This window comes from Kitasatospora sp. NPDC056076 (assembly GCF_042266305.1).
Lineage (GTDB): Bacteria > Actinomycetota > Actinomycetes > Streptomycetales > Streptomycetaceae > Kitasatospora.
In genome coordinates, this window is sequence record NZ_JBHJWG010000007.1 from 115,344 (window position 1) to 200,529 (window position 85,186).

The window sequence follows — 85,186 nt, forward strand, 5'->3', positions numbered from 1 at the left end:
GACCCGGGAGGAGCTCCACGCCACCCGGATTGCTGTTGAGCGGCGTTCCCGGTGGGCCCGGGGAACGTGGTGCCCGGGGACCGGTACGGACGAGAACCACGCCGTCATTGCTCAGCGGGTGATCGAGGCAAGCGAGCATGCGATCCGGCACCGGCAGCAGGGCCTCAGCTGAGAGACACGCGCTAGTCGCCAGCGTGACCACCAGGACCCGAGCCGGCCACCGTCCCGGGGAGAAGTCTGCCCCGCGGCCGGCTGCGGGGGTCCTGGTGGTGGCGCTGGCCACTAGACGAGAGGAACGGTCAATGTCCTACCCCGACAACTACCAGGGCGGTTGCTCTAACAACTGCGGTCGAGAGGCAACCCATTGGGTCGGAATCGAGCGGTTTAGAGAACCCTGGTTCGCCCGTTTTCCGAAGTGCGGGCCATGTACGGAGAAGACGGTTTCCGATCCGGATATGCATGCTCGGTCGAAGCCGATTCGGAGGAAGTAGATCAATGCTTGAGGAAATGATTAGGCATGCGCTGGATGAGTATGAGGGGGAGGTGTCACAGTCAGCTCTCCGCCGGTACATCGGGCCAAATGTCAGAGCGGCTGACATTCAGGCTGTCGTGGACTCCATGCCGGACGTGGTCTCGTACCTCGGGGAGCCGGAAGGTGGAGGCAGGTGTCCGCTCATTCACCGGCGCTTGAACAAGGATGACGTGATCTCGTTCATCATTGCCAAGGGCTTTCGACACCGTGAGGACAGCTCGGTACCTCACTCAAATGAGGTGCGGTACTACCTTGTGGAAAAGCCGAAGGAAGACGCCCGCAAGGCTAAGGCGGAGGCGGAACGAAAGCGCTGGGATGAACTCTGGGCGGACGCTGAGGAGTCCAGGAAACGAGCGGAGCATCACGCCCGCCACATGAAGATGTGCCGTGAGTGGGGAAATGCAAATGGTTTCGTCGTAGGGGCGCGCGGGGCTATTCCCAAGGCTGTTCGCGAGGCATACAAGGAAGAGACAGGAGTAGAGCTGTGAGCATGATCAAGCGGTACATGGATGAGTCTGAGATTGTTCGGGAGACTGCCGAGTGGATCGCAGAAATGTCGGACGACGTTGAGCGAGGTGCGGCATTGACGGTCCTCTTCGAGGAGTGCGGCCGAATGGCCGAGGCATACGCGGATCCGTTCGGGGTGGCCAAGCTTTTGGTGAACGGGGCAGTGGAGTCCTATCACTCTGCACGTGGGTATAAGGCGGTCTTGTCGTACCTGGGGGTTGCGGCGTGAGCAGTCGACACCACCCGATGTTCGGTCGGGTAGTCAGTGATCCGGATACAAAGACGTCCGTGCCGGAGTCGTGGCAGGTATTCCTTCTGGGATTCCTGCCACTTTGCATTTCGGACCTGCGTGGAAGGCCTGAAAGTGAGGTGGAGGCGCTGCGACTGGTGGCGCTTGAACAGATCGCCTCGCACGGTGACGTCGCACTGTTCGGGGGCAAGGGTCGGGCCAAGGCCCGGGTGGGCATTGCCCAGGGACTCGCCGTCCTTGCTTTCGCCGAGGGCGGGGTTACGGCCCTTGGCATACATGCCTGCGTCGAACCGCATGAAGGGTGCCCTGAAATTTGAGCAGCGTGAGTCAGGACATTCGGCAGCATGACTACGTGATCGTTTATGGCTCGGACGGCCTGATAAGGGGCGCGGGCAAGGTGTCCGGTGGGCCTCAGGCCGGTCTGTTCTCAGTCTGGTTCAACGGCCAGCTTGTCTGGGCTCCAATTGAGCTTGTTGAACTTCATCCGATGAATGGCCTGTACAGGGAGATGGGAGTTGGCAAGTGATGACCGGATACTACGCTAGCGTCGAGATAGAGAACGCCCTCGGGAACGCTCGGGACCTAATAGAGGCGGAGCTGACCGACAACGAGAAAGACACGGATTTGATCGGCCTCTTCATGGCCGCATTCAAAGAGGCGCTAAAGGACCCTGACCTCACGCTTGAAGCAGTGGTGAAGGAAGAGCACGGAACGCGATACACGGCGGACGATGTTCGCCGATGGTGGGACGGTTGGTCATAACTGCGGTTGCTTTTGGTGAGGCCGGGCTTCTTCGGGAGTCCGGCCTTTGCCATGAACACCCGTACGCGAGGAGGAACGAGAGATGGCTACGAAGCGGGTCGTGCAGGTTTTCTGTAACGCTTGCTGGAACAAGTCGGGGACGGTGGTTGAGGCCGTGGAACGGCTCACGCTCGGGAGTCTGGAGTGGGACCTGTGTGGGGAACACCGGGACCGCTTCGGCGGAATGCTGAGCGAGGCTTTGGACATCACCGAGTCCATAGCGATCAGTGCTTAACGAGAAGGAGAGCGGGAAATGAGCGCATTCGAGAGTATGAAGTTCGGTCCGCTCGGGGATGCCGTTGAGGCCGCAATGCCTACGAGTGAGGCTGATCCGATCGGGGTGTGGGCAGGCTGTCTGTCGCTGTTTTCGTCGGCGATCAGCCGTGCGGTGCGTCTTGAGAGCGGACGGCCGGTGGTGGTGTGGACGGTTCTTGCTGGCCGATCCAGCGCGGGGGGCAAGGGCACCGCGCTGGCGACCACCATGCGGCTTCTCCAGCCCGCCATCGGGGGCTTCCTCTCAACCCGAACCCGGGAGGGCGTGTCGTCCGGCCCTTCCCTGGTCGACATGCTGAACAAGTTCGAGTTGGAGACGGCGGGCCAGCCGGACGGGATCGACGGTCGGGCACTGCTGCTGGAAGAGGAATGGGCGGAGGTGCTCAAGCTCCAACGGCGCTGCCCGAGGTTCTCCACGCTCTTCCGCAAGGCCTGGGACGGCAAGACCATTTCCAACCGGACGAAGAAGGAGGGGCTCCAGGCGGTTGCCCGCCCGTTGTTGGGGTTCCACGCCCACATCACCCCGGGGGAGTGGGCCGCCTACGTGTCGGCGAAGGAAGCCCTCGGCGGGTCGCTCAACCGCCTTCTGCCGGTCCTGGTGGAGCGGTCGAAGATGCTGGCCCACAACCAGAAGCCGGGGTCGGTGGATGTGCGGGTCCTGCGTGACGCGTACGAATGGGCGGTTCGCGAGACCCGGATCATGGAGTTCGAGCGGCCGGCTGGCGAGCGGTATGACGAGATCCGGGCGTTGGTTGAGGACCGCATGGCGGAACTCCCGGAGCTGCTGGCCAGCTACATGGAGCGGGCGGCCGAGCAGGTGTACCGGATTGCGGCTGTCCTGACAGCGACCACGAAGCGGACGAAGATCACCAGGAAGGCGGTCGATGCTGCGTGGGCCTTCGTCCAATACTCGATGCACAGCGTAGAGAAGCTGGTGAAGGAGGCCACAGACCAGGGCGGTCGGCAGCTGATGAAGTCGACGGAGGACCTGGTGCGAGAGGTCTTGGCCCGCTACGACGGGGAGGCCACCAGCACGATGATTCTCCGGACGCTCGGCACGAAGGTCACGGCCGCCTCCCTCAAGGAGACGACCGACGCTATGCCCGACGTTGAGGTGGTCAAGCGGCGCCTTCACGCCCGCGGTGCCCCGGCCACGGTCTACCGCCTCGTAGAGCCGGAACCGGTCGAGGTCGAGCAGCCTGATTCGGTTCTTACCCCGATCGTGGCTCAGGGGGTCAAACCGCCCGTACCGGTGCCGATCAAGGCGAAGAAGGTGGAGTCGAAGAAGGCCGGGAAGTCGAAGAAGGCGGTCGAGGCCAAGTTCTCCGTGGTCCCCGGGGGGCGGCCGGTCGGGGGCCCGGCGCCTACCAGGAAGGTCCCGCCGAAGCCCAAGACGGCGGCGACGAAGTCGGTCAACCCCTTCCTCTCCCTGCTGTGAACCACCAACTCCGCAGACGCCCTCAAGGGCATCTGCAATGCATTAAGTGCCGGGCCGGCTTCCTCGATCGGGAGTCGGCCCGGTGTGTTCAGCAGCCCTGCTATGAACAGCGGTTGCCCCACGGTCACCGGTTTGACCGCGAGCACATCCTCTACCCGATCTCGTACGACCGGGGCACCGGGTACGGTCCGGACCGGCTCTGCGACGACTCCGGGTGCATCTGCGTCCGGCACACCTGCGATTGCGACGTGTGCCGCGACGAGCTCAACATCCCAGGCCTCAAGCGCCTGTTGGACAGCCAAGAATTTGAAAGGGAAGCCACCATGGCCGCTCACCTGATCCCCGTCGAGATGCCCGCCCAGCTCCGTAAGTGGGCGGTGTACAAGCTGACGCCCGAGACGGACGGGCAGCACGAGCTTGTCACCCTGTGCAAGGCGGTGGACGAGGGACGGTCGAACTGCGCCAGCGTCATCGGGTTGACCAATGTTGCCCTGGGCGCCGCCGTGGAGATCGCCCGCGAGTGGCGGCACAGCAAGAACGGCAACGAGGTCCAGGCCGGGCGGACCCTGCTCAAGGGCTACGAGATGACTTACGTCCCCGAGGATCCGCGCGAACGCCGGCACGAGTTCAAGATGCCCGGTTCGATCTCCAACGGAGTCCCCGGTCAGCTCTGGCAGTTGAAGGACCGGCCGGAGGTCGTGGCCGATCTCAAGGGGTGCTCCTGGACCATGAGCGGTGCCAGTGGGCGGGTCACCCACGAGACACTGGGGTGGCTGTTGGAATGGGCCGAGGGCCACGTGCGGGCCGATTCCTCGGCCGGGCAGCGGGCGGGGAGGAAGTTCATCGCGACTTTCCGGCCTGCGTGGGAGGAGACCGGGCACCTCATCGCCGAGCACCTGGGCGAGGGGCAGCAGGAGCCGGAGAAGCCGGTGGTCGAACAGGCGACGGTCAAGGCGGAGAAGACGGGGCGGGACTGGCAGAAGGCCAAGTTGAGCCGCTACGTGCGATGGGACGCCGAGCCCTCCTGCTTCTGGTTCGGTGGGACGGCGAAGGCCGGGGCCGCGGACCCGGTTGGCACGCTGGTCTCGTTGAACTGGAGCGAGTCGGTCAAGGGACAGAACATCCTGCGCGACATCGACTCCGGGGAGATCGTGGCCACCGTGCACAGCATGTCGCAGGTCTGGGCCGCTCCTGTTGATCAGGAGGAGAGGGCGGTCCACCAGGACCAGGACCAGGACCAGGAGCCGGTGGTCGAGGTCGAGTCGACCCCCGAGCCGGCCGAGAAGGTCCCCGCGGCCGAGCTGGGGCCGGTCCCGGAGAACTGGGTGTTGATGGCCGAGGAAGCGCACACCGAGACGGCTCGGGCCTGGTGGCGCCGGAAGGTCGAGTCGTGGGGTCGGTGACGCCAAACCTGATGCCGCAGCGACAGCGCCCCCGGACCGGAGTCCGGGGGCGCTTCGCCTACCTGGTCGCTCGCTGGCGGGACGGGGTTTGGCGTGAAGAGCTACCTGCACTCGTACGGCTCGGTACGGTCGGTGAGGAATACCCCGGTGCAGGGGAAGACAGGGAGCAGCGGTGAATGAAGATGTCGGTACGGTGGTGATCCCGGCCAACCTGTCGGACGGTCGCAGGTTGGTCCGGATCCACGATCGCCTTGAGGCAGCTGGCGAAGCCCTGGTGCTCGTCGAAGAGGAGGGCGTCGTCCTGCGTGAGGATCTGTGCTGGTTCGAGGAGGGTCAGTGAGCGACCACGTTTGCCCGCGGTGCTGTGGTCCGCTTGGGGATTTCCCGGGCCTGTCCCGGGTTACCGAGGAGGACACTGCCATCTGTGCCTTGTGTTGCAGGGATGAGGTCGTTCGCCTGGTGAACGGTGTGCCCGTGACGCAGTGGCCGGTGAGCGGTGTCCTGGAGGCGGAGGATCTGGCCCTTCCCGAGGGGTACGAGCTGGTCACCCCGGAGGGCAGCGCGGAGTAGGGCGTCGAAGGCCCCCACCCGAGCGGGTGGGGGCCTCCCAGATGCCATCAGACCTCGCCGAAGTCACCACTGCGGATGGCGGTGACGAACGACTCCCACGCCGCCGTGGGGAAGACCAGGGCGGGGCCCTGCGGGTCCTTGGAGTCACGGACGGGAACAACATCTACGGCAACAAGGTTCCCTGCAACTTCGACGCAGTTCCCACCGTTGCTGCTGTACGAAGACTTGAACCACACGGCTTCGGTGGCGGTCACGGCAGTTCCTTTCTTAGCTGGCTGAGCCGGGCAACGGACTCCGCCTGCGAGAGTGCGAGGCCCTGTAGTTGATAGTAGGACGTGAGCAGGGGCAGTACGGCGTCGGAGTCCCGTTCAAGGTGTCCCTGTTGCGCCGACTCGGCATACGACATGAGCGCGCGATTCGGGAGTGTCAGGATGTTGATCGGCAGGTCGAACGCCCGATCTTCGCCTATGGCCAACGGGGCAATTTGTAGCAGCGTATGAGGCAGTGCTGCAAAGGCGTCCAGCGCGTCCAGCTGATCAGCCATGACGCGCGGCCCGCCAACCGGCCTTTGCAGGCAACTCTCATCTAGGACTACATGGATCAGGGGCGGGGGTACCCGGCGTAGGTTCGCCTGACGGCGGGCTAGGACGGCTACCCGGTCGTCGGCTCCTTCTTGCGTGATGCTCCCACGTCGTACCGCGCCAGCCGCGATCGCGCGTGCGTAGTCCTCAGTCTGGAGCAACCCCGGCACGATCCCGAGGTCAAACAGTCGAAGCTCCCGAGCCTTCGATTCCTTCTCTACGTACTGCCCGAAACCTTCGAGAAGCACAGTGGATCGGGCATCGATGGCCTTGTTCAGAAAGACTCGGTCCAACCCAAATGCTCTGTCAAGTTTCCGTGCAGTTTTGGGAGTTGGGGGGCGGTGACCGTTTTCAAGCGCCGAGATGTGGGTTGGGGAACAGCCAGCGGCATTTGCCAGATCTTCTTGTCGCCACCCTCGTGCCTCGCGTGAGCTGCGGAGATAGGCTCCGAACTCGGCGGCGGGAGAAGCATCGGGGTCAAGCTCTGCCTTGTTCATGGCCGCTTCCCATCCACTTTCAGCAAGTTGAGAACTAGACCAGGGTAGAGGACAGTTGGCGCCCCCGGGTAGTCGTAGCACTACGGATCGGAGCCCCCCATGTCCGAAGAGCAGAGTCCCCCGTTCATCCCCCAGCTCCACGAAGTGCTCCACGACCTGGGGCACATGGAAGACGGTCAGCCCCGCGAAGGCGTGTACGTGGGACCGGGCTTGTGCGGTAGCACGGTCGAACTGCGGCCGCTGGGTGACAGCGACAGCCTGTGGGAGACCCCGCGAGACAGGATCCAGCCGCTCGACCCCCGGGAGATCGCGCCCGGGACCGGTGGTAACCCGCATCGCCGACCGTTGGGCGGGTGGTCGGCGTGAGCCCCGCCGGAGTGCTGGCGCTGGCTGGCCTGGAACTGGGCACGGTGGTGGCCGGCGGGTTTGCCGCGGTGGAGAGTTCGACGTGGAACCGGTGGAAGACCGACGCTCGGCCTGAGTGCTGCGGGTTGGTCGAGTGGACCGGTGCCCGGCCGTACGGTCAGCGGGCCGCCGACGACTCGTGGTGGTCCTGCGGCGGCTGTGGCGACTACGGGTTCATGGAGGACGGCAGAAAGGTCCGCATCGGCCGGTTCAGCCCGTTCGTGCAGGCCTCCAAGATCGGGAGGCTGCGGTGATGATCGGCATCCAGACCGCCCTTCATCGGCCGGGCGAGGCGATGGCGGGTGAGATGCCCGCCCGCCACCAGTACCGGTGGGGCCGGTGCCTCCTCTGCAACGACGGGGAGCCGACTCCGGTTGCCCCCGGACTCTTCTACGCCTGGGGTGATGGGATGGCCAGCATCCCGGCCTGCCAGAGCCACCACGAGTCCCTGGTGCGGTTCTCCCGCCAGCAGGCCATGAGGGCCAGCCTGCACCAGGGTCAGGAGGACCGGTCGTGACGGGTGATCGAGCCGCGGACGACCTGGATGCCGAGTTCGCCCTGATGGTGGCCGCCAGTGGTGGGCCCGACGGGTTCGTACGGAGCGGCCGCCCGGAGTTGCGGGACAACTCGAACTGCCGCAGGCGGCGGCGGCTTCCGCCCAGGTGCTACGACCCCTGGGAAGGGGACGCGGGGACCGGCCTCCAGCGGTCGGACTGAAATGCTCCCGTCGCCGCAGAGGAACGGCGTCTTGCTGCGACGGCGGGGTTCAACGCCTACCCGTGACTCGGGTGCCACGGGTAGGTGCACGGCGGGTGAAAGGGCCCGCCACTTCGCTCCGAGGCCAAGGCGGAGGCCTTGTTGAGCGGCCTGCCGTCTCCTGCCAGCACCTCCCTCTGGCAGGAGACGGCCTGACTTCAACTTCGCTGACGGAAAGGCACGTTGATGAGCATCAGGACGACCCCGCCCGGGAGACGCTCGGGCCAGCAGATTTTCGTCCTCCGCAAGGACCCGGACGGCTCGGAGGACTTCCAGGTTCTCCTGGTCGATCCCGAGTACAGGGACGGTCTGACGCTGCCCGGCGGGCACGCCGAGGCGAACGAGCTGCCGCACTACGCCGCGCGCCGGCACCTGGAGACGGAAACCGGTCTCGTCCTGGAGCTGCGGGTGGTTCTCACGGTGGACTACGTAAATGCGGCGGAGGTTCCCGAGGGGCTCAACCTCGTTTGGGCCGGTGGTGTGATTCGGCCGGGCCAGATGGGGGCGGTGCTCGCCCACGAGCTGCCGAGGGGTATCCGGAGCCTGCGCTGGGCGGCCCGTTCCAGGCTCCACGCGTTGATGGAGCCCGACCAGAAGCGCCGCGTCGAGGACGCGTGGGACGCGTGGGAGAGCGGAGCCGGGCGACCGATGCTCCTGCGGGGTGTACCGATCCCGGTCAGTTGATCAAGACCACCGGCCCAGAAGTCCTGACCTCCTGGGCCGGAACCCCCGCCCCGGTTCGGCCGCGCGATCCGCGGAGCACCGGGGCGGGCAACTCGAATCACGAGACATCGAAGCAGGGGCATGAACGAGCAGTGTTGGTGCGGTTGCGGGTCTCCCAAGGGGCAGTGTTCCAGGTGGATCCACCCGACGTGATGAACCATTCAACTCGACTGATTTCATTCAGAGTTAGGAGAAGTCAGTGAAGATCAACTCCGCCGTACTGGTGGTGGCGGGCGCTGTCGCCGGTCACGCGGCACTCGGGTACCTCCAGCACCGTCAGCGCGTCACGCTCGACCTCGGGCTCGGACATCAGCGGTTGATCGCTGACGGGCTGGAAGCCCTGAGGGAGGACGCCCGCAACCTGGCCGGCCGGGAACTCAGCAAGGTCCGCGAGAAGTACGACGACTACCGCACAAACCGGGTGCTGGCCTTCATCAGCCTGAAGTTCCGGCTCGGGGCCATGAGTCGGAGCGAGGTGGCGGTGAACGTACGCGAGATGGCCGAGGACTCCGTCCAGCGGGCCTACTGGCAGCGGAACGAACGCTTCCGGAGGCAGGAGGCACTTGCTTCGGGAGACCGGCGCCTGAGGACCTTCGTGGCCGAGGTGGGGCGGACGTTCGCGATGGAGAGGGCCCGGCGGCTGGAGGACCTTGAGACCTGCCTGGCCGCGAACGTGAGCTCCCAGTTCTCGGAGGGCCTTCCCCGGCTCCGGAAGACGTTGCGGGAGCCCGAGGATTTCCGGCCTGGGGCGCCCGAGCGAATCGTCAATGTCCGATTGACATCCGCCGACGACTGCTACCAGCTCGACATCGAGGGCGTGGGCGTTCATCCCGTGGTGGCCAAGGAGGACGTTGCGGCGGACTGCGAAGAAGTGGTGGAAACCGCTGTCCGCAAGGCCCTCAAGACCCCCTATGCGCCCCTCAAGATCAACATCCTGTCCGTCACCGAGGGTGACTGACGGCAGGGTGGTGCTCGGGGCTGTAACGAGGCGCTGAATGCAGTTCGAGCGTCTCCGGCTACGAGCTGGCTGAGACTCCCTCACTTCCGAAGCTAAGCCGATAGCCTGCCGGCTTAGCTTCCCCAAGTCCCCTCCCAGGAGGTTACGTTGACCTGGGAGGTCGCAAGATCCGCTGCACCATCAACGGAAGGGATACACAGTGACCACGATGACTGAGGAGTCCACGACGGTGCCGTTCGGCGCCCGCGGAGCCCAGCAGCCGTACACGGTGACGATCAACCCGGCGGAGTTCCACTTCGACGCCGACCGGCAGATGAACGTGATGAACGCCGACGGCTCCCTGTGGGCCAGCACCCCGGTCGCGGCCTCCAGCACGGCCACGAACAACGACTCGACCACCGGGGCCGACGAGACGTCCGACCCGTACGCTTTCCCCGGCGACCAGGTGGCGTAGTCGATGCCCGCACAGCGCACTGTTCTGGTGGTAGCTGAAAACCTCGATCCGTCCGCCGATCTGGTAGTACACGCCCTCAGCGAGCGGCGTGTGCCGGTGATGCGGTTCGATCTTGCCGAGTTCCCCCAGCGCCTTGATCTGGCTGCCCACCATGACGGGCAGAAGTCCGGGTGGTACGGGGAACTGACCACCAGCACGCGGGCTGTGCGACTGGAAGAGGTCCGGGCCGTCTACTACCGGCGGCCCGGACTGCCGGAGATCAGTCGCACAGTGGATCCCGCCTACCGGGAGTGGGCGCAAGGTCAGGCGCTGGTTGGCATGGTGCAGGTCCTTAGCACCCTGCCCGTTGCATGGATGCACCATCCCGACGTCTACCGGGCCGCCGCACACAAGCCCGGTCAGCTTGCGGCCGCCACAGCTGCGGGACTCCGTGTTCCACGGACTCTGGTTACCAACAGCCTTTCGCGGGCGCGCGAGTGGGCGGCCACGATCAACGGCCCGCTTATTGTGAAACCGGTTACGGCTGGCGCGATCACGCTGGGGAATCGGAACATGATGCTCCCTACCCGCCGCATTGCGGTGACCGACCTCGATGAGTCGTTGGAACTCACGGCACACCTGTTGCAGGAGTGGGTTCACAAACGAAATGAGGTGCGGCTCACGGTGGTAGGCGAGGAGATGTTCCCCGTCGCCATCCACGCCGGAAGCCCGGCCGCAACGGTGGACTGGCGCGCCGACTACGACGCCTTGGAGTACGAGCCGACCGGCATCCCGGAGGAAACGGCCGCCGGTGTACGCCGGTTCATGGCCAGGTACGGGCTCAACTACGGTGCGTTCGATTTCGTTGTGACGCCCTCGGGTAACTGGGTGTTCCTGGAGTGTAACCCCGCCGGTCAGTGGCAATTCATCGCAGCAGCAACCCAATTGCCGATCGCTGAGGCACATGCCTCTCTTCTGCAAGGAGCAGTATGAACGCCGACGACCAGCAGCTCAGGCAGTCGCTCGCCCGTCTTCTGTCGGAGGCCGGCCACGGGAAGCAGTGGACCGACGCCGTGGCGCAGGTGCCCCGGCACACGTTCGTTCCCACCTACTTCTACCAGGACGGAGGGCAGTGGGCTGAGGTGACGTCGGCCTCACCCGGCTATCTGGAGGCGGTCTACGCCAACCGGGCCCTTACGACGCAGATCAAGGAGGACGAGCCCACGTCGTCCTCCAGTGAGCCGGGACTCATGCTCACGATGTTGGACGCCCTGGACGCGGAACCGGGGCACCGCGTGCTGGAAGTCGGCACTGGAACCGGCTACAACGCGGCGCTGCTGTCGCAGGTACTCGGTGACACCCAAGTCACGACCGTGGACGTCGACCCCGAGTTGACTACCGATGCTGAACGGAGGCTCAACCAGGCCGGCTTCCGCCCCTCCGTTCTGACGGGGGACGGGGCGCTCGGGGCACCCCAGCGTGCGCCATTCGATCGGATCATCGCCACGTGCGGCATGCAGTCCGTTCCGCCTGCCTGGGTCGAGCAGGCGGCCGATGGCGCGGTAATGATCATTCCGATCGGATGGGGGCTGGCCCGGGTCACGGTCGATGGCGGCAAGGCCACCGGTCGGTTCCTGGACAACGGCGCCTACTTCATGGCCCGCCGTACGGGCCGGGTCCGACCTCGGTTCGACGAGCTTGACGAGCAGTCCTCAACCACGACGGACCTTGATGGTCCCGAGGCGCTTGTTCGACTCGAATTCCCGCTCGGACTCGCCCTTCCCGGGAGCCGGACCTGCTCCTGGACCGGCTCCGACGGCAGCGTTTCAGCGGTCGGCATCTGGACGCCCGACGGGTCGACGGCTACTGCTGGCCGAGACGGATCCGTACGGCAGGTGGGGCCGCGCAGGCTCTGGGACGTTGTGGAGAAGCTGAACGAACAGTTCACGACGGCGCCGATCCGTGAGGACTTCGGCCTCACGGTCACGCCGGAACGTCAGTGGACCTGGTGGAAGAGCGAGGAAACGGGCTGGGACGTTCCCAACGACTACTTCGCCGAGTAGGCCTTGGCGGCGGGTCGTCGAAAACGAAAGTGCCCCTCCCCGAAATGGGGAGGGGCTTCTTTGCGTTAGGACACCTGCTCGGCCTCCAGCTTGGTCAGTGCAGCCTGGAGGTCGGCCGCCCGGTCGCGCGGCGCCGGCTCGTTCAGGGCCGCAAGGGTCTTGCCGTCCTCGTGCCGCTGGGCGATCTCACCCACGCCGAACAGTGCGGCCGCGGCCGCCACCAGGGCCTCCCAGGGGATGGCCGGGTACCAGGCGGTGAGGAGCGGGATCAGGGCTGCGACGGCGGCCACAACGCGGACAGCGTGAGTGCTGATGAGAGAAGTCATCTATTTCCCTTGGTAGTTGATTCATTCAGTGCGGCGTGATGTGCCGCTGGATTGGCGTTGATCATGCGTGGTTCACGTTCCCGCCGGCTGCGTGGGCTGAGGTGCGATGGCCGCCACCGGGTGTTCGCGGACACGGCCGATGGCGCGAAGTACAGTCAAATGACTGATGTCACGGGGTGTGGCCATGCAACAGGGTGGTATCGCCGTGCGCGCCTACCTTGGCTGACCGGCATCCCGCGGGCCGGTGCCCGATGGCCCTTGCCGCGGGCCCTGGAATGTAATGGCCGAGAAGATCGGCCGCTAGGAGCTCCCTTGAATCCCTTGGCAAAGCGATGGAAGATGTGGGTCATCGCTCTAATTACTTCATTCTCTACACTCGTTCTCGTGAACTCGCCGGCATACGCCAGTCAGCCGGGCGAGAGCAGCTCATGGCAGTTTGAGACTGCTGGGGGATCGCGCATTCAATCGGCCGATTCAATATCAGAGTCCCGCTCTCAGGCCAACGTTTTGGTTCAGGTTTGGCGGACTTTCAACAACGCCATCATGATTTCGGTCAATCATGGCCCGGCAACGGAAATGCCAGGAGCCACCACGTACGCCGAGCCCCAGGTCGTATTCAGTAGCCAGAATGGCCCGACATCCCTATTCTGGGTATTCCACACGGGCACTAACGGGTATGTCTTCTATACGCCGGTGTCAGCTACTCCAAACAGTCAGACCTACACCCCTCAGGGCCTGTGGAACCAGGTTCCCAACGGGGTGGCAACTCCCAATGAGCTCCGCGTCTCTGTAATTCCGCTCCCTCGCCAGAACCTATTCCTTTCGTTCCGTGGTGCCAGTAGTAATGAAATCTGGACAATCTTTTTCGATGGGTCGCGATGGGCCAACCCGACGATAGTCCCGGGCGCGAGAAGCCCTCGCACTGGAATGGTCGCAATCGGGGGAGAGATTGGCCTCGGTGGCGACTCGTTCCGAAATGTCATAATCCTCGCCTGGACCGGCACGGATCGTCGGGCAAACGTTATCCGACAGACCTACGGCCAGAGCACGTGGCGTAATCATGAAATTCTTGGTGATATGCTCGGAGACGATACGATCGTCGCGATGTCGGGCACCGGTCGTGGTCAGATCGGACTGTCGCACAACAATCGGGTTAGCCTGGCCACGATCAATGAGGACTCCGGTTGGGATGGGACCTGGAGCCAGGAGTCAACTGCACACGTCGCCTACCATTTCAACCTGTTCGCCTATGCCGCTGCCGTCTATTTGGTGACGGCATACGGCAACGGCTACGTGGACTGGAAGCAGTCCCGACAGTTCTGAGAGAGCTGCCTTGGCCGCAGGGCCGCGCACCCGACCAGGTGCGCGGCCCTGGGCCGTGCAAGGAGGGCAGGAGGCGGGTAGCGGCTGCCTGATGATGTTCGTCTTGCTGGCTCTCGGGAGCGTCGCGGGGACACTGGGTCCCATGCCACGTTCTAGCGGGTGAGGCGAGACCAGGTCTGCGGACCCGGGTAGCCATCCGCGGAACTGCCCCGCCAACCCTGGTTGCGCTGGAAGGCCTGGACCGCGCGGCGGTCCGCTTCCGTCCACCGGGGGCCGGGGCCAACCCGGTAGTACTGGCCGTAGCCACGACGGACCAGCTGCTTGCCCAGCAGGGTGACGTTCGGATTGCTGGCACCCGGCCGGAAGGCCTGTCGGCCCGGGAAGCCGGAGGAGCTGGAAGCCGTCTTGACCGCCGGGGAGGCGGGCGAGCCGATGTTCCGGCCCTTGCCGTTGATCAGGTAGTCCCAGGTCTGCGGGCCGGGAATGCCGTCCGCAGCAGCACCACCCCAGCCCTGAGCGAGCTGGAAGGCCTGCACCGCACGACGGTCGGCCTCACCCCAGCGGGGGCCGGGGCCCTCGGAGTAGAAGCGCGCGCCGCCGCGCTGGACCAGGAGCTGCCCAAGCTTGGTGACGTACCCGTTGTTGGCGCCCGGCCCGAACTGGCCGGCGCCGGGGAAGTCGCTTCCGGTCGAGGACGGGGGAGTGATCGGAGTGGGCTCCGGGTCGGGCTGCTGCTGGACCTCACCGGGGGTGGTCGGCACGGTGATGGTGTCGCCCGGGTGGATCCGGTCCGGGTGGTCCTTCACGCCGGGGTTGAGGGACAGCAGGGTGGCCAGGCTGATCCCGGCGGCCGCAGCGATCGCAGCCAGCGTCTGGCCCGCCCGCACGGTGACGGTGCGGGTCGAAGAGCCCGAGTTTCCGGCCGGGCCGGAGGCCGCCGCGTGGTAGGTGAAGCCGGGGCGGCCCCTGAGATCGGGGTCCGCGGTGACGATGCCCTCGGCGAACTGGGGCAGGCCGTACCCGTAGACGTAGGAGTCCCGGCGACGCCGAGTTCGCTTCATGACCTTGTTGCCGTTGGCGTCATTCACGAGCGAGGTGTTGCCCTCGATGGTGTCGATGGTGCCCTCGTCGTACCCGACGACGATCCCGGTGTGGGTGCCACCACCAGGACCGTAGAGAACCTGAGCGCCAATCGCGGGGTAGGTGCTCCACCGGTCACGGGACTGCCACCAGTCAACCGCGTTCGAACACGAAGCCGTGCGCGGGTAGAGGCTGGCGAGACCAGCTTTCATGGCGACCCAGGAAACCCAAGTAGCGCACCACGGTTGGTAGTTGGACCACTCAAGGCCCGGGACCTGGTTGGAGTACTTCTGGTGGCCTGACGGACGCTCCCCGGGTGCGCGTTCGGCCTGATAGCCGACCTCGGCGGATGCGACGCGGAGAACTTCGGAAACCTGACTCAGGGAACCCTCCTAGGGCATGAGAAAGGGGCCGACCTCTTGGCCAGCCCCTCGGGATGAATGAATTGATCAGATGCCGGAACGGATCCGGGAGGGGTCGAGCGTTGTGATCAGCTCGACCAGTCGGCGGTTTTCCGCCTCGATGCGGGTCAGGCGCTCCTTGATTTCGTTCATGTCCTCCTGGAGGCGGTCCGCCCGGGTTTTCTGGGCCTCGGCCTCACCTCGCCAGACCTCGGCGGTATTGATCTGCCAGGCGGCCCGGACCATCACGAATGCGGCTGTGACGGAGGCTGCTGTACCGGCATAGCCGAAAATGTCAGTAGGGGTCATTCTCCTCCTAGCCGGAGATCTTCTCTACGGTCAGATTCCAGGCGGAACGCTCGTTCGCGTTCCCGCCGTCGCTCTGGAATCCCTGCCACCAGGCGACGACGTAGGCGGCGAAGGTCCCACCAGCGGGCACCTGCATGGCGGCCGTGAAGCTGTTGCTTGAGGCGTCGCCGCCGGTCGGAGGGTAGAGGAAGCCGGACACATTGAAGTCGCGGGTGCCGACCCATGCCCGGCATTTGGCGGTGGAACCGCCGGTCGACCAGCCGCCCCAGCTCATCGTGAACTTGTATACGCCGGCCTCGGGGACCTGAAACGATCCGTTGTCGGACGTGGCCCAAGTTCCGACCCGCGCGAGTGGCTGGGAAGTATTCCAGTAGACCATGGTGGAGCTGTTCGCCCCGAGGGTGATGGAGTTCTGGAGGGCCAGGGAAAGAACAGGGTTTCCCTTGAGCTTGTTGATCGACGCGTCGTGGTCATTGGCCACGGTGTAAAGAGCGTTGTGTACGTCGTAGATCTGGCCGTTGAGATCGGCCGGACCGATCACCTGGCGGGAAGTCCAGGGCTTGAGAGAAGGGAGTGAGATCAGGTTACAGCTCCAGAATTGTGGTGTCCCCGAGAACGGAGCCAACAGGGTCACCGAGAATCCAGGTGGCCTTGCCGTCGGACCGCCCGGGGACGGAGATCAGGACGACGGCCGCGGACGGGACCGTGGTGTCCAGCTGGATGGCGCCAGGCGAACCGCCGGCTCCCGGGGTGTCCCCGGCCATCAGGCTGATCTGGTTCGTGCCGAACTGGCCGAGCTGCTGGGTCCGAGGCGTGACGCCGGACGGCCAGGCAAGGCCCGTCAGGGCGTTGGAGACCGTCACGGCGGCGTAGAGGTTGCGGTAGCTCGTCGAGGCCATCAGGGGCACGGAGTTGGTGTTGGCGTACTCCTTGATTCCGACAACCGGGGTCAGCCCGATGTTCGAAATATCGCCAAGTCGATAGACGAGATTCATGACGGCAGCGTGAGCACCGCCGACGTCCCAGACGACGGAGGAGCCTCGGGAAGGTTCCCACGGCCAGACGGCAGAGGCCATCAACAGGCCGCTGCTCAGGCGGTACTGGGTGGGGATAGCCCCGGCAGGGGTGAGTAAACGGGGTGCCGGTGCGGACCCGTCGGAGACGCAGAGCGAGACGATCCAGTCGTTCGCGCGGGTCGCTGGGAGCGGGAGCTCCACGAGGGCCTGGTCCTGGACGAGCTGCTGTGTGCTGGCGACGTAGGCCGGAAACTCCCGGGGCGTCGGGGCGCCGGTCATCCAGGCGGCACCGTCCCAGTACAGGGGAGGCCGCGGGGCCCACGCTGCACCGTTCCAGGCCTGCGGTGTCCGGTCGGCCCAGGCGCTGCCGGACCAGACCTTGAGCTGGTTAGCCATACTGCACCCACACGTCGCCCGGCCGTGGGCTGGCCGGGGCGTTCGGGCCGGAGAACAGGCGGGCGGAGCCGACGTTCGTCGCCGTGACCGAACCTGCGGATATCACCGAGCCGTCACCCTGCACTCGGAGGACGGAAGCCGCCGTTGAGGTGGTCGACCGGGAGTTTGTGACGTTGATGACGACCTGGCCGGCGCCGTATGCCGGGGCGCCGATGCAGAGTGCGGGGCGAGGGCCGTTGGTGTCGATCAACACGGTGCCGGAGTTCAGAACCCGGGTGTACTCCGTGCCGTCCGCCGTCTTCAACTTCCAGGCGGAACCGGTGTTGTCGGGGATGGTCGGCACCACCCACCGGGCCCAGTCGGCACCGGCCGGGACCGGGAGGTCGGCCCCGGAGCGGGGCAGGTAGTTGAGGAGCCTCTCGTCCGCGTAAGCCCGGTCCTGGTGAGGGTCCGCGGCTCCCTGGTGCTGGACCAGGCGCTCGCCGACGTTGGTCGCCAGAAGGCCGATTCGCCCGGCCCCGAAGTCCACCCACAGCCGCTCGGAACCGGTCGGAGGGCCGTAGAACGGGGGCACCATCCCCCGGTTGTCCGCCACGAGTTGAAGAACCGGCGCGCCGGAGGAGTCGGTCAGGTCAGTGAGCTGGCGGGCGCCGTCGCTCGGGCCATCCCACACGGTTCCGACGGCCCCGGGGATCCGGGCACCGGAGACGGACTCGGCGACATCGGAGCTGGTCCCGCCAAATAGGTTTCGTGCCAAAGGAGTTGCTCCTTACTCGGCGAATACATCGCTCTCATAGGTGCCGGACAGGTAGAGGGTGGAACGGGCCGGGATTCCGGGCAGCACGACGAGCGAATCTCCGGAGGGGCAGAACAGGTTCACCGCGCTGGTGGAATTTCCCTCCCAGCTGATCCCGCGGACCTGGCTCAGCCACGGGCGCCCGCCGTTCCCACCGGGGTTGTCGATGTAGCCCTCGAAGGTCTGGGCGGTCCGGCCGTTGGCCGGCTGAGGCAGGGAGGCCTGCATGTACCACCCCGTGGTGGTGATGTCGGGCCCGGGGTTCTTGATCTTCATGTTGAAGTGAACCGTGTTCGGTGCGATCCACCTCCAGCGGCATACCCGGTCGACCTCGGCCGGTTGGGTATTGGTGCCCCAGAGGCCGGGCGTCGAGGTCCGGACCCGGCCGAGGTGGCGAGTCACCACGTAGCCGTCCCGGCCAGCGAAGGCTTCGTACTGGGTGTCCCCGCCGTCGACGTCGAGGTCATAGACGAGGCTGCCCCGGGGCAGGAAGTCGGCAGTGCTGCGGGTGTTCCACGGGGTGGCCACGATCCGCGGCATGTCGAACTGGCCTCGGGAGTAGACCACGAGGGCACCGTTGGTGGCCGGTACGTCAACTTCCAGGAGGACCATCTCCCAGCGCTGGCCCGGTGCCCGCTGGGGCTGAGGAGCGATGGGGGAAATGGAGGGCTGGCCCTTGACGACGGCCAGATTGACCGAGCCCTTGGTGACATCAGCCCGGACCACGATCGTGTCCTTACGGGGCTTATCCGTGGGGTTGGGGTCGATATCCAGAGAAGCGGTCGCGGTGAGCTGGTAGTAGAAACCGCCGACCCACGCATTCCCGGGGTCGATGGTGACGGTTCGACCGTTGATGACCTTCCAGGCGAAAGGGAGGGCAGCGGCGTCGTAGGTGCTGCTGGTGAGCTGGTAATCGATCCTGTCTCCGCCCCACAGGTGGGCCATCTGCTGCCACTGGACCTGGGAGACCATCTCAGATCCGCCGGAGGCATTCGCCTGGGCGAAGGGATAGCTTATTTCCGCCAACTGATCACATCCTAGCTTCGAGTTTTTTCAGCTTCTCTCGAAGCTCATTCACGGTCTTGTAGAGATTCAGTGGGTCCCCGGTGCCCTGCTCGCCGATCTTCGGACGAATAGTGAGCTGCTTTCCGCCGTCCTCCACGGTGATGTTTACCTCGCGGACGATATCCACGTAGTCAACCCCGTCGACCGAAATCGTCACTAGGTCCCCGACGAAATAGTCCCGCCCGAACTGGACCTGTTCCGTATCGATCGGGTAGACCTGGAAGTTGCCGTTCTTCTCGCCCAGCTTGAGAGCGGCCGAGGCCGCGTCAAGAACAGCCTTCTTGGCGTTTGCGAACTCCTCGTCGGTGGTTTCCGGCCGGGCCTTCATAGGCAGGCCGGTAGCCGGGTCGGTCTTGAGCGGGAGGTCCCGCCGGTCTACCAACTGCTCGATCTGGAGGCCCCACTCCGCCTCTGCCTCGGTGTCGATCTGCTGGTACAGGTATCGTTCCTCGCCCTCGCCCTGGCAGGCCACGATGGCCCGAGTTACCCGGGGAGCGGTGAGTGTCCACACGACCTCGCGGAGATTTCCCAGCTCGGGACTCAGCCTGACTTCCCGGGACCGGTCACGGGGCTTGAAGATGTCCAGGACGATTCGCTTGACATCCGGATCGTAGACCATCCGGTAGCCGACCGAATTGGAGTCGGTCCATTTCTCCAGGACTGTGCCGAGCACATCGAATCGGAGAGAGTCATTGACCTGGTCTCCGAATTCTGCCGTAGCCGGGAGAACCAGGCCTGAAACCCGGCGGTCGGGGATAGCCGAGGCGCCGATGGCGTGCTCCAACTCCCACAGCATCGCACGGCCAGCGGGCCCGTAGGCGGGACGGTTCGACTTGGCCTTGTACTGCTGAGGGACAGCACTGCCAGGATCTGGGAAGGCGAGGCGAGAATAGGCAATCTTGTTGTCGCACTTTCCGCCCACGAAAATCGATCCCTCGCCCGTGTGCTGAACGGTGGTCCAGTACTTTTGGAAGAACTCGATCTGCCCGGTAAGAAGCGGGCGGGCAACCCCGTCCTGATAGATGGCGATACCGCCGCCCTTTTGCAGGAGGTTCGCCTGATCGGTTCCAGCCTTCACCAGGATTTGCCAAGAGCCTTGCTGGCAGAACCGGACGATGAAATCCAGCTTGATCCAGGTGTCGATCACGCCTATTCGGTTGAGGTTCCGGTCCCGGACCTCGATGCGGTATCCCATCAGTAGCTCTCGTATCGGGGGCGGAAGGTGAGGCGGAGGCTGGCAGCTGGGCCGCCCGCCGCCAGGTTTACGGAGGCCTTCGAGTTCCCGGCCGGGACCGGCCAGAGGGCGGGGGAGCCGTCCAGCCGGGGCCAGAGGTTGACGCCCTGGTCGTCCCGGATCGACTTCACTCCGGGACGGGTGTCGATGGTGAGCACCCGGCCTGCTGGTACAGCGTCAGGCGTCCCGGTGGCGCCAGCGGAGATCCCGAACGACCCGCCGTCCGGGCCGGTGAGCTGGAAGCCGCGAACGGGTCCCTTGAGTTGCCACACGGGCCAGGCCTCGACGTCACCGGGGTTCACGATGGGAACGCTGCTGTTACTCAGGACGCCCTGCGAGAGGGAGAGGGGGAACAGCCCCTTGCCGCTCGTGAGGAACGGCTTCCCGCCGCCGAACGACCACTCGGCCACCTGGAGATCGGGGCCGTACCACCACGGGTCGTAGGCCGTGAACTGGAGCCCGTACCGAGTCCAGCGGAACCCCGCGCTGTCCACGCCCTCATCGCCCTGCAAGCCGTCCTTGTAGAAGACTGTGAGGGTCCGGGTCTGGGCGTCGCCTTCGGTGATCCGGATCAGGCAAGGCCCGTTCTTCGGGTTGACGGCCCGGATCAAGCGGCGCTTGAGCTCCCGGAGCGAACGACGGTCAACTCCGTGGAGGTACACAGGAATCATGACCTGCCGGGCGGCGACCCGGGACCCGCGGTAGATCGATCCGTCCAAGTTGGGGGAGTCGTCTGCGTACAGCTCGACGGGTGGCATGTCGAGGCCGGTCGCCCCGGCCTGAATCAGGACGGCCGGCCACTCCCGGCTGGCAAATGCGGTCAGGGGGATCTCCTCCCCCTGACCGCCGGACCCTGTGAGCGTGACGTGGGTGTGGCCCCATTCCACCGGCTGTGGGGGCAGCGGCAGGGGTGCCGGCTGCTGGTCCCGGATTGTTGGGGTAGTCGCCGGAATCGGCAATAGGGCCTCCCTTGGGTATTACGCTGCCAACATCACCTCCGCGTATTGCATGGCCCGGAGAACGGCCTGAGTCGTGTCTTCGGCCTTGGCCTCGTGAATGTGAATCTCGTAATGCTTGCCCTGGAGCATTCGCCGGGTGTCTCCGGAATTGTGGACTCGCTCACCTCCTCGGAAATTGACCAACTCCGGACCCTGCTCGCCAACGAGTTTCAGGCCAGGACTCGCCGAAAGAGTCCCGGACCAGTAGCCCTTGTTCCCGGCGAGAGCCTGCGGCCACCCAGCGCCGTATCGGTGGATGGCGTAGTTCAGGCCCGCATAGATGCTTGCAAGGCCGTTCTGCATCCCGAGGTACTGGTACGGACCCGCATATGCGGCGAACGTCCCGGGTACGGTCTGCATGAGGCCTTGCGAGGCACCAATATTCGGATTCAGGGCATTCGAATCCCATAGATTGACGGCGGTCGGGTCACCGCCGGATTCCACCTTGATCCGGGACAAGACCAGATCCGTGTAATCCTGGGATAGGCCTAGCTCGCCAAGGACTCGCTGAACCACCGGCCGCCAACGGGTAACCTGGTCACCGGTCGGGTCGAGCTTTCCGCCCAGCATGTCCCGGAAATCCAAGTCGCTGATCGGGATGGTCGCCTCGACCTTGGATCCGGAGCTGAAATCAAAAAGTCCGTCCAGATTCGGCAGGGCCTCTTCGGCTGTGCTGAGGACGTCCTCCAGGACCGACGAGGCATAATCGCCAGGAGCATCATAGATGTCCTTGATGGCCTGAACCATGTCGGTGATCTGGTCGACTTCTGCCGAGGCCATGTCCCAGATCCCTGAGATTCCCTCCTTCACTGTCCCGACGGGGTCGGTGACCAGGTCTTTTGCTGTTCCTGCGATGGACTTGACGGACTCCCAGAGGCCGCCGCCGAGGTTGGATATCACCGCTTTCAGGGTGTCGGTCGAGAAGGTGTCGCTGAGGAAGCTCTTCCCCCGTTGGAGAATGTTCCCTTCGCCCTTCCACACGTCGTTCCAGAAATACTCACCAAGAACTGGCGAGATGGAACCGCCGAGGATTCCGGCGATCTGGCCGATACCTGTAGGCACCCGTCGAAGCAGGCTCCAGGAATCCGTGGTCACGAAGTTGAACATATTTCGGAACCGGTCTGCTACCCCGCTGCCGATCCACTTCGAGACATTGGATCCGACCCGCAGCATTCCGCCCTGAGTCTCACCGCCGACATCGTCCGACGCCTTGGCATAGGTCATGACCTGAGCGGCAGTGGAGGCAAAGGGAAACACATTGCTGAGCTGAATCGCCTCGCGGATCTGGTCGAAACCCAACCGGCCCGCGATACCGCCGCCAGCGTAGCGGGAGAGCTGGCCCTTTCGGGCAGCCGCATTCCACTGGTGGATCAGTGCCGGCCCGAGGGCCGCGGTGACCTCCGGCCGAAGGATCGCCTCGCCCGGAGAGAGCATCGCCGGAATGGAGTCCACCCCGGGCGCATAACCTGGGAGAACACCGCCGGTCGCATATTTCTTCTTCGGGGTCTCGGGCTTACTCGGACTGTTCCCCGAAGGCTTCCCACCCGGCGCCTTCTTCGCGATGTTGTCGATCGAGTTGTCGAGGCTGTTGGCGTGGCCGTGAGCCGCCATGAGGGCGGCACTCAGCTTCTCGATCTTCTCCGTGATGTCCTTGAGCGAGCGGTTGTTCAAAAGGCCGATTCGGCCCGCGAGGGAGCCCTCTCCGGTGCCCTGGCCGATCTTGAGGTAGGCGCTCTCAGCGGCCCCGTGGACCTGTTCGAACTCGATCTTCAAGCCGGACAGCGACCGCTGATTCAGGAGCCCGATCCGACCGGCCACCGACAGGGCGCCGGTGCCTTGGCCCACCTTCTCGTGGACCAGGTCGACGGAACCGTGCAGCTGGGTGAACTCGGCCCGGAGGCTGGACAGGGACCTCTGGTCGAGGAGGCCGATCCGACCGGCCACCGACAGGGCGCCGGTGCCCTGGCCGATCCGCTCGTAGACCGAGTTGACCCCGGCGTGGAGCTGGGTGAACTCCGCCCGGAGAGCACCGAGGCTCTTCGCATCGAGCTGGGTCACTTCGCGGGCAGCGGACTGGAGCTCGGCGGTCAGGAGGACGGCCTTCTGCCGGGAATCGCCCAACTCTCGCTGGAGGCCTCCGAGGGTGGCCCGGTTCAGGGCCTCGACGCCCTGAGTGCGTGCCTGGCCCAGCTCGGTGTGGGCCGACTGAGCGGCACCCTCGACGCTACGGGGGCTACCGGACAACTCGCTTATGAGAGAACGGAGTTGGGTGCTGTTGAGCTGTTGGAGGTCCCGTCGCAGCTCCGCTGTCCGGGCGTCCGCCTGGCGGATCTGCTGCTCAAGCTCCCGGATCTCGTTGCGGACTCGACGGTCGTCTCCACCGGTCCCGCCGGTCAGCTCGATGCGGCGCTGGCGGTAGCCGCTCAGGAAGCCGTCGCCCTCGCTCCGACTCTCCAGGCCAGCGCGGGTCTGCCGGGCAATCCGGGTAGCTCCCCGGACTCCGCGGCCTGCGGCCATCACAGGAGCGGCCACGACGCTGCCGACCGTGCCGACCAGCTTCCCGGCCTTGCCGACCAGCTTGAGCAGGATGCCGGCCCCGATCGCCAACGGGCCGAGCACGGCCCCGAGTTCGGCGGCCTTGATCACCAGGTCCCGGAGAGCGGGGTGCGACTCCAGGAACTCGGCCGCCTGCTTGATCCACTTCGTGAACCTGGACAGCGAGTCGATGAACTTCTCGACCATCAGCTTAAGGGTCGGAAAAACATCCTTACCGATAACCTGGGCATCATTGAGGAGCCCGCCCTCAAAGCGGGTGCCCTTTTCGTCCGTGACCTTATGGCCCATGATCTTCTGGCCGAGTCCGGTGTAGTTGTAACTACCGTCCTCGCCCTCGGAGTAGAAAAGCTGGCCCAGCTTGAACTGGGCCTGTTCCTTCATATTCTCGATACGACTGCCGACCGTGGCGCCACCCATGCGGGCCGCAGCGCCCTCGATTTGGAGCTTCGGGTCCTTCCAGTGAGCGAGAAGCTTTTCAATCAGCTGCTCGCCGGTGATTCCGCCCGTATGCTTGGCATCCGCCATGAAGGCGTAGAGCTGAGCCGAGGCTTCGTTCGTGGTGGGGATTTCCCGGTCGACGCCGTTCTCTTTGTCCATCTTCTTGAAGTTCGCGATCTCGTCCTTGGTGAGGGCGCGATCCTTGAACCCGAGAAGCTTGGCAATCTGCTGGCCGGGAATGCCCGTTGCTCGTTCCAGCTGCTTGAGGTTCCTGAGCGGCGTACGGCCCATGTCCTGGATGACCTCAAGGGCGTACATGCCGTCGCTGACCATCTTGGGGTCGAGAACACCGCCGTAGGCCGCTGAGTCGCCGATCATTTTGACCATGTCGACGGAACGCTGAGCAACTTCCCGGGAGCCCTCGGCGTGTTCGACGGGATCGGTGGAAGCGAACTTGTGGTTGTGGGCGGAGTTGGCGCGCGCATATCGCGTGCCGTACTTCAACATGTCGTTGACTGAGTACGGCGTCTCGATTCCGTACTCGCTCATCTGCGTCAGGAGGGAATTGATGTCCTTGAGTTCAATTCCCATTCCGCGGAGACCGGTCTGAGCCGAAATCATGGCGTCGGCGGACTTAACGCCGAACGTGGTGGCGGCGGCAGCCGCGAGGCCCAACGGAGCAACCAGGTTATTCGTGACGATATGGCCGGACTCTGAAAGGCCAGTTCCGAATTTCTCGATGCCCTCGAACGTCCTCTTGTAGCCCCTGCTGAGGCTCGTCATCAACGAGGTGTGCGAGGTCTCGATCTGGGACAGCGTGGTTCGGGTCGCGGCGAGCTGCTGACGGAGGCTGTCACGGACCGCGGCGACCTGGGCCAACTCCCCGCGAATAGCCTCCTGCTGGGCCTGCTGACGGACCCGTGCAGTCTCCCGGATGGCGGCCTGGGACTCGCGCTCCATCCGAAGGCGGGTGGCCTCGATCTGCTGATCGACTCGGGCCTCGTCCTCCAGGGCCCGCTGTCGCTCGGCCCGCTCCGTACGGGCGGTTCGAGCAGCCTCCTCGGCAACTCGGCGAAGGCTCGCAACCCGCTCCCGCTCAGTCGCCTGGGTGGCCCTGGAGCGGGCCGCGGCAGCCTCGGTTTCCTGCTGCACGGTGGCACGGAGGGCCCGCTGAGTGACGGTCGACGTCTCCTCGGCAAGGGCCTGCTTCCGGGCTTCCAGGTCCCGGATCTCCCTGAATCGGCGAGCTGCCTCGGTGCCGTACTGCCGGGTGAGATCCCGTTCGATGGCGGTCAGGACCTTGGCCGAGTCCTTGCCCTCCGCCTCAACAGCCTGCTTGGCCTTCCGGGCCGCCGTTGCAGCTGCCTTCGGGAGGCCTTCGAAGCCCTTGGTAACGGCTGTGCCGAAGACCTGACCGGCCTGGGTGCCGGCCTTCTCCATCTCCTTGACCAGCTCGGCCCGGAACTTCTGTGAGGCCTCGGAGCTGACCTTGGGGATGATGTCGATGTAGCCGCTGCCGACCTTGATCGGGCCGCGAGAGGATGGAGCCATGCAGCCCTCCTAGGTCAGAGTGAGTTCATTCGTGAGAAGAAGGCCGACAATTCCGCGCCGTCGGCGAACTCAACTGCTGGCACTTCGAGTTGAGGTGTGGCCGCACCTGGCCGGGGAATCGGATCGGGAATCGGGAGATCCGAATCTTCTGAATTAGCCTTGATGAAAAGGTAGTTGGAGAGTTCGAGGGCATCACTCACCCGTGCCAGCAGGTGTTCCGTACTGCCCCACTGGGTGGACTCGTCCAGCTCGGCCAGGAGGACGGACCTGCCTGGCTTCCGCAGCAGGGAGTTGATCAACACGCCGACCCGGCGAAGCGAGAGCCGCCCGCGCCACAGGTCGAGGAGGTCAACCCCGAAGTGCTCCAGGAGATCGGCCTCCAGGGCCTCGCTGTGCTCCCGGATGACGCGGACGGTCCCGACTAGTTTCCCGAGCCGGCCACCTCGTTGACGCGGCTGGCGAGGGCCTGGAAGTCCCGGATGGTCGGACGGCCGGCTCGGTAGGCGTTCCAGGCCTCATCGCCCACGATCAGGCGGACTGCTTCCATCTCGGTGTCGGCCTCCAGAAGGTCGAGGGGCATGTCCAGCGGCGGCGGGACAACGAAGGTGATCCCGGCATGCTCGAAGGTGGTCGGGCTCTCGGTGGCCTCCGCTTCGGCGGCGGTCGCGGGGGTGGTCTTGGCAGCAGGCATAGGGGCTCCAGCGTCTGGGAGAAGAAGAATGGGGCCGGAGACTACAAGCCCTCCCCGGCAGGGGAGTTGGTTCAGCCGGCCACGACGGTGCAGGCCTTCGAGACGCCGATCTGCTGCTTATCGGTCACCGAGTAGCAGTAGTCCACGCCAGCGTGCGAAACCTTGATCTCGGCAGTTGCCTGCCCCTTGGGAACGGTCACGTCGAAGGTGCCGTCAGTCGAAAGGGTGGTCTGGAGCTGGAAGGCCGCACCGGCGGTGTTCAGCAGCTTCACGGTAGCCGGGCTGGTAACCCCGGTAGCTGTCACGCGGGCAGTCCAGGCGTTGGCTGCGGAATCGTTCGAGGTGTAACCGGGAACCATGACCGCAGCCGCGAACGGGGCCGACGGAGTAACACCGCCGCTGGTGCCCTTGAGGTTGTCGTTGGTGAGCACGTAGCCGAGGCTTCCGGCCGTGTCGAGCGCCGAAATGGTCAGCTCGTACTTCTGGCTCTCCTTGCGCTGGAGAGTAATGGCCCCTCGGTCGTTGATCATCGCCCGAGGGATTACGCAGCGGTAAAAGGTGTTGCGCTGGGACCAATCGATTACCAGCGAGAGTTCCTGGAGATCAGGAGTACTGGAGAGGTCGAGGCGATAGACGCCGGTTTCCTTACCTGTTGAGTCCTTGAGCGCGATCCAGGAAGCTCCCCAAAAGAGCTCTGTGGTAAGCGCGTTGCTCTCAATCAGCGTCGCCTTGATCTGCACCGACGCAGACTTCACCGCGTAGAGAACGGGCGTCGCGGACTGCCAGGCGTTAACCGGGTCGGTCTCGATGCTCGGGGTGATCGTCACCCCGCCCTCGTCCACGTAGCCGAGCGACTTGTAGCCGGTCGGTGCGGTCCTGCCGTCGCCGACATCGGCGGGCAGCTCGGTGCCGCCCGGTCGGCCGGTCGGGGCCGGTGCAACATGGAGGCCACCGTTGGGGGCAAATCGAATTCGCTGGGCATCAGTCAAAAGGGCTGCCTCCGGGCATAAGAGAGCCCCGGGGCCGCATGGCCACGAGGCGTGAGGAGAATGATGAATTCCCCAGTGTCTTGGGGAAGATGGCGATAGGCTGCCCGCTGTGAAATCCGCGTATCTGAACCACCAGGGCAGGGCCTACGCGTCCTTGCGGTACGAGCCCGAAACGCCAAGCGTCGTGATCCTCGCCGAGATTCGGGTCGATCCCGACTTTCAGGGCCGGGGCTGGGGTAGCGAGCTCCTAAGTGAGATCGCCGCGGCGGCCGACCGGGAGGGCGTGGCGCTGATGCTGTCCGTTGAACCGGGGCCTTTCGGCCTGGACCGCCAGCAGCTGGTGGCCTGGTACTCCCGGTACGGCTGGGATCCCGTGACCTCTGCTGAGACAGGGAAGGTCGAACCCGACGTGCTGTGCCGGCTCCCTCAGGTCTCGACGTAGAAGAGCGAGGCCTCGCCGCCGTACATGTGCTCGCGGCTGGTGGAGTCGGGGTAGTACCGGGGGCTGGAGATCTCGGCGACGTCGAGCACCAGGGTCCCAGCGACTTCCCGGCCGGGCAGGTGCTCAAGGAGGTGCTGGCGGACGACGAGGGCCAGGCGGGAGGCCTCGGCCCTGCTGTCGGCGTAGACGTCGTACTCGATATCGGCACGGTCCATCCGGTCCCGGACCATGCGGTGGCCGCCGGACTGGGCCAGGTAGATCGTGGTGTCCCCGGCCTGCCGACCGACCATGTCGCCGGTGACGCCGCCCTTGGGCAGGTCAGGGAGCGAACTCAGGTAGGACCAGGTGACGTTGACGGGGTCGATCATTCAATCCTCGCCTTCTCCAGGGCCTCCTTTAGGTAGAAGCGGCCGGGGTGCCGGCGCCCCTTGCGGTCCCGGTAGCCCAGCTCCTGGAGCATCGCGTGTCGAACCTCGTGATCGAACTCCACCACCACCTGGCCGTACCAGGTGTCGTACAGGGTGATCATCGCCTCGATGTTCCGCTTGATGCTGTTCCAGTTGGACCGGTACGTGGCCTTCGGGGCGCCCTTGATGGCCAGCTCCGCGATTCGGGCCACGTGGTACTCCACGAGGGCCTGGGCCTGCGGGGCGGAGAGAACCTCTCGCTCCCACCCGGAGATCATCCGCAGGGTGAACCTGGTCATCGCCTCACCCTCACGGCCTTGATCGTGATGTGGGCCAGGCGGCTGCCGGTCCACCGGGCGGGTTCATCCTCGACCTGGTACCGGATTCCGCGGACCGTGATGCGGTCGGCGGAGTCGACATCGGCATGGGCAGGCAGGTAGATCAACAGCCGGTCCACCGTGGTCTCCCGCTCGGGAGAACGGACCGTATACGGCTTGCCGGGTTGAACGCTGGCCGTGCCCGTCCAGACGCGGCTGGGGCGGTCCCAGTCGCGCCGGGTGGTGTAGGCGTCCGCCACAAGGGCGGCGCGCCAGATCTCTACGGGCTCGGAGTAGTGGGGCAGGGCGGCACCTCCCGGGTAAGGGGGATCGAGGAGAGCGCCCGCCGGTAGCGACGAAGGCCGGTCTTGGCCGCCTCGGAGAGGCCGGCGACGGACGCCCCGGCCTGAAACTGGACTTCCAGCTCGCCGGTTCGTTCCGAGATCACCCCGGGCGTCACCGACAGCCAGCGGATGACCTCGTGGCAGGCCACCGCACGGAACGTCGCTGGAGGAGCCTGCCGGTCCCAACTTCCGGTGCAGTACTCGGTGATGAATGCCGAGACGTCGTCCAGGAGTGCGTTGACCCGGGCCTGTTCGTCGGTCAGGACGGGCCGCCCGAGACGGGCGGCCACGTCGGCAGGTGTTGCGAAGGCCAATGCGACCTCCTTCGTAGCGGACAGGTAACGAGACGGTTAGAGGATGGTGGACTGGGCACGATGCGCAAAACCTGACCGTTGGTCAGGTAAAGTCCCCGCCTCTGGCTAAGGCGCCTGATCTGGAGTGAACACACTTGGCACGTGGGCCGCCGCAGTAGGCACGGCCACGCTTGAGAGACAGCGGGCCAAAGACAGCCGGAGCAAGTAAGGCCGGCTGGTATCTAGTTAAAGGATGTGGTTCATATGACTTACGACTAAGGAGAACTGAAATGGCAGCAGCAAAGCCCCGACGACCCTGGGTTGCCGCAACCCTCTTGTTGACGTCCGTCGTCGTCGGATTCGTCGCGGGAAACACCGTTTATGCCCTCGGCGCCACCGCACTCGTTGCGTTCGGCACCGGCGGAGCTGCGGTGGTTGGGGTAGGCGGGCTACTGCTCGGCCTGGCAAACCTCGCTGGACTCACAAGCTGAGTCGTGGGCCCCGGAGCAAGCTCCGGGGCCACTTGGTCACTTCCAGCTCGAAGAGCCGGCGAACCGACTCATTACTTGGGAGCCGGAGGCGGGGTGATGGTCGAGTTGTGGACCTTGATCTCCGCCTCGACGCCCTGAGCGACCAGGAGCTGTTCCGGGCGGCACACCTTCGCGTCGTACAGAATGCGGCTCTTGATCGCCCCGGTGAACTTCTTCTCGGGGCGGTAGGCCTCCATCTCCGCGAACGGGACGACGACGGAAACGGCGCTGGTGGAGCCCATGAAGAGATCGACGGGCTTGAACTTCTCGTTGCCCTTACGGATTACCGGGGAGTTCGGTCGGATGTGGGAGCCGAGGGCGTTGGCGACGATCACGGGCAGGCCGAGGATGGTGCCGATCTGGCCCGAGGCCACGACGGAACCGGAACCGCCGTGCTGGGAGGCGTCGATGAACTTGGGGTCGCGCAGGAGCATGGAGCGCATCCGCGGGCTGATGAAGAGCCAACGGTCCTGGGGGGCGGAGCGGGTGTCGAGGGTCTCCAGCATGCTGACGACGTAGTCGTAGACGCTGAGCCACTCCTTGGCGTCCCGGCCGGTGTCGGGGGCCTGGACGGCGGAGATCGGGCCGAGTTCGAGGTTCGGCAGGTTGGCGACCGCGGCATTGCGGTCCTCCGCTCCGTTGAGGTCCTTGCCCTGGAGGCCGGCAAGCAGGGTGAGGGCGACCAGTTCATCGATGGCGAGGGCCGAGGCGCGGGCGCGCTGGGCCACCAGGTTGGACATCAGGTCGATGCCGGCCTTGGTCTGGAGCTGATGGAGGCCGTCCAGTTCGAGGTGGAAACTGGAACCCTTGGCCACGACCATCTTCATGTACTCAAGGGCCGCGTGGTCGGCGGTGCCGATCTCGCCGTAGGCCTTCACGATGCCCTTGTCGGTGACGGTGCCGTCCACGAAGTGCGGGATCCGAACAACGTCTCCCTCGCGCCGGAACTCGCCCTCGTAGTTGCGGTTCGTGAAAGGCGAGGCGCTGAGCACCAGGTGCTCTTCGAGGTCGGCCAGAAGCTGAGCGGTCCAGACCTCGGGAATGAAATGACCGGTGGTGGTCTGGTACTTACCGGCACCCGGGTTGTTCCCAGGCTGGGAGTAGAAAGTCAAGCGGTTACCTTACGTCTCAGAGGGCGCCGCGCATGAGCGCGTCGAGCAGGCCCGCCTTGCGGGCTTCCTGGATTTCCTTGGGGGTCATGCGGGCGAGGTCGCCCCGGGACAGCTGGCCGGCGGTCGTGCCGCCCTGGCGGCCGAGGCCGAGGTTCTGGGCGTAAACCGGCTTGCCCTCACCGCGGCTCTGAACGAACTTGATGACCAGCTCGCGGTTGACCGTGCCGTCCTCGCCGATGAACTGCTCCAGCGGCGTGAACTGGAGGTCGCCGACCTCGATGCCCGACTTCGCGGCCTCGGAGGCGATAGCGGCCTCAACAAGCTGAGGGGCGATCTCGGCGAGCACGGCGGATCGGGTGGCGGCCCGAACCTTCTCGGTGGCCTTCTCGGCTTCGGTCATGCGCTCCTGGCGGAGGGTCTCCAGTTCGCCGGACGCATCGTTCCAACGCTTCTCATTGGTACGGGAAAGGGACTTCCACTTGTCGATCTCGGCTTGGAGCTGTTCAACGGTCGGCGGCGTCTGGCCGGTGGCTGGCGGCTGGTTCTCGGAATTCGGGGGAAAAGTGGTGTCAGTCATGGGCTACTCCATTCGTCAGAAACAGAAGAGACCCCATTGCGGGACCGGAACGTTCAAGGCGGTCAGGCCTTCGAGGGATTGAGCTTTCGGGAGCTGTTCCCTGAATTCCCCTGCGGGGGCTTCGAAGCCGCCTTCTTGGCGTCTAGAGCAGCCGTATCATGCTGGGGCTGGAGATCCGGGCGAGGGTACTTCTGGGCCAGTTCCATTTCGGCCTTGGCCTCGTCCTCGCGCATCCTTCGGAACCGGTCGATCTGCTGCGGCGTGTATCCGGCATCCGAAAGGAGCTGGTCCATCGGAACGCCGATCATCTTCAATTTCAGAAGGGCGTCCATGTGCTGGGCTTCCGTCCGGTTCTCCGGATCGCGCCAAATGACCTCGGCTCCCCAGGCTTCCGCTCGCTTGTCCCCGAGGATCTTGAAACAGAGGCGCATGACGCGCTCCCAGGATTCCCCGAAGTGCAGCATTCGCTCACGGGTCTTGGCGATGAGCCCTGCCTCGGCCGCGGTGATGCTCTCACCGCTCGGGACCGTTCCACCGTTGAGGAAGTAGTGGAAGGGAATTCGGCTGGTGCTGGCCATATGCTGGACCAGCATCTCCGCGAGTTTCACGTAGTTACCGAGATCGGCGGCGTCGAATTGGCCGAACTTGGCCTGCGGGTCCTCGGCCTGGAGAAGCTTGTCCACGGCGATCTTGAAAGGCTCCACAGGGTTACCCGCGGCATCTTCCACGATCTCAAGGCCCGTGACATACTTTTGCGGCCAGGCCGCAAACTCGGAGGCAAGCAGGGCATCCGAAACGACCTTATTCGTGGCGTCCTGGAGAGGAATGACCGAGGCCAGGTCCGAAAATGGGTCACCGGTAAGCCGGGACCGGTTGTTGAGCGGCACCACGGGAACTTCGCCAAGCGGGTTCCGCTCCGAGGTAGCGTCGCCCTCGGCCCAACCGAAACGGCCGGCCTGCCAGGTGTAGACCTGGTCAGGGAGCCAGAGCGTTGCCCACTCACGGCCCCAGTCGTCCCGGTAGATTTTGGCAGCCGCGTCAATCTCCCGGCGGGATCCGGGCTTGTACTGGACGACCAGGTTCTCGGCCGACTCCATGGTGATGGCCGGGCGGCCGTCCTTGCCCGCCCAGACCACCGCGTAGGCGGCGCCCTGGACCATGGCATCGAGGTGGCCGGCATTGGACTCGGCATCCATGAAATTCCGCTGCCAGATGTCCCGGGCGTCCTTGTCGGCGTCCGGTTCATCGGTCATGCGGAATCCGTCGATGGCCAGCCGCTCATTGACCGAGTCGACGATCAGCCCACAGAAGTTGTCCCGCCACTTGTCGAAGACGTGGCCGAACTCGCTGATGTGCCGGGCCTGTGCGAATGCGAGCCGCTGATGGTTGCCGTCGTAGTAGTCCGAGTAAAGGCGGAACTTCGGACGGTCACGGACCAGCTTGCTCTGGAGATAGTCAATCCACTCGCGAGGAGTGGATGGAGAGAAGCCGATCCCAGGTATCGAGAGTTCCGTCAGATGGACCCCTTTCTATGCGGGGTCGTCAGAACCCGACTACGCGTTTGCGCTTAATCTGCAACCGGCCGTCGGCGATGGCGTCCGCTCGGGCTTCGAAGGCCAGCACGGCGCACACGGCAAGGTCAATCTTCCGTTTCGATCGCGGGGAGTCCTTGGTGATGAGAGTCCCTTGCGGGACCTCTCGGGTAGCGGCATTCAGAACGTGACGGGTCAGGTCTTCGTCCCCGTCGTGGCGGAGATCCCGGACCATGACGGCCGTACGGAATCGCTCGATGGCTTGAACCATCCTGGTGGGCTTGTTGGTCCAGAACTCGAAGACGTGGTCCTGGCCGCGCTCGTTGTGCTGGAGCGCCCATCGGCCGATGTTCTCCTGCCAGTACGGCGGATCGGCGTACATCCACTCAACCCGGTAGGTGGAGAAAGCTTTCTGCACGGCCGCTTCGACCGCGAGAACATCCACTTCCCAATCGGGCTGCTTGGGGTCGCGGGGGTTCTCCCACAGCCCCAGGACGAAGAGCTTGCCGTCCCGCAGCCGGCACCCGATCAGGCCGGTTGCGTCGCCGCGGATGGAGCCGTCGAATCCCAGGGCGATCTGGTCGCCCGGCCTGATCGGATCGTCGTCGTCCTGGCAGGCCGCCCACTCCGCCTTGCTCATCCAGCCGTCGGAGGATTCCGCGATGGCGTTGAAGAAGAACCGGAGGTAGGTACTGTCCGGGGTCGTACGGTCGAAGAGGATCGTTCGGGTCAGGCCGTCGATATCGGCCCACGTGGCGTCTCCGTAAGCCTGGGCCAGGGCAATTCGGACCTTGGCCTCATCCCGGAGTTCCTCGGGCTGGATATCGCCCTCGATGCAGTCGTACAGCCAGAACGCCTGGCGGACCATGTCGCTTTCGTGGATCCGCTGGGCAACCGAGTCCTCGTTCGGGTTGTAGGCGTTGGTCGTGGTGACCCACCGGGAGCCCGCGGAGGTGGTCTTCTCGATATTCCGCTTGAGGGTCTGGAAGAAGTCTGGGCCGCCGTTCGAGCCCACCCAGTGGTGGACCTCGTCCATCAGGGCGAAGGTCGGCCGATTTCCTTCATTCGTTCGGCCTGCGGTTGCCTTCGGCCGGATCGTCCCGGGCTTGCCCGACTTGAACTGGATGACGGCCTTGCCGATGTCCAGACCGAATTCCTTCTCGGCCGGGGACTCCGAGAGCATCCCACGGATCATCTCCATGGTCTGATCGGTCTGGTCCAGGGCCGTGGCACCGATCTGCACCGTCGGCAGTGGAACCCTCTTGGCTACCGGAAGGCCGAATGCGTCCCAGTGGGAGAATCGCGCCGGTCCGATGAACTCGACGATCGCCAGGGCCGCCAGGAGCGGGGTCTAACTTGCCCCAGCCCTTCGCACGCCGCAGCGTGCCGGCTGAGTAAACCCACCCCCCGTCCGGCTTGATCCGGTAGAGGTTGAGGACGAACCGCAGCTGCTCGGGAGTGAACTGCCAGGGCTCACCGGCGTGTTCGCCGTCCGGCTGGACGATGTACTTCTGACACCAGCGGATGACCTGGTACCCGAGCGTCTCGTTCGGGGCGGGTACCCCTGCGGGCAGGTTCCCTGTTTGCAGGAGCGATCACCTCATCTACGGTCCGTTCAGCAGCTGGTACAGCTCCTCGTCAAGGTCTGTGGTTGTGAGCTCGGCCGACGCCTGGTCGGCGTCCCCGCCCTGGTCCTCGTCGTTGATCGACATCCGCAGGCGGTTCCTGTCCTCGACCGTGGCACCCCACTTGGCCGTCCGCTGCCGGATCTCCCCGGCATGCCGGAGGTCCCCCTGATACAGGGCATCCACGAGCTTCGTGGTGATCTCCAACTCGGCCCAGTCGGTCTCAGCCCACTGGGAGGACTGCGGAGAGCTGGCCCAGATCCTCCAGAACCGCTTGGCGCCCGCGGTGGTGATCCCAAGGCCGCGAGGGAGTTCCCGGCCGGGCAGAGCACCGGCCTTGAGCTCCTGGGCGTGCGGGTGGGCGTTCCGCCTGACGGCGTTGCTCTTCGGCTGCGGCCCTCGGGTCATCGAGCCACCTCCGAACATGACGAAGCCCGCCACCAGGGCGGGCAGTTGATGTGTGTGCTGGACCGGATTCGAACCGGTGTCGCCTCCCTGCACGGGAGGGGTCCTAGCCGCTGGACGACCAGCACCGTTCCCTCCGTCCCCTGGCCGGGGGAGTTTCAGGAACCTACGGGCGCGACCCGTATGGCAAGGGCGAGAGGACTCGAACCTCCGACACGCGGCTTTGGAGACCGCTGCTCTACCAACTGAGCTACACCCCTATGTCCCGTGATTCGGCACGGGAACCTCGTCCGGATGGCAGGGCTCGAACCTACGACCTCTCCACCAATGGGAGTGCTCTCTATCCATCTGAGCTACATCCGGCTGGACCGCCTCAGCGGTCCCGGTAGGTCTTCATCCTGTGGCATGCCCGGCAGAGGGTCCACAGGTTTTCGATTCCCCAGGAACCACCCTTGGCCACCGGGACCAGGTGGTCTACCTCCAACTCCTCACGGGAACCACAACTCTGGCACCGCCAGCGGTCCCGGGTGAGCACCCGGACCCGACGGGAGGACCAGTCGCCCGGTCGCTGCTGGTTGCGGGCCGAGGTCCGAGACCAAGGCCGGCGAAGCTGGTGGCCGGCACACCGACCGTCCTGGGCTGTCCGGGAGGTACACCCGCTCACCAGGCAGATAGATGCGGCTCTGGGCATGGTCACCTCCCGGTGGTCTGTGGCCCCGGCCGGATGCTGGTCTGGCAGCCGGGGCCGATCCCTGGACTCCTCCTGGAGATTGAAATCTCAACAGGAAGGTCTAAAACAGGGCGCTTAGTTCGTTTTGTATCCTGGTACAAGCTAAGGAAGATTTTCAGAGATTTTAGTACTCTCTTGAGACCTCTTCTCTTGTTTGTTCTCTCACTAAAGACGTATGTGTCCCCGGAGGGCGGCCCAGGACACAATCCGTTGAAGTGAGACCCAGGTCACATTGAGCCGTCGAACAGGCTTTCGATGCTCGTTCCACTTGATTCGAGGTTGCCTCTGAGCTATGGTGAGCTGGACTTCGCGGGATATATCAACCTCGACTGGCAAGGGAAACCAAGAATGGCGAAACTGCCAGACAACTTGGAGCTTTCAAAGCTCTTCGCCCTCGGATATAGCAACAAGAAGATCGCTCAGATGTATGGTGCAACTGCGGCGGCTGTCGATTACAGGCTTCATCAAATTGGCTTGTGGAGAATGCCCACAATCAACCAAGTGAATACCCTGATCGGGCAGGTTTGGAAGGTGAAGGCAACTACGGGGGCGGGGTCGCATCACAATCAGGGGCCGATTCAGTATCTGAAATACTGGCTGAGAGTGCGGCTTGGGGATTCCCAGATGAGCGATCAGCAAATAGCAAAGGCGATGAGGTTCGAGCAGCGACTCAGGAAGGAGCTGGTGGTCGTGGCCTACGACCCTGAGACGGTAGCCGGCTTCTCGTATGTGTCGCGGTTGCCGAGTGACGAGCAGCTGGTAATTCGCTGGCCCGAAGACGTGCCATACCTGGATCCGGAAGAGATGAACTTGCTGCGTCTTTCCGAGAGCCAGTCCTAGGCAGCGATCTAACCTCATCCTGGCAGGTCCCACAAGTGTGGGACCTGTTCTGTTTCTGACGGTACGTCGGTTTAGGCGCTCCGAGGAGAGGTGCTAACGATTACATAACGTACAGGCTCGGTGACTATCCCCACACTTGATTCGAGGTTGGTGTCAGTGTGATGTGAGATAAGTTGTGGACGTCCCGCACAGGGCGTGTCACCCTGTGTGGTCGAACGAGGAGGGGCAGTGCTCGCTACGGCAGGCAAGGGTTCGGATACCAATTTTGAGCGCGTCACGCCAAACCGGCTCCGTGTAACGCGGTCGGATGGTCTCGTCGTGATTTACCATGCCGAGACTCCGATGGGCGAGGTGTGGGATATCTGCTACGCCGATAATCTCGGGGAGGAAGATATCGATGAACTGATCGGCCTGGAGGGGAAGTTGATCACTCGGTACGGTCGGCGGCTCGATGAACTTGCGGTCCAGCGGCTGGAAAATCCATGGCCACACCCAGACTTCCTAGGGAGTCAGATGCACACCTTTGTCCGAATCTGCCCGAAAGTTGCGCTAAGTGTCTGATATCCGAAACAAGCCCAGAAGTGTCAGTCAGGTCGAACAGTGGGAGAAGTGCGGGGAGTTGTGCCGCCTGCGCCGCGTGGAGAGGGTGACGCCGCTTCCGGCGGCCTGGTCGATGCACGGCACTGCGTTCCACGGTGCGGCCGAGGCCATCGAGGGCTCGAACCGTGCGATGGGGCTGGAGGAGGCAGTCCAGCTGTACAGCGACGAGTACGCGCGGTTGGTCAATGCCGCCCTGGAGCAGGAGCCCGATACTGATCGGTGGCTCTCGGCAAGCGGCACCGGAGGTCAGGACATCGAGCATCGGTACGTGCTTGGTCAGGAGCAGACGCGGCAGTACTGGGAGTGGAGCCAGGTGAACCAGCCGGCCGTCTGGTCTACGAGTACCGGCGAGCCCGGCCTTGAACTCGGCTTCTCTGTCGAGCTAGGCGGGGTGCAGGTCCGCGGGTTCATCGACCAGCTCCTGACGGAGGCTGACGGCACGGTCCGTGTGCGAGACCTCAAAACGGGCTCCACCAAATCGAGGTTCCAGCTGGAGACGTACGGGGTAGCCGTGCGGCTTGCACACGATGTCGAAGTGAAGACGGGCGACTGGTATCTCGCGAAGAAGGGAGGCTTGTCCCGCCCTGTAGATCTGAGCGGCGTAACGGCCGAGCAGGTTGGCAAGCGCTTCGCGGCCATGGATGACGGGGTCAAGGCCGGCAGGTTCGAGCCCAAGCCAGGATTCCTCTGCCGGTTCTGTGACGTGCAGCACAAGTGCTCATTTTCTCGACAATGAACTTGATTCGAGGATGGTTGATTGGCTAACGTGTGACTCTCGAAGGGGCTCGGATGAGCCCTATTTTTGGCGAAGAAGACTTGATTCGAGGAAGGGGGGATTGAATGTACTCTCTGGCACAGTCAGTGGCCATCAGAGGGGCAGCCGGGGAACCGATCCCCCACCCCTTCACGGGGCTCAGTCGCCTTGAAGTCGAGTTCAGGCGAGGAGAGTTCAGCCTCGTGGTTGCAGGCCCTGGCACCGGCAAGAGCCTGTTTGCTCTGAACCTGGCTCTCCATGGCAACATCCCGGTCCTCTATTTCTCCGCCGACTCCGGGGCGGCAACGCAGGTCAGCCGGGCAACGTCCATCATTACGGGCAGCGATGTGCGAGAGGTCAAACGACGACTCCTCGAAGGTGACTTCAACGAGTACGCCGGAGCCCTCGCGCAGCGTTGGTGGGTCCGTTTCGTCTACCACGCCCGGCCCTCGTTGGCGGACCTGGAAGTAACGCTGGCAGCGTACTTTGAAGTCTTTGGCTGCTATCCGCATTTGGTGGTAGTCGACAACATCACGAATATTGATGTGGGCAGCATCGGAGATGCGGAGAGTTTCACGTTCAGCCTGGAAGGGTTGTGTGAGTACTTGTCCGAAATGGCCCGGGAGACCCGGGCTCACGTCCTCGCTCTTCACCACGTCACCGGAGAGCACTCGGACGGCACCAAGCCGATTCCGCTCTCGGGAGTGAAGGGCAAGATTGGACGGGTTCCCTCGTTGATTCTCACCATTTTCAAGGAGATCGACGGGATGGACGGGCGAGTCCTGCACGTGTCGGATGTCAAGAACCGTGAGGGATTTGAGGACTCCTCCGGTCAGACCTACAGCAGCTATGAACTCGACCGCACGAGCCTGCGTCTCGTACCGGCCGACGCCACTTTCTGAGGGGGAAGAATGACCACCTGCGGGTACACCATCGATCGCGAGATCGTCGACGTCCTTCTGAATGCCGAACCGACCATCACCGCCGAGGCGATCCGGGAGGCCGGCGGGGGCCTGGTCGCCGTCGTGCTGACCGTCCAGGATCGCCGACGCCTGCGGCTGCGGCGCCTGGCACAGGACCTCCTTCGCCTGGGTAACTCGTTCCAGGTCGCGGCGATCTCGATCGGCGGCAAGGACGGTGAGCGGGACTGGGCGGTGGTGCCGCTGACCTACCTCCAGGGCCTGGCCCGGGACCTGACCGATCTCCAGCAGCAGCTTCGTCTTGAGGCTGTGCTGCGACGGCGTGGCTGAGCCACGCAAGGGCTACCGGCTGTGCACAGGTTGTGGAAAGAGTCGGGCGGAACGGTTTTTCGTCGGCGCCCGGGGTCGGATCTGCTCGACCTGCAAGAAGGGCCGGCGGAGGACTGCGGCCCGAAACTCGCGCCTGGTGGCCACCTACGGTCTGACCTCCGAGGAGTACAGCCTCCTCCTGGCCGCGCAGGGCGGCCGGTGCGCGATCTGCCAGGAGACCAGGCGCGGAAACCTGGCGGTCGACCACTGTCACCGGACCGAGGCAATCCGCGGTCTGTTGTGCGCCCGGTGCAACGGCCAGCTCCTGGCCCGAGGAGCGCGGGACCGGCCGGAAGTACTCCGCCGGGCCGCTGACTACCTGGAGAGTTTCCCGGCCTGGCAGGTGCTGGGGCCGCGCTACACCTACGACGGGAAGGACGAGGGGGAATGAAGCTGCCGATCGGCGCCGTGCTGGCGCACTTTTACGGGATCCAGGTCGAGGCCGATCGGGCTGGCTGGCAGAAGATCCTTTGCCCTTTGCACACGGAGTCACATCCCAGTGCCTCGGTAAGCGTCGAGAAAGCCAGATGGGGGTGCTTCGTTTGTGACATCTCGGAAGATGGGATCGACGTGATCCGAAGGGAGATGAGTATTGGGTTCGGGGAAGCGTGTGAATTCGCACGTGAGCGGTTCGGTGGAGGCGGCGAGGACGTACTTCCAGCAGTATCAGGAAAGTCCCGCCGAAGCGTATATGGCAGCCCGCGGGCTGGCCGAGGTGGCAACCAAGTTCGGTCTGGGATACGTCCGTTCGGCTCAAATTGGGCATGAGCGGTATCGGGGGATGCTGGCCATCCCGTACCGGCGGCCGGCAGGTGGAGAACACGGTGTGGCCACCATCCGATTTCGCTGTATACGCGACTCCTGCGTGAAGGACGAGAACGGCGAGTACTACGCCCCGCACAGAAAGGAGAAGCACGAGGGGCACGGCAAGTACCAGTCGCTTCCGGGGGACCCTCCGCGCCTCTACAACACGTCGGCCCTGATCGCTCCTAGTCCGTATATGGCCGTTTCCGAGGGCGAGTTCGACACCCAGGCCTCGGAGTTGGCGGGAGTCCCATGTGTTGCCGTCCAGGGAACAGGGGCCTGGGAGCCGCACTTCTCGCTCCCGCTGGTTGGGTACGAGCGCGTTTTCCACGTCGCCGACGGTGACGAGGCCGGAATCAAGGCGGCCGAAAAGCGGGCAGCCCAAATGCCCAATGGGGTCGTGATCCAGCTCGATGACGGTGAGGACATCAATTCATTCATCCACGCCAAGGGTGCGAACGCCTATCGGAAGAAGCTCGGCCTTTGACTCATGTCAATGATCCGGTCAACCATCCGAACCACTACACGTGGCTACCAATTGAGGTCATTGAGATCACGAAGCATCTCGGCTTCGTACTCGGCAACGTCGTCAAGTACGTCCTGCGAGCAGGACGAAAGGGTAGCAAGCTTGAAGACCTCCGGAAGGCTCGGTGGTACCTCGACTATGCAATTCGAGAGCTAGAAAAAGAGGAGGCCGCTTGCGGCGAATCGTAGTAATCTCTGATACCCAGATCCCATTCGAAGACAAGCGGGCCCTTCGGAACGTCATCCAGTTCGTGGGCGAGTACCAGCCGGACGAGGTTCTCCAGATCGGTGACCTCGTGGACTACCCGGCACCGTCCCGATGGAGTGCCGGAACCCGGGCCGAGTTCGAAGGCAACGTCATCCGGGACTCGGAGTACTGCAAGAGGGTTTTCCTGGGCCCGCTCCGGGATGTCTACGACGGTCCGGTCAGGATTCTCGAAGGAAACCATGACGAGAGGCCGCGGAAGTACTTGGCCAGCCGGGCGCCGGCTCTTGCGGCGGAAGATACCTTCTACCGCTTTGAGAGCCTGCTCGACTTCGCGTCCTACGGGATAGAGAAGGCTGAGCCGTACTACCCCGTGGCACCCGGTTGGGTGGCTGTCCACGGGCACGAGTCACCGGGGATGAGTCAGGTGCCCGGAGCGACCGCGAGGCTCAAAGCTGTGAAGGCCGGTACGAGTCTGATCATGGGTCACACCCACCGACTGGCCATTTCGCCTCACACCACCGGACACAACGGCCGGCTGAACACGATCTATGGATTCGAGGTCGGTCACCTGATGGATGTTCGGCAAGCCGGATACCTCAAGAGTGGCCCGGCCAACTGGCAGTCCGGATTCGGCCTTCTCTACGCCGGAAAGTACTCGGCCACCCCACACGCCATTCCCGTGGAGCGGGACGGCTCCTTTGTGGTCGAGGGCCAGCGATACGGGGAGATCAAGCGGTCCGGGGGGAAGTTCGCATCACGAAAGGGGGAGGCTGCCTAGTGGCAGAGATGAACTGGGAGAAGGTCATTGAGATCTCCCGCAAGGTGGCCGGCGAGCTGGCCCGAAAGTGGCCGATCGTGGAGGCTGATGACGTCCACCAGGAAATCATGCTTCACATGATGGAACAGCGGTCCCATCTGGAAAAGAAGGTCGGGGACTACGATTTCCTCCGCCAGGTGGCATGGCGGGCGGCCAAGTCCTACGCGTCCCGTGAGCAAATGCAGAAGGACTTGGCGGATGACCAGTACTTCTACACCCCGGATGAAGTCCGGTCCACGCTCAAGTCCTTTGTCTACACCGATGAGGAAATCGGCGAGATGATCGGCAAGAAGGACGATCTCAGCCGGTGCCGGATCACGGACAACATCACCTCGGCCCGAATTGATGCCGGGGCTGCTCTGCGGAAGCTCAAGCCGGAATACAGGGACGCCGTTACCCGGGCCTACATCTACGGTCTCCCGCCGACCTCGCCGGGTGAGGCGAAGACGGCTCAGCGCGCCGTCGATGCCCTGTCCACGGCCATGAACGCCCACATCCGCAGCAAGGCGAGGGCTGGCCGATGACCGAGACCCGCAAGCAGTACTCCCGGGTGTCCGACGCTGTCAGCTTCGCAGCCACCGTGATCTACGACGACAAGTCCGACAGCCAGACGTACCTGATGATCTCGGCCCCGTCCGGGGTCCTGGAGGTACTACTCGCCGACGAGGACGTTCGGGCCCTGGTCCGAATGCTGTCCGAGGCCGAATACGCCACGCCCGCCCCGTTCTAGGAGGCCATGTGACCTACCCCGACCCGTTTGACGAGCGGTCCCCGTGGGACGAACCGTCCCCGGCCGCAAACTCCATCATCCCCACCGCCCAGGAGGCGCCTGTGACCCAGACCCCGACCAACGCCCAGACCGCCGCTCCCGAGAACGTCACGCTCTCGTTCAAGGGCGGGGCCGGCTACGACGCCTCGCTCCTGGTGCTGCGAGCCGGCAGCCTCACCGAGATGGACACGCTGCTGCGAACCGAGTCCGCGGCGCTCAAGAGCCTGCTGGAGCAGGCCGCCAAGGTGCAGAGCTACAACACCGGGCTCAACTCCCCGGCGGGCGCTGGCTCCGCGGCCCGGGCGAAGTTCGAGAACGGCAAGGTGGTCAGCAAGGGGACGCCCTCCGGCCCGGGTGACGACGACTGCCCGCACGGCCGGAAGCTGGTCGACAAGGGCAACTGGAGCGCGATGTTCTGCCAGGCCCCGCAGAAGCCGGACCAGTGCGCCCCGCTCTGGAAGCAGCCCGACGGCTCGTTCAAGGCGAAGTAGAGGGATTCCCGATGACCTCGGGGGCCGGGTCTCTGCCCGGCCCCCTCTTCTGTCCCCTGGAGGAACCCTGTTGACCACCTGCTGGCCCACCGTCCCCTGGAGCGCCGATGGGCGCTGAGGAGTACGTGGTCGAGGGCCTGGAGGACGGCGGCGTCGCCCTGGTGCACGAGCCTTGTAACGGCTCCGCCGGGGAAGGCGGGTGCAGCTGCTGCACCGGCAACGCCGTGACCCTGGCCGACCTGATCAACGCGAGCGAACAGCACTCCTGCGAGGAGGAGCCAATTTAGGAGACACCCCATTCAGGTCATCACCTACCGAATCAAGCGAGAAACCGTTCAAATCCACGTCTGCGAAGACGTGATGGACCTCTGGGGGTTCATCGACTTCGTAGAGGCCAACCCGGTACTGGGGTACGACACCGAAACCACCGGCCTCAACTGGTGGGATGCGGACCGCGATTTCCGGTGCCGGCTTGCTCAGTTCGGCAACGCCACGGAGTCTTGGGTCCTCCCCGTCGAGGTCGACCCCGAGTTCGCCGAGGCAGCTGCCTGGGCTCTGCGAACTGCCCACCGGGTCATCGCGCACAACGCGAATTTCGATGCACACGTGGCCGAAGTCGCATTCGGGGTGACCCTGGAGGAGCTGGCCCCGCGGCTTCTCTGTACCAAGATTTCCGCCCACTTGGTCGACCCCCGGGCCGTCAAGGAGCAGGGGCCCGGCCTCAGGCTGGAAGAGCTGACCAAGTACTACATCTCTGCGGACTTGGCCTTCGAGGTCAAGGGCTCGATGACTCAAATAGCCAAGCGCTACCGTGTCAAGAAGGAAGAGATATGGTCTCAGGTCTGGACATTCGATAACGAATATCTGCTCTATGCGGGGATGGATCCCGTCCTCGCCTACCGGCTGTTCCACATTCTGTACCCGCTGATCCCGCTCAAGTCCAAGCGAAAGGGGCTGTTCAGTTGGGAACACCGCCTCGCCCACGTCATGGCGCTGGTGGAACGAACCGGTTACCTGGTCGATGAAGGGTATGCCGAGGCTCGGGTAGCTGAGCTGCTGGCCGAAGAAGAGAAGTGGAAGGAGATAGCCAGGAGCTTCGGGGTAGAAAACGTCAACTCGAACCAGCAGCTAATCGACGCCTTCACCGGACTCGGCATCCGGCTGACGAAGCGAACGGCCAAGGGGAATCTGGCCATGGATGCGGAAGTCCTGGACGGGATCGCCCATCCGCTGGCCGAAGCCGTCAAGAAGGCGTCGAGGGCCGGAAAGTGGAGGGTCACATGGTTCGAGAACGCGCTCCGCGGGCGGGATTCTGAGGGCAGGGTTCATGCATCCATAAACTCTGTCGGAGCCAGGACAGCACGTATGACAACCTCCGGCAGTATCGCGGCGCAGACCTACCCGGCCGGAGACGGCTATGTGCGGGGAATGTACCTTGCGGAAGCAGGTCATGTAACGGTGTGCAGCGACTTCGCGAATATGGAGCTTCGGTTTCTTGCTGCGGAATCCGGCGACCCCGTGATGATCGATGCATTCCGACATGACAAGGACTTGCACCAGATCACCGCAGATGCCGCCGGGGTAAGTCGCAAGATCGGCAAAATGGCCAACTTCCTTACCGTATTCGGGGGAGGACCCAAGGCGCTGGCTCAGCAGGCCGGCGTTTCGGCGGAGGTTGCGAAGCGGACTCTCGACGCCTTCAATACGACCTACACCCACGTGGGGAAGCTTGCCGAAAAGCTCATGGGAGAGGCCCGGCGGTACGGGCACATCTATACCGTCACCGGCCGACGGCTTCCCGTCGACCGAGGGCGGATTTACGCAGCCCAGAACTACTTCGTGCAGTCCGGGAGTCGGGACATCACCGTCCGGGCAATCCTGGAACTCCACAAGGCCGGATTCACGTCCTGGATTCGGCTCGTGATCCACGACGAGATAGTTTTCTCATTCCCAAAGGAACGGGCAGAGGAACTGGCAAAGCAGGCTGCCGAAATCATGTCGTTCACGGTCCGCGGCGTCGTGGTGCCCGCCGAAGGCGAGATCGGAGAAAGGAGCTGGGGAAGCGTGCTCGACAAGGAAGGGAGCAAGCACTGATCGAAGACGATATCCAGGACTGCGAATGGTGCGAGAACCACGAGTCGTACGGCCTTTTTGACCTGAACGACGGCGGGGAAGCCGGCCTGTGCTGGCTGTGCGCTGAAAACAACGAAGCGGGGGACTGCGAGTGAACGAGAACAACGAGGGAAGCGAGTACGCCGAGCTGCTGGGGGACATCGAGGACCGATTCGCCGAAGCACTGCGGCTCAAGCGGGCCAAGGAGGTCCTGGAGCTGGCCGAGGTTACGGGAATGATCTACACCCGGGCTGTCAGCAGCGGCGTGCCTCACGAGCTGGCCCAGGCGATGGCAGCTGGCTACTGGGACCTGGAGATGACAGGCGAGGAGGTGTCCCAGGCTGACGCGGAGGAGGGCTGAGTTGGATCCGATGCTGAGCGTTGCAGACGTGGCGGCTTACCTGCGAAAGCCGCGGTCGTGGGTGTATGGCAACTGGCGAGCCGAAGGCATCCCGTTCAAGCGGGTAGGCAACCAGCTCCGATGCCGGCCCGCAGATCTGGAGAAGTGGGTCGACAGCCGCTGAGCGCGAGGGCCACCCTGCGGAGGGGTGGCCCTCTCGGTGCCGGAGCCTGGGCCAGGAGGTGATGTATGTCACATGCCGAACTGGCGGCATCTGGTTCGGAATGATCTACGGTCATGCCATGACCTCAGGAACGAGCGTGCCGCATTTGCGGCGGGGAGCCTGCGGCGAACTGGTGTGGCAGGCCAACTACGGACCGTGGCGCGTTGAAGCCCGGTTCCCGGCCGACGGCATCCCGTTCGTCGGGCCGTCCGAGCTGACCATCAGCCTGTCCGCTGGTGAGGCTCCCGGTCGAGCTGACCAGGCGTTGGCCCAGGCGAGGGAGACGGATGGCATCCCCGCCAGCCTGCTGCGGCAAATCCCACTCGCGGATATCAAAGCTCAGGCTCGTGCTGCGTTGGCTCAGGAGCAACACCGGGCGCGGGATGAACAGTGGCCGGTCCCGGCGCGCTGCCGGACCGAACTGGACTACGCCCTCCTGGTGGCCGAGCTGATTCGGACGAGGGCGACGGGGACCAGGGCAACGCAGCAAGCACTTGCAGCCCGCCTTGGGGTCGGAGAGGCGACCCTGTCGGAGCGGGTGAAGCGGGCCAAGGCGCTCGACCTGTGGGATGGGAGGCAGCTCACGAGCAAGGCCTTGGGGCTGCTTGCCGACTGGGAGAAGGAGCGAGAGGAGTAGTCAAGTAGTGGCGAAGCGCGGCAACGGGCTCGGGGGGACTCCAGTGGAGATCCCGCGCAAGGGCCGACCGAACACCTGGGGCGTCCGTACACCCCTTCACTTCAATCCTGCTGTCGGTCGTAAGGATCGGTACTGGATAGGCCGGGAGTACAAGAACAAGACCGAGGCTGAGAAGGCGCTCAGCAAGTGGATCGCTGACTTTGATGAAGGCGACCTGACTCCTCGGTCGGACATGACCATGGGGCAGCTCATGGACCGGTGGCTGGAGCAGCACCGGGGCGAAGACACCACGAAGCAGGGCTATGAGCCGAAGGTCCGGCTGCACATCAAGCCGCATCTGGGCGAGGAAAAAGTGGTGGAGATCACTGATGATCGGTTGGACGACTTCTACCGGATGCTGGAGACGACTCCCAGTCTGACCAATGGTGGAAAGCCGCTGGGGCCGAAGAGCGTCCGTCACATCCACAACGCGATCTCAGCGGCCCTTGAGACCGTCACCGGTCCTCGGAAGCTGTTGAAGGTCAATCCGGCGCACACTGCGAACCCTCCGACCGAGCGGCAGATCAAGGCTGCGGAACCCGACTTCCCGACCTTGAACGACCAGGAGACGAAAGACTTCCTGGGCGAGATCTGGAAGCCCTGCGGCAATCGGGCCTGTGATGGGGGGCTCACCCATCACTGCTTGCGGGACGCACCGCTCTGGACCTCGTACGCGGCAACGTCGTGCCGGCGAAGTGAGGTGTTGGGGTGGAAGTGGGACCTCATCAACTGGGATGAGGGGTCGATCGAACTGGCGTGGGTGGTGGTCGAAGAAGGCAACGCCTTCCGACTCCGGAAGCTGACGAAGGACGGAGACGACAATGCCGTGATCTACGTGGACCAGGGGCTCTTGAAGGTCCTCAGGTGGCAGTGGGAGCGCCAGCAACAGGAGAAGGCCCGGCTGGGACCGGCGTGGGCGGATCATGGTCTCGTGTTCGCCCGGGACGGCTTCAAGCTCTTCAAGGAAGGCCGGGCTGGAGGTCCACAGGACCCTGAGAAGGTGTCCGCCCGGTGGCGGACGACGCGGAACCGGCTCCGCCTGCCGGAGGACTTCCGGCTGCACGACTGGCGAGGGTCGAAGATCACGAACGATCTCGACAACCATGAGAACCCGGTTGAGGTCTCCGCCAACGCCCGGCACCACTCGCCGGGGTACACGATGGCTCGGTACGGCCGCCGTCGTGCCGAAGGAGCAAAGAAGCTGGCCGCTTCGAGTGCCGGCCGGATTGGTCTCGCGACCCTGGTCTGACCAAGATCAACTCTGTTGGTCACGCAATTGGTCACGCGACTGTCCAGAAAAGCAAAAAACCCTTGATAAACAAGGGTTCCTGCTGGTGTCCGAGGGGGGACTTGAACCCCCACGCCCGATAAAGGGCACTAGCACCTCAAGCTAGCGCGTCTGCCATTCCGCCACCCGGACAGGGTGTGTGCTTCGGGGGCTTTTCTCTCGCCCCCTCGGCGACAGAGAGAACATTACCAGGCTTCCGGAGTGCTTCTCACCTGCGTTTCCTCGGCCCCACCGCGGCCTCCACCTCGGCCCCCACCACCGTCCCCACCACCGTCCCCACCGACGCCCCCCGTCCGAGGGGCCGGGGCCGTGGGACGCCCGGCCCGTCCGGACCGGCCGGGACGGCTCGCGAGGGGGCTCGAACACCGGGCGAAGCGGTGGCGAGGGCGAAGCAAACGATCCGTTAAGCCCCCGCCCGCGATCGATTCCGGTCGGAACCGATCCGACACGGGCAACTTGTCGACGGTGCCACGGAGGCACCGACCGCTCTCCTAGCCTCTGTGGACCGAGGGCGCCATGATGCGGATCGCCTGATTCCCGGGTCGCGGACGAAGGGCGGCTGGACGTGGAGCAGATCAGCGGGGCGGCGAAGGCCGAGCCGAGACGCGGCGCCCGGTCGGGCCGCCGACCGACGGCCGACGGTCCCGTCGAGGGCGTGTGGCGCTTCCGGGTGCCCGCCGTCGAGGCCTCCGTGCCGCGCACCCGCCACGCGGTGCGGGACCGCCTGCTGGCCCAGGGCATGACCGGGGTGCGCTACCAGGAGCTGGTGGACGACGTGCTGCTGATCGTCTCCGAGCTGGTCGGCAACGCGGTGAAGCACGCGGCCGAGCTGTCACCCGAGGTGACCACCGAGCTGTCGGTGCGCCGGGGCTGGGTGCGGGTCTCGGTCGAGGACGGCGACCCGTACCGGCCGAAGGCCCTGGAGAGCGACACCGGCCGTACCGGCGGGCGCGGCCTGCTGCTGGTGAAGAGCGTCACCCTCCAGGCGGGCGGGGTGTGCGACGTCGAGCACACGGGGGAGGGCGGCAAGGTCATCTGGGCCTCGCTGCCCGTCCCCCCGGAGCCCGGGTCCTGACGGGCGCCCTCCCGCACGGGGACGGCGCGACCCCGCACGAGGGCGGCCGCCCCCGGCCGGGGACGGCCACCCCCACGGACTCCTGTCCGCTACCAGTCCCGACCGGCGATCTCCCGGATCCCCGGCAGCGCGGCCTCGAAGACGGTCTCGAACCAGACCGAGAACGGCCGCTCGGCCCGCAGCTCGCGCAGCTCCTGCGCGGTCACGAAGGCGAAGTCCTCGACCTCCTCCGGGTCCGGCCGCACCGGCGCGGTGACCAGCCCGACGAACAGGTGGTTCCACTCCCGCTCGATCAGCCCGGTGGCCTCGTCCGGCAGGTCGTAGCGGACGGTGCCGGCCTCGCAGAGCAGCGCCGGCGCGAGGCCCAGCTCCTCGGCGGTGCGCCGGGCGGCGGCCACGAACGGCGGCTCGTCCGGGTAGGGGTGCCCGCAGCAGGTGTTCGACCAGACGCCGGGGGAGTGGTACTTGCCGAGCGCCCGGCGCTGCAGCAGCATCCGGCCCTGGCGGTCGAACAGGAAGACCGAGAAGGCCCGGTGCAGCCGGCCCGGCTGCTGGTGGGCCCAGAGCTTCTCGCCGGTGCCGATGGTGACGCCCTCGTCGTCGACCAGTTCCAGCAGGATCCCGGTGCTCGCGGGGGCGGTGGCCCGGGGGTCGACCGTCACGTCTGTCTCCACGTCCAGGCCGCTGTCGATCTCGGCGGCGAAGTGGGTCGGGTCGGTCGGCGGACTCTGGGGCATGGGGCCTCTTTCGGAAGGGGGGAGCGGGAGCAACGGGAGCGTCGAGCGCGTCGTGGGCACCCGTCGGGGGGCTCGGGACGCGGCGCGGGCACCGGCGCCGGCGTCGGGCTCCAGTCTGCCGTATGGGTGGCGGTCCGGACGGGTCCCACGCACAACCGGGCGGATCATGACGCGGGGCGGTCCGGATCCGTACCGGAAACGGTCCGGGACGCCCCGGAAGGGTCATTCGTCCCGAAGACCAGTTCGGTATCCGTTCCCATCCTGTTCGATCACCGCACCTCCACCGTGTCGTCACCCCGGCGCCTCCGGCCGCGTTCGGGTGCGTCGCCCGGGTCGCCTACCATCGCTTACGACACGCTGCCCGGATCTGTGCCGGTCCGGCGCGCCGCCGCCGGGCCCGGCCGTACGCCGGGCCGACCGGCGACAGCGCCGCCGGGCCCGTCGGCACATCCCCGCGCGGACCGCACGACGCACCACGGATCAGGAGACCCCGCATGATCGGCCTCGTTCTGGCAGCCGGCGCCGGCCGCCGGCTGCGCCCGTACACCGACACCCTGCCCAAGGCGCTGGTGCCGGTCGACGGGGAGCGGACCGTCCTGGACCTCACCCTGGGCAACTTCGCCGAGGTCGGACTGCGCGACGCGGCGATCGTCGTCGGCTACCGCAAGGAGGCGGTGTACGACCGCAAGGACGCCCTGGAGAGCAAGTACGGGGTCAAGCTCCACCTGGTCGAGAACGACAGGGCCGAGGAGTGGAACAACGCCTACTCGCTCTGGTGCGCCCGCGAGCTGTTCGCCGAGGGCCTGCTGCTGGCCAACGGCGACACCGTCCACCCGGCCTCCGTCCAGCGCACCATGCTGGAGGGCAACCAGCGCCTCGTCGAGGAGGGCCGGGCCCCCGGCATCCTGCTCGCCCTCGACACGGTGAAGAAGCTCGCCGACGAGGAGATGAAGGTCGTCGTCGACCCGGCCGCCGGCATGCGCCGCATCACCAAGCTGATGGACCCGGCCGAGGCGACCGGCGAGTACATCGGCGTCACGGTGATCAACCCGGCCGCCGCCGCCGACCTGACCGACGCGCTGCGCGCCACCTACGAGCGCGACCCCCAGCTGTACTACGAGGACGGCTACCAGGAGATGGTCGACCGGGGCCTGCGGATCGACGTCCAGCCGATCGGCGAGGTCTCCTGGGTCGAGGTCGACAACCACGACGACCTGGCGAAGGCCCGGGAGATCGCGTGCCAGTACTGACCCGACTGGTCCCGTCGCCGCTGTTCGCGGAGATCCGCCCGGGCGCGCTGGACGCGCTCGGCGGCATCCTCGCGGACCAGAGGCTGTCGGCCTCGGGCCGGATCGCGGTGGCGATCAGCAACGGCTCCGGCGCCGCGATGCGCGCGCGCCTGGAGCCGGCCCTGCCCGGCGCCGACTGGTACAACGTGGACGACGGCAGCCTCGACAGCGCGGTGCGCTTCGCCGAGGAGATGCGCGGCAAGCACTACGACGCGGTCGTCGGCCTCGGCGGCGGCAAGATCATCGACGCCGCCAAGTACGCCGCCGCCCGGGTCGGCCTGCCGGTGGTCGCGGTGGCCACCAACCTCGCCCACGACGGCATCTGCTCCCCGGTCTCCACCCTCGACAACGACGCCGGCCGGGGCTCCTACGGGGTCCCCGGCCCGATCGGCATCATCGTCGACCTGGACGTGATCCGGCAGGCCCCGCAGCGCTTCGTGGCGGCCGGGATCGGGGACGTCGTCTCCAACATCTCGGCCTGCGCGGACTGGGAGTTGTCGCACACCGTCACCGGCGAACCGGTGGACGGGCTGGCCGTCGCGATGGCCCGCTCGGCCGGTGAGAACCTGCTCCGGCACCCAGGGAACATTCAGGACCAGGACCTCCTGACGGCCCTCGCGGAAGCCCTGGTACTGTCCGGCATCGCGATGAACATCGCGGGCAGCACCCGACCCTCGTCGGGCGCCTGCCACGAGATCTCGCATGCCCTGGACGTGCTGTACCCCAAGCGTTCCGCCCAGCACGGCGAACAGGTCGGCCTCGGCGCGGCGTTCGCCAGCTTCCTGCGGGGCGAGCGCGAGCTGACCGGTCTGATCGTGGAGCGCCTGGCGAGCCACGGGCTTCCGGTGACCGCGGCTCAGATGGGTTTCACCGAAGCGGAGTTCACCGAGGCGGTGCACTACGCTCCGAACACCCGCCCGGGCCGCTACACCATCCTGGAACACCTCGACCTCTCCCCTTCCGCAATCAGGGACGCGTACGCCGACTATGTCCAAGCCGTCAACAGCTGACCCCTCCACCGCGGGCGCCGAGCGGCCCCCGGTGGACCTGACCCGCCGGCCCTCGATCGAGGAACTGCGGGCGGTGATCCACCCGGAGGGCATGCTCCAGCGCCGCAGCGCCGAGCACTGGGCCGGGCGCCTCTACATGCGGAAGATCTCCTTGCGGATCACCCGTGTGCTGTCCACCATGACGGCGATCACGCCCAACGGCCTGACCTACCTGATGATGCTCACCGGCATCCTGGCCGGTGCCGCCCTGGTCGTGCCGGGCATCACCGGCGCCGTCCTGGGCGCGCTGCTGATCCAGGTCTACCTGCTGCTGGACTGCGTGGACGGCGAGGTGGCCCGCTGGCGCCGGCAGACCTCGCTCACCGGCGTCTACCTGGACCGGGTCGGGCACTACATGTCCGAGGCGGCCCTGCTGACCGGCCTCGGCCTGCGCGCCACCGACCTGCTGCACCGCGAGGGCGGCGGCTCGCACTGGGAGTGGGCGTTCCTGGGCACGCTGGCCGCGCTCGGCGCGATCCTGATCAAGTCCGAGACGGACCTGGTGGACGTGGCCCGCGCCCGCAGCGGCCTGACGGCCGTCGAGGACAGCGCCTCGGTGCCGCGGTCCGCCTCGGTGGCCAAGGCCCGCCGGGCCGCCTCGCTGCTCAAGTTCCACCGCCTGGTCGGCGCGGTCGAGGCCTCGCTGTTCATCCTGGCGGCCGGGATCGCCGACGCGGTCCACGGCGGACTGTTCTTCACCCGGATCGCGGTCGTGGTGCTGGCGGCCATCGCCATGCTGCAGACCGTGCTGCACCTGCTGAGCATCGTCCTTTCGAGCAGGCTCCGATGACCACTTCCACGTCCTCCACCACCGCGGAGAACTTCCGCCTCGGCGTCGTCATCATCACCATGGGCAACCGGCCCGCCGAGCTCAACGCCCTGATCGACTCCGTCCGCGCCCAGGAGGGCCCGGAGGTCGAGTTCGCCGTGGTCGGCCAGGGCGCGAAGCTGCCGTCGCTGCCGGCCGGCGTGCGCAGCGTCGAGCTGCCGGAGAACCTGGGCATCCCGGGCGGGCGCAACGTCGGCATCGAGCTGTTCGGGCCGGACGGCCGGGAGGTGGACGCCGTCCTCTTCCTGGACGACGACGGCCTGCTGCCGCGCACCGACTCCGCCCGCCTGCTGCGCGAGGCCTTCACCGCCGACCCGGAGCTGGGCATCGTCTCCTTCCGGATCGAGGACCCGGACACCGGCGTCACCCAGCGCCGGCACGTCCCCCGGCTGCGCGCCAGCGACCCGATGCGCTCCTCCCGGGTTACCACTTTCCTGGGCGGCGCGAGCGCCGTGCGCTGCAAAGTGTTCGAGCAGGCCGGGCAGCTGCCGGCCGAGTTCTTCTACGCCCACGAGGAGACCGACCTCGCGTGGCGCGCCCTGGACGCGGGCTGGGCCATCGACTACCGGGCGGACGTGGTGCTGCACCACCCCGCCACCTCGCCGGCCCGGCACGCCGCCTACTTCCACAACGTGGCCCGTAACAGGGTCTGGCTCGCGAGGCGGAACCTTCCGGCCCCGTTGGTGCCTCTCTATCTGGGAACCTGGTTTCTGCTGACCCTGGCCCGACGTCCCTCCGCGGAGGGGTTGAAGGCCTGGCTGAGCGGTTTCCGGGCGGGTTTCCGCGAACCCTGCGGTCCGCGGAAGCCCATGCGATGGCGTACCGTCTGGCGACTGACCAGGATGGGACGTCCTCCGATCATCTGATTGGATCAGAGGATCGATCGCCGTGGCCGGTGACCACACACCGGCCGGAACCCCCCCCGTGACCCCAGGATCCCCATCGGCGCAAGGCCGGCGGACCCCCGCCGACCGGCCGCTCCGACCGATCCCGCGCGAAGGACGAATGTGTCGACAGTGAGTGAACCCGTCAGCCTCTCAGCCCCGAGGGGGGCGGACGCGGGCCTGACCCCGAAGCAGCTTGCGGACAAGTACGGTCTGTCGGTGAGCGGTGCCCGCCCCGGTCTGTTCGCCTACACCAAGCAGCTCTGGGCCAGGCGCCACTTCATCTGGGCCTTCGCCACCGCCCGCCTGGTGGCCCAGTACACCGACGCCAAGCTCGGGCAGCTCTGGCAGGTCGTGACCCCGCTGCTCAACTGCGGCGTGTTCTACCTGGTCTTCGGCGTGATCCTGAAGAGCAAGGACAACTTCCCGCCGAACACCTACATCGCCTGGCTCTGCATCGGCGTCTTCGTCTTCCAGTTCACCCAGAACGCGGTGCAGTCCGGCACCCGGGCGATCTCCGACAACCTCGGCCTGATCCGCGCGCTGCACTTCCCGCGCGCCAGCCTGCCGATCGCCTTCACCGTGATCCAGCTCCAGCAGCTGCTGATCTCGATGGTGGTGCTGGTCATCACCGTGCTGGCCGCCGGCATCACCCCCGGCAAGACCTGGCTGCTGATCGTCCCGGCGCTGTTCCTGCAGACCCTGTTCAACATCGGCGTCTCGCTGATCTTCGCCCGGATCGGTTCCAAGACCAGCGACATCTCCCAGCTGATCCCGTTCGTGATGCGGGCCTGGATGTTCCTGTCCGGCGTGATGTTCAGCATCCAGGACAAGGTCTCGACCTGGCCGCACTACCTCCAGACGATCATGGCCGTCAACCCGGCCTCGGTCTACATGGACCTGCTCCGGCACGCCTTCGCGCCGGTGATCTACAACAAGCACCTGCCCGCGCACCAGTCGCTGCCGCCGCACCAGTGGACCTACGGCATCGCCTGGGCGGTCGGGATCTTCGTCATCGGATACGTCTTCTTCTGGAAGGCCGAGGAGGAGTACGGCCGTGGCTGACACCGACCTGAGCAAGCGCGACGCCGTGGCCGACACCAAGATCGCCCGCGAGCCCACCGTCGTCGTCGACGACGTGCACATCGTCTACCGGGTGCACGGCGCCGGTTCCGGCAAGGGCAGCGCCACCTCGGCGCTGAGCCGCATCATCAGCCGCAAGCGCTCCTCCGGCGTGCGCGAGGTGCACGCGGTCAAGGGCATCAGCTTCACCGCCTACAAGGGCGAGGCGGTCGGTCTGATCGGCTCCAACGGCTCCGGCAAGTCGACCATGCTGGCCGCCATCGCGGGCCTGCTGCCGACCGAGAAGGGCGGCATCTACACCAACGGCCAGCCCTCGCTGCTGGGCGTCAACGCGGCCCTGATGAACGAGCTGAGCGGCGAGCGCAACGTCGTCCTGGGCTGCCTGGCGATGGGGATGTCGCCGGCCGACGTGCGGGCGCGCTACCAGGACATCGTCGAGTTCTCCGGGATCAACGACAAGGGGGACTTCATCTCCCTGCCGATGCGCACCTACTCCTCCGGCATGGGCGCCCGGCTGCGCTTCTCCATCGCCGCCGCCAAGACCCACGACGTGCTGCTGATCGACGAGGCCCTGGCCACCGGTGACCAGGCCTTCCAGCAGCGCAGCAAGAAGCGCATCGACGAGCTGCGCGGCTCCGCCGGTACGGTCTTCCTGGTCAGCCACGACAACAACTCGATCCGCGAGGTCTGCGAGCGGACCATCTGGATCGAGGCCGGTGAGCTGGTCATGGACGGCCCGACCGACGAGGTCGTCGGCCGCTACGAGCGCGGCGAGCGCCCGTAACGCCCAGCCGTCGCAGCGCCTGGCACCGCAGGGCCCCGGCACTCCAGGGCCGGCTCCGGGAACACCCCGGAGCCGGCCCTTCGGCGTGCGCCGCTACCCCGGGTGGCCCGCCGCCGCGGGGGTGAGCGCCACCGTGCGCCGGGCGGGGCGCTCTTCTCGGGCGCGGCGCGTGGTGTCAGGCTGGGGGCGCGGGGGCGGTGTGCCGTACGTGACGCCCGCGCTCGGACGCGTGTCCGAGTCGGACCGGTGGTACCGAGCGGTGTAGAACGGGGGAGTGACTGCAGTGTCGGCTTCGGCCCAGCCCAGAGATACGCCGGTGAACCCTTCCGCGGGACAGACCCTGGAGAAGGCGGGTGCGGAGAACTTCCCGGTCGCCCCCTTCTTCCTGCCCGCGGCCTGGCGCGACGACCTGATGGCGGTCTACGGCTTCGCCCGGCTGGTCGACGACGCCGGCGACGGCGACCTGGCCGATCCGGCCGCCACCGCGGGCCTGCTGGGGATCGAGCAGCGGCCTCCCGCCACTCCTTCGGCCCAGTCCGGCCCGCCGGGCCCGGCGGAGGTCTCCTTCCGGCTCGCCCTGCTCGACGGACTGGAGCGCGACCTCGACCGGGTGTTCGAGACCGCGCTGCGCTCCGCCGGTGCCGAGCAGCCCCGGCACCCGCTCCTGGGCGCCCTCGTCCCGCTGGTCGACCGGCACGGCCTGACGCCCGAGCCGTTCCGCCGTCTGATCGAGGCCAACCGGGTGGACCAGACCACCGCCCGCTACGCCACCTACGACGACCTGGTCGGCTACTGCACGCTCTCCGCCGACCCGGTCGGCCGCCTGGTGCTGTCCATCGCCGGCGTCTCCACCCCCGAGCGGATCGCCCTCTCGGACGCCATCTGCACCGCCCTCCAGCTGGTCGAACACCTCCAGGACGTGGCCGAGGACCTCTCCCGCGGCCGGATCTACCTCCCCGCCGAGGACCTGGAGCGCTTCGGCGTCACCGAGGAGGAGCTCGCCGAACCCACCGCGACCGGTGCGGTCCGGGAACTGATCGCCTTCGAGGCCGAACGGGCCCGCACCCTGCTCGACCGCGGCGCACCATTGGTAGGTACGGTTCGGGGAAGGCTTCGACTGCTCCTGGCGGGATTCACCGCAGGCGGCTACGCGGCCCTGGCGGCCGTCGAGGACGCCGGGTACGACGTGCTCGCCCGGCAGGCGAAGCCGGACAAGCGCCGCCTCGCAGCGAAGGCGGCGGCCATCTTCGCGAAGGGAAGGTGAACGCCCGAGTGGCGGCATCACCACTGGCGTCGGCCCCGGTCATGGCGGCGTACCGGTACTGCGAGGCAGTCACCGGACTGCAGGCACGCAACTTCAGCTACGGCATCCGCCTGCTGCCCGAGCCCAAGCGACTGGCCATGTCGGCCCTGTACGCGCTGGCCCGCCGGGTGGACGACATCGGCGACGGCGACCTCCCGGCCGACCGCAAGGCCGAGGCCCTGGTGCGCACCCGGGAGCTGGTGGACGAAGTCCGCTCCGGGGCGGTCGCCGAGGACGACACCGACCCGATCAAGGTCGCCCTGGCCGACGCGGCCCGGCGCTTCCCGATCCCGCTCGGCGGCTTCGACGAGCTGATCGACGGCGTGGAGATGGACCTCAAGGGCGCCGAGTACCAGACCTACGAGGAGCTCAAGGTCTACTGCCGCTGCGTGGCCGGCGCCATCGGCCGGCTCTCGCTGGGCGTCTACGGCTGCGAGGACCCGGAGCGCGGGGCGCAGTACGCGGACACCCTGGGCCTGGCCCTGCAGCTCACCAACATCCTGCGCGACCTGCGCGAGGACGCCCTGACCGGCCGCACCTACCTGCCCACCGAGGACCTGGCCAGGTTCGGCTGCGAGCAGGGCTTCGCGCTGCCCAAGCCGCCGGTCGGCGCGGACTTCACCGGGCTGGTGGCCTTCGAGGCCGCCCGCGCCCAGGCCGCCTTCGAGGAGGGCCTGCGGCTGCTGCCCCTGCTCGACCGCCGCAGCCGCGCCTGCACCGCCGCGATGGCGGGGATCTACCACCGGCTGCTCGGCCGGATCGCCGCCGACCCGGAGTCGGTGCTGCGCGGCCGGGTGTCGCTCCCGGGCTGGGAGAAGGCGTACGTGGCGCTTTCCGGGCTCGCCGGGGGGCGTTCTTGATTCTCGCCACGGTTCTGTCACGCTGTGTCAGCGGGGAATCACATCAGGGTGGCGCCGTGTCGACCGCGGCGCCGGCCGTGAGCGCGCCGGCGACAGCGACCGTCGCCGGGCGGTCCGGCGACTGCGAGGGGGAGGGCCGATGACCGGGCGAGCCGATGCCGCGCGCCCGGCCGCCGTCGTGGTCGGCGGCGGCCTGGCCGGGATCACCACCGCCCTGCGGCTGGCCGAGGCCGGCCACCGGGTCACCCTCGCCGAGGGGCGCCCCCGGCTCGGCGGCCTGGCCTTCTCCTTCCAGCGCGGCGACCTGACCGTCGACAACGGCCAGCACGTCTTCCTGCGCTGCTGCACCGCCTACCGCGGGCTGCTGGAGCGCCTGGGCGCCACCCGGATGACCCACCTCCAGGACCGGCTGGACGTCCCGGTGCTCTCCGTCACCGGCCCCGCCGGGGCCCCGGTGCGCACCCTCGGCCGCCTGCGGCGGGCCGGCCTGCCCGTCCCGCTGCACCTGGCCGGCAGCCTCGCCCGCTACCCGCACCTCTCCCCGGCCGACCGCGCCCGGGTGGTCCGCGGCGCGCTCGCCCTCAAGGGCCTGGACCTCGCCGACCCGGCGCTGGACGGGCTCTCCTTCGGCGAGTGGCTGCGCCGCAACGGGCAGAACGCCGCCACCACGGCCGCGCTCTGGGACCTGGTCGGCGTCGCCACCCTGAACGCCCGGGCCGACCAGGTGTCCCTGGCGCTCGCCGCGATGGTCTTCAAGACCGGGCTGCTCTCCGACCCGGGGGCCTCCGACATCGGCATCGCCGCCGTCCCGCTCGGCGCGATCCACCACGACCGGGCGCTCGCCGAGCTGGAACGCGCCGGCGTGCGGGTGCTGCTGCGCGCCCGGGTCGCGGAGCTCAAGCCGGCCGCGCCCCAGCACGCCGTCCGGCTGGAGGGCGGCCAGTCGGGCAACGGCGAGCTGCTCACCGCCGACACCGTGGTGCTGGCCGGCGCCCAGGACACCGCGGCCGCCCTGCTGCCGCCGGGCGCCGTCCCCCACCGGCTGGAGGACTTCGGCACCACGCCGATCCTCAACGTGCACGTGGTCTACGACCGCAAGGTGCTGCGCCGGCCGTTCTTCGCCGCGCTCGGCAGCCCGGTCCAGTGGGTCTTCGACCGCACCACCCACTCCGGGCTGGCCGGTACCCCGATCGGCCGCGCCCACCCCGGCGCCCAGTACCTGGCGCTGTCCCAGTCCGCCGTCCAGGACGAGATCGACCTGCCGGTCGCCGAACTGCGCGAGCGCTACCTGCCCGAGCTGGCCCGGCTGCTGCCGGCCGCCGCCGACGCCGAGGTGCTGGACTTCTTCGTCACCCGGGAGCGCACCGCGACCTTCGACGGGGCGCCCGGCAGCGCCGCGCTGCGGCCCGGGGCCACGACCGGCGTCCCCGGCCTGCTGCTGGCCGGCGCGTGGACCGCCACCGGCTGGCCCGCGACCATGGAGGGCGCGGTGCGCAGCGGCCACGCCGCCGCCGACGCCGCGCTGGCCGCGGCCGGTGCCAGGGTGCCGGTGGACCGGGGCGACGGGCGGTGGCCCAGGTGACGGCGGGGCCCGCGGCCGGAGAGCCCGCCAGAGCCGACGGGCGTACCGTCGGCCCCATCGGCCGTACCGACACCGAGCGCCGCGGCACCACCCGCTTCGGCGCCGCCCGCTTCGACACCAGCCGCACCGACAGTACCCGGCCGCCCCGTGCGGTCCGGCACCACGAGGGAGAGGGAACGCACGTGGAGTCACGCACCGGCATCGCCGTCGGAGGCACGGCGCACGCCGAACCGGTCTCGGTGCCGGAGCTGCTGGCCCGCAGCCGGACGCTCTGCGCCCCGCCGCTACGGGCCACCGTCGCCCGTCTGGCCGCACCGATGGACACCGTCGCCGCGTACCACTTCGGCTGGATCGACCGGGACGGCACCCCGGTGGAGGGCGACGGCGGCAAGGCCGTGCGCCCCGCGCTGGCCCTGCTGTCCGCCCAGGCGGCCGGTGCGGCGCCCGAGGTCGGGGTGCCCGGCGGGGTCGCCGTTGAACTGGTGCACAACTTCTCCCTGCTCCATGATGATCTGATGGACGGTGACGAGACCCGACGGCACCGGGCCACCGCCTGGACGGTCTTCGGCCCGGCCCAGGCGATCCTGGTCGGCGACGCCCTGGCGACGCTCGGCACGGAGGTGCTGCTCGACGCCGGGGTGACCGGCGGCGCGAGCCCCACCGACGCCGCGCGCGCCGTCCGGCTGCTCACCACCGCGACCCGCAGACTGATCGACGGCCAGGCCATGGACGTCGCCTTCGAACAGCGCGACAGCGTCACCGTCGCCGAGTGCCTGGAGATGGAGGGCGGCAAGACGGCGGCCCTGCTGGCCGCCGCCTCGGCGATCGGCGCCGTCCTGGCCGGGGCCGACGACAAGGTCTCGGACGCCCTCCAGCGCTACGGCCACCACCTGGGCCTGGCCTTCCAGGCGGTGGACGACCTGCTCGGCATCTGGGGCGCGACCGAGGTCACCGGCAAGCCGCACTGGGGCGACCTGCGCCAGCGCAAGAAGTCCCTGCCGGTCGCCGCGGCGCTCGCCGAGGGCGGCGCCGCCTCGCGCCGGCTGGCCGAGCAGCTCGCGGACCCGAAGGGCCGGGGCGAGGAGGGCGAGCCCGAGCTCGCCGCCCGGGCCGCGCTGATCGAGGAGGCCGGCGGCCGGGCCTGGACCCAGGAGGAGGCCCGCCGCCAGCACACGACTGCCCTCGCCGCCCTGGACGAGGTGCCCATGTCCGACGAGGTGCGCGAGCACTTCGTCGCACTCGCCGAATTCGTGGTGGTACGAGAGAGGTGACGTTACGTTGACAGCAACCGCGGACGGCCGGCTCGACCCTGAGTACGATTCCGAGCCGGTCGCGGTGGGCGACCGCCCCCCGACCCTGCTGGGTGCGGGGCGGTGGCAGCCCGAGGACACCGACCGGCCCCGGCCGGCCGGTGAGGCGGACCGGCAGCCCGGCGACGCGCGCGAGGCCCTCGCGCGCGCCACCACCCACCTGCTCTCGCTGCAGTCCTCCGAGGGCTGGTGGAAGGGCGACCTGGAGACCAACGTCACCATGGACGCCGAGGACTTACTGCTCCGCCAGTTCCTGGGCATCAGGACGGAGGAGCAGACCCGGGCCACCGCCGAGTGGATCCGCTCCCAGCAGCGGGAGGACGGCACCTGGGCCACCTTCCACGGCGGACCGCCCGAACTCTCCACCACCGTCGAGGCCTACGTCGCCCTCAAGCTCGCCGGCGACGACCCGGACGCCCCGCACATGCTGGCCGCCGCGCGCTACGTCCGCTCCGCCGGGGGCATCGCGGCTGCCCGGGTGTTCACCCGGATCTGGCTCGCGCTCTTCGGCTGGTGGTCCTGGGACCGCCTGCCCGAGATGCCACCCGAGATCATCTTCCTGCCCAAGTGGCTGCCGCTGAACATCTACGCCTTCGGCTGCTGGGCCCGGCAGACCATCGTCCCGCTGACCGTGGTCTCCTCGCACCGCCCGGTCCGTCCGGCCCCCTTCGCGATCACCGAGCTGCACACCGACCCGGACCACCCGTACCCCGACCGGCCGCTCGCCCCCGCCACCAGCTGGGACGGCCTGTTCGAGCGCCTCGACAAGCTGCTGCACGCCTACCACCGCCGGGCCTTCCGGCCGCTGCGCCGGCTCGCCGTCGCCCAGGCCTGCCGCTGGATCGTCGAACGGCAGGAGGCCGACGGCTGCTGGGGCGGTATCCAGCCGCCCGCCGTCTACTCGCTGATCGCCCTGCACCTGGAGGGCTACGAGCTGGAGCACCCGGTGATGAAGGCCGGGCTCTCCTCCTTCGACCGCTTCACCGTGCACACCGAGGACGGCATGCGCTGGATGGAGGCCTGCCAGTCCCCGGTCTGGGACACCTGCCTGGCCACCATCGCGCTGGTCGACGCCGGCGTCCCGGCCGACCACCCGGCCCTGGTCAGCGCCGTCGACTGGATGCTCGGCGAGGAGATCCGCAAGCGCGGCGACTGGTCCGTCCAGCGGCCCGCCCTGCCGGCCGGCGGCTGGGCCTTCGAGTTCGAGAACGAGACCTACCCCGACATCGACGACACCGCCGAGGTGGTGCTGGCGCTGCGCCGGGTCGCCCACCCCGACCAGTCCAAGGTCGACGCGGCGGTGGACCGGGGCGTGCTGTGGAACCTCGGCATGCAGTCCAAGAACGGCGCCTGGGGCGCCTTCGACGTCGACAACACCAGCCTGCTGCCGAACAAGCTGCCGTTCTGCGACTTCGGCGAGGTGGTCGACCCGCCGTCCGCGGACGTCACCGCCCACGTGGTGGAGATGCTCGCCGAGACCGGCCGGGCCCGGGACCCGCGCACCCGCCGCGGCATCGAGTGGCTGCTGCGCGACCAGGAGGCGGACGGCTCCTGGTTCGGCCGCTGGGGCACCAACTACATCTACGGCACCGGCTCGGTGCTGCCCGCCCTGGTCGCGGCCGGCGTCCCGGACGAGCACCCGGCGATCCGCCGGGCGGTGCGCTGGCTGGAGGACCGGCAGAACACCGACGGCGGCTGGGGCGAGGACATGCGCTCCTACGACGACCCGGCGCGCTGGGCCGGGCGCGGCGACTCCACCGCCTCGCAGACCGCGTGGGCGCTGATGGCGCTGCTCGCGGCGGGCGAGGGCCCGGAGGGCCGGTCCAACCCGGCGGTGGAGCGCGGGGTCGAGTGGCTGGTGCGCACCCAGCTGCCCGAGGGCACCTGGGACGAGCCGCAGTTCACCGGGACCGGCTTCCCGTGGGACTTCTCCATCAACTACCACCTGTACCGGCTGGTCTTCCCGGTCACCGCGCTCGGCCGCTACCTCAACGGCGGCCCCGGGATGGTGCGGCCGGGCGGCACGCCGTCGATCGGGGCGAACCGGTGACCACCGCCCCGCTGCTGGTGCTCTGCGCGCTGGGCCCCGAGGTGTGGGCCCTGCGCGGCGGCGACTGGCGCGGCTCGGCCGGCGGACCCCCGGTGCTGGTGCGCACCGGGGTCGGCCGACGGCGCGCCGGGACGGCCGTACGGCGCCTGCTCGGCTCCGCCCCGGGCGGCTACGGCGCGGTCGTGGTGGCCGGATTCGGCGCCGCGGTCGGGCCGGGAGTGGCGCCGGGCGAGGTGGTGGCCGCGGACGGCGTGCGCGACGCCGAGGGCCACCTCTACCCGGTCGGCTCCGGGCCGGAGCTGGCCCGGGCGCTCAAGGAACACGGCCTGACCGCGCACACCGGGGTGCACCACACCGCCGACCACGTGGTGCGCGGCATCGAGCGGCGCGCCCTGCACCTCCAGGGGGCGCTGGCCGTCGACATGGAGGCCGCCGCCGTGCTGGCCGCACTGCGGGAGGTGCGCCCGGCGCTGCCGGTGGCCGTGCTGCGGGTGGTGGTGGACACCCCCGAGCACGAGCTGCTGCGGCCGGGCACGCTCCCGGCCGGGGTGCGCGCCTGGCGGACCCTGCGGGCGGCGGTACCCGCCCTGGTCGACTGGTACCGGCAGGAGCTCGACACCCGCTCCGCAGTCCTGAACCACCCCACATCCTCGACGCTCCCCCAGGAGGCGAGCTAGCCATGGCCATGCCGTTGCGCCAGACCGTGCGGGTCGGCACCTACCTGATGCAGCAGAAGCTGCTCAAGCGACGGGACAAGTTCCCGCTGATCGTCGAGCTCGAACCGCTGTTCGCCTGCAACCTCGCCTGCGAGGGCTGCGGCAAGATCCAGCACCCGGCGGGTGTGCTCAAGCAGCGGATGCCGGTCGCCCAGGCGGTCGGAGCGGTCCTGGAGTCGGGTGCCCCGATGGTCTCGATCGCCGGCGGTGAGCCGCTGATGCACCCGCAGATCGACGAGATCGTCCGACAGCTGGTGGAGCGCCGCAAGTACGTCTTCCTCTGCACCAACGCGCTGCTGATGCGCAAGAAGATGGACAAGTTCAAGCCCTCGCCGTACTTCACCTTCGCCGTGCACATCGACGGCCTGCGCGAGCGGCACGACGAGTCGGTGGCCAAGGAGGGCACCTTCGACGAGGCGGTGGCGGCGATCAAGGAGGCCAAGCGGCGCGGCTTCCGGGTCACCACCAACAGCACCTTCTTCAACACCGACACCCCGCAGACCGTCATCGACGTCCTGGACTTCCTGAACGACGAGCTCAAGGTCGACGAGATGATGATCTCCCCGGCCTACGCCTACGAGAAGGCCCCCGACCAGGAGCACTTCCTCGGCGTCGAGCAGACCCGGGAGCTCTTCCGAAAGGCCTTCGCCGGGGGCAACCGGAAGCGGTGGCGCCTCAACCACAGCCCGCTCTTCCTGGACTTCCTGGAGGGCAAGGCCGACTTCGAGTGCACCCCCTGGGGCATCCCCAACTACTCGCTGTTCGGCTGGCAGCGGCCCTGCTACCTGATGGCCGACGGCTACGTGCCCACCTACCGCGAGCTGGTCGAGAAGACCGACTGGAGCAAGTACGGGCGCGGCAAGGACCCGCGCTGCGAGAACTGCATGGCCCACTGCGGCTACGAGCCGACCGCCGTCCTGGCCACCATGGGCTCGCTCCAGCAGTCGCTGCGCGCCATCACCGAGACCGTCAGCTCCAACCGGGGGCGCTGAGCCCGGGCCGGGCCGCCCGGTACCGCAGCCGTCCCGCGTCCTGAGCTCCCGTCCGGCCCGGGCCGTCGTGCCCGGGCCGGCCCCGCCCCGGTGGGCGGAGGCACCACCGCACCGCTCCGAGTCGTGAGGTGTACCCATGTCACTGCTCTCCCGCGTCACGTCCCCGGCCGAGCTGCGCAAGCTCCCGGCCGCCGAACTGCCGCTGCTCGCCGACGAGATCCGCGACTTCCTGATCGACGCCGTCACCCGCACCGGCGGCCACCTCGGGCCCAACCTCGGCGTGGTGGAGCTGACCATCGCGCTGCACCGGGTCTTCGACTCGCCGTACGACCGGATCGTCTTCGACACCGGCCACCAGAGCTACGTCCACAAGCTGCTCACCGGCCGCCAGGACTTCTCCAGGCTGCGGATGAAGGGCGGCCTGTCCGGCTACCCCTCCCGGGCCGAGTCCGAGCACGACCTGGTGGAGAACTCGCACGCCTCCACCGCGCTCTCCTACGCCGACGGGCTCGCCAAGGCCAGCCAACTGCTCGGCCAGTACGACCGGCACACCGTCGCGGTGATCGGCGACGGCGCGCTCACCGGCGGACTCGCCTGGGAGGCGCTGAACAACATCGCCGAGGCCCGCGACCGGCCGCTGGTCATCGTCGTCAACGACAACGAGCGCTCCTACGCCAGGACCGTCGGCGGACTGGCCCACCACCTGGCCACCCTGCGCACCACCCAGGGCTACGAGCGCTTCCTCGCGCTCGGCAAGGAGGCGCTGCAGCGCACCCCGCTGGTCGGCCAGCCGATCTTCGACGCGCTGCACGGCGCCAAGAAGGGCTTCAAGGACGCCTTCGCCCCGCAGGGCATGTTCGAGGACCTCGGGCTCAAGTACCTGGGCCCGATCGACGGCCACGACCTGGGCGCGGTCGAGCAGGCGCTGCGGCAGGCCCGGAACTTCGGCGGCCCGGTGATCGTGCACTGCCTGACCGTCAAGGGACGCGGCTACCGCCCCGCCGAACAGGACGAGGCGGACCGCTTCCACGCCGTCAACCCGATCGACCCGTACACCTGCCTGCCGATCTCGCCCAGCGCCGGGGTCTCCTGGACCTCGGTGTTCGGGGAGGAGCTGCTCGCGCTCGGCGCCGAGCGGCCCGACCTGGTGGCGATCACCGCGGCGATGCTCCAGCCGGTCGGGCTGGCGCCGTTCGCCAAGGCGTACCCGGACCGGACCTTCGACGTCGGGATCGCCGAGCAGCACGCCGTCACCAGCGCGGCGGGCCTGGCCACCGGCGGGCTGCACCCGGTGGTGGCGGTCTACGCGACCTTCCTGAACCGGGCCTTCGACCAGGTCCTGATGGACGTCGCGCTGCACAAGCTGGGCGTCACCTTCGTGCTCGACCGCTCCGGGGTCACCGGTTCGGACGGCGCCTCGCACAACGGCATGTGGGACCTGTCCGTGCTCCAGGTCGTCCCCGGGCTGCGGCTGGCCGCGCCGCGCGACGCCGAGCAGCTGCGGGCCCAGCTGCGGGAGGCCGTCGAGGTCGAGGACGCGCCGACCGTGGTCCGCTTCCCCAAGGGCAACGTCGGGCCGGTCGTCGAGGCGGTCGAACGGATCGGCGGGACGGACGTGCTGCTGCGCACCGGACCGGCGCCGGAGATCCTGCTGGTGGCCGTCGGGGTCACCGCCGCCGCCTGCCTGGACGCCGCCCGGCTGCTGCTCGCCGAGGGCTTCACCGCGACCGTGGTCGACCCGCGCTGGGTCAAACCGGTCGATCCGGCCCTGGCCCGGCTCGCCGCTGCCCACCGGCTGGTGGTCACCGTCGAGGACGGCGGCCGCACCGGCGGCGTCGGTTCGGCCGTGGCCCAGGCGCTGCGCGACGCCGATGTGGACGTCCCGGTGCGGGTGCTCGGCCTGCCGCAGGAGTTCCTCGGCCACGCCGCCCGCGGCGAGATCCTGGAGGAGACCGGCCTGACCGGCACCGGGGTCGCGGCCCAGACCGCCGTCTTCGCCAAGAACCTGCTACCGACCCGAGGAGCGAACCCGCGCCATGCCGGCTGACCCCGACCGCCCCGCCTTCGACCTCGCCGCCCTCCTCGCCGAACGCGGCGGTGAGCGGTACGAGCTGCACAGCCGCCACCTCAACCCGCAGCTGCCGCGGATGCTCCGCACCATCGGCTTCGACAAGTACTACGAGCGGGCGCAGGGCCAGTACTTCTACGACGCCGAGGGCAACGAGTACCTCGACATGCTGGCCGGCTTCGGCATCTTCGCGCTCGGCCGGCACCACCCGGTGGTGCGGTCGGCGGTCCGGCAGGTGATGGACCTGGACCTGCCGGACCTGGTCCGCTTCGACTGCTCGCCGCTGCCCGGGCTGCTGGCCGAGCGGCTGCTCTCGTACGCGCCCGGACTGGACCGGGTGTTCTTCGGCAACAGCGGCACCGAGGCGGTGGAGACCGCGTTGAAGTTCGCCCGGTACGCCACCGGCCGCCGGCGCGTCCTCTACGCCGACCACGCCTTCCACGGGCTGACCACCGGATCGCTGTCCGTCAACGGGGAGAGCGGCTTCCGCAAGGGCTTCGACCCGTTGCTGCCGGACACCGCCATCCCGCTCGGCGACATCGGGGCGCTGGCCAAGGAGTTGAAGCGCGGGGACGTCGCCGCGCTGATCGTCGAGCCGATCCAGGGCAAGGGCGTCCAGGCGCCGCCGCCCGGCTGGCTGCGGGCGGCCCAGGCGCTGCTGCACGAGCACAAGGCGCTGCTGATCTGCGACGAGGTGCAGACCGGGATCGGCCGCACCGGCGAGTTCTTCGCCTACCAGCACGAGGAGGGCGTGCTGCCGGACCTGGTGTGCGCGGCCAAGGCGCTCTCCGGCGGGTACGTGCCGGTCGGGGCCACGCTCGGCAAGAGCTGGATCTTCGAGAAGGTGTACTCCTCGATGGACCGGGTGCTGGTGCACTCGGCCAGCTTCGGGTCCAACGCCCAGGCGATGGCGGCCGGGCTGGCGACCCTGGAGGTGATGCGCGAGGAGAAGGTGGTGGAGAACGCCCGGCAGGTCGGCGACCGCTTCCGTGAGCGGCTGACGGCCCTGATCGACCGGTACGAGCTGCTCGCCGAGGTGCGCGGTCGCGGCCTGATGATCGGCATCGAGTTCGGCCGGCCCAGGTCGTTGAAGCTGCGCACCGGTTGGACGGCCCTCCAGGCCGCGCGCAAGGGGCTGTTCGCGCAGATGGTGGTCGTCCCGCTGCTGCAGCGGCACCGGATCCTGACCCAGGTGTCCGGGGACCACCTGGAAGTGATCAAGCTGATCCCGCCGCTGATCATCACCGACCGGGACGTGGACCGGTTCGTCGACGCGTTCACCGAGATCATGGACGAGGCCCACCGGGGCAACGGCCTGATGTGGGACTTCGGCCGGACGCTGGTGAAGCAGGCGGTCGGCAACCGGTAGGGCCCCTCTTCCCGCTCCCGCCCGCGGCTCGGAGCGGGAAGTCGGCCCGGCCGGCTTCCCACTCCGTGGGAGACACCGCGTCAGAGTTCGGTCCGGCGGCGCCGGACGACCACCACGAGATCGACGACGGCGAACAGGGTGAGCAGCCCGAGGGCGACGGCGAAGCCGGTCAGGGTGCCCCGGCTGGGGGCGCCGTCCACCGGGGAGGAGGCCGCCCAGTACGCGAAGCCGGCCGTCCCCAGGGCGAACAGCGGGGTGAAGGTCAGCGACAGCAGGTAGCGGAGCTTGAGGTCGCTGCGGGCGGTGGCCGGCTCGGTGCCGCTGCGCCACCGCCGCGGCGTCGTGGCACGCATGCGCGTTCACCTCCGGGCCGCGCGGGTGGGGGCTACGATTCCAGCGTACGTCCGAGGGGGAGAGCCGGGGAGGCGCTGTGACGGGTGCGGACGCCGTGGGGGCGGGCACGACGGGGGAGGACGCCGAGGGCTACGCGGGGCTGCGGATCGAGCGGGCCCGGGAGCTGGCCCGGCGGCACGGCTGGGCCTCGGTCCGGGTGCTGGAACCGGGGCAGCTGATGACCATGGAGTACCGGGAGGGGCGGCTGAACCTCGCGGTGCGGGACGGTGTGGTGGAGCGCAGCTGGGAGGGGTAGCGCCCGCTCGCGGCGTCGTCGTCGTCGGTGGTGGCGGGGTTCAGCGTGCGAACCGGCGGTGCAGCCGTTGTTCGGCCACCGCGAGCAGCGGCTCCAGCAGGGGCAGGGAGAGCAGCACCAGCAGCCCGGCGGCCCAGCCGGCCAGCACGTCGGAGACCCAGTGGGTGCCCAGGTAGACGGTGGTCAGGCCGATCGAGCAGGCGGTGGCGGCGGCGATCAGCGCGCCGGTGCGCTGCCAGCGGACCGCGAGGTAGGCGAGCACGCCCCAGGTCACCACGGCGTTGGCGGTGTGGCCGGAGGGGAAGATGGTGCCGCCGGAGAACAGCTCGGGGGAGCCGACGTACTGGGCGTAGTGCGGTCCGAGCCGGCCGGTGAGGATCTTGACGGCGCCGACCGTGATGTTGAGGAGCAGCAGGGCGACGCCCATCACCAGCAGCGGGCGCAGCCGTCCGAGGCGGTGGGCGCGCCAGAGCAGCCAGGCGAACGCGGCGATGGCGCTGGGTCCGCGCTGCCCGGCGATCACCCAGGTGTCGAGCAGCGGCTCCAGGCTGGGCCACCGCTCGTACGGGCGGAGCAGGCGCACCGACCAGTCGAGGTCGACCAGGTCGGTGTTGAGCAGGACGCCGGCCAGGACGAGCAGGTAGGCGGCGAGGGTGGCGGCGAACAGGGCGGCCCGGCGGCGGCTCATCGGTGGCCAGCCGGGCTCGCCGCGGTCGGGGCGGGGGAGCTCCCGGCGGTCGGCGGTGCGGCGATCCGGCCCCTGTCGCGGAATGCGAGCGGCGGTACTTCTGGATTGCACGGGGTGACCATACCCATCTGGGCGAGGCCATTCCTGAGGGAATTGTCATTTTCCCGGGAAATCGACAATTGGGGCTGCCCCGGGCGACCCGGGGAGTGATTTCCGCTATTCCTGGATCGAATGCCCGTGTGGTCTTCGAATGATTCTGCAAAAGCCCCGGTAAAGAAAACGGAGTGGGCGGCCGGTTCGACCGGCTTCCCACTCCGTGGTAACCCTGTGTAGGTTCAGTGCTCAGTCGAGGGGGCCGCCCGCGACGTAGATCACCTGGCCGGAGACGAAGCCGGCGGCCTCGCCGGCGAGGAAGGAGATGGTGTTGGCGACGTCCTCGGGCTCTCCGACGCGCTGGACCGGGATCTGGGAGGCCGCGGCCCGCTTGAAGTCCTCGAAGTCCATGCCGACCCGGGCGGCGGTGGCCGCCGTCATGTCCGTGGCGATGAAGCCGGGGGCCACCGCGTTGGCCGTGATGCCGAACTTGCCCAGCTCGATGGCCAAAGTCTTGGTGAAGCCCTGGAGGCCGGCCTTGGCGGTCGAGTAGTTGGCCTGGCCGCGGTTGCCCTGGGCGGAGGAGGAGGACAGGTTGACGATGCGGCCGAAGCCGGCGTCCACCATGTGCTTCTGCACCGCGCGGGTCATCAGGAAGGCGCCGCGGAGGTGGACGTTCATGACCGTGTCCCAGTCGGACTCGGACATCTTGAAGAGCAGGTTGTCGCGGAGCACCCCCGCGTTGTTGACCAGCACGACGGGGGCGCCGAGCTCGGCGGCCACGCGGTCGACGGCGGCCTGGACCTGCTCGGCGTCCGCGACGTCGGCGCCGACGGCCAGCGCGCGCCCGCCGGCGGCGGTGATCCGGTCGACGGTGTCCTTGCCGGAGGCCTCGTCCAGGTCCAGGACGGCCACCGCGTAGCCGTCGGCGGCCAGTCGGACGGCCGTGGCGGCGCCGAGGCCGCGGGCGGCGCCGGTGACGACCGCCACCCGGGTGGCGGTGCTCTGCTCGGTCATGCTCGCTCTCGTCTCTCTCGGGGTGCCTCCGGGGGAGTGGCCCCGGGGAGGGTGCCCATACCCTACCGGCGGGTAGGGGAGGCGGCCAGGGTGGAGAGGCGCAGGTGACGGTCGGTAAGGACCGACCGGTCGGCTTTCTGCTGAGAACGGGTTACTGCAAGGGTGTGGCAGCGCGTAAATATGCCAATGTTGCCGAACCTGCGTCTACTATCCGCCCCTGCCTGCCAGCAAGGGCCTGCCGTTTGTATAGTGTCCGCCAGCAGCCACCGGCTGCACGGCTGGAGCGCCCTCCCTCATAGCTGGACGCCCACTCGCCGTTACTGCCCCACCCGGGTGTCCCACACACACCGGGTGTGACATCGGGACGGATACATGGTGCTGGGGGAGATCCCGACAACCCGCGTGTCCGCGCGACTGCAGCAGTCGCCCGGACACCTCATTCGCGTTGCACAGCAGGTTCACACCCGTCTGTGGTCCGAGCACGTCGGAGCCGATCTCACGGCTCCGCAGTTCGCGGTCCTGCTGGTCCTCGCCCTCGAACCGGGCGCGGACCAGCGGACCGTCGGCGAGCGAGCCTCGCTGGACAAGGCCACGATGGCGGAGATGGTCGCGCGGCTGGTCCGCCGCGGCCTCGTGCTGCGACGGCGCGACCCGGCCGACGGCCGGCGCAAACTGCTCGCCCTCTCGCAGAGCGGCGCCCAGGCGGTGCGCGAGGCCACCGGAGGTGTGGTCCGCGTCCAGCGGGTGCTGTTCGAGCCGCTCACGCCGGACGAGCAGGTCGAAATCGTCCGGGTGATGGCCAAGATAGCCAGGCTGGAACCCGCGGCCGTGGCCGTCTTCACCGACGCGCGGCCGATACTGGACGCCCAGCGGGCGATCGGCTACCTGATCAGGGTCGGCCAGCAGGTGCACACCAAGCTCTGGTCGGAGCACGTCGGCGCGGACCTGACGGCCCCGCAGTACGCCGTGCTGGACGCGCTGGAGCTGGAGCCGGGCGCGGACCAGCGCACGGTCGGCGAGCTGGCCTCGCTGGACAAGGCCACGATGGCCGAGATGGTCAGCCGGCTGGTGCGCCGCGGTCTGGTGCAGCGCCGGCGCGACCCCTCGGACGGGCGGCGCAACCTGCTCTCGCTCTCACCGGCGGGTCAGGACCTGCTGCACCGCTCGGCCGCCGGAGTGGCCGAAGTCCAGCGCTTGCTGCTCGCTTCGCTCGCGGAGGAGGAGCACGCGACGGCGCTCGCGCTCATCGCCAAGGCGGCCAGGCTCTAGCCCAAGCTTTGGTAACAACAGCCAAAACGATTCACCAAGTCTCCTGAGGCCCACGGCCGTCGGTAGCGACCGATGGTCGGGGTCGGTGAATCCGGGCACGCCGAAGTACCGCTCGTCCCTCTCCGGAATGAGCGGTACTTCGATATGACCGACAGTCAGGATCGCTGTCGTCGTTGTCGGGGGCGCCGGGCCTGGTCGGCCGGCGCCCCCGCGGCGCCCGTCAGTTCCAGTCGAACTCCTGCGGGTCCGGGCCGATCCGCTTGCCGGTGGCCACGCCCGCGATCGCCGCGAGGTCCTCGGCGTCCAGCTCGAAGCCGGTGACGTCCAGGTTCTCCCGGATGCGGGACGGGGTGACCGACTTCGGGATGGCGATCACGCCGCTCTGCAGGTGCCAGCGGAGCACCACCTGGGCGACCGTGCGGCCGTGCTTCCCGGCGATCTCCACCAGCGCCGGCTCGGCCAGCAGCTCCCCGCCCTGGCCCAGCGGGCTCCACGCCTCGGTGGCGATGCCGTGCTCGGCGTGGAAGGCGCGCAGCTCCTCCTGCGGGAAGTACGGGTGCAGCTCGACCTGGTTCAGCACCGGGACGACCGAGGCCTCGTCCAGCAGGCGGGTCAGCTGCTCCTGGCCGAAGTTGGAGACGCCGATCGACTTGACCCGGCCGCCCTCCTTCAACTGCTCCAGGGCCTTCCAGACGTTCAGGAAGGTGCCGTGCATCGGGCGCGGCCAGTGGATCAGGTACAGGTCGAGGTAGTCGAGCCCGAGCTTGTCCAGCGAGGCGTCGAACTCGCGCAGCACCGCGTCGCGGCCCTGCTCGCCCGACCAGTCGCGGGTGCCCGAGTTCCACAGCTTGGTGGTGACGTAGAGGTCCTCGCGGGCCAGGCCGCCCGCCAGTGCCTCGGTGACGGCCGCGCCGGTGCCGGCCTCGTTCTCGTAGATCGCCGCGGTGTCGATCGAGCGGTAGCCCGCCGCGATCGCCTCGCGCACGGCGGGGGTCGCCCGGGCGTCCTCGACCTGCCACACGCCGAAGCCGAGCTGGGGGATCTGAGCGCCGTCGTTCAGGGTGACGCTGGGGATGTTGCTCACGGGAAGGGGTGCCTTCCTGGTCGTCCGTTGTTTCCAGAGGGGGCAACCGGTGCCCCGGCACGATTGTTCCCGCCGTTCGGGCGAATCTTTGGGGAAGCTTTACGACGGCGTGGCGTGCGCCGGGCCCGTGCCACGGGGGTGCGCGCCAGGGCGTGCGGCGGGCGTGCGGCGGGGGCGGCGGAAAACCTGTTGCGTGGATCACAGTGGGCTTGGCAGGCTCGCGGACATGACCTCCTGAGATCCGGGTCCTTCGTACCCATGCGCTGCCCGTCCGGCCGCCCGCCGCCGGACGCGCCGATGTCGCCGCGCCGTCGCGCCGCGCCTCCGGGTGTCCGTTCCCGCGCGACCGCGGGCCGCCCGTGCCTCCCGCACCTCCCGTACTCCCGCGCCCCGCGCACGTCTTGCACACCTCGCACCATCCGCACCCCTCGCACCCCTCGCATCGGAGTGTCATGCCGCTCACCCCACTGCCGCTGGCCGACCCCGGCAGTCCCGACCTCTCCTCGCCCCTGGCCTTCCTGCGCTGGCTGCAGCGCGCCCAGCGGCGCGGGCAGGTCCGTGCCACCTGCTGGGCGCTGATCGAGATGGGCGCCCAGGCCGCCCTGCCGGTGCCGCTCGGGCGCGGCGTCCAGGCCGCCGTCGACGGTGACGCCGGCGGGATCTGGCGGGCCGGCGCGCTGGCCCTGCTGCTGGCCGCCACCGCCTCGGTCGGCACCGTGCTGCTGCACCGGCAGGCGGTCTGGAACTGGATCCACGCCGCCTGCCACGTGCGGCAGTTGGTCGCCGGGCAGGCCTCGCACCTGGGTGCCGGGCTGTCCCGGCGGATCGCCACCGGCGAGGTGGTCGCGGTCGGCAGCGGGGACGTCGAGCGGATCGGCTGGTACGTCGAACTGGTCGCCCGGGTCCGGGCCGCGGTGATCGTCTGGCTGGCCGTCAGCGCGGTGGTGCTGGTGGTCGAACCGGTGCTCGGGATCGGGGTGCTGCTCGGCGTCCCGGTGCTGGCCGCCTCGGTGTGGCCGCTGATCGGGCCGTTCGAGCGGCGCTACACCGAGCAGCGCGAGCTCGGCGGCAAGGCGACCGAGCTGGCCGCCGACACGGTGGCCGGGCTGCGGGTGCTGCGCGGCATCGGCGGTGAGGACCTCTTCCTGGAGCGGTACCGGGCGGCCTCCCAGAAGGTCCGGGCGGCGGCCGTCCGCTCGGCCCGGCTGTGGTCGCTGATGCAGGCCCAACAGGTGCTGCTGCCCGGGCTGTTCGTGGTCGGGGTGACGTGGTACGGCGCCCGGCTGGCGGCCTCCGGCGAGCTCGGCGTGGGCACCCTGATCGGGGTGTACGGCGCGACCGCCTTCCTGGCCGCACCGCTGCGGATCCTGGGCGAGGCGGCGCACGCCTGGAGCGTCGCCCGGGTCTCCGCCGGGCGGGCCGTGCGGGTGCTCTCGCTCAGCCGGACCAGCGGCGGGGCCGACGGCGTGCTGACCGGTCCGGGCCGGTCCGACCTGCACGACCCGACCACCGGGCTGACCGTCCGGGCCGGCGAGCTGACCGCGGTGGTCTGCGGGGACCCGGACTTCGCCGGGGCGCTCGCCGAGCGGCTCGGCGGCCACGTCCCGCTGGCCGAGGGCGAGCGGGCCCTGCCCTCGGTGCGGCTCGGCGGCACCGAGCTGGACACCGTGCCGCTGGCCGAGGCCCGGGCGGCGGTGCTGGTCCACGACAAGGAGCCGGTGCTGCTCTCCGGCACGCTGGCCGAACTGCTGGACGTGCCCTCCTCCGGCCGGGTCCCGGTCGCGGACGCGCTCGCCGCGGCCCGCTCCGAGGACGTGCTGGAGGCGCTGGTGGACGGCTCGCCGGACTGCGCGGGCGACCCGATGCGGGCCCGGATCACCGAACGCGGGCGCTCGCTCTCCGGCGGGCAGCGCCAGCGGCTCGCCCTGGCCCGCGCGCTGCTGGCCGACCCGCCCGTCCTGGTGCTGGACGAGCCCACCAGCGCGGTGGACGCCCACACCGAGTCCCGGATCGCCGCCGGCCTACGGGACACCCGGGCCGGGCGCACCACCGTGGTGTTCGCCACCAGTCCGCTGCTGCTCGACCGGGCCGACCGGGTGGTGCTGCTGCGGGAGGGGCGGGTGGTGGCGGCCGGGCGGCACCGCGAACTGATGCGCACCGAGCCGGCCTACCGGGCCGTGGTCACCCGGGACGAGGAGGCCGCGCAGGTCGAGGAGGCCGCGCAGGTATGAGCACCGCCGTCAACCGTCCCATCCCGTACGCGAGGAGTACGTCATGAAGCCCCCCGTCCACCAGGAGCAGGGGCCGGTCACCACCCTGCCGGTCGGCTCCCCGGCCGCCGTGCGCGGCTACCTGGGGGTGCTGGCCCGGCGGCACCGGGGCGGGTTCGCCACGGTGGTGTCGCTGCACTCGGTGGCCACCCTGGCCGGGCTGGTCGGGCCCTGGGTGCTCGGCAACCTGGTCGAGTCGCTGGCCACCGGCACCGCCGGGGCCACCCTCGCGGTGGCGGTCGGCTGGTACCTGCTGGCGCTGGTCGTGCAGTCCGCGTTCACCGGCTGGTCGCGGCTGCGCGGCGCGGTGCTCGGCGAGCGGGTGCTGGCCGACCTGCGCGAGGACTTCCTGGTCCGCTCGGTCGCGCTGCCGACCGGCGTGCTGGAACGCGCCGGCACCGGGGACCTGGTCTCCCGCGGCACCACCGACATCGACCGGCTGGACAAGTCGGTGCGCGAGGCGGTGCCCGAACTCGCCGTCGCGGTGGTGTCCCTGCTGCTGGTGCTCGGCGCCCTGCTGGTCACCTCGCCGCTGCTCGCGCTGACCTCACTGGTCGGGCTGCCGCTGCTGCTGGCCAGCTCCCGCTGGTACTTCCGGCGCGCCCCGCAGTCCTACCGCAACGAGGCGGCCGGGTACGCGGCGGTCAGCAACGTGCTGGCCGAGACGGTGGACGCCGGGCGGACGGTCGAGACGCTGCGCCTGGGCGAGCAGCGGGTCCGGCTGACGGACCGCAAGCTGCGCGAGTGGCTGGCCTGGGAGCGCTACACCCTGTGGCTGCGCTCGGTCTGGTTCCCGACCATCGACGCCGTCTACACCTCGGCGGTGCTGGCCACCCTGGTGGTCGGCGGGCTGCTCACCCTCCGGGGTTGGCTCACCGTCGGCCAGTTGACCACCGGCGTGTTGTACGCGCAGATGCTCACCGGCCCGGTCGACCTGATCCTGCGCTGGTACGACGAACTGCAGATCGGGCAGGCCTCGTTGGCCCGGCTGGTCGGCGTGCACGAGGTGCCGGAGCACCAGGGCGACGAGTCGGCCCGCCCGGAGGGCCGCCGGGTCGAGGCCCGGGACGTCCGCTTCGGCTACCGGGAGGGCGCGGACGTGCTGCACGGGATCAGCCTGGACGTCGCCCCGGGCAGCCGGGTCGCGCTGGTCGGCCCGTCCGGGGCGGGCAAGTCCACCCTCGGGCGGCTGCTGGCCGGGATCTACGCGCCCGGCCGCGGCAGTGTCACCCTCGGCGGGGCGGCGCTGTCCCGGATGCCCGCGGAGCGGGTGCGGGCGGAGGTCGCCCTGGTCAACCAGGAGCACCACGTGTTCGTCGGCACCCTGCGGGACAACCTGCGGCTCGCCGCGCCCGAGGCGGACGACACCGGACTGCGGGCCGCGCTGGACGCGGTGGACGCCGGGGCCTGGGTGGACGCCCTCCCGGACGGCCTGGACACCGAGGTCGGCTCCGGCGGCACCGCGCTGACCGCGCCGCAGGCGCAGCAGCTCGCCCTGGCCCGGCTGGTGCTGGCGGATCCGCACACCCTGGTGCTGGACGAGGCCACCTCGCTGCTGGACCCGCGGGCCGCCCGGCACCTGGAGCGGTCGCTGTCCCGGGTGCTGGAGGGCCGTACGGTCATCGCGATCGCCCACCGGCTGCACACCGCGCACGACGCGGACGTGATCGCGGTGGTCGAGGGCGGGCGGATCAGCGAGTACGGCAGCCACCCGGAGCTGGTCGCGGCCGGCGGCCCGTACGCGGCGCTCTGGCGCTCCTGGCGGGACGAGCGCCAGCGGTAGGCGCGGGCGGGGGAGAGTGACGCGGGTTCGAAACCCGTACGGGGCCGGATTGCCCCGTGCGGGTTACTCCCTCGCCGGTAAGGGCGCGTAACCGGGCAAATCGTCAGCCCGGACAGCAGACTGCTCCGGTGACCAAGACTTCAGACGGCTCGTCCCGGCCTCAGCGCAGCGAGATCGGCGGGATCCCCACGCGGTACATCGGGATCGGCGTCATCGTGATCCTCGCGGTGTGGTTCCTGTTCGCCAACCTCGACAAGGTCAAGATCCAGTTCTGGGTGTTCACCGTGACCGCGCCGCTCTGGATCGCGCTGCTGGCGACGCTGCTCGCCGGCGGGGTGCTGGGCTGGCTGTTGAAGGGACGGCGCGGCCGGTGAGCACCGCCCCCGAACCGGCCCCGACCGGTTCCCCGGCCTTCACCCCGCTGATCGAGCTGCGCGGGGTCAACAAGCACTTCGGCGAGCTGCACGTGCTGCAGGACATCGAGCTGACGGTCGGTCGCGGCGAGGTCGTCGTGGTGATCGGACCGTCCGGCTCCGGGAAGTCCACGCTCTGCCGGGCGATCAACCGGCTGGAGCCGATCGAACGCGGCACCATCCTGATCGACGGGCAGCCCCTGCCCGCGGAGGGCAAGGGGCTGGCCCGGCTGCGCGCCGAGGTCGGCATGGTGTTCCAGTCCTTCAACCTGTTCGCGCACAAGACCGTGCTGCAGAACGTCTCGCTCGCCCAGATCAAGGTGCGCGGCCGGGCCAAGGCCGAGGCGGAGACCAAGTCCCGGGCGCTGCTGGAGCGGGTCGGGCTGGCGTCGCAGGCCGACAAGTACCCGGCCCAGCTCTCCGGCGGACAGCAGCAGCGGGTGGCGATCGCCCGGGCGCTGGCGATGGACCCCAAGGCGCTGCTGTTCGACGAGCCCACCTCGGCCCTCGACCCCGAGATGATCAACGAGGTGCTGGACGTGATGCGCCAGCTCGCCAGCGAGGGCATGACGATGGTCGTGGTCACCCACGAGATGGGCTTCGCCCGGGCGTCGGCGAACCGGGTGGTGTTCATGGCGGACGGCCGGATCGTCGAGGACCGCGCCCCGGAGGCCTTCTTCAACGCCCCCGAGAGCGAGCGCGCCCGGGACTTCCTGTCCAAGATCCTGAAGCACTGAGGGCGGCGCCGTGAACCGAAGGACGACGCCCGCCGCGCGGGTGCGCGCACGCCTGACCGCCGCGGCCCTGCTGCTCGCCGTGCTGGCGACCGGCTGCGGCAAGGCCGGCACCCCGCCCCCCAAGGGCCCCCAGCCCAGCGCGCTGCCCAGCTACCAGGTGCAGGACGCCGCCTCGATCACCGGCTCGTCGACCCTGGACGCCGCCCGCGGCCGGGGCCACCTGGTGGTCGGCGCCAAGGAGGACCAGCCGTACCTGGGCCAGAAGAACCCGGCCACCGGCGTGTACTCCGGCTTCGACATCGAGATCGCCAAGATGGTCGGAGCCTCGCTCGGCTTCCCGCCGGAGCGGATCCAGTTCAAGACCATCGCCTCGGCCAACCGCGAGACCGCGCTGCAGAACGGCCAGGTGGACTACTACGTCGGCACCTACACGATCAACGACAACCGGAAGAAGCTGGTCGGCTTCGCCGGGCCGTACTTCATCGCGGGGCAGTCGCTGCTGGTGCGCAAGAACGACAACAGCATCCACGGTCCGCAGGACCTGAACGGCAAGAAGGTCTGCTCGGCGGCCGGCTCGACGCCGTACCAGCGCATCCAGTCGCAGTACCCCAAGGCGCACCTGATCGGCTACGACACCTACTCGGCCTGCGTGGACAACCTGATCACCGGCCAGGTCGACGCCGTCACCACGGACAACGCGATCCTGCTGGGCTACGCGGCCAAGGTCCCGGACGAGCTCAAGGTGGTGGGCCCGCTGTTCTCCACCGAGCCGTACGGGATCGGCACGCCGAAGAACGACACCGTGCTGCGCGGGGCGCTGGACGACGCGCTGGCGCACCACGAGCAGAACGGCGACTGGAAGAAGGCCTTCGACGCGACCCTCGGGCTGTCCGGGGAACCCGCGCCCACCCCGCCGCCGATCGACCGGTACTGAGAGGGCCGCGCCGTGAAAACGCTGACCGACAACTGGTCGACCTACTGGGACGGCTTCCTCGGCACGCTCTCGCTGTTCGCGGTGAGCGCCGTGCTGTCACTGCTGCTGGGCGTGCTGATCGCGGGCTTCCGGGTCTCGCCCGTCCGGCCGCTGCGGGTGTTCGGGACGGTGTGGGTGACGCTGCTGCGCAACACGCCGCTGACCCTGCTGTTCTTCATCGTGGTGCTGGGCCTGCCCCGGTTCGACATCACGCTGCCCTTCTACACCTTCGCCGTGCTGGCGCTCGGCTGCTACACCTCGGCCTTCGTCTGCGAGGCGATGCGCTCGGGCATCAACACCGTGCCGCCCGGGCAGGGCGAGGCGGCCCGCAGCCTGGGGATGAGCTTCGGGCAGACGATGGGCCTGGTGGTGCTGCCGCAGGCGTACCGCTCGGTGGTGGCGCCGATCGGCAGCGTGATGATCGCGCTGGCGAAGAACACGGCGATCGCCGGTTCGTTCAGCGTGACCGAGCTGCTGGGCACCTACCGGACCATCAACGAGCTGGGCTACAGCATCGTCTGGACCTTCGTCTGGATCGCCGTCGGCTACCTGATCATCACCCTGGCCGTCAGTGCCGTCTTCAACCTGCTGGAACGACGAGTGGCGGTGTCCCGATGACCGTTGGAGCCTCGGCGCTGTACGACATCCCCGGCCCGAAGGCGCTGGCCCGGCACCGGCTGTACGGCGGGATCGCGCTGCTGCTGATCGCGGCGCTGATCGGCTGGATCGTCTACATGCTGTTCCACACCCACCAGTTCACCTACGCCAAGTGGGAGCCCTTCGAGTACCGGGGCGTGCAGGACCTGCTGCTGCGCGGGCTGGGCAACACCCTCCAGGCCTTCGGCTGGACGGCGCTGTTCGCGCTGCCCTTCGGCGCGCTGTTCGCGGCCGGGCGGCTGTCCGACCACCGGGTGGTGCGCTGGTTCTCCACGCTGGTGGTGGAGTTCTTCCGGGCCATGCCGCTGCTGGTGATGATCTTCTTCGTGTTCGTCGCCCTCAAGGTGCAGCCGCTCTGGGCGCTGGTGGCCGGGCTGGTGCTCTACAACGGCTCGGTGCTGGCCGAGGTGTTCCGGGCCGGCGTGCTCGCGGTGCCCAAGGGCCAGCGGGAGGCCGCGTACGCGCTGGGGATGCGCAAGACCCAGGTGATGACGTACGTGCTGGTGCCGCAGGCCAACCGGGCGATGCTGCCGGCGATCATCAGCCAGCTGGTGGTCGCGCTCAAGGACACCTCGCTCGGCTTCCTGATCACCTACGAGGAGTTCCTGCACGCGGGGAAGCTGATCGCCACGAACCTGGACTACGACCTGCCGTTCATCCCGGTGGTGATGGTGATCGCGCCGATCTACATCGGGATGTGCCTGCTGCTGTCCTGGCTCGCCCGCTGGGTCGAGCGGCGCAGCCGGCGCAGTCCGAGCGTGCGGGGCGGGGCACCGGTGGCCAAGGCGGGGGTGGCGATGGGGCTGCCGCCGTCGGCCCGCTGAGGACCCGGGCGGCCGCGCCGGTGGGACGGGCGGTTCGGGACTGAACCATAGGTGCCGAAGGGGTCGAGGCCTGGACCTCCAAATTCCTCTTATGATTGCGGAGGCAGGCGGCAGACGACCGGGCGGAGGGGCCATGGAGCCGGTGTTCGACTCGCGGCACATCAGGACGTTCCACGAAGTCGTCCGGGCCGGTTCCTACTCGGCCGCGGCCCGGGAACTCGGCTACACCCAGCCCGCGATCACCCAGCAGATGAAGGCCCTCGAACGCACCGTCGGCGTCCCGCTGTTCACCCGCGCCGGGCGCGGCCTGCGGCTCACCGAGGCCGGCGAGGCGCTCTCCCGGCACGCCGAGCTGATCCTCGGCAGCCTCTCCGCGGCCCAGCAGCAACTCGCCGCGCTCGCCCGGCTGCGCGCCGGGCGGGTCCGGGTCTGCGCGTTCCCCAGCGCCAACGCCACCCTGATACCCGAGGCGATGGCCCGGCTGCTCGCCGAGCACCCCGGCGTCCGGGTCGAGCTGCTGGAGGCCGAGCCGCCGGACTCCGTCCAGCGGCTGCTGCGCGGGGAGTGCGACATCGCGCTGGCCTTCCGCTACCCCGGCCAGGCTACCGAGCTGCCGGACGGACTGGACGAGATCCCGCTGATGGAGGACCTGCTCACGGTGCTGCTGCCGGTCGGGCACCCGCTCGGCCGCCGGCACGCCGTCCGGCTGGCCGACCTCGACGGCGAGCGCTGGATCGCCGGCTGTCCGCGCTGCCGGGCCAACCTGCTGCACGTCTGCGCGGAGGAGGGCTTCGCGCCCGACATCGTGTTCTCCACCGACGACAACCTGGCGGTGCAGAGCCTGGTCGCCGCCGGGGTGGGGATCGCGCTGATGCCCGCGCTGGTGCTCTCCTTCATGTGCCACCGCAAGGTCACCGGGCGGGCCGTCGAGCCGCACCTGCGGCGGCAGGTGAGCGCGTACGTGCTGCGCGAGCACCGGCGGATCCCGGCCACCGGACTGGTGCTGGACCACCTGCGGCAGGCGGCGGCGAGCCGGGTCGGCTGCTGACCGGGCGCCGCGGGCGCCGGCGGGCCAGGGGTAATCCATAAGCATGAGTAGGGGTGATGCTTAGAAACCCTCGTTGGACGTGATAGGTCGGGTGGCCCGAACCTGCTGGCATGACACCCCCAGCCACGGTCGGCAGCGACCGGCTCACCGAGCGGATGACCGCACTGGTCAGCGAGATCCGCGCCGTCGTGGACCGCGGACTGCCCCCCGAACTCACCGCGTACCTGGTCGGCGAACGCCTCGCCCCCCACCTGCTCGCCGCCCCCGACGGCCCCGACGCGCTGCTCACCCCCGCCCAGTGCGAGGGCGACCCGCAGCGCTACCGCCAGCACGTCGTGCACGCCGAGGCCGACGGCAGCTTCTCCGTCGTCGCCCTGGTCTGGCTGCCCGGCCAGCAGACCCCGATCCACGACCACGTCTCCTGGTGCGTGGCCGGCGTCCACCGGGGCCAGGAGAGCGAGACCCGCTACCGGCTGATCTCCGACGGGCGCACCTCCCGCCTGGTCGAGACCGAGCACGTGGCCGGCCCGGCCGGGACGGTCGCCGCCTTCGCCCCGCCCGGCGACATCCACCTGGTGCGCAACGCCTGCGGCACCACCGCCATCTCCATCCACGTGTACGGCGCGGACGTCTCCCGGCTCGGCACCAGCATCCGGCGGGTGTACCAGCTCCCCGCCGACCAGGAGCGGTGAGCGGCGGCGTGGCACTCACCCTCCGCGAGCGGGCCACCCGTACCCGCTCGCTCCCCCCGCTCGGCGGGGACGCCCCCGGTCTGCTGCTCGCGGCGGTCGGGGTGGCCGCCGCGATCGCCGTCCACGCGGCCGTCCCCGCCGTGCCCAAGCTCACCGCCGCCGTCGTGCTCGGCATGGCGGCGGCCCACCTGCCCGGGCTGCGCCCGGTGGTCCGCGGGGTCGCCCGGTCCGGGCTGTCGACGGCCGGGAAGCGGCTGATGCGGCTCGGGATCGTGCTGCTCGGACTCAAGCTCAGCCTGGACGACGTGCTCGGCCTCGGCTGGGCCACCGTCGCGATGGTGCTCACCGTGGTCGCCGCCACCTTCGCCGGCACGCTCTGGCTGGGCCGGCGGCTCGGGCTGCCCGGCGACCAGCCGCTGCTGGTCGCCACCGGGTACTCGATCTGCGGGGCCTCGGCGATCGGCGCGGTCAGCCAGGCCGCGGGCAGCGAGGAGGAGGACGTCGCCTCCTCGGTCGCGCTGGTCACCCTGTGCGGGACCCTGGCGATCGCCGTACTGCCCTTGCTGCAGCACCCGTTGGGGCTCGGCGAGATCGAGTTCGGGCGCTGGGTCGGGGCGAGCGTGCACGACGTCGGGCAGGTGGTCGCCACCGCGCAGACCGGTGGCCCCGGCGCGCTGCGCGAGGCCGTGCTGGTCAAGCTGATGCGGGTGGTGCTGCTGGCGCCGCTGGTCGCGGGCGTGGCCGTGACGGTGCGGCGCAACGCGCGCGCCGCGCGCCGGGCGGGCGCGGAGGGTGCGGACGGTGCGGCGAAGGCCGGCCGTCGGCCGCCGATCGTGCCGCTGTTCGTGGCGGGCTTCCTGGCGATGATCGTGCTGCGGACCACCGGGGTGCTGCCCGAGCGGGCCCTCACCCTGGCCGGGGACGCGCAGGAACTGCTGCTGGCCGCCGCGCTGTTCGGGCTCGGCAGTGCGGTGCACCTGCCGACCATGGCGAAGACCGGTGGGCGGATCGCGCTGCTCGGGCTCGGGTCCTGGGTGGTGGTCGCGGGGGTGTCGTACGCGGGGGTGCTGCTCACGACCTGAGCGACCTGGGCGACCTGGGCGGTGCGGGCGCGGCAGTCGTACGCGTGTCCCGCCGCCCACCGGCCCGGTTCGATCACTCGGTCCGGTGGGCGGGACTCGGTTATCGTCGGGCGGGGATCGCCCCCACGGGGCGAAGCGCGCCGCCGAGTCCGCCGAGGAGAAAGCATGACCACCGCACTGCCCGAACGGGACGCCCACGAGGCCGTCGTCACGCTCGACCGGCGGGAGGGTCCGTACGGCGAGGTGGTGCTGCGGCAGCGCGGCCGGCACTACGAGATCATCGCCAACGGCTGCTTCCTGATGGACACCGCGGACGGGCGCTCCGAACGGCTGCTGATCCAGGCGGCCTTGGACGAACTGGACCGCACCGGCGCCGGCCCGGCCGCGCCGTCGGTGCTGATCGGCGGACTCGGGGTCGGCTTCTCCCTCGCGTACGCGGCCGCCGAACCGCGCTGGGGGCGGATCGCCGTCGTCGAGCGGGAGAGCGCGATCATCGACTGGCACCGCTCCGGCCCGCTCGGCGGCTTCTCCGACGGCGCGCTGGACGACGCGCGGGTCTCGGTGATCCACACCGACCTGCTGGAGTACCTGGCCGCCGCCGACGGCGAGCGCTACGACGCGCTGTGCCTGGACATCGACAACGGGCCGGACTGGACCGTCACCGACTCCAACGCCGGGCTCTACGGGGCGGACGGGCTCGCGGTGCTGTGGCACCGGCTGCGGCCCGGCGGGGTGCTGGCGGTGTGGAGCGCCCAGCCCTCGACGGACTTCGAGGAGGCGCTGCGGGCCGCCGGGTTCTCGGACGTCGTGACCGAGGAGGTCCCGGTGAGCCGGGGCGTGCCGGACGTGGTGCACCTGGCGCGCCGGGCCGGCTGAACCCGGGCGCCGCGCAGGCCGGTCGGGACCGGACGGTCGGCGGCCGGCGCTGCTAGCGTGGGCGGCCGCGACGCGAGGGCGTGTCGGGTCGAGCGGGTGGTGGTGTGGTGGAGAGCGGGTCGCCTTCGGAGCGGATCACGGCCGAGCTCCGACGTCGGATCGCGGCGGGGGAGTTGCGGCCGGGCGCCCGGGTGCCCTCGACGCGGCGGATCGTGCAGGAGTGGGGCGTGGCGATGGCCACCGCGACCAAGGTGCTGAACCGCCTGCGCGAGGAGGGCCTGGTGCGGGCCGTCCCCGGGGTGGGGACGGTGGTGGCGGCCCGGCCGGCGGCTCCGACGGCTGCGCCCGCCGGGCGTCCGGCTCCGGCCGCGGGTCCTGCCGCCACTCCTGCCGTGGCGCCGGTCGCGACCCCGGCGCCGACGGGCGGGCGGCGGCGGGCGAAGGGCGGCGAGCGGGAGCTCGGCCGGGAGCGGATCGTCGCGGTGGCGGTGCAGGTGGCCGATGCCGAGGGGCTGGCGGCGCTGTCGATGCGTCGGATCGCGACCGAGCTGGGCGTGGCGACCATGTCGCTCTACCGCCATGTGCCCGGCAAGGACGAGCTGTTGCGGCTGATGCTGGACAAGGCCTTCGGCGAACAGCCGCTCCCCGGGGCACCGGCGCCGGACTGGCGGACGGGCCTGGACGAGATCGCGCGCCTGCAGTGGCGGATCTACCGGCGCCACCCGTGGCTGGCCTCCACCATGTCCTTCACCCGCCCGGTGCTGGCGCCCGACGCGGCGCTGCACACCGAGCGGTCGCTGGCGGCGCTGGCAGGGACGGGGCTGAGCCTGGCGGAGATGGCCCAGGCCTCGGTCAGTCTGGCGGCCTTCACCTGCGGGCTGGCGGTCCACTTCGAGCGGGAGGCGCAGGCCGAGCAGGACAGCGGGATGTCCGCGGACGAGTGGATGGACCGGCTGGACGACCGGGACCACGACCTGCTGATGACGGACCCGGAGCGGTTCCCGATGTTCGACGCGCTGAACCGGGGGCCGGAGATCGACATGGGCCTGGACGCGCTGTTCGAGTTCGGGCTGGCGCGGATGCTGGACGGGGTGGAGGCGCTGATCGCGGTGCGGGGGAGCGGCTGACGGCCGGCGGCCGGCGGCTTTCCGAGGCGGTGAACCGCACCGGAGGGCCGTCGGCCGTCGTCGGTCAGCCGAACGGCCGGTGCTCCGGCGCGGCGTCGTCCGCGGTGTCGGCTTCGGCCTCCGGTCCGTCCGTGGTGGGGGTGGTGCCGGAGATGCCGAAGGGGTCGAAGTCCGGCGGCGGGATCATCACCGGGGTGCCCTTGCGCGGGGCCGGAGCGGCCGCGGCGTCCGTCGCGGGGGCCGCCGTCGGTGTCGCCGCCGGGGCGGGCCGGGCCGGGATCAGCGGCGGGGCCGAGGGCGGCGGAGGGACGGCGGGGCCCTGGGCGGCGACGGTGGTGCCGAACGGGTCGGGCTTCGGCTCGGCGGCGATCGTGGTGCCGAACGGGTCCGGTGCCTGGGCGCCCCCGGCGGGCGGCGCGGCCGGTCCGTCCGTGGTGGGGGTGGTGCCGGAGATGCCGAAGGGGTCGAAGTCCGGCGGCGGGATCATCACCGGGGTGCCCTTGCGCGGGGCCGGA

General features: G+C 68.3%; 97 protein-coding genes, 4 tRNA genes and 1 pseudogene (1 of these 102 running past the window's edge). 67 read left to right on the forward strand and 35 right to left on the reverse strand.

All coding sequences use genetic code 11. The annotated features are described in order from the left end of the window. The 9 genes from ACFC1T_RS08155 to ACFC1T_RS08195 all read left to right on the forward strand — a co-directional run. Positions 1-172, forward strand: the 3' end of a protein-coding gene (locus tag ACFC1T_RS08155; RefSeq protein ID WP_375885104.1) for a hypothetical protein. Its footprint begins 554 nt before the window's first position; only the last 172 of its 726 coding nucleotides appear in the window; its start codon lies off the left edge, out of view; its stop codon occupies positions 170-172. Between the two features lie 323 nt (positions 173-495). Further along, the gene (locus tag ACFC1T_RS08160; RefSeq protein ID WP_375885106.1) at positions 496-1,020 is read left to right on the forward strand and encodes a histone-like nucleoid-structuring protein Lsr2; all 525 of its coding nucleotides are present in this window, start codon (positions 496-498) and stop codon (positions 1,018-1,020) included. After that, positions 1,017-1,268: a hypothetical protein gene (locus ACFC1T_RS08165; RefSeq protein ID WP_375885108.1), complete on the forward strand. Its 252-nt coding sequence runs from the start codon at positions 1,017-1,019 to the stop codon at positions 1,266-1,268. The genes ACFC1T_RS08160 and ACFC1T_RS08165 overlap by 4 nt, the downstream gene beginning before the upstream one ends. 59 nt (positions 1,269-1,327) lie before the next feature. Beyond that, positions 1,328-1,606 (forward strand): hypothetical protein, encoded by a 279-nt coding sequence (locus tag ACFC1T_RS08170; protein ID WP_375885110.1) that lies wholly within the window; start codon positions 1,328-1,330, stop codon positions 1,604-1,606. 5 nt (positions 1,607-1,611) lie between these two features. Further along, on the forward strand, positions 1,612-1,815 hold the full coding sequence (locus ACFC1T_RS08175) for a hypothetical protein (protein WP_375885112.1): 204 nt from the start codon (positions 1,612-1,614) through the stop codon (positions 1,813-1,815). Further along, positions 1,815-2,051, forward strand: coding sequence for a hypothetical protein (locus tag ACFC1T_RS08180; RefSeq protein ID WP_375885113.1), 237 nt, complete (start codon positions 1,815-1,817; stop codon positions 2,049-2,051). Before ACFC1T_RS08175 ends, ACFC1T_RS08180 begins: the two co-directional genes overlap by 1 nt. A gap of 292 nt (positions 2,052-2,343) precedes the next feature. Then, positions 2,344-3,801: a DUF3987 domain-containing protein gene (locus tag ACFC1T_RS08185; RefSeq protein ID WP_375885116.1), complete on the forward strand. Its 1,458-nt coding sequence runs from the start codon at positions 2,344-2,346 to the stop codon at positions 3,799-3,801. Positions 3,802-4,124: 323 nt separating this feature from the next. Beyond that, the gene (locus ACFC1T_RS08190; protein ID WP_375885118.1) at positions 4,125-5,204 is read left to right on the forward strand and encodes a hypothetical protein; all 1,080 of its coding nucleotides are present in this window, start codon (positions 4,125-4,127) and stop codon (positions 5,202-5,204) included. A gap of 172 nt (positions 5,205-5,376) precedes the next feature. Then, positions 5,377-5,544: a hypothetical protein gene (locus tag ACFC1T_RS08195; protein ID WP_375885120.1), complete on the forward strand. Its 168-nt coding sequence runs from the start codon at positions 5,377-5,379 to the stop codon at positions 5,542-5,544. Positions 5,545-5,821: 277 nt separating this feature from the next. On the opposite strand, the gene ACFC1T_RS08200 is transcribed toward ACFC1T_RS08195, so the two are convergent. Then, positions 5,822-6,028 (reverse strand): DUF397 domain-containing protein, encoded by a 207-nt coding sequence (locus tag ACFC1T_RS08200; RefSeq protein WP_375885122.1) that lies wholly within the window; start codon positions 6,026-6,028, stop codon positions 5,822-5,824. Beyond that, a complete protein-coding gene (locus ACFC1T_RS08205) occupies positions 6,025-6,852 on the reverse strand; it encodes a Scr1 family TA system antitoxin-like transcriptional regulator (protein ID WP_375885124.1) in 828 nt (275 codons plus the stop codon). Before ACFC1T_RS08205 ends, ACFC1T_RS08200 begins: the two co-directional genes overlap by 4 nt. Before the next feature lie 353 nt (positions 6,853-7,205). Between ACFC1T_RS08205 and ACFC1T_RS08210 the strand changes: the two genes are divergently transcribed. The 7 genes from ACFC1T_RS08210 (at position 7,206) to ACFC1T_RS08240 (ending at position 12,190) form a co-directional block, all read left to right on the forward strand. Then, positions 7,206-7,511 (forward strand): hypothetical protein, encoded by a 306-nt coding sequence (locus ACFC1T_RS08210; RefSeq protein WP_375885127.1) that lies wholly within the window; start codon positions 7,206-7,208, stop codon positions 7,509-7,511. Next, entirely contained in the window at positions 7,511-7,774 is a 264-nt protein-coding gene (locus tag ACFC1T_RS08215) for a hypothetical protein (protein ID WP_375885128.1), read from the forward strand. Before ACFC1T_RS08210 ends, ACFC1T_RS08215 begins: the two co-directional genes overlap by 1 nt. Positions 7,775-8,199: 425 nt before the next feature. Beyond that, positions 8,200-8,697 carry an NUDIX domain-containing protein gene (locus tag ACFC1T_RS08220; RefSeq protein ID WP_375885130.1) on the forward strand — a complete coding sequence of 166 codons (498 nt, stop codon included), beginning with the start codon at positions 8,200-8,202 and terminating at the stop codon, positions 8,695-8,697. Between the two features lie 238 nt (positions 8,698-8,935). After that, positions 8,936-9,694, forward strand: coding sequence for a hypothetical protein (locus tag ACFC1T_RS08225; protein WP_375885132.1), 759 nt, complete (start codon positions 8,936-8,938; stop codon positions 9,692-9,694). A gap of 208 nt (positions 9,695-9,902) precedes the next feature. After that, complete coding sequence (tgmA, locus tag ACFC1T_RS08230; protein ID WP_375885134.1) at positions 9,903-10,148, forward strand: putative ATP-grasp-modified RiPP; 246 nt, start codon at positions 9,903-9,905, stop codon at positions 10,146-10,148. Positions 10,149-10,151: 3 nt separating this feature from the next. Further along, positions 10,152-11,120, forward strand: coding sequence for an ATP-grasp ribosomal peptide maturase (gene tgmB, locus ACFC1T_RS08235; protein WP_375885137.1), 969 nt, complete (start codon positions 10,152-10,154; stop codon positions 11,118-11,120). After that, positions 11,117-12,190, forward strand: coding sequence for a methyltransferase domain-containing protein (locus ACFC1T_RS08240; protein WP_375885139.1), 1,074 nt, complete (start codon positions 11,117-11,119; stop codon positions 12,188-12,190). The genes tgmB and ACFC1T_RS08240 overlap by 4 nt, the downstream gene beginning before the upstream one ends. 65 nt (positions 12,191-12,255) lie before the next feature. On the opposite strand, the gene ACFC1T_RS08245 is transcribed toward ACFC1T_RS08240, so the two are convergent. After that, a complete protein-coding gene (locus ACFC1T_RS08245) occupies positions 12,256-12,480 on the reverse strand; it encodes a hypothetical protein (protein WP_375885142.1) in 225 nt (74 codons plus the stop codon). Between the two features lie 420 nt (positions 12,481-12,900). On the opposite strand from ACFC1T_RS08245, the gene ACFC1T_RS08250 reads away from it, so the two are divergent. Then, positions 12,901-13,839 carry a hypothetical protein gene (locus ACFC1T_RS08250; protein ID WP_375885144.1) on the forward strand — a complete coding sequence of 313 codons (939 nt, stop codon included), beginning with the start codon at positions 12,901-12,903 and terminating at the stop codon, positions 13,837-13,839. Positions 13,840-13,991: 152 nt separating this feature from the next. Here the strand turns inward: ACFC1T_RS08250 and ACFC1T_RS08255 are convergent, their stop codons facing one another. The 12 genes from ACFC1T_RS08255 to ACFC1T_RS08310 all read right to left on the reverse strand — a co-directional run bounded on the left by ACFC1T_RS08255 (position 13,992) and on the right by ACFC1T_RS08310 (position 27,359). Beyond that, complete coding sequence (locus ACFC1T_RS08255) at positions 13,992-15,302, reverse strand: peptidoglycan-binding protein (RefSeq protein WP_375885309.1); 1,311 nt, start codon at positions 15,300-15,302, stop codon at positions 13,992-13,994. A gap of 66 nt (positions 15,303-15,368) precedes the next feature. Next, on the reverse strand, positions 15,369-15,629 hold the full coding sequence (locus ACFC1T_RS08260; protein ID WP_375885146.1) for a hypothetical protein: 261 nt from the start codon (positions 15,627-15,629) through the stop codon (positions 15,369-15,371). Between the two features lie 7 nt (positions 15,630-15,636). Beyond that, on the reverse strand, positions 15,637-16,263 hold the full coding sequence (locus ACFC1T_RS08265; protein ID WP_375885148.1) for a hypothetical protein: 627 nt from the start codon (positions 16,261-16,263) through the stop codon (positions 15,637-15,639). Next, on the reverse strand, positions 16,214-17,041 hold the full coding sequence (locus tag ACFC1T_RS08270; RefSeq protein ID WP_375885150.1) for a hypothetical protein: 828 nt from the start codon (positions 17,039-17,041) through the stop codon (positions 16,214-16,216). Before ACFC1T_RS08270 ends, ACFC1T_RS08265 begins: the two co-directional genes overlap by 50 nt. Then, on the reverse strand, positions 17,034-17,714 hold the full coding sequence (locus ACFC1T_RS08275) for a hypothetical protein (RefSeq protein ID WP_375885152.1): 681 nt from the start codon (positions 17,712-17,714) through the stop codon (positions 17,034-17,036). Before ACFC1T_RS08275 ends, ACFC1T_RS08270 begins: the two co-directional genes overlap by 8 nt. A 96-nt stretch (positions 17,715-17,810) precedes the next feature. Beyond that, on the reverse strand, positions 17,811-18,863 hold the full coding sequence (locus ACFC1T_RS08280; protein WP_375885154.1) for a hypothetical protein: 1,053 nt from the start codon (positions 18,861-18,863) through the stop codon (positions 17,811-17,813). 4 nt (positions 18,864-18,867) lie between these two features. Further along, positions 18,868-20,097: a siphovirus ReqiPepy6 Gp37-like family protein gene (locus tag ACFC1T_RS08285; protein ID WP_375885156.1), complete on the reverse strand. Its 1,230-nt coding sequence runs from the start codon at positions 20,095-20,097 to the stop codon at positions 18,868-18,870. After that, positions 20,097-21,095 (reverse strand): phage tail domain-containing protein, encoded by a 999-nt coding sequence (locus tag ACFC1T_RS08290; protein WP_375885159.1) that lies wholly within the window; start codon positions 21,093-21,095, stop codon positions 20,097-20,099. Before ACFC1T_RS08290 ends, ACFC1T_RS08285 begins: the two co-directional genes overlap by 1 nt. 18 nt (positions 21,096-21,113) lie before the next feature. Further along, on the reverse strand, positions 21,114-25,679 hold the full coding sequence (locus ACFC1T_RS08295) for a hypothetical protein (protein WP_375885161.1): 4,566 nt from the start codon (positions 25,677-25,679) through the stop codon (positions 21,114-21,116). A gap of 14 nt (positions 25,680-25,693) precedes the next feature. Then, entirely contained in the window at positions 25,694-25,981 is a 288-nt protein-coding gene (locus ACFC1T_RS08300; protein ID WP_375885163.1) for a hypothetical protein, read from the reverse strand. Between the two features lie 119 nt (positions 25,982-26,100). Continuing rightward, entirely contained in the window at positions 26,101-26,370 is a 270-nt protein-coding gene (locus ACFC1T_RS08305; protein WP_375885165.1) for a hypothetical protein, read from the reverse strand. A gap of 71 nt (positions 26,371-26,441) precedes the next feature. After that, on the reverse strand, positions 26,442-27,359 hold the full coding sequence (locus ACFC1T_RS08310) for a hypothetical protein (RefSeq protein WP_375885168.1): 918 nt from the start codon (positions 27,357-27,359) through the stop codon (positions 26,442-26,444). Positions 27,360-27,468: 109 nt separating this feature from the next. Between ACFC1T_RS08310 and ACFC1T_RS08315 the strand changes: the two genes are divergently transcribed. After that, positions 27,469-27,801: a GNAT family N-acetyltransferase gene (locus tag ACFC1T_RS08315; protein WP_375885171.1), complete on the forward strand. Its 333-nt coding sequence runs from the start codon at positions 27,469-27,471 to the stop codon at positions 27,799-27,801. Here the strand turns inward: ACFC1T_RS08315 and ACFC1T_RS08320 are convergent. From ACFC1T_RS08320 to ACFC1T_RS08380, 13 genes are all read right to left on the reverse strand, one after another. Next, positions 27,786-28,169 (reverse strand): hypothetical protein, encoded by a 384-nt coding sequence (locus tag ACFC1T_RS08320; protein WP_375885174.1) that lies wholly within the window; start codon positions 28,167-28,169, stop codon positions 27,786-27,788. The two genes, ACFC1T_RS08315 and ACFC1T_RS08320, sit on opposite strands and share 16 nt — an antisense overlap. Then, complete coding sequence (locus ACFC1T_RS08325) at positions 28,166-28,507, reverse strand: hypothetical protein (protein ID WP_375885177.1); 342 nt, start codon at positions 28,505-28,507, stop codon at positions 28,166-28,168. Before ACFC1T_RS08325 ends, ACFC1T_RS08320 begins: the two co-directional genes overlap by 4 nt. Beyond that, positions 28,504-28,785, reverse strand: a complete 282-nt coding sequence (locus ACFC1T_RS08330) for a hypothetical protein (protein ID WP_375885180.1) — start codon at positions 28,783-28,785, stop codon at positions 28,504-28,506. Before ACFC1T_RS08330 ends, ACFC1T_RS08325 begins: the two co-directional genes overlap by 4 nt. A gap of 20 nt (positions 28,786-28,805) precedes the next feature. Then, entirely contained in the window at positions 28,806-29,183 is a 378-nt protein-coding gene (locus tag ACFC1T_RS08335) for a hypothetical protein (RefSeq protein ID WP_375885182.1), read from the reverse strand. 541 nt (positions 29,184-29,724) lie between these two features. Then, entirely contained in the window at positions 29,725-30,804 is a 1,080-nt protein-coding gene (locus ACFC1T_RS08340; RefSeq protein WP_375885185.1) for a hypothetical protein, read from the reverse strand. 16 nt (positions 30,805-30,820) lie between these two features. Then, complete coding sequence (locus tag ACFC1T_RS08345; RefSeq protein WP_375885187.1) at positions 30,821-31,381, reverse strand: hypothetical protein; 561 nt, start codon at positions 31,379-31,381, stop codon at positions 30,821-30,823. A 62-nt stretch (positions 31,382-31,443) separates the two neighbouring features. Then, positions 31,444-32,898 (reverse strand): phage portal protein, encoded by a 1,455-nt coding sequence (locus ACFC1T_RS08350; protein WP_375885312.1) that lies wholly within the window; start codon positions 32,896-32,898, stop codon positions 31,444-31,446. Positions 32,899-32,923: 25 nt separating this feature from the next. Then, a complete protein-coding gene (locus ACFC1T_RS08355; RefSeq protein WP_375885190.1) occupies positions 32,924-34,156 on the reverse strand; it encodes a hypothetical protein in 1,233 nt (410 codons plus the stop codon). Between the two features lie 361 nt (positions 34,157-34,517). Then, a complete protein-coding gene (locus tag ACFC1T_RS08360; protein ID WP_375885192.1) occupies positions 34,518-34,946 on the reverse strand; it encodes a hypothetical protein in 429 nt (142 codons plus the stop codon). 53 nt (positions 34,947-34,999) lie between these two features. Further along, positions 35,000-35,071 (reverse strand) — tRNA-Ala (locus ACFC1T_RS08365). Positions 35,072-35,127: 56 nt separating this feature from the next. Then, positions 35,128-35,203, reverse strand: a tRNA-Trp gene (locus tag ACFC1T_RS08370). Positions 35,204-35,232: 29 nt separating this feature from the next. Continuing rightward, a tRNA-OTHER gene (locus tag ACFC1T_RS08375) sits at positions 35,233-35,306 on the reverse strand. A gap of 10 nt (positions 35,307-35,316) precedes the next feature. After that, the gene (locus ACFC1T_RS08380; RefSeq protein WP_375885194.1) at positions 35,317-35,634 is read right to left on the reverse strand and encodes an HNH endonuclease; all 318 of its coding nucleotides are present in this window, start codon (positions 35,632-35,634) and stop codon (positions 35,317-35,319) included. Positions 35,635-35,928: 294 nt separating this feature from the next. On the opposite strand from ACFC1T_RS08380, the gene ACFC1T_RS08385 reads away from it, so the two are divergent. The 19 genes from ACFC1T_RS08385 to ACFC1T_RS08475 all read left to right on the forward strand — a co-directional run bounded on the left by ACFC1T_RS08385 (position 35,929) and on the right by ACFC1T_RS08475 (position 47,370). Then, on the forward strand, positions 35,929-36,513 hold the full coding sequence (locus ACFC1T_RS08385) for a hypothetical protein (RefSeq protein ID WP_375885196.1): 585 nt from the start codon (positions 35,929-35,931) through the stop codon (positions 36,511-36,513). Between the two features lie 228 nt (positions 36,514-36,741). Next, entirely contained in the window at positions 36,742-37,074 is a 333-nt protein-coding gene (locus ACFC1T_RS08390; RefSeq protein WP_375885198.1) for a hypothetical protein, read from the forward strand. After that, on the forward strand, positions 37,067-37,849 hold the full coding sequence (locus ACFC1T_RS08395; RefSeq protein WP_375885200.1) for a RecB family exonuclease: 783 nt from the start codon (positions 37,067-37,069) through the stop codon (positions 37,847-37,849). The genes ACFC1T_RS08390 and ACFC1T_RS08395 overlap by 8 nt, the downstream gene beginning before the upstream one ends. A 104-nt stretch (positions 37,850-37,953) precedes the next feature. Continuing rightward, positions 37,954-38,769, forward strand: a complete 816-nt coding sequence (locus tag ACFC1T_RS08400) for an AAA family ATPase (RefSeq protein WP_375885202.1) — start codon at positions 37,954-37,956, stop codon at positions 38,767-38,769. 9 nt (positions 38,770-38,778) lie between these two features. Then, complete coding sequence (locus ACFC1T_RS08405; RefSeq protein WP_375885203.1) at positions 38,779-39,117, forward strand: hypothetical protein; 339 nt, start codon at positions 38,779-38,781, stop codon at positions 39,115-39,117. 136 nt (positions 39,118-39,253) lie between these two features. After that, positions 39,254-39,547, forward strand: a complete 294-nt coding sequence (locus ACFC1T_RS08410) for an endonuclease VII domain-containing protein (RefSeq protein ID WP_375885205.1) — start codon at positions 39,254-39,256, stop codon at positions 39,545-39,547. Then, a complete protein-coding gene (locus tag ACFC1T_RS08415) occupies positions 39,544-39,924 on the forward strand; it encodes a CHC2 zinc finger domain-containing protein (protein ID WP_375885207.1) in 381 nt (126 codons plus the stop codon). Before ACFC1T_RS08410 ends, ACFC1T_RS08415 begins: the two co-directional genes overlap by 4 nt. Continuing rightward, entirely contained in the window at positions 39,848-40,447 is a 600-nt protein-coding gene (locus ACFC1T_RS08420; protein ID WP_375885209.1) for a toprim domain-containing protein, read from the forward strand. The genes ACFC1T_RS08415 and ACFC1T_RS08420 overlap by 77 nt, the downstream gene beginning before the upstream one ends. Beyond that, a complete protein-coding gene (locus tag ACFC1T_RS08425) occupies positions 40,444-40,674 on the forward strand; it encodes a DUF3310 domain-containing protein (RefSeq protein ID WP_375885210.1) in 231 nt (76 codons plus the stop codon). Before ACFC1T_RS08420 ends, ACFC1T_RS08425 begins: the two co-directional genes overlap by 4 nt. Continuing rightward, positions 40,659-41,471 carry a metallophosphoesterase gene (locus tag ACFC1T_RS08430; RefSeq protein WP_375885213.1) on the forward strand — a complete coding sequence of 271 codons (813 nt, stop codon included), beginning with the start codon at positions 40,659-40,661 and terminating at the stop codon, positions 41,469-41,471. The genes ACFC1T_RS08425 and ACFC1T_RS08430 overlap by 16 nt, the downstream gene beginning before the upstream one ends. Before the next feature lie 8 nt (positions 41,472-41,479). Next, on the forward strand, positions 41,480-42,034 hold the full coding sequence (locus ACFC1T_RS08435; RefSeq protein WP_375885314.1) for a hypothetical protein: 555 nt from the start codon (positions 41,480-41,482) through the stop codon (positions 42,032-42,034). Beyond that, positions 42,031-42,240: a hypothetical protein gene (locus ACFC1T_RS08440; RefSeq protein ID WP_375885216.1), complete on the forward strand. Its 210-nt coding sequence runs from the start codon at positions 42,031-42,033 to the stop codon at positions 42,238-42,240. Before ACFC1T_RS08435 ends, ACFC1T_RS08440 begins: the two co-directional genes overlap by 4 nt. A gap of 101 nt (positions 42,241-42,341) precedes the next feature. Beyond that, positions 42,342-42,770: a hypothetical protein gene (locus ACFC1T_RS08445; protein ID WP_375885218.1), complete on the forward strand. Its 429-nt coding sequence runs from the start codon at positions 42,342-42,344 to the stop codon at positions 42,768-42,770. A 107-nt stretch (positions 42,771-42,877) separates the two neighbouring features. Then, positions 42,878-43,057, forward strand: coding sequence for a hypothetical protein (locus tag ACFC1T_RS08450; RefSeq protein WP_375885219.1), 180 nt, complete (start codon positions 42,878-42,880; stop codon positions 43,055-43,057). A 73-nt stretch (positions 43,058-43,130) separates the two neighbouring features. Further along, positions 43,131-44,864, forward strand: a complete 1,734-nt coding sequence (locus tag ACFC1T_RS08455) for a DNA polymerase (protein WP_375885221.1) — start codon at positions 43,131-43,133, stop codon at positions 44,862-44,864. 130 nt (positions 44,865-44,994) lie between these two features. Next, positions 44,995-45,243: a hypothetical protein gene (locus ACFC1T_RS08460; protein WP_375885223.1), complete on the forward strand. Its 249-nt coding sequence runs from the start codon at positions 44,995-44,997 to the stop codon at positions 45,241-45,243. Positions 45,244-45,253: 10 nt separating this feature from the next. Continuing rightward, positions 45,254-45,406 carry a helix-turn-helix domain-containing protein gene (locus ACFC1T_RS08465; RefSeq protein ID WP_375885315.1) on the forward strand — a complete coding sequence of 51 codons (153 nt, stop codon included), beginning with the start codon at positions 45,254-45,256 and terminating at the stop codon, positions 45,404-45,406. A gap of 118 nt (positions 45,407-45,524) precedes the next feature. Continuing rightward, positions 45,525-46,082, forward strand: a complete 558-nt coding sequence (locus ACFC1T_RS08470; protein ID WP_375885226.1) for a hypothetical protein — start codon at positions 45,525-45,527, stop codon at positions 46,080-46,082. 7 nt (positions 46,083-46,089) lie between these two features. After that, a complete protein-coding gene (locus ACFC1T_RS08475) occupies positions 46,090-47,370 on the forward strand; it encodes a tyrosine-type recombinase/integrase (protein ID WP_375885229.1) in 1,281 nt (426 codons plus the stop codon). A gap of 83 nt (positions 47,371-47,453) precedes the next feature. Here the strand turns inward: ACFC1T_RS08475 and ACFC1T_RS08480 are convergent. Then, positions 47,454-47,541 (reverse strand) — tRNA-Leu (locus ACFC1T_RS08480). Positions 47,542-47,974: 433 nt separating this feature from the next. On the opposite strand from ACFC1T_RS08480, the gene ACFC1T_RS08485 reads away from it, so the two are divergent. Continuing rightward, on the forward strand, positions 47,975-48,484 hold the full coding sequence (locus tag ACFC1T_RS08485) for an ATP-binding protein (protein ID WP_375885231.1): 510 nt from the start codon (positions 47,975-47,977) through the stop codon (positions 48,482-48,484). Between the two features lie 89 nt (positions 48,485-48,573). On the opposite strand, the gene idi is transcribed toward ACFC1T_RS08485, so the two are convergent. Next, on the reverse strand, positions 48,574-49,221 hold the full coding sequence (idi, locus tag ACFC1T_RS08490; RefSeq protein WP_375885233.1) for an isopentenyl-diphosphate Delta-isomerase: 648 nt from the start codon (positions 49,219-49,221) through the stop codon (positions 48,574-48,576). Positions 49,222-49,715: 494 nt separating this feature from the next. Between idi and ACFC1T_RS08495 the strand changes: the two genes are divergently transcribed. The 15 genes from ACFC1T_RS08495 (at position 49,716) to ACFC1T_RS08565 (ending at position 67,389) form a co-directional block, all read left to right on the forward strand. Further along, the gene (locus tag ACFC1T_RS08495; protein WP_375885235.1) at positions 49,716-50,471 is read left to right on the forward strand and encodes a sugar phosphate nucleotidyltransferase; all 756 of its coding nucleotides are present in this window, start codon (positions 49,716-49,718) and stop codon (positions 50,469-50,471) included. Beyond that, positions 50,459-51,520 (forward strand): iron-containing alcohol dehydrogenase family protein, encoded by a 1,062-nt coding sequence (locus ACFC1T_RS08500; protein ID WP_375885238.1) that lies wholly within the window; start codon positions 50,459-50,461, stop codon positions 51,518-51,520. The genes ACFC1T_RS08495 and ACFC1T_RS08500 overlap by 13 nt, the downstream gene beginning before the upstream one ends. Positions 51,521-51,611: 91 nt before the next feature. Further along, entirely contained in the window at positions 51,612-52,349 is a 738-nt protein-coding gene (locus tag ACFC1T_RS08505) for a CDP-alcohol phosphatidyltransferase family protein (RefSeq protein WP_375885317.1), read from the forward strand. Beyond that, positions 52,346-53,254 (forward strand): glycosyltransferase family 2 protein, encoded by a 909-nt coding sequence (locus tag ACFC1T_RS08510; protein ID WP_375885241.1) that lies wholly within the window; start codon positions 52,346-52,348, stop codon positions 53,252-53,254. Before ACFC1T_RS08505 ends, ACFC1T_RS08510 begins: the two co-directional genes overlap by 4 nt. Positions 53,255-53,395: 141 nt before the next feature. Next, complete coding sequence (locus ACFC1T_RS08515) at positions 53,396-54,337, forward strand: ABC transporter permease (RefSeq protein WP_375885242.1); 942 nt, start codon at positions 53,396-53,398, stop codon at positions 54,335-54,337. Continuing rightward, a complete protein-coding gene (locus ACFC1T_RS08520; RefSeq protein WP_375885244.1) occupies positions 54,330-55,139 on the forward strand; it encodes an ABC transporter ATP-binding protein in 810 nt (269 codons plus the stop codon). The genes ACFC1T_RS08515 and ACFC1T_RS08520 overlap by 8 nt, the downstream gene beginning before the upstream one ends. A gap of 316 nt (positions 55,140-55,455) precedes the next feature. After that, on the forward strand, positions 55,456-56,403 hold the full coding sequence (gene hpnC, locus ACFC1T_RS08525; protein WP_375885247.1) for a squalene synthase HpnC: 948 nt from the start codon (positions 55,456-55,458) through the stop codon (positions 56,401-56,403). A 41-nt stretch (positions 56,404-56,444) separates the two neighbouring features. Continuing rightward, entirely contained in the window at positions 56,445-57,302 is an 858-nt protein-coding gene (hpnD, locus tag ACFC1T_RS08530) for a presqualene diphosphate synthase HpnD (RefSeq protein WP_375885318.1), read from the forward strand. A gap of 139 nt (positions 57,303-57,441) precedes the next feature. Then, entirely contained in the window at positions 57,442-58,884 is a 1,443-nt protein-coding gene (gene hpnE / locus ACFC1T_RS08535) for a hydroxysqualene dehydroxylase HpnE (RefSeq protein ID WP_375885249.1), read from the forward strand. Between the two features lie 182 nt (positions 58,885-59,066). Continuing rightward, a complete protein-coding gene (locus tag ACFC1T_RS08540) occupies positions 59,067-60,155 on the forward strand; it encodes a polyprenyl synthetase family protein (protein WP_375885251.1) in 1,089 nt (362 codons plus the stop codon). A 7-nt stretch (positions 60,156-60,162) separates the two neighbouring features. Then, positions 60,163-62,244, forward strand: a complete 2,082-nt coding sequence (gene shc / locus ACFC1T_RS08545) for a squalene--hopene cyclase (RefSeq protein ID WP_375885254.1) — start codon at positions 60,163-60,165, stop codon at positions 62,242-62,244. Then, positions 62,241-62,921, forward strand: a complete 681-nt coding sequence (locus ACFC1T_RS08550; protein WP_375885255.1) for a 1-hydroxy-2-methyl-2-butenyl 4-diphosphate reductase — start codon at positions 62,241-62,243, stop codon at positions 62,919-62,921. The genes shc and ACFC1T_RS08550 overlap by 4 nt, the downstream gene beginning before the upstream one ends. A 2-nt stretch (positions 62,922-62,923) precedes the next feature. Further along, positions 62,924-63,952, forward strand: a complete 1,029-nt coding sequence (gene hpnH / locus ACFC1T_RS08555) for an adenosyl-hopene transferase HpnH (RefSeq protein ID WP_360238793.1) — start codon at positions 62,924-62,926, stop codon at positions 63,950-63,952. Positions 63,953-64,088: 136 nt separating this feature from the next. Then, on the forward strand, positions 64,089-65,999 hold the full coding sequence (gene dxs, locus ACFC1T_RS08560; RefSeq protein ID WP_375885258.1) for a 1-deoxy-D-xylulose-5-phosphate synthase: 1,911 nt from the start codon (positions 64,089-64,091) through the stop codon (positions 65,997-65,999). Next, the gene (locus ACFC1T_RS08565) at positions 65,989-67,389 is read left to right on the forward strand and encodes an aspartate aminotransferase family protein (RefSeq protein ID WP_375885260.1); all 1,401 of its coding nucleotides are present in this window, start codon (positions 65,989-65,991) and stop codon (positions 67,387-67,389) included. The genes dxs and ACFC1T_RS08565 overlap by 11 nt, the downstream gene beginning before the upstream one ends. An 80-nt stretch (positions 67,390-67,469) precedes the next feature. On the opposite strand, the gene ACFC1T_RS08570 is transcribed toward ACFC1T_RS08565, so the two are convergent. Continuing rightward, positions 67,470-67,742: a DUF6343 family protein gene (locus ACFC1T_RS08570; RefSeq protein WP_375885263.1), complete on the reverse strand. Its 273-nt coding sequence runs from the start codon at positions 67,740-67,742 to the stop codon at positions 67,470-67,472. A 77-nt stretch (positions 67,743-67,819) separates the two neighbouring features. Between ACFC1T_RS08570 and ACFC1T_RS08575 the strand changes: the two genes are divergently transcribed. Beyond that, positions 67,820-68,038 (forward strand): I78 family peptidase inhibitor, encoded by a 219-nt coding sequence (locus ACFC1T_RS08575; protein ID WP_375885266.1) that lies wholly within the window; start codon positions 67,820-67,822, stop codon positions 68,036-68,038. Positions 68,039-68,078: 40 nt separating this feature from the next. Here the strand turns inward: ACFC1T_RS08575 and ACFC1T_RS08580 are convergent, their stop codons facing one another. Both ACFC1T_RS08580 and fabG read right to left on the reverse strand, forming a co-directional pair. Then, complete coding sequence (locus ACFC1T_RS08580) at positions 68,079-68,837, reverse strand: phosphatase PAP2 family protein (RefSeq protein ID WP_375885269.1); 759 nt, start codon at positions 68,835-68,837, stop codon at positions 68,079-68,081. Positions 68,838-69,068: 231 nt separating this feature from the next. Next, positions 69,069-69,836, reverse strand: coding sequence for a 3-oxoacyl-ACP reductase FabG (fabG, locus tag ACFC1T_RS08585; protein ID WP_375885272.1), 768 nt, complete (start codon positions 69,834-69,836; stop codon positions 69,069-69,071). Positions 69,837-70,238: 402 nt separating this feature from the next. Here fabG and ACFC1T_RS08590 point away from each other — a divergent pair, with 402 nt between their 5' ends. After that, positions 70,239-71,105, forward strand: coding sequence for a MarR family winged helix-turn-helix transcriptional regulator (locus ACFC1T_RS08590; RefSeq protein WP_375885276.1), 867 nt, complete (start codon positions 70,239-70,241; stop codon positions 71,103-71,105). Positions 71,106-71,325: 220 nt separating this feature from the next. On the opposite strand, the gene ACFC1T_RS08595 is transcribed toward ACFC1T_RS08590, so the two are convergent. Continuing rightward, the gene (locus ACFC1T_RS08595; RefSeq protein WP_375885279.1) at positions 71,326-72,189 is read right to left on the reverse strand and encodes an aldo/keto reductase; all 864 of its coding nucleotides are present in this window, start codon (positions 72,187-72,189) and stop codon (positions 71,326-71,328) included. Between the two features lie 452 nt (positions 72,190-72,641). On the opposite strand from ACFC1T_RS08595, the gene ACFC1T_RS08600 reads away from it, so the two are divergent. From ACFC1T_RS08600 to ACFC1T_RS08655, 12 genes are all read left to right on the forward strand, one after another. Then, positions 72,642-74,420 carry an ABC transporter transmembrane domain-containing protein gene (locus ACFC1T_RS08600; protein WP_375885280.1) on the forward strand — a complete coding sequence of 593 codons (1,779 nt, stop codon included), beginning with the start codon at positions 72,642-72,644 and terminating at the stop codon, positions 74,418-74,420. A 43-nt stretch (positions 74,421-74,463) separates the two neighbouring features. After that, positions 74,464-76,242 (forward strand): ABC transporter ATP-binding protein, encoded by a 1,779-nt coding sequence (locus ACFC1T_RS08605; RefSeq protein ID WP_375885282.1) that lies wholly within the window; start codon positions 74,464-74,466, stop codon positions 76,240-76,242. Positions 76,243-76,370: 128 nt separating this feature from the next. After that, positions 76,371-76,616, forward strand: a complete 246-nt coding sequence (locus ACFC1T_RS08610; RefSeq protein ID WP_375885285.1) for a LapA family protein — start codon at positions 76,371-76,373, stop codon at positions 76,614-76,616. A 47-nt stretch (positions 76,617-76,663) separates the two neighbouring features. After that, positions 76,664-77,392 (forward strand): amino acid ABC transporter ATP-binding protein, encoded by a 729-nt coding sequence (locus ACFC1T_RS08615; RefSeq protein WP_375885320.1) that lies wholly within the window; start codon positions 76,664-76,666, stop codon positions 77,390-77,392. Positions 77,393-77,402: 10 nt separating this feature from the next. Then, a complete protein-coding gene (locus ACFC1T_RS08620) occupies positions 77,403-78,326 on the forward strand; it encodes a glutamate ABC transporter substrate-binding protein (protein WP_375885286.1) in 924 nt (307 codons plus the stop codon). Positions 78,327-78,338: 12 nt separating this feature from the next. Beyond that, entirely contained in the window at positions 78,339-78,983 is a 645-nt protein-coding gene (locus ACFC1T_RS08625; protein WP_375885288.1) for an amino acid ABC transporter permease, read from the forward strand. After that, on the forward strand, positions 78,980-79,846 hold the full coding sequence (locus ACFC1T_RS08630; RefSeq protein ID WP_375885290.1) for an amino acid ABC transporter permease: 867 nt from the start codon (positions 78,980-78,982) through the stop codon (positions 79,844-79,846). Before ACFC1T_RS08625 ends, ACFC1T_RS08630 begins: the two co-directional genes overlap by 4 nt. Positions 79,847-79,988: 142 nt before the next feature. Further along, complete coding sequence (locus tag ACFC1T_RS08635; protein WP_360238866.1) at positions 79,989-80,894, forward strand: LysR family transcriptional regulator; 906 nt, start codon at positions 79,989-79,991, stop codon at positions 80,892-80,894. Positions 80,895-81,004: 110 nt separating this feature from the next. Then, entirely contained in the window at positions 81,005-81,586 is a 582-nt protein-coding gene (locus tag ACFC1T_RS08640) for a cysteine dioxygenase (protein ID WP_375885293.1), read from the forward strand. An 8-nt stretch (positions 81,587-81,594) separates the two neighbouring features. Continuing rightward, entirely contained in the window at positions 81,595-82,668 is a 1,074-nt protein-coding gene (locus ACFC1T_RS08645) for a YeiH family protein (protein WP_375885296.1), read from the forward strand. 165 nt (positions 82,669-82,833) lie between these two features. Beyond that, positions 82,834-83,544: a spermidine synthase gene (locus ACFC1T_RS08650; protein WP_375885298.1), complete on the forward strand. Its 711-nt coding sequence runs from the start codon at positions 82,834-82,836 to the stop codon at positions 83,542-83,544. A gap of 107 nt (positions 83,545-83,651) precedes the next feature. Next, positions 83,652-84,671, forward strand: a complete 1,020-nt coding sequence (locus ACFC1T_RS08655) for a TetR/AcrR family transcriptional regulator C-terminal domain-containing protein (protein ID WP_375885323.1) — start codon at positions 83,652-83,654, stop codon at positions 84,669-84,671. A gap of 64 nt (positions 84,672-84,735) precedes the next feature. On the opposite strand, the pseudogene ACFC1T_RS08660 reads toward ACFC1T_RS08655, so the two are convergent. After that, a pseudogene (locus ACFC1T_RS08660) lies at positions 84,736-85,186 on the reverse strand (hypothetical protein); the annotation flags it as partial.

What these genes read in the sequence shown, in the direction of transcription:
- ACFC1T_RS08185 (WP_375885116.1), top strand. Translation starts at nt 2,344, where the DNA reads ATGAGCGCATTCGAGAGTATGAAGTTCGGTCCGCTCGGGGATGCCGTT.
- hpnD (WP_375885318.1), top strand. Translation starts at nt 56,445, where the DNA reads ATGGCGGCGTACCGGTACTGCGAGGCAGTCACCGGACTGCAGGCACGC.
- ACFC1T_RS08600 (WP_375885280.1), top strand. Translation starts at nt 72,642, where the DNA reads ATGCCGCTCACCCCACTGCCGCTGGCCGACCCCGGCAGTCCCGACCTC.
- hpnH (WP_360238793.1), top strand. Translation starts at nt 62,924, where the DNA reads ATGGCCATGCCGTTGCGCCAGACCGTGCGGGTCGGCACCTACCTGATG.
- ACFC1T_RS08405 (WP_375885203.1), top strand. Translation starts at nt 38,779, where the DNA reads ATGACCACCTGCGGGTACACCATCGATCGCGAGATCGTCGACGTCCTT.
- ACFC1T_RS08415 (WP_375885207.1), top strand. Translation starts at nt 39,544, where the DNA reads ATGAAGCTGCCGATCGGCGCCGTGCTGGCGCACTTTTACGGGATCCAG.
- ACFC1T_RS08320 (WP_375885174.1), bottom strand. Translation starts at nt 28,169, where the DNA reads ATGATCGACCCCGTCAACGTCACCTGGTCCTACCTGAGTTCGCTCCCT.
- ACFC1T_RS08505 (WP_375885317.1), top strand. Translation starts at nt 51,612, where the DNA reads ATGCTCCAGCGCCGCAGCGCCGAGCACTGGGCCGGGCGCCTCTACATG.
- ACFC1T_RS08435 (WP_375885314.1), top strand. Translation starts at nt 41,480, where the DNA reads ATGAACTGGGAGAAGGTCATTGAGATCTCCCGCAAGGTGGCCGGCGAG.
- ACFC1T_RS08640 (WP_375885293.1), top strand. Translation starts at nt 81,005, where the DNA reads ATGACACCCCCAGCCACGGTCGGCAGCGACCGGCTCACCGAGCGGATG.
- tgmA (WP_375885134.1), top strand. Translation starts at nt 9,903, where the DNA reads ATGACTGAGGAGTCCACGACGGTGCCGTTCGGCGCCCGCGGAGCCCAG.
- ACFC1T_RS08295 (WP_375885161.1), bottom strand. Translation starts at nt 25,679, where the DNA reads ATGGCTCCATCCTCTCGCGGCCCGATCAAGGTCGGCAGCGGCTACATC.
- ACFC1T_RS08380 (WP_375885194.1), bottom strand. Translation starts at nt 35,634, where the DNA reads ATGCCCAGAGCCGCATCTATCTGCCTGGTGAGCGGGTGTACCTCCCGG.
- ACFC1T_RS08510 (WP_375885241.1), top strand. Translation starts at nt 52,346, where the DNA reads ATGACCACTTCCACGTCCTCCACCACCGCGGAGAACTTCCGCCTCGGC.
- ACFC1T_RS08285 (WP_375885156.1), bottom strand. Translation starts at nt 20,097, where the DNA reads ATGGGATACCGCATCGAGGTCCGGGACCGGAACCTCAACCGAATAGGC.
- idi (WP_375885233.1), bottom strand. Translation starts at nt 49,221, where the DNA reads ATGCCCCAGAGTCCGCCGACCGACCCGACCCACTTCGCCGCCGAGATC.
- ACFC1T_RS08400 (WP_375885202.1), top strand. Translation starts at nt 37,954, where the DNA reads ATGTACTCTCTGGCACAGTCAGTGGCCATCAGAGGGGCAGCCGGGGAA.
- ACFC1T_RS08630 (WP_375885290.1), top strand. Translation starts at nt 78,980, where the DNA reads ATGACCGTTGGAGCCTCGGCGCTGTACGACATCCCCGGCCCGAAGGCG.
- ACFC1T_RS08605 (WP_375885282.1), top strand. Translation starts at nt 74,464, where the DNA reads ATGAAGCCCCCCGTCCACCAGGAGCAGGGGCCGGTCACCACCCTGCCG.
- ACFC1T_RS08240 (WP_375885139.1), top strand. Translation starts at nt 11,117, where the DNA reads ATGAACGCCGACGACCAGCAGCTCAGGCAGTCGCTCGCCCGTCTTCTG.
- ACFC1T_RS08180 (WP_375885113.1), top strand. Translation starts at nt 1,815, where the DNA reads ATGACCGGATACTACGCTAGCGTCGAGATAGAGAACGCCCTCGGGAAC.
- ACFC1T_RS08455 (WP_375885221.1), top strand. Translation starts at nt 43,131, where the DNA reads ATGGACCTCTGGGGGTTCATCGACTTCGTAGAGGCCAACCCGGTACTG.
- ACFC1T_RS08345 (WP_375885187.1), bottom strand. Translation starts at nt 31,381, where the DNA reads ATGACTGACACCACTTTTCCCCCGAATTCCGAGAACCAGCCGCCAGCC.
- ACFC1T_RS08465 (WP_375885315.1), top strand. Translation starts at nt 45,254, where the DNA reads ATGCTGAGCGTTGCAGACGTGGCGGCTTACCTGCGAAAGCCGCGGTCG.
- ACFC1T_RS08270 (WP_375885150.1), bottom strand. Translation starts at nt 17,041, where the DNA reads ATGGCTAACCAGCTCAAGGTCTGGTCCGGCAGCGCCTGGGCCGACCGG.
- ACFC1T_RS08160 (WP_375885106.1), top strand. Translation starts at nt 496, where the DNA reads ATGCTTGAGGAAATGATTAGGCATGCGCTGGATGAGTATGAGGGGGAG.
- ACFC1T_RS08470 (WP_375885226.1), top strand. Translation starts at nt 45,525, where the DNA reads ATGACCTCAGGAACGAGCGTGCCGCATTTGCGGCGGGGAGCCTGCGGC.
- ACFC1T_RS08650 (WP_375885298.1), top strand. Translation starts at nt 82,834, where the DNA reads ATGACCACCGCACTGCCCGAACGGGACGCCCACGAGGCCGTCGTCACG.
- ACFC1T_RS08220 (WP_375885130.1), top strand. Translation starts at nt 8,200, where the DNA reads ATGAGCATCAGGACGACCCCGCCCGGGAGACGCTCGGGCCAGCAGATT.
- ACFC1T_RS08450 (WP_375885219.1), top strand. Translation starts at nt 42,878, where the DNA reads ATGGGCGCTGAGGAGTACGTGGTCGAGGGCCTGGAGGACGGCGGCGTC.
- ACFC1T_RS08385 (WP_375885196.1), top strand. Translation starts at nt 35,929, where the DNA reads ATGCTCGTTCCACTTGATTCGAGGTTGCCTCTGAGCTATGGTGAGCTG.
- dxs (WP_375885258.1), top strand. Translation starts at nt 64,089, where the DNA reads ATGTCACTGCTCTCCCGCGTCACGTCCCCGGCCGAGCTGCGCAAGCTC.
- ACFC1T_RS08215 (WP_375885128.1), top strand. Translation starts at nt 7,511, where the DNA reads ATGATCGGCATCCAGACCGCCCTTCATCGGCCGGGCGAGGCGATGGCG.
- ACFC1T_RS08305 (WP_375885165.1), bottom strand. Translation starts at nt 26,370, where the DNA reads ATGCCTGCTGCCAAGACCACCCCCGCGACCGCCGCCGAAGCGGAGGCC.
- ACFC1T_RS08565 (WP_375885260.1), top strand. Translation starts at nt 65,989, where the DNA reads ATGCCGGCTGACCCCGACCGCCCCGCCTTCGACCTCGCCGCCCTCCTC.
- ACFC1T_RS08190 (WP_375885118.1), top strand. Translation starts at nt 4,125, where the DNA reads ATGGCCGCTCACCTGATCCCCGTCGAGATGCCCGCCCAGCTCCGTAAG.
- ACFC1T_RS08360 (WP_375885192.1), bottom strand. Translation starts at nt 34,946, where the DNA reads ATGACCCGAGGGCCGCAGCCGAAGAGCAACGCCGTCAGGCGGAACGCC.
- ACFC1T_RS08495 (WP_375885235.1), top strand. Translation starts at nt 49,716, where the DNA reads ATGATCGGCCTCGTTCTGGCAGCCGGCGCCGGCCGCCGGCTGCGCCCG.
- ACFC1T_RS08570 (WP_375885263.1), bottom strand. Translation starts at nt 67,742, where the DNA reads ATGCGTGCCACGACGCCGCGGCGGTGGCGCAGCGGCACCGAGCCGGCC.
- ACFC1T_RS08440 (WP_375885216.1), top strand. Translation starts at nt 42,031, where the DNA reads ATGACCGAGACCCGCAAGCAGTACTCCCGGGTGTCCGACGCTGTCAGC.
- ACFC1T_RS08325 (WP_375885177.1), bottom strand. Translation starts at nt 28,507, where the DNA reads ATGACCAGGTTCACCCTGCGGATGATCTCCGGGTGGGAGCGAGAGGTT.
- hpnE (WP_375885249.1), top strand. Translation starts at nt 57,442, where the DNA reads ATGACCGGGCGAGCCGATGCCGCGCGCCCGGCCGCCGTCGTGGTCGGC.
- ACFC1T_RS08420 (WP_375885209.1), top strand. Translation starts at nt 39,848, where the DNA reads ATGGCAGCCCGCGGGCTGGCCGAGGTGGCAACCAAGTTCGGTCTGGGA.
- ACFC1T_RS08260 (WP_375885146.1), bottom strand. Translation starts at nt 15,629, where the DNA reads ATGACCCCTACTGACATTTTCGGCTATGCCGGTACAGCAGCCTCCGTC.
- fabG (WP_375885272.1), bottom strand. Translation starts at nt 69,836, where the DNA reads ATGACCGAGCAGAGCACCGCCACCCGGGTGGCGGTCGTCACCGGCGCC.
- tgmB (WP_375885137.1), top strand. Translation starts at nt 10,152, where the DNA reads ATGCCCGCACAGCGCACTGTTCTGGTGGTAGCTGAAAACCTCGATCCG.
- ACFC1T_RS08205 (WP_375885124.1), bottom strand. Translation starts at nt 6,852, where the DNA reads ATGAACAAGGCAGAGCTTGACCCCGATGCTTCTCCCGCCGCCGAGTTC.